Origin of the sequence: Flaviaestuariibacter amylovorans, from assembly GCF_039541815.1 — a bacterium.
Lineage (GTDB): Bacteria > Bacteroidota > Bacteroidia > Chitinophagales > Chitinophagaceae > Flavisolibacter > Flavisolibacter amylovorans.
Window position 1 is genome coordinate 170,499 of record NZ_BAABGY010000001.1, and the last position, 115,343, is coordinate 285,841.

General features: G+C 61.5%; 94 protein-coding genes (1 of these 94 only partly in view). 61 read left to right on the forward strand and 33 right to left on the reverse strand.

Annotated features, from left to right (window positions below; genetic code table 11):
• Positions 1–121: 121 nt before the first annotated feature.
• The 21 genes from ABD937_RS00800 to ABD937_RS00900 all read left to right on the forward strand — a co-directional run bounded on the left by ABD937_RS00800 (position 122) and on the right by ABD937_RS00900 (position 30,128).
• Entirely contained in the window at positions 122–1,882 is a 1,761-nt protein-coding gene (locus tag ABD937_RS00800) for an ABC transporter ATP-binding protein (protein ID WP_345252678.1), read from the forward strand.
• An 88-nt stretch (positions 1,883–1,970) separates the two neighbouring features.
• Positions 1,971–3,311 carry a hypothetical protein gene (locus ABD937_RS00805; protein ID WP_345252679.1) on the forward strand — a complete coding sequence of 447 codons (1,341 nt, stop codon included), beginning with the start codon at positions 1,971–1,973 and terminating at the stop codon, positions 3,309–3,311.
• 95 nt (positions 3,312–3,406) lie between these two features.
• Entirely contained in the window at positions 3,407–4,786 is a 1,380-nt protein-coding gene (locus ABD937_RS00810) for a hypothetical protein (protein ID WP_345252680.1), read from the forward strand.
• A 162-nt stretch (positions 4,787–4,948) separates the two neighbouring features.
• Positions 4,949–6,133, forward strand: coding sequence for a F0F1 ATP synthase subunit A (gene atpB / locus ABD937_RS00815; RefSeq protein ID WP_345252681.1), 1,185 nt, complete (start codon positions 4,949–4,951; stop codon positions 6,131–6,133).
• Between the two features lie 165 nt (positions 6,134–6,298).
• Entirely contained in the window at positions 6,299–6,547 is a 249-nt protein-coding gene (gene atpE, locus ABD937_RS00820; protein WP_345252682.1) for an ATP synthase F0 subunit C, read from the forward strand.
• A gap of 124 nt (positions 6,548–6,671) precedes the next feature.
• Positions 6,672–7,166 (forward strand): F0F1 ATP synthase subunit B, encoded by a 495-nt coding sequence (atpF, locus tag ABD937_RS00825; protein ID WP_345252683.1) that lies wholly within the window; start codon positions 6,672–6,674, stop codon positions 7,164–7,166.
• A 120-nt stretch (positions 7,167–7,286) separates the two neighbouring features.
• Positions 7,287–7,853 (forward strand): ATP synthase F1 subunit delta, encoded by a 567-nt coding sequence (gene atpH, locus ABD937_RS00830; RefSeq protein WP_345252684.1) that lies wholly within the window; start codon positions 7,287–7,289, stop codon positions 7,851–7,853.
• Positions 7,854–7,919: 66 nt separating this feature from the next.
• Complete coding sequence (gene atpA, locus ABD937_RS00835; protein ID WP_345252685.1) at positions 7,920–9,497, forward strand: F0F1 ATP synthase subunit alpha; 1,578 nt, start codon at positions 7,920–7,922, stop codon at positions 9,495–9,497.
• Positions 9,498–9,911: 414 nt separating this feature from the next.
• Positions 9,912–12,983 (forward strand): hypothetical protein, encoded by a 3,072-nt coding sequence (locus ABD937_RS00840; protein ID WP_345252686.1) that lies wholly within the window; start codon positions 9,912–9,914, stop codon positions 12,981–12,983.
• 272 nt (positions 12,984–13,255) lie between these two features.
• A complete protein-coding gene (locus ABD937_RS00845; RefSeq protein WP_345252687.1) occupies positions 13,256–20,152 on the forward strand; it encodes a hypothetical protein in 6,897 nt (2,298 codons plus the stop codon).
• Between the two features lie 207 nt (positions 20,153–20,359).
• Positions 20,360–22,606, forward strand: coding sequence for a TonB-dependent receptor (locus ABD937_RS00850; protein ID WP_345252688.1), 2,247 nt, complete (start codon positions 20,360–20,362; stop codon positions 22,604–22,606).
• Positions 22,607–22,840: 234 nt separating this feature from the next.
• Positions 22,841–23,146: a 2TM domain-containing protein gene (locus tag ABD937_RS00855; protein ID WP_345252689.1), complete on the forward strand. Its 306-nt coding sequence runs from the start codon at positions 22,841–22,843 to the stop codon at positions 23,144–23,146.
• 51 nt (positions 23,147–23,197) lie between these two features.
• Positions 23,198–23,857, forward strand: a complete 660-nt coding sequence (locus ABD937_RS00860) for a hypothetical protein (protein WP_345252690.1) — start codon at positions 23,198–23,200, stop codon at positions 23,855–23,857.
• Positions 23,858–23,863: 6 nt separating this feature from the next.
• On the forward strand, positions 23,864–24,445 hold the full coding sequence (locus ABD937_RS00865) for a hypothetical protein (protein WP_345252691.1): 582 nt from the start codon (positions 23,864–23,866) through the stop codon (positions 24,443–24,445).
• Positions 24,442–25,107 carry a hypothetical protein gene (locus ABD937_RS00870; RefSeq protein WP_345252692.1) on the forward strand — a complete coding sequence of 222 codons (666 nt, stop codon included), beginning with the start codon at positions 24,442–24,444 and terminating at the stop codon, positions 25,105–25,107. Before ABD937_RS00865 ends, ABD937_RS00870 begins: the two co-directional genes overlap by 4 nt.
• The gene (locus ABD937_RS00875) at positions 25,100–25,384 is read left to right on the forward strand and encodes a winged helix-turn-helix domain-containing protein (RefSeq protein WP_345252693.1); all 285 of its coding nucleotides are present in this window, start codon (positions 25,100–25,102) and stop codon (positions 25,382–25,384) included. The genes ABD937_RS00870 and ABD937_RS00875 overlap by 8 nt, the downstream gene beginning before the upstream one ends.
• 482 nt (positions 25,385–25,866) lie before the next feature.
• On the forward strand, positions 25,867–26,322 hold the full coding sequence (locus ABD937_RS00880; RefSeq protein ID WP_345252694.1) for a hypothetical protein: 456 nt from the start codon (positions 25,867–25,869) through the stop codon (positions 26,320–26,322).
• A 73-nt stretch (positions 26,323–26,395) separates the two neighbouring features.
• Entirely contained in the window at positions 26,396–27,160 is a 765-nt protein-coding gene (locus tag ABD937_RS00885; RefSeq protein WP_345252695.1) for a helix-turn-helix transcriptional regulator, read from the forward strand.
• Positions 27,161–27,676: 516 nt separating this feature from the next.
• Positions 27,677–28,603 (forward strand): ABC transporter ATP-binding protein, encoded by a 927-nt coding sequence (locus ABD937_RS00890; RefSeq protein WP_345252696.1) that lies wholly within the window; start codon positions 27,677–27,679, stop codon positions 28,601–28,603.
• The gene (locus tag ABD937_RS00895; RefSeq protein WP_345252697.1) at positions 28,584–29,426 is read left to right on the forward strand and encodes an ABC transporter permease; all 843 of its coding nucleotides are present in this window, start codon (positions 28,584–28,586) and stop codon (positions 29,424–29,426) included. Before ABD937_RS00890 ends, ABD937_RS00895 begins: the two co-directional genes overlap by 20 nt.
• 12 nt (positions 29,427–29,438) lie before the next feature.
• Positions 29,439–30,128 carry a LolA family protein gene (locus ABD937_RS00900; RefSeq protein WP_345252698.1) on the forward strand — a complete coding sequence of 230 codons (690 nt, stop codon included), beginning with the start codon at positions 29,439–29,441 and terminating at the stop codon, positions 30,126–30,128.
• 189 nt (positions 30,129–30,317) lie between these two features.
• On the opposite strand, the gene pdxA is transcribed toward ABD937_RS00900, so the two are convergent.
• Positions 30,318–31,403, reverse strand: a complete 1,086-nt coding sequence (gene pdxA / locus ABD937_RS00905; RefSeq protein ID WP_345252699.1) for a 4-hydroxythreonine-4-phosphate dehydrogenase PdxA — start codon at positions 31,401–31,403, stop codon at positions 30,318–30,320.
• 428 nt (positions 31,404–31,831) lie between these two features.
• Between pdxA and ABD937_RS00910 the strand changes: the two genes are divergently transcribed.
• The 6 genes from ABD937_RS00910 to ABD937_RS00935 all read left to right on the forward strand — a co-directional run bounded on the left by ABD937_RS00910 (position 31,832) and on the right by ABD937_RS00935 (position 40,426).
• Positions 31,832–34,369, forward strand: a complete 2,538-nt coding sequence (locus ABD937_RS00910) for a GEVED domain-containing protein (RefSeq protein WP_345252700.1) — start codon at positions 31,832–31,834, stop codon at positions 34,367–34,369.
• A 43-nt stretch (positions 34,370–34,412) separates the two neighbouring features.
• On the forward strand, positions 34,413–37,169 hold the full coding sequence (locus tag ABD937_RS00915; RefSeq protein WP_345252701.1) for a M14 family metallopeptidase: 2,757 nt from the start codon (positions 34,413–34,415) through the stop codon (positions 37,167–37,169).
• A 182-nt stretch (positions 37,170–37,351) separates the two neighbouring features.
• The gene (gene rsmA / locus ABD937_RS00920; RefSeq protein ID WP_345252702.1) at positions 37,352–38,104 is read left to right on the forward strand and encodes a 16S rRNA (adenine(1518)-N(6)/adenine(1519)-N(6))-dimethyltransferase RsmA; all 753 of its coding nucleotides are present in this window, start codon (positions 37,352–37,354) and stop codon (positions 38,102–38,104) included.
• On the forward strand, positions 38,101–39,048 hold the full coding sequence (locus ABD937_RS00925) for an NAD(P)-dependent oxidoreductase (RefSeq protein ID WP_345252703.1): 948 nt from the start codon (positions 38,101–38,103) through the stop codon (positions 39,046–39,048). The genes rsmA and ABD937_RS00925 overlap by 4 nt, the downstream gene beginning before the upstream one ends.
• 250 nt (positions 39,049–39,298) lie before the next feature.
• Positions 39,299–39,772, forward strand: coding sequence for a transcription elongation factor GreA (gene greA / locus ABD937_RS00930; RefSeq protein WP_345252704.1), 474 nt, complete (start codon positions 39,299–39,301; stop codon positions 39,770–39,772).
• Between the two features lie 267 nt (positions 39,773–40,039).
• Positions 40,040–40,426, forward strand: coding sequence for an HIT family protein (locus ABD937_RS00935; protein ID WP_345252705.1), 387 nt, complete (start codon positions 40,040–40,042; stop codon positions 40,424–40,426).
• A 56-nt stretch (positions 40,427–40,482) separates the two neighbouring features.
• Here ABD937_RS00935 and ABD937_RS00940 read toward each other — a convergent pair whose 3' ends face one another.
• The 3 genes from ABD937_RS00940 to ruvC form a co-directional block, all read right to left on the reverse strand.
• Positions 40,483–41,019 carry a GNAT family N-acetyltransferase gene (locus ABD937_RS00940; protein ID WP_345252706.1) on the reverse strand — a complete coding sequence of 179 codons (537 nt, stop codon included), beginning with the start codon at positions 41,017–41,019 and terminating at the stop codon, positions 40,483–40,485.
• A gap of 108 nt (positions 41,020–41,127) precedes the next feature.
• Complete coding sequence (locus tag ABD937_RS00945; RefSeq protein WP_345252707.1) at positions 41,128–41,598, reverse strand: hypothetical protein; 471 nt, start codon at positions 41,596–41,598, stop codon at positions 41,128–41,130.
• A 134-nt stretch (positions 41,599–41,732) separates the two neighbouring features.
• Positions 41,733–42,317 carry a crossover junction endodeoxyribonuclease RuvC gene (gene ruvC / locus ABD937_RS00950; RefSeq protein WP_345252708.1) on the reverse strand — a complete coding sequence of 195 codons (585 nt, stop codon included), beginning with the start codon at positions 42,315–42,317 and terminating at the stop codon, positions 41,733–41,735.
• A 61-nt stretch (positions 42,318–42,378) separates the two neighbouring features.
• Between ruvC and ABD937_RS00955 the strand changes: the two genes are divergently transcribed.
• A complete protein-coding gene (locus tag ABD937_RS00955) occupies positions 42,379–43,335 on the forward strand; it encodes a lysylphosphatidylglycerol synthase domain-containing protein (RefSeq protein ID WP_345252709.1) in 957 nt (318 codons plus the stop codon).
• A complete protein-coding gene (locus ABD937_RS00960; RefSeq protein WP_345252710.1) occupies positions 43,322–44,170 on the forward strand; it encodes a DUF3108 domain-containing protein in 849 nt (282 codons plus the stop codon). The genes ABD937_RS00955 and ABD937_RS00960 overlap by 14 nt, the downstream gene beginning before the upstream one ends.
• Positions 44,171–44,610: 440 nt before the next feature.
• Here the strand turns inward: ABD937_RS00960 and ABD937_RS00965 are convergent, their stop codons facing one another.
• The 5 genes from ABD937_RS00965 to ABD937_RS00985 all read right to left on the reverse strand — a co-directional run bounded on the left by ABD937_RS00965 (position 44,611) and on the right by ABD937_RS00985 (position 49,739).
• Positions 44,611–45,474, reverse strand: a complete 864-nt coding sequence (locus ABD937_RS00965; RefSeq protein ID WP_345252711.1) for an MBL fold metallo-hydrolase — start codon at positions 45,472–45,474, stop codon at positions 44,611–44,613.
• A 116-nt stretch (positions 45,475–45,590) separates the two neighbouring features.
• On the reverse strand, positions 45,591–46,970 hold the full coding sequence (locus ABD937_RS00970) for an MFS transporter (protein ID WP_345252712.1): 1,380 nt from the start codon (positions 46,968–46,970) through the stop codon (positions 45,591–45,593).
• Positions 46,971–47,312: 342 nt separating this feature from the next.
• Complete coding sequence (locus tag ABD937_RS00975; protein ID WP_345252713.1) at positions 47,313–48,179, reverse strand: undecaprenyl-diphosphate phosphatase; 867 nt, start codon at positions 48,177–48,179, stop codon at positions 47,313–47,315.
• A complete protein-coding gene (locus tag ABD937_RS00980) occupies positions 48,176–48,490 on the reverse strand; it encodes a DUF3098 domain-containing protein (protein ID WP_345252714.1) in 315 nt (104 codons plus the stop codon). The genes ABD937_RS00975 and ABD937_RS00980 overlap by 4 nt, the downstream gene beginning before the upstream one ends.
• Positions 48,491–48,866: 376 nt before the next feature.
• Complete coding sequence (locus ABD937_RS00985; protein WP_345252715.1) at positions 48,867–49,739, reverse strand: cell division protein FtsX; 873 nt, start codon at positions 49,737–49,739, stop codon at positions 48,867–48,869.
• Between the two features lie 235 nt (positions 49,740–49,974).
• On the opposite strand from ABD937_RS00985, the gene leuS reads away from it, so the two are divergent.
• From leuS to ABD937_RS01040, 11 genes are all read left to right on the forward strand, one after another.
• Positions 49,975–52,797 (forward strand): leucine--tRNA ligase, encoded by a 2,823-nt coding sequence (gene leuS, locus ABD937_RS00990; RefSeq protein WP_345252716.1) that lies wholly within the window; start codon positions 49,975–49,977, stop codon positions 52,795–52,797.
• A gap of 171 nt (positions 52,798–52,968) precedes the next feature.
• Complete coding sequence (locus ABD937_RS00995) at positions 52,969–54,174, forward strand: helix-turn-helix domain-containing protein (protein WP_345252717.1); 1,206 nt, start codon at positions 52,969–52,971, stop codon at positions 54,172–54,174.
• 163 nt (positions 54,175–54,337) lie between these two features.
• Positions 54,338–55,183 (forward strand): DoxX family protein, encoded by an 846-nt coding sequence (locus tag ABD937_RS01000; protein ID WP_345252718.1) that lies wholly within the window; start codon positions 54,338–54,340, stop codon positions 55,181–55,183.
• Between the two features lie 21 nt (positions 55,184–55,204).
• Positions 55,205–55,678 (forward strand): hypothetical protein, encoded by a 474-nt coding sequence (locus tag ABD937_RS01005; RefSeq protein WP_345252719.1) that lies wholly within the window; start codon positions 55,205–55,207, stop codon positions 55,676–55,678.
• A gap of 182 nt (positions 55,679–55,860) precedes the next feature.
• Complete coding sequence (locus ABD937_RS01010) at positions 55,861–56,328, forward strand: hypothetical protein (RefSeq protein ID WP_345252720.1); 468 nt, start codon at positions 55,861–55,863, stop codon at positions 56,326–56,328.
• Between the two features lie 56 nt (positions 56,329–56,384).
• Positions 56,385–57,086 (forward strand): peptidoglycan DD-metalloendopeptidase family protein, encoded by a 702-nt coding sequence (locus tag ABD937_RS01015; RefSeq protein ID WP_345252721.1) that lies wholly within the window; start codon positions 56,385–56,387, stop codon positions 57,084–57,086.
• Between the two features lie 337 nt (positions 57,087–57,423).
• Positions 57,424–58,161, forward strand: a complete 738-nt coding sequence (locus tag ABD937_RS01020) for a hypothetical protein (protein ID WP_345252722.1) — start codon at positions 57,424–57,426, stop codon at positions 58,159–58,161.
• Between the two features lie 222 nt (positions 58,162–58,383).
• Positions 58,384–58,638 (forward strand): helix-turn-helix domain-containing protein, encoded by a 255-nt coding sequence (locus ABD937_RS01025; RefSeq protein ID WP_345252723.1) that lies wholly within the window; start codon positions 58,384–58,386, stop codon positions 58,636–58,638.
• A gap of 152 nt (positions 58,639–58,790) precedes the next feature.
• Positions 58,791–59,375 carry a hypothetical protein gene (locus tag ABD937_RS01030; RefSeq protein WP_345252724.1) on the forward strand — a complete coding sequence of 195 codons (585 nt, stop codon included), beginning with the start codon at positions 58,791–58,793 and terminating at the stop codon, positions 59,373–59,375.
• Positions 59,376–59,560: 185 nt separating this feature from the next.
• Positions 59,561–60,349 carry a hypothetical protein gene (locus tag ABD937_RS01035; protein WP_345252725.1) on the forward strand — a complete coding sequence of 263 codons (789 nt, stop codon included), beginning with the start codon at positions 59,561–59,563 and terminating at the stop codon, positions 60,347–60,349.
• A gap of 603 nt (positions 60,350–60,952) precedes the next feature.
• Complete coding sequence (locus ABD937_RS01040; protein WP_345252726.1) at positions 60,953–61,543, forward strand: hypothetical protein; 591 nt, start codon at positions 60,953–60,955, stop codon at positions 61,541–61,543.
• 250 nt (positions 61,544–61,793) lie between these two features.
• On the opposite strand, the gene ABD937_RS01045 is transcribed toward ABD937_RS01040, so the two are convergent.
• Positions 61,794–62,690, reverse strand: a complete 897-nt coding sequence (locus ABD937_RS01045; protein WP_345252727.1) for an NAD(P)H-binding protein — start codon at positions 62,688–62,690, stop codon at positions 61,794–61,796.
• A 98-nt stretch (positions 62,691–62,788) separates the two neighbouring features.
• The gene (locus ABD937_RS01050; RefSeq protein WP_345252728.1) at positions 62,789–63,217 is read right to left on the reverse strand and encodes a MarR family winged helix-turn-helix transcriptional regulator; all 429 of its coding nucleotides are present in this window, start codon (positions 63,215–63,217) and stop codon (positions 62,789–62,791) included.
• A gap of 110 nt (positions 63,218–63,327) precedes the next feature.
• Here ABD937_RS01050 and ruvB point away from each other — a divergent pair, with 110 nt between their 5' ends.
• Entirely contained in the window at positions 63,328–64,377 is a 1,050-nt protein-coding gene (gene ruvB, locus ABD937_RS01055) for a Holliday junction branch migration DNA helicase RuvB (protein WP_345252729.1), read from the forward strand.
• 206 nt (positions 64,378–64,583) lie between these two features.
• Here ruvB and ABD937_RS01060 read toward each other — a convergent pair whose 3' ends face one another.
• The 4 genes from ABD937_RS01060 to ABD937_RS01075 form a co-directional block, all read right to left on the reverse strand.
• Positions 64,584–65,282, reverse strand: coding sequence for a response regulator transcription factor (locus ABD937_RS01060; protein WP_345252730.1), 699 nt, complete (start codon positions 65,280–65,282; stop codon positions 64,584–64,586).
• Between the two features lie 318 nt (positions 65,283–65,600).
• Positions 65,601–66,191: an START domain-containing protein gene (locus ABD937_RS01065; RefSeq protein WP_345252731.1), complete on the reverse strand. Its 591-nt coding sequence runs from the start codon at positions 66,189–66,191 to the stop codon at positions 65,601–65,603.
• A gap of 114 nt (positions 66,192–66,305) precedes the next feature.
• Positions 66,306–68,207: a RecQ family ATP-dependent DNA helicase gene (locus ABD937_RS01070; RefSeq protein ID WP_345252732.1), complete on the reverse strand. Its 1,902-nt coding sequence runs from the start codon at positions 68,205–68,207 to the stop codon at positions 66,306–66,308.
• A 294-nt stretch (positions 68,208–68,501) separates the two neighbouring features.
• Entirely contained in the window at positions 68,502–70,622 is a 2,121-nt protein-coding gene (locus tag ABD937_RS01075) for a heavy metal translocating P-type ATPase (RefSeq protein WP_345252733.1), read from the reverse strand.
• A gap of 105 nt (positions 70,623–70,727) precedes the next feature.
• Between ABD937_RS01075 and tsaE the strand changes: the two genes are divergently transcribed.
• From tsaE to ABD937_RS01090, 3 genes are all read left to right on the forward strand, one after another.
• Positions 70,728–71,159: a tRNA (adenosine(37)-N6)-threonylcarbamoyltransferase complex ATPase subunit type 1 TsaE gene (gene tsaE, locus ABD937_RS01080; protein WP_345252734.1), complete on the forward strand. Its 432-nt coding sequence runs from the start codon at positions 70,728–70,730 to the stop codon at positions 71,157–71,159.
• A 55-nt stretch (positions 71,160–71,214) separates the two neighbouring features.
• The gene (locus tag ABD937_RS01085; protein WP_345252735.1) at positions 71,215–72,429 is read left to right on the forward strand and encodes an alanine dehydrogenase; all 1,215 of its coding nucleotides are present in this window, start codon (positions 71,215–71,217) and stop codon (positions 72,427–72,429) included.
• A gap of 273 nt (positions 72,430–72,702) precedes the next feature.
• On the forward strand, positions 72,703–73,479 hold the full coding sequence (locus ABD937_RS01090) for a Bax inhibitor-1/YccA family protein (RefSeq protein ID WP_345252736.1): 777 nt from the start codon (positions 72,703–72,705) through the stop codon (positions 73,477–73,479).
• Between the two features lie 315 nt (positions 73,480–73,794).
• On the opposite strand, the gene ABD937_RS01095 is transcribed toward ABD937_RS01090, so the two are convergent.
• Positions 73,795–74,412 carry a hypothetical protein gene (locus tag ABD937_RS01095; protein WP_345252737.1) on the reverse strand — a complete coding sequence of 206 codons (618 nt, stop codon included), beginning with the start codon at positions 74,410–74,412 and terminating at the stop codon, positions 73,795–73,797.
• A 160-nt stretch (positions 74,413–74,572) separates the two neighbouring features.
• Positions 74,573–75,511, reverse strand: a complete 939-nt coding sequence (locus ABD937_RS01100; RefSeq protein WP_345252738.1) for a helix-turn-helix domain-containing protein — start codon at positions 75,509–75,511, stop codon at positions 74,573–74,575.
• 296 nt (positions 75,512–75,807) lie between these two features.
• Here ABD937_RS01100 and ABD937_RS01105 point away from each other — a divergent pair, with 296 nt between their 5' ends.
• Genes ABD937_RS01105 through ABD937_RS01115 form a run of 3 tightly spaced genes read left to right on the forward strand, consistent with a single transcriptional unit; the run spans position 75,808 to position 78,641 of the window.
• On the forward strand, positions 75,808–77,229 hold the full coding sequence (locus tag ABD937_RS01105) for a bifunctional UDP-3-O-[3-hydroxymyristoyl] N-acetylglucosamine deacetylase/3-hydroxyacyl-ACP dehydratase (protein WP_345252739.1): 1,422 nt from the start codon (positions 75,808–75,810) through the stop codon (positions 77,227–77,229).
• Positions 77,222–78,016: an acyl-ACP--UDP-N-acetylglucosamine O-acyltransferase gene (lpxA, locus tag ABD937_RS01110; protein WP_345252740.1), complete on the forward strand. Its 795-nt coding sequence runs from the start codon at positions 77,222–77,224 to the stop codon at positions 78,014–78,016. The genes ABD937_RS01105 and lpxA overlap by 8 nt, the downstream gene beginning before the upstream one ends.
• Positions 78,006–78,641, forward strand: coding sequence for an ABC transporter ATP-binding protein (locus tag ABD937_RS01115; protein WP_345252741.1), 636 nt, complete (start codon positions 78,006–78,008; stop codon positions 78,639–78,641). The genes lpxA and ABD937_RS01115 overlap by 11 nt, the downstream gene beginning before the upstream one ends.
• Positions 78,642–78,952: 311 nt before the next feature.
• Here ABD937_RS01115 and hemL read toward each other — a convergent pair whose 3' ends face one another.
• The 7 genes from hemL to hemA form a co-directional block, all read right to left on the reverse strand.
• A complete protein-coding gene (gene hemL, locus ABD937_RS01120; RefSeq protein ID WP_345252742.1) occupies positions 78,953–80,242 on the reverse strand; it encodes a glutamate-1-semialdehyde 2,1-aminomutase in 1,290 nt (429 codons plus the stop codon).
• 132 nt (positions 80,243–80,374) lie between these two features.
• A complete protein-coding gene (gene hemB, locus ABD937_RS01125) occupies positions 80,375–81,349 on the reverse strand; it encodes a porphobilinogen synthase (protein WP_345252743.1) in 975 nt (324 codons plus the stop codon).
• 174 nt (positions 81,350–81,523) lie between these two features.
• Complete coding sequence (hemF, locus tag ABD937_RS01130; RefSeq protein WP_345252744.1) at positions 81,524–82,513, reverse strand: oxygen-dependent coproporphyrinogen oxidase; 990 nt, start codon at positions 82,511–82,513, stop codon at positions 81,524–81,526.
• A gap of 64 nt (positions 82,514–82,577) precedes the next feature.
• Positions 82,578–83,612, reverse strand: coding sequence for a uroporphyrinogen decarboxylase (gene hemE / locus ABD937_RS01135; protein ID WP_345252745.1), 1,035 nt, complete (start codon positions 83,610–83,612; stop codon positions 82,578–82,580).
• A gap of 1 nt (position 83,613) precedes the next feature.
• On the reverse strand, positions 83,614–84,327 hold the full coding sequence (locus tag ABD937_RS01140) for a uroporphyrinogen-III synthase (RefSeq protein WP_345252746.1): 714 nt from the start codon (positions 84,325–84,327) through the stop codon (positions 83,614–83,616).
• Positions 84,314–85,300: a hydroxymethylbilane synthase gene (locus ABD937_RS01145; protein WP_345252747.1), complete on the reverse strand. Its 987-nt coding sequence runs from the start codon at positions 85,298–85,300 to the stop codon at positions 84,314–84,316. The genes ABD937_RS01140 and ABD937_RS01145 overlap by 14 nt, the downstream gene beginning before the upstream one ends.
• Positions 85,300–86,526 (reverse strand): glutamyl-tRNA reductase, encoded by a 1,227-nt coding sequence (gene hemA, locus ABD937_RS01150; protein ID WP_345252748.1) that lies wholly within the window; start codon positions 86,524–86,526, stop codon positions 85,300–85,302. The genes ABD937_RS01145 and hemA overlap by 1 nt, the downstream gene beginning before the upstream one ends.
• A gap of 308 nt (positions 86,527–86,834) precedes the next feature.
• Between hemA and hemH the strand changes: the two genes are divergently transcribed.
• The 3 genes from hemH to ABD937_RS01165 all read left to right on the forward strand — a co-directional run bounded on the left by hemH (position 86,835) and on the right by ABD937_RS01165 (position 88,934).
• Positions 86,835–87,926 carry a ferrochelatase gene (hemH, locus tag ABD937_RS01155; RefSeq protein WP_345252749.1) on the forward strand — a complete coding sequence of 364 codons (1,092 nt, stop codon included), beginning with the start codon at positions 86,835–86,837 and terminating at the stop codon, positions 87,924–87,926.
• Positions 87,927–87,997: 71 nt separating this feature from the next.
• Complete coding sequence (locus ABD937_RS01160) at positions 87,998–88,357, forward strand: four helix bundle protein (RefSeq protein ID WP_345252750.1); 360 nt, start codon at positions 87,998–88,000, stop codon at positions 88,355–88,357.
• Between the two features lie 25 nt (positions 88,358–88,382).
• Positions 88,383–88,934, forward strand: coding sequence for a CopD family protein (locus ABD937_RS01165; protein WP_345252751.1), 552 nt, complete (start codon positions 88,383–88,385; stop codon positions 88,932–88,934).
• Positions 88,935–89,331: 397 nt separating this feature from the next.
• On the opposite strand, the gene ABD937_RS01170 is transcribed toward ABD937_RS01165, so the two are convergent.
• Together ABD937_RS01170 and ABD937_RS01175 are read right to left on the reverse strand one after the other, a co-directional pair.
• Positions 89,332–90,606 carry a PepSY-associated TM helix domain-containing protein gene (locus ABD937_RS01170; RefSeq protein WP_345252752.1) on the reverse strand — a complete coding sequence of 425 codons (1,275 nt, stop codon included), beginning with the start codon at positions 90,604–90,606 and terminating at the stop codon, positions 89,332–89,334.
• Positions 90,607–90,687: 81 nt separating this feature from the next.
• The gene (locus tag ABD937_RS01175; protein ID WP_345252753.1) at positions 90,688–93,204 is read right to left on the reverse strand and encodes a TonB-dependent siderophore receptor; all 2,517 of its coding nucleotides are present in this window, start codon (positions 93,202–93,204) and stop codon (positions 90,688–90,690) included.
• Between the two features lie 221 nt (positions 93,205–93,425).
• On the opposite strand from ABD937_RS01175, the gene ABD937_RS01180 reads away from it, so the two are divergent.
• The 4 genes from ABD937_RS01180 (at position 93,426) to ABD937_RS01195 (ending at position 98,939) form a co-directional block, all read left to right on the forward strand.
• The gene (locus ABD937_RS01180; RefSeq protein WP_345252754.1) at positions 93,426–95,639 is read left to right on the forward strand and encodes a TonB-dependent receptor family protein; all 2,214 of its coding nucleotides are present in this window, start codon (positions 93,426–93,428) and stop codon (positions 95,637–95,639) included.
• A 104-nt stretch (positions 95,640–95,743) separates the two neighbouring features.
• Positions 95,744–97,237: a cryptochrome/photolyase family protein gene (locus tag ABD937_RS01185; protein ID WP_345252755.1), complete on the forward strand. Its 1,494-nt coding sequence runs from the start codon at positions 95,744–95,746 to the stop codon at positions 97,235–97,237.
• Entirely contained in the window at positions 97,234–98,334 is a 1,101-nt protein-coding gene (locus ABD937_RS01190; RefSeq protein WP_345252756.1) for an FAD-binding domain-containing protein, read from the forward strand. The genes ABD937_RS01185 and ABD937_RS01190 overlap by 4 nt, the downstream gene beginning before the upstream one ends.
• Positions 98,331–98,939, forward strand: a complete 609-nt coding sequence (locus tag ABD937_RS01195; protein WP_345252757.1) for a flavin reductase family protein — start codon at positions 98,331–98,333, stop codon at positions 98,937–98,939. Before ABD937_RS01190 ends, ABD937_RS01195 begins: the two co-directional genes overlap by 4 nt.
• A 15-nt stretch (positions 98,940–98,954) precedes the next feature.
• On the opposite strand, the gene ABD937_RS01200 is transcribed toward ABD937_RS01195, so the two are convergent.
• Both ABD937_RS01200 and ABD937_RS01205 read right to left on the reverse strand, forming a co-directional pair.
• Positions 98,955–100,088, reverse strand: a complete 1,134-nt coding sequence (locus tag ABD937_RS01200) for a WG repeat-containing protein (RefSeq protein ID WP_345252758.1) — start codon at positions 100,086–100,088, stop codon at positions 98,955–98,957.
• A 39-nt stretch (positions 100,089–100,127) separates the two neighbouring features.
• Positions 100,128–100,883 (reverse strand): rhodanese-like domain-containing protein, encoded by a 756-nt coding sequence (locus ABD937_RS01205; RefSeq protein ID WP_345252759.1) that lies wholly within the window; start codon positions 100,881–100,883, stop codon positions 100,128–100,130.
• A gap of 158 nt (positions 100,884–101,041) precedes the next feature.
• Here ABD937_RS01205 and ABD937_RS01210 point away from each other — a divergent pair, with 158 nt between their 5' ends.
• The 3 genes from ABD937_RS01210 (at position 101,042) to ABD937_RS01220 (ending at position 103,191) form a co-directional block, all read left to right on the forward strand.
• The gene (locus tag ABD937_RS01210) at positions 101,042–102,226 is read left to right on the forward strand and encodes a BamA/TamA family outer membrane protein (protein WP_345252760.1); all 1,185 of its coding nucleotides are present in this window, start codon (positions 101,042–101,044) and stop codon (positions 102,224–102,226) included.
• 360 nt (positions 102,227–102,586) lie between these two features.
• Positions 102,587–102,940, forward strand: coding sequence for a hypothetical protein (locus ABD937_RS01215; RefSeq protein WP_345252761.1), 354 nt, complete (start codon positions 102,587–102,589; stop codon positions 102,938–102,940).
• Positions 102,937–103,191: a hypothetical protein gene (locus ABD937_RS01220; protein WP_345252762.1), complete on the forward strand. Its 255-nt coding sequence runs from the start codon at positions 102,937–102,939 to the stop codon at positions 103,189–103,191. Before ABD937_RS01215 ends, ABD937_RS01220 begins: the two co-directional genes overlap by 4 nt.
• A gap of 153 nt (positions 103,192–103,344) precedes the next feature.
• On the opposite strand, the gene trxA is transcribed toward ABD937_RS01220, so the two are convergent.
• The 4 genes from trxA to ABD937_RS01240 form a co-directional block, all read right to left on the reverse strand.
• Positions 103,345–104,043 (reverse strand): thioredoxin, encoded by a 699-nt coding sequence (trxA, locus tag ABD937_RS01225; RefSeq protein ID WP_345252763.1) that lies wholly within the window; start codon positions 104,041–104,043, stop codon positions 103,345–103,347.
• Positions 104,044–104,232: 189 nt separating this feature from the next.
• Positions 104,233–105,165: an alpha/beta hydrolase gene (locus tag ABD937_RS01230; RefSeq protein ID WP_345252764.1), complete on the reverse strand. Its 933-nt coding sequence runs from the start codon at positions 105,163–105,165 to the stop codon at positions 104,233–104,235.
• 443 nt (positions 105,166–105,608) lie between these two features.
• Positions 105,609–105,950 (reverse strand): DUF3471 domain-containing protein, encoded by a 342-nt coding sequence (locus ABD937_RS01235; protein WP_345252765.1) that lies wholly within the window; start codon positions 105,948–105,950, stop codon positions 105,609–105,611.
• A gap of 497 nt (positions 105,951–106,447) precedes the next feature.
• Entirely contained in the window at positions 106,448–107,179 is a 732-nt protein-coding gene (locus ABD937_RS01240; protein WP_345252766.1) for a hypothetical protein, read from the reverse strand.
• Positions 107,180–107,627: 448 nt separating this feature from the next.
• On the opposite strand from ABD937_RS01240, the gene ABD937_RS01245 reads away from it, so the two are divergent.
• From ABD937_RS01245 to ABD937_RS01255, 3 genes are all read left to right on the forward strand, one after another.
• Positions 107,628–110,792, forward strand: coding sequence for a PAS domain-containing sensor histidine kinase (locus ABD937_RS01245; protein ID WP_345252767.1), 3,165 nt, complete (start codon positions 107,628–107,630; stop codon positions 110,790–110,792).
• Positions 110,793–111,189: 397 nt separating this feature from the next.
• Complete coding sequence (locus ABD937_RS01250) at positions 111,190–111,951, forward strand: hypothetical protein (protein WP_345252768.1); 762 nt, start codon at positions 111,190–111,192, stop codon at positions 111,949–111,951.
• 140 nt (positions 111,952–112,091) lie between these two features.
• On the forward strand, positions 112,092–113,909 hold the full coding sequence (locus tag ABD937_RS01255) for a sensor histidine kinase (RefSeq protein ID WP_345252769.1): 1,818 nt from the start codon (positions 112,092–112,094) through the stop codon (positions 113,907–113,909).
• Between the two features lie 116 nt (positions 113,910–114,025).
• Here the strand turns inward: ABD937_RS01255 and ABD937_RS01260 are convergent, their stop codons facing one another.
• Positions 114,026–114,901 carry a CPBP family intramembrane glutamic endopeptidase gene (locus tag ABD937_RS01260; protein ID WP_345252770.1) on the reverse strand — a complete coding sequence of 292 codons (876 nt, stop codon included), beginning with the start codon at positions 114,899–114,901 and terminating at the stop codon, positions 114,026–114,028.
• A gap of 279 nt (positions 114,902–115,180) precedes the next feature.
• Here ABD937_RS01260 and ABD937_RS01265 point away from each other — a divergent pair, with 279 nt between their 5' ends.
• Positions 115,181–115,343, forward strand: partial view of a TonB-dependent receptor domain-containing protein gene (locus tag ABD937_RS01265; RefSeq protein WP_345252771.1) — the start only. It continues 2,282 nt past the right edge of the window; the window shows 163 of its 2,445 coding nt (coding positions 1–163); it begins with the start codon at positions 115,181–115,183; the stop codon falls past the right edge of the window.

A 115,343-nucleotide genomic window follows, 5' to 3' on the forward strand; every position in this document is an offset into this window, starting at 1 on the left:
ACGGAGCCCGGTACGGACGCGCGATCGCGCGTCCCAACGAGAGCACCAACCTTCCAAAACCCTTAAAACCTTCCAAAACCTTATTCCCACCCTACTTTTGCCGCCTAAATCTCCCGAGCGATTGGCTTCTCCCACTACAAAATCCTTTGACCTTGCCGTGCTGCGCCGGGTGCTGGCCTTTGCCCGCCCCTACAAGCGCCGCCTCTGGAGCTCCATTGCGCTGGCCATCGTGCTGGCGCTCTTTACACCGGTGCGGCCCTGGCTCATCCAGCTCACCATCCAGAAATACATCGCCAACGAGATGGCCGAAATGGTGATCCGCGTCACCATCTACCAGATCGCCTTCCTGCTGCTGGAAACGGCGCTGCGCTTCGTCTTCTCCTACCTCACCTCCTGGCTCGGGCAGGCGGTGGTAAAGGACCTGCGCACCACCACCTATAAGAAAGTACTCGGGCTCAACCTCCGCCAGTTCGACCGCACACCCATCGGCACCCTCACCACCCGCACCGTGGACGACATCGAGCGGATCAACGACATCTTCTCCGACGGCCTCATCCCCATCCTCGCCGACCTGCTCTCGATCATCTGCGTGCTGGTATACATGTTCGCCACCCACTGGCAGCTCACGCTCGTGTGCCTTATCCCCTTCCCGGTGCTCATCGTGGCCACCTATTACTTCAAGGAGAGCGTCAATAAAAGCTTCCACCGGGTGCGCAACGCCGTGAGCGACCTCAACGCCTTCGTGCAGGAGCACCTCACCGGGATGTACATCGTGCAGGCCTTTGCCGCCGAAGACCGGGAGATGGACCGCTTCCGCACCATCAACAAGGAGCACCGCGACGCCAACATCAAGGCCATCTTCGCCTACTCGGTGTTCTTCCCGGTAGTGGAGATCGTGCTGGCCACCTCCACGGGCCTCATCGTCTGGTTCGTGACCCACCCCAACGTTTCCTCGGGCGTCATCACCTCCTTCATCCTCTGCCTCAACCTCCTGTTCCGTCCGCTGCGCGTCATCGCCGACAAGTTCAATGTGCTGCAGATGGGCCTCATCTCCGGTGAGCGGGTGTTCAAGGTGCTCGACAACGACGATTACACCCGCGACACGGGCACCCACGACCCGGCCCGGGTGGACGGCCGCATCGACTTCGAGGGCGTTTCGTTCGGGTATACGCCGGAGCACCCGGTGCTGAAGAACGTGAGCTTCTCGGTGCCGCCGGGCAAAACGGTGGCGATCGTGGGCCATACGGGCTCGGGCAAGACCACCATCATCTCGCTGCTCAACCGGCTCTACGAGGTGGGCGAGGGTACCATCCGGATGGACGGGGTGCCGGTAGGGGAGTGGAAGCTCGATGCCCTGCGCCGCCATGTGGGTGTGGTGCTGCAGGACGTATTCCTCTTCTCCGGCTCCGTGCGCGACAACCTGACGCTCCGCAACCCGGCGATCCCGCAGGAGCGGGTAGAGGCGGCGGCGAAGCTCATCGGGATGCACGACTTCATCGGGCGCCTCCCGGGCGGGTACGATTACAATGTAATGGAGCGGGGCGCGACCCTTTCGCTCGGCCAGCGGCAGCTGCTGTCGTTCATCCGCGCGCTGCTCTACGACCCGGCGGTGCTCGTGCTCGACGAGGCCACCTCCTCCATCGATACCGAAAGCGAGGCGCTGATCGAAGGGGCCATCCAGACCCTTATCGCGGGCCGTACCTCCGTCATCATCGCCCACCGCCTCAGCACCATCCAGCGTGCCGACCTCATCCTCGTGCTCGACAAGGGGGAGCTCAAGGAGATGGGCACCCACCGCGAATTGCTGCAGAAAAGCGGCTTTTATCACCGATTGTACGAGATGCAATTCGAAAAGAAAATAATTTCGGCGCCCGAACGTTAAACTATTCCCAACAGGGCGGGTCACAAAGGGCTTAACCAGCCGCCCTTGCGGCCCACCCTTCAACCTGACCTGTAAAATACCCGGATCTATGAAGTTATTGATGCGCTCCCTGCTCGGCCTCCTCCTGATCGCCGGCGTCTACTCCTGCCAGAAAGAGATCAGTGTCGAGTCGGGCGCCTCCGCCGCCTTCGCCCTGCAGGACGAGTTCGGCGACTGCCTCGGCGACACCGTGGCGGGCTCCTATTATGCGGGGCGCGCGCTGGGCGATACCAACTACCTCGACCTCCGGGTACGCGTGCTCACCACCGGTCGCTATGCGATCAACACCGACGTCCAGAACGGCTTCTCCTTCCGCGCCACGGGCAATTTTGCCGACACCGGCCTGACCACGGTGCGTCTCCGCGGCACCGGAACCCCGACGGCCGAGCAGGTGACCACCCTGCGCATCTCCCGTGATTCCGGCTACTGCGACATCGTCGTGAACGTGCTCCCGAACCCCGGCGGCCCCGGCGGCGGCCCGGGCGGTGGCGGGGCCTGCAATGCCCAATCGGCCGGTAGCTACCAGAAAGACACAGCCCTCACTGCCGCCAATACCGTGACCGTGCAGCACAGCTTCGCCAGCACCGGCAACTTCACCGTCTATACCGATACCGTGAACGGCTACTGGTTCCGCAAGGACGTGACCGTAACGGCGGCAGGCCAGCCCCAGACCATCGTGCTCGCCGGCAGTGGCACCCCGGCCGCGATCGGTACCAACACCTTCAATGTGCGCTTCGGCGACACCACTACCTGCACCTTCTCGGTCACGGTTACGGGCAACACGTCGCAGCCGACCAATGATACTTATTTCCCGATGGGCCAGGGCAGCTACTGGACCTACTCCGACCCGGAGCGCGCGGCGGCTTCCGACCCCGACACGGTCCGGACCGTAGTTTCCGGCACCTCCACCATTGGCGGTCAAACCTACAACCGCTTCATCACGAGCGACGATGGCGGCGCACGCGACACGGCCTACTACCGTAAAGACGCAGCCGGTACCTTCTACGGTGTGGCCGACGTGGCCGACCTCGCTACCGCGCTCGGCTTTACCTTCCCGGTGGGTTCCTTCGAGGCTCCTTTCCTGAAAGAGTCGCTGACGACCGGCGCCACCTGGGTGTCCAGCACGGTCAATGGTACCTCCTCGGGCCTGCCTACAGCGCTGCGCCTCACGTTCAAGTGCACGAACAACAACGCCACCGTGACCGTGAACGGCCGCACCTTCAACAATGTGTATGTGATCGAGAACAACTTCGAGCTGAGCGTGATGGGCGCCCCCTTCTTCGCTCCCTTCCCGGCCACCATCACCTACTTCGCCAAGAACGTGGGCCTCATCAAGGACGTATCCACCGGCTACGAGCCGCAGGAGCTGCGTTTTTACCAGATCAACTAAAGTGTCTTATCCTGGAAAAGCCCCCGGCCATACCGCCGGGGGCTTTTCTTTGCCGGCCCGGGAATCCGTAGCTTTGGCGTACCTAAACGACTCGCATGAACCAACGGCTGCATCAACTGCTTAGCGCACTCTTTGCTCTCTTCCTGCTGACCTCCTGCCAACAGGAGATCCAGGCGCCCGCGGTGCCGGTGGCCGCTTTCAGCCTGCTCGACTCCTCCGGCAACTGCCTTCCCGACTCGGTGCATGGTACCTACCGTGCCGGGCAGCCGCTCGGCGATACCAACTTTATCGAGGTGACCGTGCAGGTAACGACGCCCGGCCTCATCACGCTCAGCAGCGGCCCGCAAAACGGCATCACCTTCAGCGGCACCGCGCAGCCCACCGCGGCCGGGCCCGTACGGGTGCGGCTTGCCGGCAGCGGCACCCCGGCTGCAGCGGGCGCAACCACGATCTCCCTCAGCCAGGGCGGCGCCAGCTGCCCCATCGTGCTGACGGTGGCGCCGGCGGCTCCCTCCGGGGGCGGTCCTGCGGGTGGGGCCTGCGTCGGCACCGTAACCGGCACCTTCAAAAAGGACAGCCTGCTCGGCCCCGGCCACCGCATCGCCATCTCGCATACTTTCCTGGCCTCCGGCACCTTCCGGGTGCATACCGATACCGTGAACGGCTATTCATTTAGCGCCGACGTGACTGTGCCCACTGCCGGCATGCTGCGGGTGGCCGACATGCAGGCTACGGGCAGGCCCCTGCAGGTAGGGAGCGACACCTTCACCGTGCGCTTCGGCGACGGGGACACCTGCACCTTCAGGATCGACGTGGTGGCCGGCACGCCTCCTCCCGGCGGCGGCAGCGTTCCGGACACGACGATGCTCCCGCTGGCCGTGGGCAACTGGTGGAGCTACGACCACGCCGCCACGTTGAATGGCATCGATACGATTACGGTGACCGTGATCGGAACAAAGACGGTTGCGGGCAAGACCTACTTCGAAGCCCGCCGCAATTCAGGCATCCACGGGACCCAGTACGCGTATGGAACGGCAGATGATACGCTGCTGTTCCGGAAAGATCCGAACGGCTCCGTGTACCAGCTGGTGCGGATCCAGAACGAGTTCGGTGGCTGGGTACCCTACACCTTTGCTGAGCCTTACGTGGAGCTGGCGTTGTACCTGCCCGGAAAAGTGCCCGGCGACGAATGGTTCACCAACAGCTTTACGGGCACCGGGGCGTCGGGCACAAGGCAGTTCCGCGTCCGTGTCGCACTCGCGAATATCGGGGGCATCTCGCTCAACGGGTACAACTTCCCGAATACCTGGAACACGCACGTAGAATTGCAGACCACTGACGGCGGCGGCGCTCCCTGGATGCTTGCCCCCGGGTTTCCCTCGTTCCGGTCGAAGATGCTGGTGCGGGGTGTGGGCATCGTTCTGGAAGTGGTGGGAAGCCGCCAGAACCAGATCCGGTACTGGCGCTTTCAGTAAGCCCGGAACCCACGGCTGAGGCGCCCTTTCTTTTTGCATTTAGGAAGCAGATTGTTCCATGTTTTTGGGCATGCCGCCTTATCTTTGCGCCAAATTTCGGGAACAGATATGATGGTAAGACGTGTCAAAACCTTGATGGTAGCGGTTTTCAGCCTGTTTTCAGTGATTGCATGCGGTCAACATCCCCAGGACGAACACGGTGAAAAAACACCGGATGGCCACGTAGCTGGCGATAACCGGCACGAGGAAGGCAAAAAGTTTGACGCCAACGAGGTGATCTTCGGACACGTGCTCGACGCCCACAGTTTCCACTTCTTCGATTATAAAGGATCCGACGGCAAGACCCATCCCGTAGGCCTCAACCTCCCGGTGATCGTATACGAGAAAGGCGCCGGCCTCAAGGTATTCAGCTCGGCCAAATTCGACCACGGCCATGCCGTAGCCGAGGGCCGCTACCAGCTCGTGAACGACCACTGGCGTCATGCGCAGCTCGCCGCCGGCAACATCACAAAAGAAGAGGCCAAAGCCTACCGCAACGAGAACATCGTGGCCGTGGACCCCGCTACGGGTGCTCCCATCGCCGACGCCAAGGTATACGACTTCTCCCTCACCCGCAACGTGGTGCAGATGTTCCTGGCCCTCATCGTACTGATGTGGATCATGATGGGTGTGGCCCGTCGCTACAAGAGCGGACAGGGTGTAACGAGCGCCCCCCGCGGCATGCAGAACGCCGTGGAGCCCGTCATCACCTTCGTGCGCGACGAGGTGGCGAAGCCGAACCTCGGGCACAAGTACAAGAAGTTCATGCCGCTGCTGCTCACGATCTTCTTCTTCATCCTTATCAACAACCTTTTCGGGCTCATTCCCGGCTCGGCCAACGTAACGGGCAACATCGCCTTTACCGCCATGCTGGGTCTCGTATCCGCCCTCGTGATCAACTTCTCCGGCAACAAGCACTACTGGGGCCACATCTTCAACCCCCCGGTGCCCTTCGGCATCAAGTTCATCATGGTGCCGGTGGAGATCCTCTCCATCATCACGAAGCCCTTCGCCCTCATCATCCGTCTGTTCGCGAACATGCTGGCGGGGCACATCATCATTATCTGTCTCATCTCCCTCATATTCATCTTCGGCTCGCTTGCGAAAGGCGCCGGCTGGGGCTTCATGCCGATCTCCATTGCCTTCTCGGTGTTCATCTTCGTGATCGAGGTGCTGGTGGCCTTTATCCAGGCCTTCATCTTCACCAACCTCACGGCGGTGTTCCTGGGCCAGGCCATCGAAGACCACCACCAGCATGAGCACGACGCGCACCACGGCAACCCGCCGACGGAGCCCGTCATTATCTAAGATCTCAGATCTTGGATCTATGATCTGGGATGTGAAGGAGAAAACAGAAACCAGGGTCTTCGAGTGTGTGACGAAGGATCGATCTAAAGAAAGATCATAGATCCAAGATCACCGATCTGAGATTCCCTCCAGTTGTGATTCATTCATCTATATAAAACCTCTATCATGAGCTTACTTAGCATTCTTCTCAGCGAAGTTCCCTGGGCAAACGCAGGTGGTGCCATCGGCGCCGGCCTCGCCGCGATTGGCGCTGGTATCGGTATCGGCCAGATCGGTCGTGGTGCCGTTGAGTCCATCGCCCGTCAGCCGGAAGCGTCCAACGACATCCGCGCCAACATGATCCTGACCGCTGCGTTCATCGAGGGTGTTGCCCTCTTCGCGGTGATCGCCGGTATCCTGGCCATGTTCGTGTAACCGAACCGCTGAAAAAAAAGTTACCGCGCCCGACGCACAGGGCCGAGGGCGCGGTTCCTTAACATCTGAGATCTCAGATCTGAGATCCGATCGAAACATCAAAAAATCGACAAATCCCTAGATAATGGATCTTTTAATACCTGGCCAAGGCCTATTCTTCTGGACGCTGCTCGCCTTCCTGATCGTGTTCTTCCTGCTGCGCAAGTTCGCCTGGGGACCGATCCTGGAGTCCCTCGGCGCCCGTGAGAAGACGATCGCGGAGTCGCTCGAGAGCGCCCAGCGTGTGAAAGCCGAGATGGCCCAGCTGAAGAACGAGAACGAGGAGCTGATGGCGAAAGCCCGTGAGGAGCGCTCGCTGATGCTGAAGGAAGCCCGCGAGACCCGCGACAAGATCGTGAACGAAGCCAAGGAAATGGCCAAGGTCGAAGCCAACAAGATCATGGCGGAAGCCCAGGCGGCCATCAACACCCAGAAAATGGCGGCCCTCACCGAGGTGAAGAACCAGGTGGGCAAGCTCGTGATCGAGGTGACCGAGAAGGTGCTGCGCAAGGAGCTCTCCTCGCCCCAGGCCCAGGAAGCCCACATCAACGGCCTCGTGAACGAAATCAAGTTGAACTAATGTGCTAATGTGCCAATATGCTAATGTGCTGATGAATTTAAATCACCGGCAGATTAGCAAAAAGCACCTGGCGACAAGCATTAGCACATTAACTCATTAGCAAATTAGCACATTCGACTTATGTTGAGCCCCCGTTTAGCCTCGCGTTACGCCAAATCCCTGCTGGACCTCGCCATCGAGCGCGGGCAGCTGGAGACGGTGTATGCCGATATGCAATACCTGCGCGACCTCATCCGCTCGAGCCGCGACCTCGCCGTGATGCTGAAAAGCCCGGTGATCAGCAGCGAGAAGAAGCAGGCCGTGATCAACGCCATCACCGCCGGCAATATCGGTGAGCTGACCCTCGCCTTTACCCGCCTGCTCATCGCCAAGCACCGCGAAGGCGAGCTCGTGGAGATCGTGCCGGCCTTCATGACCCAGTACCGCCAGTACAAGGGCATCCACATCGTGAAGCTGACCACGGCAGCACCGGTGAGCGAAGCGGTGAAGACCAGCATCCTCTCGCAGGTGCGCAGCGCCTCCGCCAACATCCAGCAGATCGAGCTCGAGACGGCGGTGAACCCCGACCTCATCGGCGGCTTCGTGCTCCAGACCGGCGACCAGCTGGTGGACGCTTCCGTTGCCTACGAGCTGAAGGAGATCGGCCGCCAGTTCGATAAGAATGACTTTATTTATAAGATCATCTAAACAATACCCGGCGCGCGCTTTGCGCCCCGGTTGTTCCTTTTTTAGTAACCAGTTAAATCAGCAAAAATGCCTGAAATAAAGCCTGATGAAATCAGTGCCATCCTTCGCCAGCAACTGAGCGGTGCACAAACTACCGCCGAGCTGGAAGAAGTAGGAACCGTTCTCCAGATCGGTGATGGTATCGCCCGCGTTTACGGCCTCGGCAACGTTCGCGCCGGTGAACTCGTAGAATTCGAAAACGGAGTACAGGGCATCGCCCTCAACCTCGAAGAAGACAACGTAGGTGCGGTACTGATGGGTGAGATGGGTACCCTCCAGGAAGGCGCCAAGGTGCGCCGCACCGGCAACATCGCCTCCATCAAGGTAGGCGACGGCATGGTTGGCCGCGTGGTGAACACCCTCGGCGAGCCCATCGACGGCAAAGGCCCCATCGCCGGCGAGCGCTACGAGATGCCCCTGGAGCGCAAGGCCCCGGGTGTAATCTTCCGCGAGCCCGTAAAAGAGCCCCTCCAGACCGGTATCAAGGCCATCGACGCCATGATCCCGATCGGCCGTGGCCAGCGTGAGCTTGTGATCGGCGACCGCCAGACCGGCAAGACCGCCATCTGCATCGACACGATCATCAACCAGAAAGAATTTTTCGCCGCAGGCAAGCCTGTATACTGCATCTACGTCGCCATCGGCCAGAAGGCCTCCACCATCGCCGGTGTGATGAAGACCCTGCAGGACGCAGGTGCCATGGAATATACCATCATCGTAGCCGCCTCTGCGTCGGACCCCGCTCCGCTGCAGTTCTACGCGCCCTTCGCCGGCGCCGCTATCGGTGAGTTCTTCCGCGACACAGGCCGCCCCGCCCTCATCATCTATGATGACCTGTCGAAGCAGGCCGTAGCCTACCGCGAGGTATCGCTGCTGCTCCGCCGCCCGCCGGGCCGCGAGGCTTACCCCGGTGACGTATTCTACCTGCACAGCCGCCTCCTCGAGCGCGCCGCCAAGGTGATCAACAACGACGCCATCGCCGCCCAGATGAACGACCTGCCCGAAAGCATCCGTCACCTCGTGAAGGGTGGTGGCTCGCTCACGGCCCTGCCGATCATCGAAACCCAGGCCGGCGACGTATCCGCCTATATCCCCACCAACGTGATCTCGATCACCGACGGACAGATCTTCCTCGAGTCGAACCTGTTCAACGCCGGTATCCGCCCCGCCATCAACGTAGGTATCTCGGTAAGCCGCGTAGGTGGCTCCGCCCAGATCAAGTCGATGAAGAAGGTGGCCGGTACCCTGAAGCTCGACCAGGCCCTCTACCGCGAGATGGAAGCCTTCTCGAAGTTCGGTGGCGACCTCGACGCGGCTACCAAGCTCGTGATCGACAAGGGTGCCCGTAACGTGGAGATCCTGAAGCAGCCGCAGTACTCGCCGATGCCGGTGGAGAAGCAGGTGGCCATCATCTACCTCGGTACCCAGGGCCTCATCCGCGACGTACCCGTGCGCCGCGTGAAGGAGTTCGAAGAGCACCTCATCATGGAGCTCGAGAGCAAGCACCCCGAAGTACTCGCCGAGTTCAAGAAGGGCGGTTTCTCCGACGAGGCCGTGAAGAAGCTGACGGACCTGAGCAACAGCCTCATCCCGCAGTACAAGTAAGGTCAATGGTGAATGGTCAATCGTTCACTGACATAGATAGAAAAGCCCCGGCTGCAAAGCCGGGGCTTTTTCTTTTCCGGCAGGAAGCAGGGCACAGATCAGCAGGCGTCAATTGCGGATCATAAATCGGAGCCACTTCATCCGGTGGAGGGTCTTGAGGGCCGAACAGGTAGCGGGACAGGACTTCCGGATCCCTTGAATACGCATGCTTCCATACAAGCCACCTCTGCTGTTCGTCACAGTTTTAACGCATTTCGTCACAAAGGCGCGCGCTCTGTCCCATAGCGTTGACCAGCAGTGAGTTGGCGAATTGCCCAGGTTATTTTTGCCGCCCCTGTTGCTGCCAGTGCGCCAGGGCTTCATTCAAACACTGCTACGGCTGCAGCTGGCGCAGCCACCAAAACTTCACCTATTATGAGAAAATGGAGTCTTTCCGGACTTGCCGTTCTTTTCGGCATGGCTGCAGCGGCGCAGGCCGGCTCGCTCGACCCGAACTTCAACCCGGGTACCGGCATCGATGACGTTGCGGACATGGTTGCCGCACCGAACAACAAGTTTGTAGTGACCGGCTGGTTTACCGCTTACAATGGCACTTCCCGAAACAGGATCGCGCGTTTCAATGCCGACGGCAGCCTCGATATGGGCTTTGTTCCCGACGCGAGCTTTACCCCGGCACCCTATGCCATGAACGTACAGTCCGACGGCAAGGTACTCGTGGGAAGCAACCCGATGACGGTGAACGGCGTAAACCGGGGTAACGTGATCCGCTACAATAACGATGGCACCGTCGACCTTACCTTCCTCCTCTCGGGCGGCGGCATCAACGGCGCCGTGATGGCCCTCACCTTCCAGCCGGATGGAAAGCTGCTGGTGGGCGGATATACCGACGGCAACAACAACGCCCCGCGCTGGGGTGGTATCAAGCGCTTTAGCGCCAACGGCCAGGTTGATAACACGTTCAGTCCCGGTTCCGGCGCCAACAGCTGGAGCTATGTGCACGATATCGCGGTGCAGGCCGACGGCAAGATCCTGATCGTAGGAGACTTCCAGCAGTATGGTTTTACAACCGTACGTGGCGTTGCCCGCCTCAACAGCAACGGCTCGATCGACGAAACTTTCGTTCCCAACCTCGTGTCCGGCTCTTTCCAGGACGTAGAGGCGTTGCCGAACGGCAAGACCCTGCTCGTCGGCCGATTCGATAAAGGAACTGGTCTTATCTCAGGCGTCCTGCAGCTGAACGCAGATGGAACGCTGGACGCCGGCTTTTCCCAGGCTACCTTCCAGGCGCAGCCCAGCCCTTTTCCCTTCGGCCCTCCCCCGATGGCGAACCTGACGACCATTTCGGTTCAGGCAGACGGTAAGATCCTCGTAGGAGGCAACTTTGCCGGCGTGAGTGGCTCCGCCTACCGCGGTGTGGCCCGCCTCAACGCCGACGGTACTCCCGACGCCTCCTTTAACCCGGGCACCGGCATCTCAGCCAACGGATATGTTTTCGGTATTGCGCCCAACACAGGTGGTACCATCGTAGTGGCTGGCCGCTTCACCAGCTTCAACGGCACGGCCCGCAACGGCCTGGTCGGTCTTCAGCTGGGGAGCATGGCGCTTCCTGCCACCGCCAGCATCGGCACGCTCGACGCTTCTTCTTTCTGCCCCGGCGCCTCCCTGACGGTACCTTTCACCACCAGCGGCACCTTCAATAGCGGCAATACGATCACCGTTCAGCTCTCCGACGCCTCGGGAGGCTTCAGCGCCCCGGTAGCCATCGGCTCCACCACGGCTGTTGCCTCCGGCTCGGTCAGCGCCCAGATCCCTGCCAACACACCGGCCGGCACCGGCTACCGCCTGCGCCTCGTGGCCTCGAACCCTGCCCACACAAGCGCCGACAACGGCCAGAACCTGCAGGTCAACGCCGCCTTCAACGCCACCATCGCCTACCCGGGCTCGCCTTATTGCGGCAGCACCGGCACCGCTGCCGTCACCCTTACGGGTTCCGTTAATGGCAGCTTCTCGGCTACTCCGGCGGGCCTCGCCCTCGACGCGGCCACCGGCCTCATCGACCTCGGCGCCTCCCTGCCCGGTACCTATACGGTCAGCTACGGTTCCGGCTCGGGCTGCGGCGCTGCCGCCACGACTACCGTATCGGTGCGTCCCTCGACCTTCATCGAGCCGGTGTCTGCGCAGGTAGGCTGTGCGGGGGCTATGTTCCCGGCCGTTACCTTCGCCGGGCCGGCCGGCCAGGCATACTCCTGGACCTCCTCCAACCCCGACCTCGGCCTCGCTGCCTCGGGCAACGGCAACGTTCCAGCCTTTACCGGTCTGAATAACGCCGATACCTCGGTGTCGGGCTCCATCACCGTTACCGCCACGGGCGGCACGGGCTGTGGTACCCGCGTGTTCCGCTACCGCGTGGAGGTGAAGCCCACCCCGGCGCTGCAAGCCGTGGCGAGCCAGCAGTGGTGCGCCGGTGCCGTCACCACGCCGGTTGCCTTCACCAGCAACCTGGCCGGCACTACCATCACCTGGACCAACTCCAACCCCTCCATCGGCCTTGCCGCCCAGGGCAGCAACGGCGTTCCTGCCTTCATCACCAACAACGGCAGCGGCTCGGTGCAGACGGGCGCCCTCAGCGCCACGGCGCGCAAGAGCGGCTGCGCCTCCGCCCCGGTGAACTTCACCATCGAGGTGTCGCCGGCGGCCGGTACCATCGTGTACCCCGCGGCTACCTATTGCACGGCCGGCTACGCTACCCCGGCACTTACCGGCTCTACGGGCGGTACCTACTCCGCCGGTGCGGGCCTTGCGATCAACCCCACCACGGGCCAGATCAACCTGGGTCTCTCCACCCCCGGCAGCTACACGGTTGCCTACACGGTGGGCGCCTCGGGCGGCTGCGCAGCGGCTGCCACTGCGGCCATCACGGTGCAGCCCCGCGTAACGGCGAGCCCCCTGCCCAACCCCGTGCTGTGCGTGGGCACCCCCGCCACCATCGCGCCCTTCTCGGGCACGGCCACGCACTTCGCCTGGACCAACTCCAACCCCGCCATCGGCCTTCCCGGCACCGGCACGGGCAACCTGCCGACGTTTACGCCGCTGACTACGGGTTCGGCCTCGATCCGCGTCACGCCTACGGGTCCGGCCGGCACCTGCCCCGGCAAGATCATGGCCTTCGTGATCCGCGTGCAGAACTGCACGGTGACGATGACCGGTGATACCGACGGCGATGCCGGCACGCTGCGCGCCGCCTCGGTAAGCCTGAGCCCCAACCCGGCGGGCCAGAAGGTGATCGTGACCTATAACGCACCGCACAGCGGCATGCTGACGGCCACGGTGCTGAGCCGCGTAGGCACGGCCACCGGCCGCCCGGTTGCCTTCTCCGGCAACACCGTAACGCTCGACCTCGGCGGCCTGACGCCCGGCATGTACATCGTGCAGCTCACCGACGTGCGCACAGGCACCTCGGTACAGAAGCAGGTCGTGAAACTCTAAGAACGTGAATTAGGGATCGAAGGCAATCTCCTTCTGATCGTTTCTGATAAAAAGCCCCGGCCGCAACGCCGGGGCTTTTTCATAGCCGGCAGGAGGGAGCGCAAGGGGAAATCCGTTTCGATCCCACAAGGAAGGGCCTTGCTTCCCACCATGGCTCCATTTGCCGGTAAAAAGGGCTGTTTCAACGATTTGTATCGGGGGAAACACTTAAAAGTGCCATTTTCGCGCGTGCGCCGGCCCGAAAACCACCGGCGCCCTTGCAACCCATCCTTATGACCCGCACCATTCGTTTCCGCCCGGTCCGCCTCGGAGCTTCGCTGCTGTTATCCTTCCTGCTTCTCGGCAGCCTGACCGCCTCGGCCCAGAACTTCATTCCCGGCAAGATCGTTCGCCCCGCCACCAACGCGGCGACCCGCCTCATCCTCGACCCCAACGGCGACGGCTTTACCTCCGCCACCACGAACGGCTATTACGGTCAGGACGACGTTGCTTCCGATAACAACGAGCTCCAGTACAAGCCGCTGTACCCCTTCTACGCGGAGCCCAACGCCGACCTCCGCCGCGGCCCCAACAGCCGGTTTACCGACTACGTGCCGAGCACGATCGACAAGGCTTCGTACTATATGTACTACAGCGGTACCAACCTGCACCTGCGCGTCCGAATGGGCTCCATCATCCCGGGCGCAAAAGGCTATAGCTTCCTGGTCGACATCGACGGCAAGTTCGGCGCCACCGGTCCGCTGGCCGACCCCAACTTCTTGGCACAGACCTCGGGCGTCAACGGCAACCCCGGCTTCGAGATCGAGATCGACCTGTTCTCCCAGGCCTCGCAAACCGGTGTGGCCGTTTATAACGTGGATGGAAAGGACAAGCGCAACGACTTCCTGCCGGCGGTATGGAGCGTCAACAACTGGCTCGAGTACTCGCAGGTGGCCATGGCCGCCACCTCCGACAACGGCGACCCGGACTACTATATTGATTTCTATGTTCCCTTCAGCGTGCTGAGCGGCATCAACTTCGCGGCGCCTACTACGCCCACCAACATCAGCACCAGCACGCCCATCCGGATCATCCCGACAACGGTGATGGCGCCCCTGCCGGCCATCGGCGGACCGAAGTCCGACCTGTACGGCCTGCCCGACAACCTCTACCCGAGCGCCAACGACGAATACATCGCGATGCTGGGCTCGATGCCCGCGTACACGATCGGCAACTTCGCCACCGGAGGCTCCGGCCAGAGCGCCGCCGCCTGTACGGCGCCCCCGATCCTGAACAAGGTGAGCAGCGCCAGCAGCACGGCCACCGTTACCGGTACGTGGACGCCCAACAATACCACCGGAGCGATCCTCAGCAACGTGGTCATCACCCTCTACCGCAGCACCGGCGGCGCCTTCAGCGCGGTACCGGGCGGTACGGCCACGATCACCGCAACCTCTTCCTCCAATACCGTCAGCTGGTCGATCCCCAACGTTCCGGTAGCCGCCGGCAACACGTATTATGCCGTAGCCCAGGCGCCCGGCGAAACTGCCTGCTTCCAGAGCGCCACGGTTACCGCCAGCAACTGCGCCATCCCGATGGCGGCCCCGGTGCTCGACGCCTCCTGTGTGCTGGCGGCGGGCAACGTGTCGTCGAAAGGCTTTACGTTCAACAACAAGCCGAGCGTATGGCCCAACAGCTTTGCCAAGGTCAGCAACACCTCGCTCGGCACGTCGGCTACGCAGACGTCGACCGCAGGCACCGGCATCACCGGTACGAGCAATATCCAGAACGGCAACGGCAGCGCCGCACAGTTCTTCCGCGAAGGCTCGGCCACCGGCGTTACGCCGGCCAACCCCGCCGCCTGGGATTTCTCGAGCGGGTGTAGCGGCGGCCCCGGTCTTTCGGCCGGATCGTACCGCTTTTGGGTAGAGGATGCCAACGGCTGTGCCTCGGGCATCCTCATCGGCTGCGTCACCGGCACGGGCAACACCGCTTCCCAGCTTGGTGGCGGCGCGGCGGCCACGTCGCTCAACGTACCGGCCATTACCTCACCGGCCAACGGGGTACTGACGAGCAGCACCACTTCGATCACCGTGAGCGCCACCCAGGGCTCGACCGTCACCTTCCTCCTCAACGGGGTATCGCAGGGCACGGCTATCGCCGCCAACGGCGCCGCTACCGCGCTTGCCATCGGCACGTCGGGCACGGTCACCTTCCCCATCGCCGCGGGCACCCTGTCGCGCAACGACCGCGTACAGTTTCTTTCCGAATACAAGGGCGCCAGCATTTCGACCTCGTATTGCGGCCGCAGCGGCTCCGAGATCATCGTAAGCTGCGTCACCCAGGCCCCTTCGATCAGCACCAACAGCACCACCGGCCTGCTCCAGCCGAGCAGCCCGGGTGGCTTCATCCAGGGCACTGCCTCCTCGATCGGCGGCACGGTAACGATCTACAACAGCACGGCCACCGGCACCTCGCTCGGCACCGCCACCGTTGGCAGCACCGGCGCCTGGACGAGCGCCGTTACCCCGGTGAGCGGCCAGAGCTACGTGGCCACCGTGACCGGCACCAACGGTTGCGCCTCCACCTACTCGCCGGCACTCCTGTACAGCAACGCCACCACCTCCGCCTCGCTGTGCACGGGCGCGGCCATCACCTCCTACACCACCACCTACTCCAACGGCACGGCTCACGCGGCGCCGGGTACGACCGTCAACAACGGCCCGCCGACCTCGAGTGCCTTTGCCATGAATGCGTTTGCCACCACGGTCACGGCTTCGTTTGCCACGAGCAGCAACCCCCGCCTTATTTCGCTGTACGAAGACGGCAACTTCATCGCCTCCACCCGCGTGGCCGCCAACGCTACCACGGCGGTGTTCAGCAACGGCGTGGCTTCCGGCGACAACCTGGGCTTCTACACCGGCACCACGGGTACGACCTCGCCCGGCAACGTCTACTTTACGATCTCCGATACGAGCACGACGCTCCAGACCTACCTGCCCGAAACTACCTGCCCCAACGTGGGCGTGGTGACCTGCCCGGTAACCACCCAGCAGCCGACGCTCACCGTGGCCAACTGCCCCACCTGCACCACGGTCGGCACGTCGAGCGCCACGGTGCCCGCCGGCGGCACGGTCACCTTCAAGCTCTCCAACGTATCGCCCAACACGATCTACGCCATCCGTAGTACTACGGGCGTGTCGTATTCCAACACCTATACCGTGCCGGCCAATTTCACGGGCACCGACATCTACCTGTCTACCTTCTCCATCTCGGGAACGGCGGGCAGCACCGTCACGCTCGAGGCCATCGGCACTACCGTGATCGTGAGCAACGGCGTTACCGTATCCTGCGCCAGCACCAGCACCACCGCCGCGGTGACCCTGCAGGCTGCCGCCGGCATCTCGATCAGCGGCACCGTATACGACGACCCGTATAAGTACAATGTGGGCGGAACGCCCGTGAGCTCGGTCACGAATGCCCTCAACGCCAGCCGCCAGCTCTATGTGTATCTCCTCAACAGCAGTAACGCCATCCAGGCGGTGGCCACGGTGAGCAGCGCGAGCACCAACACCGGCACCTATACGTTCAGCAGCCTCGTGAGCGGCACTACCTATAAGGTGGTGATCGACACGGTGGCCGGCCGCGGCCTGGGCTCCTTGCTCTCCACTGCATCGGTGCCCTTCGGCTGGGCCCACAAGGCCGAAGGCATCGGCAACGCAGCCGGCGACGGTACCCCCGACGGCATCTATACCGCCAACACCATCACCGCTTCCCAGGTGGTCAACTTCGGCATCAACGGCATTCCCAGCGCCACCACCACTTCGGCCGCTTCGCAGGTGAATCCGGGCGGCACCACGAGCACCACGGTGCCTGCCGGCACCTTCGGCGGATCCGACGCCCGCGACGTCGGCAACACCGGCATCGTGGAATACGTGCGCATCACCGGCTTCCCGACGAATGCGACCTCCATCACCATCACCGGCACCCAGAACATCAACAATGCGACGTCCACGATAACCTACTATGCCTCGACCCTCCCGGTGGGCTGCACCAACTGCGCCCTCTTCCCGGCGGGCGGCGTGTATGTGCCCGCGTCCACCAACGGTAACCTGTCGAACGCCTCGGCGGTGCAGGTAGACCCGGTGAACGGCGCCGTAACGGTAGCCATTCCGTATGTGACCGTGGACAACGGGGGTAGGGAAAGCGCCGCCGCCAGCGCCAGCCAGCCCCTCAGCGAGTTCTCGGTTTCGGGTACGGTGTACCACGACGGCGACGCGCTGACCGACAACAGCATCGACGGCACGGCAACGGGCCAGGTGACGAACAACGGCAGCAACCTGCCCCTTTATGTGAACCTCGTTAATGCAGGTACCGGCAACGTCGTTGCGGTGGCCGCCGTGAACACGTCGACCGGGGCCTACAGCTTCGGCACCGCCGACGGCCTTACGGTCAACAGTAGTTATACGGTAGTGCTCAGTACGACGCAGGGCACGGTAGGAGCAGCAGCGCCGACGGCCGTACTCCCGACCACGCTCCCCGGGTGGATCTTCACCGGCGAGGGCGTCACCGCTGCGGGCGATGGCTCGGCCAACGGCTCCTTCAGCACCGGCACCCTGTCGGCTTCCGCCGTGGTCAACTTCGGCGTGAACGCACGCCCCACCGCCGGCACCAATACGGTTGCGGCAGGCGTTAACCCGGGCGGCACCAACAGCTACGCGGTACCCGGCGGCTCGTTCAACCCGGCCGACGTGAGTCCCGGCTCGATCGCCTCCGTCACGATCACGTCCTTCCCGACGAATACGACCTCCTTTACGGCAGGCGGGGTTACCTACACCTCGTCTTCCTTTGCCGCGGCAGGCGGCTCGGTAACGGTGCCCTTCTCGAGCGGCAACCCGTCAGCTACTTTCAGCCTCGACCCGGCCAACGGCGCCGTCAGCCCCGTGATCTCGTACACGACCACCGACAACGGCGGCGCCACGGGCAACAACACGGGCACCCTCACGCTCAACTTCAGCACGCTGGCGCTCTCCGGCACAGTGTACCATGATGGCAATGCCCTGACCGACAATACCGTGAACGGCACCGGCAGCAATCTGGGCGGCACGCTCTTCGTGAACGCCGTAAGCGGCGGCGCGGTGGCGGGCTCGGCCACGGTCGCCTCCGACGGCACCTGGTCGATCGCGGGCCTCAGCAGCGGCACGTATTCGGTGATCCTGACGAACAGCAACAGCAATGTATCGGCGGCACTGGCTTCGGGCTACGTGTTTACCGGTGAGGGCAGCACGGCAGCCGGCGACGGCAGCCCCAACGGCACCTTCGGCACCGGCAGCATCAGCGGCAGCATCACGGGCCTTAACTTCGGTTTCAACGCCCTGCCTACCGCCGGCACCAACACCGTATCCGCCGGCAACAACCCCGGTGGCACCAACACCTACACGCTCGCCAACGGCTCCTTCAACCCGACCGATGTGGCTCCCGGCACGATCGCTTCCATCACCATTACCTCTTTCCCCACGAATGCGACCTCCTTCACGGCAGGTGGCGTCACGTACACCGCGGCTTCCTTCGCGGCAGCCGGCGGCTCGGTAACGGTTCCGTTCACTTCGGGCAACCCGAGCCAACCGGTACAGATCGACCCGGTGGCCGGCGCGGTGAGCCCCGTGTTCTCCTATACTACTACCGACAATGGCGGCAGCACGAGCGCCAACACCGGCTCGCTGACGCTGAACTTTACCGACATCACGATCTCGGGCACCGTGTACAACGACTACAACGGCGGCAGCATCGGCGGCAACGGGGCCGGCACCCTGGGTGGAACGCCGCTTTATGTGAACCTGGTGAACACCGCCAGCGGCAACGTAACGGCCAGCAAGGCCCTGCCGGCCGGCGGCACCTATAGCTTTACTTCCGACGACGGCGTACAGGGCGGCAGCTCCTATAACCTCGTGCTCAGCACCTCCGCCACCGGCACCAGCGGCCTCCTCCCTGCGGGCTATGTGTTTACGGCCGAAGGCAGCACAGCCGCCGGCGACGGCACGGCCAACGGCCTCTTCGCCCTGGGCAGCGTCAGCTCGAGCCAGGCCGTGAGCTTCGGCGTCAATGCCCTGCCGGTGGCCGACCTGAAGGCCTATAGCCTGAACCCGAATACCTCTTCCGCGATCGCTTCCGTAACGGTGACCAGCTCGGCCAACGCGGCCAACAGCTACGCGGCCGAGATCGCCCTCAGCGGCACCGCCTCCAGCGGCGATACCCCCGGCGCCCTCACCGGCACCGATGCCGACGGCAACAACGGGTCTTCGCTGACGCTCGGGGCCTCCGTGTCCGGCGTTTCGTTGGTGATCGACCCTGCTTCCTATGCAGGAACACGCAATGGCTCGGCCTACGCCGATGCGCTCATGCTCCGGTACAATGGCATCCAGCTGCAGCCCGGCGGCTGCCAGGGCGCCGATGCCACGAGCGGCAACCCTGCCTGCGGCCTCTTCAACGGCGCCACGGGCAAGTGGGAGATCCCGGCCTATGACCTGTCTGCCCTGACGGTGCTGGCGAAAAACGGCAGCTCCACGCTTGGCTTCAGCTATGCCTGGAAGGACGCCGCCGGATTCACCGGGAACACCAATACGTATTCGATCTCTTTCAGCCAGGTACTGCCCCTGCGCCTCGGCGCCTTCACGGCCAGCGCCCGGAGCGAGAGCACGGCGGAGCTTCAGTGGAATACCTTCGACGAGGTGAACACACAGCATTTTGCCGTGGAGCACAGCACCGACGGCCGCACGTTCCGCGCGGTCGGCACGGTGGGCGCGCAGGGCCAGGCCGCTGCCGCCAGCTACAGCTTCCTCCATACCGGTCTTGCCGCAGGCACCCACTACTACCGCCTCCGGATGGTGGACCGCGACGCTACCTTCACCTATTCGCCCGTGCGCCTCGTGACGCTGGATGGAGCCGCCAAGGCCGGCTTTACGCTTGCGCCCAACCCTGCGCAGGCGGGCGCTACCCGCATTCTCTGGATGGGCCCCACCGCCCGCCCGGTGCAGGTGCGCGTGCTCGACGCGGCCGGCCGTCCCGTGTGGAGTGGCTCGATGAGCAGCAGCGTACTCCTGCTTCCGACGGGAGGCTGGGCAGCGGGTATCTACCAGGTGCAGTTGTTCCAGGACGGGCGCAGCTACCACCAGCAGCTGCTGGTGCCCTGACCGGACGGTAGCAACGAAACGATCTTCAAGCACCCCCGCCCCGAGGCGGGGGTTTTTCATGCCCGTGAGCGATGCAATCTCCGGATGCATAACTGCTTCGCCTGCAATCCAATAGGAGGGAAGAGTCCTGGTTTTTGAAACAATGATTTAAAATTTAGTTTGGTTTATATCGTAAACCAGTTTACGTTTGCTCTACAATCGCAGTTTATGAGAGCCTTCTTCCTCCTCCTGACCTTCCTCATCGCCACCGCCGCCGGCGCCCAGAAGATTTCCGGCACCGTGCGCGACGGCAAGGGCGCCCCCGTGGCCGGTGCTTCCGTCAGCATCAAAGACAGCTACGACGGCGCCACCACCGACTCCCTCGGCCGCTATTCGTTCAGCAGCACCGAAACAGGCAGCCGCCTGCTCGAGGTATCCGCCATCGGCTACCGCGCAGTGACGCAGCCGGTGCAGCTCGGCGGCGCCCCGCAGACGGTGAGCGTACAGCTCAAGGAAGAAGTGACCGAGCTGAAGGCCGTGGTGATCTCCGCCGGCTCCTTCGAGGCCTCGGATAAAAAGAAGGCCACCGTACTGAGCTCCATCGACATCGTGACCACGGCCTCGGCGAACGCCGATGTGACCGGCGCGGTAAAGACCCTTCCGGGCGCGCAGCAGGTAGGGGAGAGCGAGGGCCTCTTTGTACGCGGCGGCACCGCCCAGGAAACGAAGACCTTCATCGACGGCACGCTCGTCAACAACTTCTTTTACAGCTCGGTACCCAACACCGCCACACGCGGCCGCTTCTCGCCCTTCATCTTCAAAGGCACGGTGTTCAGCGCAGGCGGCTACTCCGCCCTCTTCGGACAGGCGCTTTCCTCGGCACTGATCCTCGAATCGATCGACCTGCCCGAGCAGAGCTCCGGCAACATCGGGGTGTCGGTGATCGGTGTCAGCGGCGGCGTTCAGAAGCTGGCGAAGGACAAGAAATCTTCCTGGGGCGTCAACTACGGGTACAACAACATCTGGCTTGGCTTCCAGCTGATCAAGCTTCGGGATGAGTACTTCCAGATCCCCGAATACCATACTGCCGACGCCAACTTTCGCATTAAGACCTCCGCCACGGGCATGCTGAAATACTACGGCACCTTTAGCTACAACAAGCTCGGCATCCGCCAGGCTTCGATCGACACGCTGGGCTATAAGGATGCCTTCGGCCTCAACAACCACAACCTGTACCATAACCTGAGCTGGCGCGAGAACATCGGCCGCCGCTGGAAGCTGAACCTCGGTGCTTCCTATTCCACCAACCGCGACGACATCCGGAGCAACCTGGTAGACGCACAAAACAAGGAGCAATCGATCCCGGGCCTCGAAACCCGCAACTTTGACCTCAATACGAAGGGCCGCTACTTCAACGCCAAGGCCGTGTTCGAATACCGGCTCAAGGGACTGAGCGCGCTGCGCTTTGGTTTGGAACACAACTACAGCGACGACGGCTCCGACTACGTGCTGTTCAACGGGCAGCGCTTCGGGGGCACCATCCGCGAGCGGATCACGTCGGTGTTCGGCGAGGGCGACATCTACCTTACCAATGCGCTGGCCGCCCGCGTAGGGCTGCGCGCGGAATACTCGGTCCTGCTGGGCAAGGCCAACCTGGCCCCGCGGCTGTCGCTGGCCCACAAGCTCGGTGCGGGCGGCCAGGCATCGCTCGCCTACGGTGAGTTTTACCAGACGCCGGAGCGCCGCTACCTGCCGGCACCCGTGACGCTCGACTACGCGAAGGCGACGCATTACATCGCGCAGTACCAGCGCATCGCCAACCAGCAAACGTTGCGCGTGGAGCTGTTCTACAAGAAATACCAAAGCCTGCTCAAGACCGGCATCACGGGTGGCCGCGAAGTGGCCACGGGCTCTACCGGGTATGGCGACGCCCGCGGCTTCGAGCTGTTCTGGCGCGACAAGAAGACGGTCAAGAACCTCGATTACTGGGTGTCGTATTCCTACCTAGACACGAAGCGCGACTACCTGAACTTCCCCACGGCCATCGAGCCTTCCTTTGCCGCGAAGCATACGGCGTCGCTGGTGGTGAAGCGCTTTGTACCTTCGATCAAGACCGGCTTCAACGCCTCGTATACCTACGCCTCGGGACGCCCGTACTATAACATCGGCTACGACTCTAACCAGGACAAGTTCAAGCTGACCGATGCCGGCCGCACCATCGACTTTCACAGTGCTTCGGTAAGCGTCAACTACCTGCCGAAGCTGTTCTCGAAAAAGGGCGCAAGCCGCTTCACGGTGCTGGTGTTCTCCGTGTCGAACGTGCTCGGCAACCAGCAGGTCTACGGGTACCGCTACGCCAGCAACGGGCGCCGCAAGCAGGCCATCACGCCGCCTACCAATATGTTCGTGTTCCTCGGCGCCTTCATCTCCTTCGGCGTCGACCGGAGCGAGGACGTGATTAACTCAAACCTGTAATGTGCTAATGGGGTAATGTGCTGATGTGCTAAAAAGAGACTGATGAAACCCCTGAACGATAGAAGCAGCCTTTTTTTGAAGATCGTAAGGACGCATCATGATGCGTCCCTCTTCCCGAACAGACCGCCTACCACCAGAAGAACCGCTGCACAGAAACGACCCCTTACCAATAGACGAATAGACCAGTAGACCGATAAACAACTAAACAACTAAACAACTAAACCAATAAACATCATGTCGTACTACCCCACTCCCGAAGGCAAAGACCCGCACCTCTGGCAGGTAGCCCGCCGCCGCGCCTCCTTTCGCTACTCCGCGCTTACGTACCTGATCGTGAACGCGTTCCTGTGGATCCTCTGGGCCCTCACGAGCCGCAACAACTACAGCGGCATTCCCTGGCCCGTATGGCCCACGCTGGGCTGGGGCATCGGCCTCGCCTTCCAGTACTTCGGCGCCTACGGCAGCCCCGCCGGCAAAGACCCCGCCGAGGCAGAATACGAGAAGCTCCAGCGCCAGCGCGACGCCGGTACCAAGGGCTAACCAACTCCTGAACCTTCTAAACCTTCTAAACCCTCTAAACCTGTTCTCAATATGAAAAAGCTCCTTCTCATAGTACTGGCCGCTGCTACCTTCGGCGACGCCTCCGCCCAGTCCGACAAGTATACCGCCGCCATGGCGGCCCGCGTACAGGCCCTCGATACCACGCGCGACGTGCAGGCCCTCAACGACCTGTCCAATAGCTTCGAGCGCATCGCCGAGGCCGAGAAGACGCAGTGGCTCCCGTATTACTACGCAGCGCTCGCCAAGGTCAACGCAGGCTACATGCTTACCGCCGGAAAGATGGGCGGCATGGCGGCCACGCTCGATCCTGTTGCCGATAAGGCCGAGGCCCTGCTTGCGAAGGCCGAATCCCTGACCACCGCCAACTCCGAGCTCTTCGTGGTAAAGAAGATGGTGGCGACCCTGCGCATGATGGCCGACCCCATGAGCCGGTATATGACCGAGGGTAAGGCCGCCACCGAGGCGCTCGAGAGCGCCAAGAAACTGGATCCCGAAAACCCGCGCGTGTATTACCTTGCCGGCCAGGACAAGTACTATACGCCGGAGCAGTTCGGAGGCAGCAAGGCCGAGGCGAAAGCGCTGTTTGAGCTCGCTTTGCAGAAGTTCGACAGCGCGAAGCCGGCCGATGCCCTCGCACCGCGCTGGGGCCGTGGAAATACGGAGTACTACCTGAAGCTGGCCAGCAAATAAGTACCCATGAACGAGCCCTTCTCCCCGCAGGACAGCCTCGCGCTGATACGCACCATGATCGACAAAACGCGGTTCAGCCTCCGGGAGAACCGCTTCTACTTCCTCCTCTGGGGCTGGGTGGCCTTCATCGCCATGCTGCTCCAGTTCTTCCTGAAGGCAGTGCTGCACTACCGGCATCACTACATGGTGTGGCTCGCCACCCTCCCCGCGGTGCTCGTCACCATCTGGTACTCGAAGCGACACCGGCAGCGGGGCCCGCGCACCTACGTGGGCGATGCGATGTCGGTGCTGTGGTTGGGCATCGGCTGCTCCTTCTTCGTGCTGAGCGTCATCATCTCACGCTCGGAAACGGGCTGGTACGGGGCTTTCCCGTTCTTCATTCTCTTCTACGGCCTCGGCACCTTCATCTCCGGCAAGCTGCTCGCCTTCCGCCCGATGGTGATCGGCGGGATCATCAACTGGGCCCTTGCGATCGGCTGCGCCTGGGCGCCCTACGACTACCAGATCCTGATCGGCGCCGCGGCCATCGCCACCAGCTACCTCATTCCCGGCTACCTGCTGGGCCGCACCAAAAACGATACGCGATGAACGAGCAACCTATGAACGAGCAGGAGAGCCTGCGGCTCATCACCGAGATGATCGGCAAGGCGAAGAAGAGCATCCACGAAACGGGTGTCAGCGCCATGCTCTGGGGTTCGGTGATCGCGCTCTGCGGCTTTGTGACCTTTGCCGAGATGCACTGGCGTTTCTACATCGGCTTCGACGTGTGGGTGCTCACGCTGCTGGCCCTGCTGCCCCAGGTGTTCATCTCGATCCGCGAGCGGAAGCAGCGGCGCGTGCTCACGCACACCCAGGAAGCGATGAACGCCGTATGGCTCGTGTACGGCCTCAGCATCTTCGCACTCGTTTTCTATTTCAACACGGTAACCGAACCGGTGACGCGCGAGCTTGCCGGGCGCGGCATTCGTGTATTCGACAACGACCGGCTGCGCAGCGTGCCCATCCCCAGCCACGGCAGCCTCCTGCTGTTGCTCTACGGCATCCCGACACTCGTAACCGGCATCGCGCAGCGCTTCCGGCCCATGAAGCTGGGCGCGGTCGTATGCTATGCCTGCTTCGTGGTCTCCTGCTACGTCACCACCGAGTGGGATATGTTCCTCAACGGCATTGCAGGTGTCTGCAACTGGCTCATCCCCGGCCTCATCCTGTGGCAGCGCCACCGGGCCGGTATAAAAGCGGCGCATGTTTAAGGACCTGGATCCCATACTCCATTCGCAGCTCCGCCTGGCGGTGATGTCGCTCCTCATTGCGGTGAAGGAGGCCGAGTTCACCTTCCTGAAGGAGAAGACCGGCGCCACCGCCGGTAACCTCTCCGTGCAGGTGCAGAAGCTGAAGGAAGCGGGGTACATCGAGGTGCAGAAGCAGTTCAAGGACAACTACCCGCAGACGCTGTGCCGCGTAACGCAGACGGGCATCGACGCGTTCGAGAAGTATGTGCGGGCGCTGCAGGGGTATATCGGGAAATAGAAGCGTTTAGCGTTTAACGTCTGAAGCTGGTCGCCGGGAGGCGGCCTTTTTCTCTAACCGGCTGATAAGAAAAAGTTCGTTTGTGCGTTGGTGGAAGAAACCGGCCGATGCGTGTCCTTACTTTTCTACCTGCTTTAAGCCTGATTTGGCTACTCTCCTGCGTAGGTAAGCCCAAACCTGAAACCGGGCATTCTTCAAGCATGCAACTTGCCGGCCGGCTGTTGCAGAACCAATCTTCCTTGGTCATCAAGTCAATGGAGGAGAAACGGAGCGAATCGGCAAGTCGGTATAAAGCGGACTTGCACCTGCCGATGATGAAGCCGGCACATGGGCATTGCCGCGGAATGCTGGATAGCATCGACACTTGGGAACGTGTGCCGGAAGCTGCACGGCCATCGCTTCCGATTGCTTCAGCGCACTTAGAATGACTGCAGGACAGTATCTACGGTGTCAATGCTTGTTTGGGCACGGAGCTTGGAGAATTGGATTTCGTATACGGCAGGTTTTCGCGTGAGCCGGCTGCCAATGAGATTGTTTCGGCAGAGGGGCTTTCCAATTCGCTGCTGGCGCGGTTACGCCTGAACGTGTTGAGTCAGCAAGTTCGTGTAATGGAGCTCCTGAATGAACAAGTATCGTTTTATGATGAGGATTACGATGTGTTTTCCGCAATCGTCGGGCAGAATTCCAATGCGTTGCATCCCGAAGAGCAGCTTATCATCAACGCCGGTGTCGGAAGCTTCGCGCGGAAGGCAGTCGCGGGCATTCGAATCAACGGGCGGTTAGTGGCAATCGGTCCGGACGGGCAGGCGGTAGATTCCATCCGGGTTGGCTCCACCGCCGGCAGCTATTCCATTCCTGTCGGGATCGGGTTTACTGACCAGGACGGGAAGCGCCGGACCGTGACCAAAGAGGTTGAATACCGTGTGCTTAGGCCCTAAGTAGAAAGCCGTATTTTTACGGGAGCAACCGTAACAATACTATATTAGTGGCATAGACCAAGACGAACCACCTATGACCTCCTCCCTGTTTCAGGAAGCGACCCGTATCTGGAAAGAATTCTCCGGCCAGCCTTCCGCAACAGGCCTCCGCTTCGAGCTGGACCTGCACCGGACGATGCCCGGCTTCTTTGCACTCGGCGACGAATACCATTATGTGTTTCACCTTGCCGACGGCTCCTTCGAGTACCTGAGCCCCGACGTGGAGACGGTGCTGGGCTATCCCGCGGCACAGGTAGACGCAGCGTTCCTGCTGTCGGCCATTCATCCCGACGATCAGCCCTATTTCCTGAACTTCACGCACCGCACCCGCAGCTTTTTGGCGGAGCTCGGTCCGGGCCAGCTGCCGCATTACAAGGTCCGCTTCGACTTTCGCGTGCGCCGGCAGGACGGCAGCTATATCCGCATCCTGCAGCAGGCGGCCGCCCTTCATCACGACGGCGAAGGCAACCTGCTGCGCATCTTCGGCGTGCATACCAATATCACCGACATCAAGGAGCACGGCGTGCCGGTGCTCTCCTTTATCGGCCTCAACGGGGCGCCTTCGCACATCAATGTGGAGGCGGAGCGCATTTACCCGCTTCCCGGCGACCTGCTCACGCGCCGCGAGAAGGAGGTGCTCGCCTTCCTGATGGAAGGACGCAACAGCCAGCAGATCGCGGAGGCGCTCAAGCTGCGTGAGGGCACCGTGCACACCCACCGCAAGAACATGCTTCGCAAAGCCGGCGTCAGCAACAGCTCGCAGCTGATCGTCCGGGCCATCCGCGAAGGCTGGATCTGAAACGCTGTTTGAGTTATGTGTCAGGCTACTTAGCTGGCCGTACAAGCACGGCATACGGGGCTGCCGCCCCTTTTCACGACGTCACAACGACACAATGGAACGACGGGCAGCAAGGAGACCCATCAATTCCCTCCGTCGCGCCGTTGCGCCGTCCCTCTGTCGCGCCATCGGGTGCTAAGAGGCTGTTTGAGTTAGCTGATGGGCTGGCAAGGCCGCAAGCGGCCTGTTTTACGCGGCGGCGCGGCGAGGGGCGGCGCAGCGCAGCGGTAATCTGTAAGAATTTCATTTTGCATTTCTTCGTCGCGCCGTCGCGCCGTTGCGCCGTTGCGCGCAGAGGCCGCTTGCGGCCGACCATCTCAGAGCTTTCGGGAAAGCCTATTAGCTCAAACAGCCTCAAAGGCCGCTTGCGGCCGACCGTCAGGCGCGGGAACGGCAAGGCCGCCCCACCGTTCAACCTTTCCTTCTTTGCATTGTTTTGGGAGTGACGCGCGCGGCCCGTGCGTAGCTTTGTCCACCATGCCCCCCGTGATCTCGGTCTCGCACCTTACCAAGCAATATCCCGGCCTCCGCGCCGTGGACGATCTCAGTTTCACCGTGGAAGAAGGCGGCGTTTACGGCTTCCTCGGCCAGAATGGCGCGGGCAAGTCCACCACCATCCGCATGCTCCTTACCCTGGTGCAGCCCACCGCCGGCCGCATCGAGCTGTTCGGCAAGGAATTGTACGCCCACCGGCACGAGGTGCTCGCGCAGGTCGGCACCGTGATCGAGCGCCCCGACCTGTATAAATACCTGACGGCTTACGACAACGTGCGCCTGATGTCCGAGCTGAGCGGCGTGCGTGCCGACCGTGCGCGCATCATGAAGCAGCTGGAGCAGGTGGGGCTTGCCGACCGGGCAACGTCGAAGGCAAAGACCTTTTCGCAGGGCATGAAACAGCGCCTCGGCCTTGCCTGCGCCCTCATCCACAACCCCCGCCTCCTTATCCTCGACGAGCCCACCAACGGCCTCGACCCGCAGGGCATCGCCGACGTGCGCCGCCTGCTGCGGCACCTGAGCCGTGAGGAGGGCAAGACCATCCTCGTGTCGAGTCATCTGCTCGCCGAGATGGAGCTCGTGGCCGACAGCATGCTCATCATCGACCGCGGGCGCAAGGTGGCCGAGGGCCGCGTGCAGGAGCTGCTCAACCCCGACGACATGCGGGTGGAGCTTACCGCGGCCGACCCTGCGTCGGCACGTGCGGCGCTTGCCCGGAGCACCTGGGCAACCCGCCTGGAACCCGGCGCCGACCGCCTCCTCCTGCGCCTCGCGCGCACCGAAGTACCGGCCCTCAACCGCGACCTCGTAGCGCTCGGTATCGACGTACTTGCCCTGCAGCCGCGCCACTCGCTCGAAGACTATTTCCTGTCCATAACACAATCTGCCCATGCTCCTGCGGCTCGTTAGGCTCGAACTGTTCAAGATCGCGCGCAAGCCGCGCACCTATATCGCCTTCGGCGCCATCCTGGCTATCGTGCTGCTGCTGCAGCTCGCGCTGTATAAAGACGGTGAGACCTACCTGCGCTTCGCGCTGCAGTCGCTCGAAGGGTCGTTCGGAATTACCGGTACCATCATCAACGGTTACTTCGTGTGCTTCGTGATCCTGCAAACGCTGCTGGTGCACGTGCCCCTGCTCATCGCCCTCGTAGCCGGCGACTCCATCGCGGGCGAGGCCAATATGGGCACCCTGCGCCTCCTCTTCTCGAGGCCCGTGAGCCGCAGCACGGTGCTGCTCGGTAAGTTCATCGCAGCGCTGCTGTATACGCTCGGCCTGCTCGTGTTCATGGCGGTGGCAGCGCTCTTCGGCTCCCTGCTGCTCTTCGGCCCCGGGGACCTCATCATCCTCAAGAGCGATATGATCGTGATCCTCGATAGCGGCGATGTGATGTGGCGCTATGCATCGGCCTTCGGCTTCGCCTTCCTGGCCATGAGCACCGTAGCGGCCCTGGCCTTCTTTCTTTCACTCTTTGCCGAGAATTCCATCGGGCCCATCATTGCCACGATGGCGGTGGTGATCGTGTGCACCATCCTCACCACGATGGACATCCCGATGTTCAATGCGCTGAAGCCCTGGCTGTTCACCAACCACATGCTCAACTGGAAGGGCTTTTTCGAGCGGCCGCCCGACGGGGCCGAGATCGCCCGCTCGGCGGCGCTGCTCGCGGCCCACATCGTGGTATTCGTAGGCGCCACGCTGCTCATCGCCCGTAAAAAAGACATTTTATCCTAAAAACGAATGATTATGAAGTGCTGTTTTGGTTTTGTGACGCTGTTCGTTTGCTCTGCCTCGGTCCAGGCCCAGGAGGCTAATGCCCTGGTGCAGCAGGTAAAGGCCCGACTCGAGAAGGTGGCCGACTACCAGGCCACCGCACAGATGGACATCAACGTGCCGTTCATCAACGCGCCGAGCTCTGAAGTGCAGGTGTTCTACCGCCGCCCCGACAAGTTCCGGGTGCAGAAGCCGCAGGGAATCTCGGTGCTGCCGAAAGGAGGGGTGCGCATCAACCTCGCCGCGCTGCTTGCCGGCAACAACTACACGGTGGTGGATGCCGGCACCGCGGCCGTCGGCGGCTTCAACACCCGCGTGGTGAAGCTGCTCCCATCTGACGAAAGCGGTCCGGTGGTACTGAGTACGCTCTACATCGACGCGGCCCAGCCGGTGATCCGTAAAACTACGGTGGTGGCCCGCGAGGGCGGCTCCTACGAGATGCTGTTCGACTACGGCCGTTACACCGCCTGGGGCCTGCCCGACAAGGTCACCTTCGTGTTCTCCGCGAAGGAGTTCAAGATGCCCAAGGGCGTCACCTTCGACTACGAGAAAAGCGGTCCAAAGAAGGACCCGCCGAAAGGCGACGGCAAGGGCCGCGTGGTGCTTACCTACAAATCCTATACGATCAACAAGGGCGTGCCGGATGCGGTCTTCAAGGATTAGTGATGAATGGGGTAATGGGGGAATGGGGTAATAGGGTAATGCAGTGAACGAAGAATGCCGGGAGACTCCCGGCATTCTTCGTTAATGGCGTCGCTTCCTATGGCAAGCTATTTCTCTAATCCACTGGTCTGGTTCGTTCAATTACCCCATTCTCCCATTCCCCCATTCCCCCATTCTCCCATTACCCCATTACCCAATGGTTTCATCGATCCGCTCGTCTTCCACGTTCTTCAGCACTTCCGATACGACCTTGCGGAGCGGGTTGCGGGTGCGCTCCTCGTAGCCGGCGCGGCGGTTGATGATGTCGACGCACTCGAAGACGGCGGTGGTGAAGGAGGAAGCGTCGGCGATGCCTTTGCCGGCAATGTCGAAGGCGGTGCCGTGGTCGGGAGAGGTGCGCACGAAGGGCAGGCCGGCGGTGAAGTTCACACCGTCGCCGACGGCGATGGTCTTGAAGGGAATGAGGCCCTGGTCGTGGTACATGGCGAGCACGGCGTCGAATTGCAGGTACGACTGGCGGGCAAAGAAGGCATCGGCGCTGTACGGGCCGAACACGAGGTAGTTTTGCTGCTTCGCTTCCTTGATGGCCGGGCGGATGATGCTTTCCTCCTCGGAGCCGATGAGGCCCTCGTCGCCGGCATGGGGGTTGAGTCCGAGTACGGCGATCCTGGGTCGGTCGATGCCAAAGTCGCGGCGGAGGCTTTGCTGGAGGAGCTGCAGCTTGGAGAGGATCCGGCCCTTCGTCAGGTGGCTGGCCACGTCCTTGACGGGAACGTGCTCCGTTACGAGCGCCACGCGGAGGTGCTCGCTGTACAACAGCATCAGCACGTCGTTCACTTTGGCCGCCTCCTTGAAATAGGGGGTGTGGCCGGAATGCCTGAAGGTGTCGGACTGTACGTTCTTTTTATGGATCGGCGCCGTTACGATGCCCTGGAGGTGGCCTTCGAGCACCGCCTGGGTGGCGGCTTCGAGCGAGCGCACCGCGTACTGGCCGCCGGTGTCGTTCAGCTGGCCGGGGGTGATGGCCACGTCGTCTTCCCACACGTTGAAGATGTTGATCTGCTTGTGGTTCACCTTGCTGAACTCCTTCAGGCTCTGGTAATTGAGCTGCGCTTCGGGAAGGCTTTTCTTATAGAAGTTGATCAGCTTGTTGTTGGCGAAGATCACCGGCGTGCAGTGCTCCAGCAGCCGGTGGTCGGAAAAGGTCTTCACGATGAGCTCGGGGCCGATGCCGTTGATATCGCCGCAGGTGATGCCGATGACGGGTTTTTGCATACCCGCAAAGGTGTGGAAAATTATGTTACGGCCGGCGGATGAGCGGGCGCCGCGGGCCGCGGCGACGGGCGGCACGGCAATTACCGGGGCCGGGCAAGCGGCACCGCTCGGGGGGCGCCCGGCACCGTTCGCAGCCGGATTTCTACGACCCGCGGAAGCAGGCTGTTCGTAAGAGCCGCAGGAGACACTCCGTAAAACTACGATTCAAAATCGCCAAGTTTTACCCTTGTGCCGCGTCGGAGGGAGGTCTACTTTTGAACCCAGACGCCGGTGGGGCTTTCGCGACCACGGGCAAACCCAAAGCAGCAGCTACCCCCAATTACCTAGGCACACCTGCCCCAGTGGTGTTGCCAGTATGCCGGCTACCGCTTCTGCGTTGTGTTCGATTTCCCAGCCTTCAATCCGATCCTTCAAAAAACCGTACCCCTATGACGAGACTTTTACGCCTTCTGGCCGTAATGGTCATTTCCCTGCCCGCCGTGGCGCAATGCCCTTCCGGGTATACCTCTGCCCAGTTGAACTGGGATGCCATGGATTTCCTGAAGACCGGCGGCGGCTACGCCACCTATGTCACGGCCGGCATGGCCAAGACGCAGAACTTCGCCTTCGGCACCGGCAAGATCAATATCGATCATACCTATACCGGCACCAACAATGGCGGTATTTCTACGGCCCACACGGGCGAGCTCGGCGCCAACGGCACCGGCGCCGACGTGTTGTTCCTCGGCAACGGTACGATCACGATCACCTTCTCCAATGCGGTGCGGAACACGAGGTTCGCCATCGCCGATATCGACCGGAGCCAGCGCGTCTCCATCCAGGCCTACAATGGCCTGCTGCCGGTGAACGTGGCGCTCTCGACCCTCTCTACCTCCATCCTTACAGTTACCGCCAACAACACCGCCCTCGCACGGGTCGACGCCAACACCACGGTGCTCGCCAACAACGTGACCACCGGCACGGTGAACGTATCGATAACCGCCGAGATCACGAGCATTGTGCTCACCGTTTCCAACACCGGTACCGTTACCTCGGGTTCTACATCGGGCCAGGAGAACGGCGGCTTTTTTCTTTCCGACATCAGCGCCTGCACCAATACGCCCGCCTTCACCACCAACTATTACCAGGTGGCGAAGCCTTTTACCGGGCAGCCCGGCTATGTGCTCATGAGCGCCAACAACATGGTGTACCAGGTGGATGTGGCCACCGGCAACGCCAAGTTCATCTTCGCCGACGCCTCCAACAACAACATCAACTCGATGGGCTACGACCCGGTGAACCGGATCCTGTATTACACCTACAGCCTTACCTCGTCCCCGTCGACCGATAAGAAGGTGATGAAGTACGACTTCAACACGGGCACCATCAGCACCTTCATCCCCGACGTCAACACGCTGGGCATCCCGACCTACCAGATCGGCATCGAGTCGGGAGCGGCTTCCTTCTATGACGGTGCGCTGTACCTGGGCATCGAGGGCTATGTTCCGAACACGACCTCCGTGGCCGGCCGCAAGTCGATCGTCTGGCGCATCCCCATCAGCAGCACCGGCGTCATCGGCGACGTGGTGCAGGCCTACGGCATCCCCTCCGACCAGACGGGTACCGGCCAGATCCACGACTGGGGCGACATCGGCGTCAACAACGGCGTCATCTACGACTTCGACGTATCGCAGAACGGCTCCAACGTGCTCCACTACAACATGCAGACGGGTGGGCTCACTTCTTATAACCCGACCTTCACCGTAAACCAGACCGGCATCGATTACAACGGGCAGATCTACAACGTGGGTACGACCGTGTCGCCCTATACCGGCACCACGAGCGTGAACACGGCTGCCGTAAGAACGATCGTCGGTAACCCTGCCTTCCCGGCGTCGGTGAGCATCGGCGATGCTTCGGAAGCCTTCCGGCCCAAGGCCGATTTCGGCGATGCCCCGGCAAGCTACGATCCCGACCCGAATGCCCCGGCCGTGCACGAGGTAACGGCGACCCTGCGCCTCGGCGCCGCCACCACCGACGAGTGGGATAAGATCACCTCGGCGCTTGGCGACGGCGATGCCGACGACGGCCTACCCACGCCCACCATCGTGATGAACAACAGCAACTTCCTCACGAACGTGAACGTGTATAACAACACGGGCGCGCCGGCTACGGTGGCCGCCTGGGTCGACTTCAACTCGAATGGGATCTTTGAAGCCGGCGAGGGCGCTACGGCAACGGTTCCTTCGAGCGCATCCGTGCAGGCAGTGGACCTTTTCTGGGCTTCGCCTTCCAACAACCTGCTCCCGTATTCCTACACGTTCATGCGCATCCGCGTGACGTCGGCGGCCAACAACCTCACTACGGCCAAGGCCACCGGCTTCTTTGCCGACGGCGAGGTGGAAGACTACCGCGTGCAGGTGAACGCCTACTCGCTGCCCAGCGACCTCCTGCGCTTCGATGCGCAGAAGGCTCCGCAGCGCCGTGGCCGGATCAGCTGGGACGTGGCCGACGAGGTGCCGGGCTCCGTGTATACACTGCAGCGCAGCACGGACGGCCGCACCTGGACCGAACTGCAGCGGCAGGCAGTTGCCGCGCCCCGCAGCCTCGGTAAGTATACGTACACCGACATGCGCCCCGAGCCGGGCGTCAACCACTACCGGCTGCGGATCGCCCGTCCGGGCGGGCAGGCGCAGCAGAGCACCGTGCGCCGCCTGCAGTTCGACAGCGAGGCCCGGATTACGCTGGCCCCGAACCCCGCTGCTGGCGCTACCCAGCTGCTCGCGGCGATCCCGAAGGCTGCATCCGGTACCCTCACCCTCTATGCCGCAAGTGGCGCGCTCGTGCACGCGCAGGTGCTCCGGCTTCCGGGCGGCAACAGTGCCACCCCGGTGGCGCTGCCCACGACGCTGACTGCCGGCACCTACCTCGTAGAAATACGGATAGGCGACCTGCGCTATACCGACCGGCTTCAGATCCGCAAGTAAGACCGAGAACAATCCAATCCAAACCAACCATCCTGTGAGTGTCATGTGGAGAACCCGAGCCAGCATCGTCCTGGTATTGTTACTGCTTTTTTCATTCCGTCCTGCTTTTGCCCAGGACAAGTACAGTAAAGTGCGCATCCCGGTGAAGGACCCGGCGGCCCGCGCATTCGTATTCAACAACCTTGAGCTGGATCACTACCAGACGGTCGGGGAGGCCCTCGAGGTGGTGGTGGACCAGGACGAGCTCGCCGTGTTGCGCGCTTCCGGCTACGCCTACACCGTGGTCGTCGACGACGTGGTGCAGTATACCACCGAGCTCAACCGCCGCCTCGGCGACGGGGGAGAGGCCAACCGCGCCAACTTCCAATACACTTGCGGCAAGGCCAGTTCCATCTTCAATGTGCCGGCGCTGTTCGGAACGGGTGGCAGCCTGCGTCTGGGTGCGACCTCGGGCTATGGCTATTTCACCTACAACGAGATGGTGGCCGAGATGCAGGCGCTCGTGGCCGCTTATCCCACCATTGCCTCATTGCAGACGATCGGTACCTCGGAGCAGGGCCGCGTCATCTACGGCATCAAGATCTCCGACAACGTCGCCCTCGACGAGAGCGAGCCGGAAGTGCTGTATACCGCCCTGCAGCATGCCCGCGAAGCCATCGGCGGCACCAGCATGATCTTTTTCATGGAATGGGTATGCGAGAATTATTCCCGGGATTTCAAGGTCCAGGAGCTGGTCAACAACCGCGAGATCTTCATCATCCCCTGCGTGAACCCCGACGGCTATGCGTATAACTACAGTGGCGCCAGCGCCTCGTATCCGACCACCGGCGGCGGGCTGTGGCGCAAGAACCGCCGTACGCTTCCGGGCGGCAATATCGGGGTGGACCTGAACCGCAACTACAGCGTGGACTGGGGCAACTGCGCCGGCGCCAGCACCAGCTGCGGCACCACCAACACTTCCCAGGATACGTACTTCGGACCGAGCGCCTTCTCGGAGAAGGAAACCCAGGCGATCCGCGCCTTCGTACAGGGACGCCGCTTCGTGGCCGCCATCGACCAGCACTGCACCGGGCCCTACTACTCGCTGCCGTTCGGCCGACCTTCGCTCCACACCATGAGTACGCTCGATAAGTATTTCTACAGTGCCGTACCGGCGCTCATGGGCTTTTACAATTGCCACCTCGCCGGCAACTCCCCCGAGACCGTCAACTACGAGGTGGCGGGTGGCATCAAGGACTGGTTGCTGATGGGCGACATCGGCACCGGAACGAAGGGCAAGATCTACGGCATGACCGGCGAGGCCGGCGGCGGCTCCTTCTGGGCGCCCATCAGCCAGATCCGCCAGCTGTGCCAGGAGAACACCTTCCAGAACCTGCAGCTCGCCTATGCAGCCGGCGCCTATTACAACATAGAGGACCAGAGCGACATCGCAGCCACCCGCCTCAACGGGAAGTTCGCCTACGAAGTCCGCAACATCGGCCTCAGCAACGGCACTGCCACGGTAAGCCTGGTGCCGATCGAAAACATCTTGTCGGCAGGCGCCGCGAAGACGCATACGTTCACCACCTACTACCAGACCGCCACCGACTCCATCGCTTACGTGCTCCCCGAAGGGATGCAGAACGGGATCCGCATCCGCTATGCCTGGAAGATCACGGCACCCGACGGCCTTACGATGTACGACACCGTGGAGAAGATCTATAACCCGGTGACGCTGCTGTCGGAAGATATGGAGGGCAACCTGTCGACCAACTGGACAACGGCCAGCAACCTGACCACCACGGCGGGCAACTGGGGCTTCGTGACCACGACGGCTTTTGGCGGCACCAAATCGCTGGCAGAGTCGCCGGGGGGTAATTATACGACCAGCACCACCCGTACCATCACCTACAAGAATACCTTCAACCTGTCGGACGCCGCGAAGGCTTATCTCTCCTTCTGGGTGAAGCACCGCACCGAGAACTGCCGCGACAAGCTGCAGGTGCAGTTCTCCACCAACGGCACAACCTGGACCCCCTATTGCGGCACCCATACGGTATCGGAGAACAGCGGCCAGCTCGCCGGGCAGCCGGCGCTCACCGGCATCCGCGACCAGTGGAGCCGCGAGCTCTTCGACATGACAGCCCTCATCGGGCAGCCGGCCGTATATATGCGGTTCCAGTTCACCTCCGACAACGACGCCGACGGCTTCGCCTACGAGCTGGATGATGGATTCTATATCGACAACGTGAAGGTGGTGAAGACGACGCAGACCTTCAACGTGCTGCCCGTGCGCTTTCTCCGCTTTACGGGCAGCCTGCAGCCGAACGGCACCGTGCGCCTCGACTGGGAAGCGTACACCGATGCGCAGCACAGCCACTTCGAGATCGAGCGCTCCGCCAACGGGCAGCAGTTCGAGTCGTTGGGCCGGTCGGTGCCACAGCCGCCGTATCACTTCGTGGATGCCCGCCCGTTCGCCGGCAACAACTACTACCGCATCCGCCAGGTGGACCGCGACGGCAAGGTCACCTATACTCAGGTAGTGCTCATCAACGTAGCGCGTCAGTTGCAGCTCCGGGTTTTCCCCAACCCCGCCACCGATGTGCTCCAGGTGCGGCTCTCCTCGGGGCAGGGCGGCACCGTGCGCCTCGCGCTCGCAAACCTGCAGGGCCAGCCTGTATGGACCGGGGTGCAGGGCCTCTCGGCCACGGAGCGCCTGCTTGAAGTGCCCCTCCAGGGCCGCGCGGCTGGTACCTATATCCTGCGCATTACCGACAATAACGGAACCATCCTCGCCACGCAGCGCGTCGTGAAGCTATAAACTCGGTTTGGTCTAGTTCTCCGGAGCCACGGCTGCACCTGCGGTCGTGGCTCTTTTTTTGGCGATGCGGGGTGCGCTTATCTCCTAACAGGCCTACCCTGCATCGGATTCTTACAGGGGAAAACCTGTAAATCTGAAATCAGCACATCCGAGATCTGGGATCCTTCACCGTACTTTGTACCATGTATACGCTGAAGAAGTCGCTGGGGCAGCATTTCCTTACCGACGAGAGTATTTGTCGCAGGATCGTGGCTTCCCTGGAGGCATACCCTTCCCGGCAGCTGCTGGAGGTGGGGCCCGGCGGCGGTGCGCTGACGAAGTACCTGCTGGAGCTGCGGGACATCGACTTCAAGGCGGTAGAGGTAGACGACGACAAGGTGCAGTACCTGAAAAAGACCTACCCCGCGATCGAGAGCCGCCTCATTCACCAGAGCTTCCTCGACATGGCGCCCCCCTTCGAAGGACCGTTTACCGTGGTAGGCAACTTTCCGTACAATATTTCCACCGAGATCGTGTTCCGCATCATCGAATGGCGCGCACAGGTGCAAAGCACCGTCGGCATGTTCCAGAAGGAGGTAGCCCAGCGCCTCGCGGCCACCCACGGCAACAAGGTGTACGGGGTGACCTCGGTGCTGACGCAAACCTACTTCGACGTGGAATACCTCTTCGACGTACCGCAGGGTGCCTTCAACCCGCCACCAAAGGTGATGAGTGGCGTACTGCGCATGACCCCGCGTGCCGCGCCGCTCGACGTTGCTTCCGAGCGGAAGCTGTTTGTGCTCGTAAAGACCGCTTTCAACCAGCGGCGCAAAACACTCCGCAATGCCGTTAAGTCGCTGTTTTCCGAAGAGGAGCTCCAGGATGACCTGTTCAACCGGCGCGCCGAGCAGCTGAGCGTCGCCGAATTTGCCACCCTGACCTTCCGTATGCGATGAAGACCGCCCTCCTGACCGCGCCCGCCCACCCGATGCTCGTGCCCGCGCTCGAGGCCCGGGGCTATACCGTGATCGATGCGCCCGCCATTACGTACGAGGAGCTGTTGGAGCAGATGGATACCGTGGAAGGCCTCGTGGTGACCACCCGCCTGCGGATCGACGCGCCCCTCATCGACCGGGCGCCGCGCCTGCGCTGGATCGGGCGCCTCGGCTCGGGGATGGAGTTGATTGATGCGGCTTATGCCGAAGCGCGCGGCATTACCTGTATTTCTACACCCGAGGGCAACCGAAACGCGGTGGCGGAGCACACGCTCGGCCTCCTGCTCGGGCTGCTCAATCATATTCCGCGCTCGTTCAATGAAGTGCGGGAGGGCCTCTGGCGCCGCAACGAGAACCGCGGCACCGAGCTTTCCGGAAAGACCGTGGGTATTATCGGTTACGGCCATACCGGCGGCGCCTTTGCCCGCCTGCTGGCGCCCTTCGACGTACAAGTGCTGGCCTGCGACAAGTACAAGGACGGCTTTACCGACGGCTATATCCACGAGGCTACGCTGGAGCAGATACAGGCCGAGGCCGAGGTGCTCAGCCTGCACCTGCCCCTCACGCCCGAAACGAAGCAACTGGCCAACGATCGCTTCTTCGAGAGCCTGCAGCGACAACCCTTCTTCCTCTCTACCTGCCGCGGCAAGGTCACGGATACGGCGGCGCTCATCCGCGCCCTGGAGCGCGGCCTCCTGCGCGGCGCCGCCCTCGACGTGCTGGAGAACGAGCGGATCGCGCAGCACAGCGATGGCGAGCGGCAACAACTCGAATGGCTCTGCGCCCATCCCGACGTGATCATCACGCCCCACATCGCGGGCTATTCGTACGAGGGCTACCGGCGGATGTCGGAGGTGCTGCTGGAGAAGCTGGAGGCGGCGGGAGTCGTGAAGCGTCAATCGTGAATCGTCAATGGAGCAGTGTTGCCTGGTAATGCGCCTGGCCCCGGGCTGCACCGCCCTGCGCACGATTCATGCTTCACGAAAAGAATCGCCTTCCGGGCAATACCGCCCTTTTCACGACTGACGATTCACGCTTCATGAATCCATCCCATTCGCCCGAAATCGGAAAAAGAGTATATTTGTCGACACAAGCAACGCTTCGGTGAGCAACCGGGGCGTTGCTCTTTTTTTCAATTCGATTAACCGAACGACCATGAGTGGAATTCAATATGTGACCAAGGAGACCCTCGAGCAAATGAAGGCGGAACTGCAGCACATGAAAGGCGTAGAGCGCCCCGCCGCCTCGAAGGCCATCGCCGAGGCCCGCGAGAAAGGCGACCTCCGCGAGAATGCCGAGTACGACGCCGCCAAGGAAGCCCAGGGCCTGCTGGAGGCCAAGATCGCCCAACTCGAAGGACAGATCGCCACGGCGCGGATCGTGGACCAGACGAGCATCGATACGTCGAAGGTGTCGATCCTTACAAAAGTAAAAGTGACCAACCTGAACAATAACAAGCAGGTGACCTACCAAATCGTGTCCGAGAAAGAGGCCGACCTCAAAAGCGGCAAGATCTCCGCCACCTCACCCATCGGCAAGGGCCTGCTCGGCAAGGCCGTAGGCGAAGTGGCCGAGGTGACCGCACCCGCCGGTACGCTCAAGTTCCGGGTGGAAGAAATCACGGTTTAAGGCATAGAAGTTAAAGAAGCGATTCTAACCGCTAAGTAAAGAAGGGGCTAAGGATTTCGCTAAGATTAAGGCCGCGCTGAAGCGCGGCTTTTTCATTTGTACTGCGGCGCATCTCGTAACGAATCCTTACCATTGCTTTTGGCTCTTTAAAGAAGAGGCTGTTGGCGGTGTTGACGCCTGCGAAAGAAACCTTAGCGAATACCTTCTTTTCTTCTTTTCTTAGCGGTAAGAAACTCTTTTTTACTTACCCAGCCTTAATCATAAGCCATGAGCATCTTCACCAAAATCATCTCCGGCGAAATTCCTTCCTATAAGATCGCCGAGAACGAGCGCTTCTTTGCCTTCCTCGACATCTTTCCGCTCCGCGAAGGGCATGTGCTGGTAATCCCGAAGCTGGAGGTAGACAAGCTTTACGAGCTGCCGGAGCAGGAGCTGTCGGAAATGCTGGTGTTCGCGCAACCCATCGCCCGTGCGATTGAGAGGGCCTATGGGCAGCGCGTCGGTATGTCGGTGATCGGCATCGAGGTGCCGCACGCACACCTGCATCTCGTGCCCATCCGCAGCGCCAACGACATCAACTTCACACAGCCGAAACTGCAGGTATCGCCGGAGGGGCTAAAGGCCGCGCAGGAAAAGATCCTCGCGCACCTTTAGGCGTCGCCACAGCGCCAGGCAAATAAAAAGGGATGCACCGGCATCCCTTTCTGTATTTATACGGTTGCGGAGCAGCGCCACCAGAGCATGTCGCCGTCTTCGCCCACCACCTGGAACCCGTTCTTCTCCAGCGTGCGGTGCGAGGCGCTGTTGGCTTTTTCGGTCTCCGCCGTTACAGATGTTACTCCTGGTTGGCGCAGCGCCCATTGCGTGATGGCAGCGACGGCCTCCGTCATATAGCCTTTTCCCTGGTGCGCCGCATAGGTGCCGTAGCCGATCTCCACGGTGCCGGCGGCATCGGGCGCGCCCTTGAAGCAGAGGTCGCCTACCATGCTGGCGCTGGCTGCGTGCACGATGGTCCAGAGCGTGGAGAAGAGGTGCGCTTCGCCAGCGGCGGCTACGCCGGGCAGGATGGTATGCGTGAGGGCATCGGCCAGCGCATCGTCGAGGGAGCGGGGATGGGGCTCGAGGCCCAGCTCGCGCTCGAGGGCGCCGTCGTTGCGGATATAAGCCTCGAGCTGTGCGTAGCTGAGGGGCAGCAGCCGCAGGCGCGGCGTGTGGAGTACTGTCTGAGGAGCGTGTGCGGTGATCATAATCGGTGCCCGCAAAGGTACCCTGCCCGTTTCCGGACGCAACGAAGGGTTGGATGAAATGCGTTATTTGCCGATCGGGCGCACAAAGGTTGTCGCTACCGCGGTGCTTCAGCGCGCAACCGTGGCTCCGCGCTCCTTGCCGAAAAGGGCTTCCTCGAGTTCCTGGAACCCGTTCCACTGGCAACCGCCGTCGTGCTTTTCGAAGGAGCGGCCGCGGTAGCGCACCGAATAGTCGTGGTTGGTAGTACAGAGCAAGGGCTCGAAGACGCGGCGCTCGAGGCGGAGCACGAAGGTGTCGAGGGCAGCGCCCTGCGCTGGTTGGAGCCAAACGGTATCCTGGCGGCTACGGGTGTGCAGCACGGCGTAGCGAGCCGTATCGCTGCGGAACAGATCGATACGTTCCTGATCACTGGCAAAGCAACCTTTGTAGTCATGGCGGATGCTTCCCTCGCGGGTGGCGCCAGCCAGCGCATGCCGGTACCCGAAGCCATCGCGGTCCCGGAGCTCCGGGTGGTAACGCTCCGCACCATTGCCGCAGGCCATTAACCCGAGAGTGCACAGGAGGATCGGGAATTTCATGATACGTCGTTTTTTTATCAGCACATTACCCTTCATCGACAAGCCCGGGGTGTCAGGAGCCACTTGTCAGGCTGAGCCTGTCGAGGCCACTCCATCAGCACATAATCCTATCACCCCATTACCCCATTAGCATATTAACCCACCCTTCCCGGATTATCGTTGATGAACTTATCCCAGGCGGCGGCGGGCTTGCGCGGGTTGCGGGCGCGGCTGCGGGCGCCGGCGGCCACGGGAAGCCCTTCGGAGAAGTAGTGGGTGATGGCCACGGCGAGGGCGTCGGTGGCATCGAAATATTTGGGCGATTCGGTAAATTTCACAAGCTGGTGCAGCATCTGCCATACCTGCTCCTTGTCGGCATTGCCGTTGCCGGTGATGGATTGCTTGATGCGCTTCGGCGAGTACTCGGTAACGGGGATGCCGCCGGCCATGGCGGCCGCGATGGCCACGCCCTGTGCCCTCCCGAGCTTGAGCATCGACTGCACGTTCTTGCCGAAGAAGGGCGCCTCGATGGCGAAGCTGTGGGGCTTATGCAGCTGCACGAGCTCGGTCACCTTTTCGTGAATGAGCTGCAGGCGCACGTAGTTGTCTTCTTTGACCGGGAGCTTCAGTACGTCGATGGCCCGCACGCCGATGACGCCTTTCTGGACGGCGATCACGCTATAGCCCATCACGACGGTGCCTGGGTCGATGCCGAGTATGATTTTCAGTGGTTTTTCCAAGGAGGCGCTTATTTTTAGGGCGATGCAGTGGGGTAAAATTAGTAAAAAATTTAGCAATTACTTGCTGGGCCCGCTGCTCTTCGCCTGGCTCGTCTACTCCATCCGCGGGCAGGTGCTCCGGCAGCCGCACCTCGCCGCGTCCTGGAAGGAGATCAGCGCGGCGTTTACCTCGGGGCAGGCGCTCTACCTCGGGGCCATCATCTTGCTCATGGGCGTCAACTGGGGACTCGAGGCCGCCAAGTGGCGCCTGCTGGTGGCTCCGGTGCAGCCCATCGGCTTCTGGCATGCCCTGCGGGCCGTGCTTTCCGGCGTTTCCTTTTCGGTAACGATGCCCAACCGCATCGGCGAATACCTCGGCCGGATGCTCTACCTCCCCGAAGGAAAGCGCCTCCGCATCATCGCCCTCACGCTCGTAGGCTCGCTGGCACAGCTGCTCATCACGCTCTGGGTGGGCACGGCCTCGGTACTCATCCTGAAGGGGCGCCTCATCTCCTCGGGCCTCGTGCACCCGCTGGCCTGGCAGTTCGGCTTCTTCGGCCTGCTGGCGATCACCCTCGCTTTAACAATTTTTTATTGCTCTGTTTCTGTCTTTGAGCGGTGGCTCGAACGTATCACGAACAGGGCTTCCTGGATCTACCTCGTAGAAGCACTACAGGAGTTTGGCATGCAACGCTTGGGCCGGCTTTTGCTTCTATCCGGTGCGCGGTATGCCGTCTTTGTGATACAATATGTTTTGGCTTTTCATTTGTTCGGAGTTGTTGTATCCTTACCGGTAGCCGCCGTGGTCATGGGAGCCGTTTTCCTGGCGCTGGCCATCATCCCCAGTGTAGTATTGCTGGAGGTGGGGATCCGCGGGCAGGTCAGCCTGCAGCTGATCGGCCTGTTCAGCGCCAACAGTCTCGGCATCCTGCTCAGCTCGGTCTCCATCTGGTTCATCAACCTAGTGGTGCCGGCCCTGGCGGGAAGCCTCCTGATCCTGGGCATTAAAATATTCAAGCAACGATATGAGGAACGTTAAACCCTACTTGATCCTGGCACTCTGCACGCTGCTGTTCGGCGGACTTCATGCTTCCCGCGAGGAGCAGGAGCTGCCGCAGGAAGTGGCGTCCAGCACCACGCAGGAAGACTTCTGCGGCATCCGCAACACCACTTTCCAGAACGGCGAGGTGCTCACCTACAACGTCTACTATTCCATCATCGGCATCTACGTGAACGCGGCCAACGCCACCTTCTCGGTGAACCAGGAGCGGCTCAACAACCGGCCGGTGTACCACATCACCGGCGTGGGTAAAACGACCTCCTCGCTCGAGTGGGTGTCGAAAGTGAACGACCGCTTCGAGACCTTTATGGACACGGGCACCCTGCAGCCGTATAAATTCGTACGCAACATCCAGGAAGACTCGTACCGCAAGTTCGAGACGGTGACCTTCAACCGCAACGCCGGTACTGCCATCACCAACGAGGGCGTATACAAGGTGCCGGGCTGCGTGCAGGACGTGGTGAGTGCGCTCTACTATGCCCGCAACATCGACTTCAACAAGTACAAGACCGGCGACAAGATCAACTTCAATATGTTCCTGGAGAACGAGGTGTACAATATGTACATCCGCTACCTCGGCAAGGAGAACATCAAAACGCGCTACGGGAAGTTCCGCGCGGTGAAGTTCAAGCCGCTGCTCATCAAGGGTACCGTGTTCGAAGGCGGCGAGAAGATGACCGTGTGGGTGAGCGACGACGAGAACCGCATCCCGCTGCGCGTGGAGAGCCCGCTGAAGGTCGGCACCATCAAGGTGGACATGATGGGCTATAACAACCTGCGCTACCCGCTCTCCTCGCTTAAAAGCTTGCGTTGACGGGAGAAAGCAACAGAGGAAGAAGGAATATCGAATGATGAAGGGAGGGACGAGGCGTTCCCTCCTTTTTTGTGGGCATAGGTTGCTGAATGGTCAGTTAAGAGAGAAGGAACGCAGATGCTACGGATCTAATACGATGAGCGCGGATAATTGTTGCTGGTGCTTCAGTTGCTGCGTCCGCAAGCGTCCCCCCAAGTAAGATCTTTCGGTACGATAACATATGCCGCACAGGTGCGCCCCTTACCAACTGACCAATAAACATCTCTGCCCAGCGAAATCCTTAGCTCCTTCTTTTCTTAGCGGTAAGAAAACACTTTTTTACCTTTTACAGCCTTCCGTGTTCCCTGTTCCTTATTCCCTGTTCAACTGTTCGTTCCCGCCTTGCAGCATGTCACCGAGCGACTAAAAAGTAACTCCTGAAATAGATTCCAGATCCGCGATCAAAGATCTGAGATCCTCAGTTCCCTCCCCATGCGGATGCCTTTCTCGGTTTCCACCAATTCGCAGCACTGGCGCTGGTGGTCGTGCTCGAAGAAGAGGATGTAGTTGCCGGCGGCGGCTTCCTGGAGAAAGCTTTTCTTTTCCTGCAGCGAGGTGAGGGGGCGCGTGTCGTAGGCCATTACGTAGGCGATCGGGATATGCCCCGCCGAGGGCAGGAGGTCGGCCATGAACACGATCGTGCGGCCCTTGTACTCGATCTGTGGGAGCATCATCTTCTCGGTGTGCCCGTTCACGAACCGCAGCGACACGCCTTCGAGGAGCGGCACCGTAGCCAGGCGTCCGTCGGCCGGTGCCTCCGGCGCGTTGACGAAGCGCAGCTGCCCGCTCTCCTGGATCGGGAGGATGTTCTCTTTCAGGAAGGAGGCCTTCTCGCGGTCGTTGGGCTGCACGGCCCATTGCCAGTGCTTTTCATTGCTCCAGTAGGTGGCGTTCGCAAAGGCCGGCACCAGTTTGTCGCCCTGCCGCTCGATGGAGCCGCCGCAGTGGTCGAAGTGCAGGTGCGTGAGCAATACGTCGGTGATGTCGGAGCGGTGAAAGCCGTGTGCGGCGAGGCTCTTGTCGAGCGTGTCGTCGCCATGGAGGTAGTAATGGCCGAAGAACTTGGGGTCCTGCTTGTTGCCGATGCCGTTGTCGACCAGCACCAGTCGGCCCTCGTGCTCGATCAGGAGGCAGCGCATCGCCCAGGTACAGAGGTTGTTCTCGTCGGGCGGGTTGATCTTCTGCCACATCGTTTTGGGCACCACGCCGAACATGGCGCCTCCGTCGAGCTTGAAGTTTCCGGTTTCTATTGAGTAAAGGTTCATCGGGTTCTGAAGGTTTTGGAAGGTTTTGTCCCGAAGCCTCGGGAGGTTTTGGAAGGTTCCGTGGTTCAGGAAGGTTCAGTCGGGTTCAGGATGGTTGGAAGCCCCTTTTTGACTTTTTAGTTTTGAATTTTGACTTCCGCACGCTGTTTCTTCAACGTAAAGAAAAGCCCCACGAGCCCGGCGGCGAAGAAGCCCACGAGCGAGAGCACGGAGGCGCGCTGCGAGCCGGTGAGCTCGATGATAAAGCCAAAGGAGAACATCCCGATGACGATGGCGATCTTTTCGGTGACATCGTAGAAGGAGAAGAAGGATGTGGTGTCGCGGGTTACGGGCATCAGCTTCGAATAGGTGCTGCGGCTCAGGCTCTGGATGCCGCCCATGACGAAGCCGACGGCGGCGGCGAGCCCGTAGAACTCATAGATGCCGCCAACCGGCAGCGCCCATCCGGCAATGCAGCAGCCGATCCAGAAAACGACGCAGACCATCAGCGCCCTGATGTTGCCGATCCTGCCCGAGAGGCGCGAGATCAGCAGGGCGCCCGGCACGGCGATGAGCTGGATCATCACGATGGCGATGATCAGGTTGGTGGTCGGGATCCGCAGCTCGCTCTTGCCATACAGGGTAGCCGCCAGCATCACGGTCTGCACACCCATGTTGTAAAAGAAGAAGGAGGTCAGGAAGCGCTTCAGCACGGGGATGTGCGTCAGCTGGCCGAATACCTTTCGCAGCTCCTGGTAGCCGGAGAGCAGGGCCCCACGAGGCCTGTCCGACACCACGGGGCGAGGCAGGCGGCGCAGCGGCAGCTGGGCGAACCCGAACCACCAGAGTGCCACGGCCAGGAAGGAAGCCTGGAACTCGATATAGTTGCCCTTTTGTCCGCCGCCAAGGATGCCGGGAAAGAAAACAAAGATGAAGCAGACGATCTGTAATAATACGGACCCGACATAGCCGTACGAGAAGCCGCGGGCCGAGATGCGGTCGCGGTCTTCGGGCGCGGCGATCTCGGGCAGGTAGGAATTGTAAAACACGAGCGAGGCCCAGTAGCCGATGCAGGCGATCACCATGCACACGATGCCGAGGAAGAGGAAGTGGGGGTAGTTGGGCGTGAAGAAGAACAGGCCCGCACAGGCCAGCGAGCCCATCGTCAGGAAGAAGGCCATGAACGTTTTCTTGTTGCCCCGGGTGTCGGCAATGGAGGAGAGCAGCGGCGAGATGAGGGCCACGATGAGAAAGGCAATGGCCAGCGCATAGGTATAGAGCGAAGTGTTGACGAAGGTGCGCCCGAGGAAGGTCACCTGGTCGCGGATCACGTTGCCCGCGTCGTCGCGCCTGGAGGTGATGGCCTCGTAGTACGCCGGGAAGATGGTAGAGGTGATCACCAGGTTGTAGGCGCTGTTGGCCCAGTCGTACATGGCCCAGGCGTTGATCACCTTTTTCGGGGCGGTCTTTTGGACAACCGGCTCCAGGACAGATGCGGCTTCGGTGGCGGTGTGCATGCTGCGGTATTTGAGGGCTAAAGGTAATGGGTTAATGTGCTAATGGGATAATGGGTTAATGTGCTAATGGGGTAATGGGAGAATGGGGGAATGGGATGATGGGGTAATGCAGGACGGTTGTTCCTTACCAGCCCATGGCTTCAGCCATGGGTTTTCGATTTTCACCAGTCCACGGCTTCAGCCGTGGGTATTCGAAATGCACCAGCCTATGGCTTCAGCCATGGGGTTTTAAGTATATCAAAGAAGAAAGCCGCCCCGGTGGGAGCGGCCTGATATGTTTTCGCGTTCGTTGCACCTTTGCCGGCCTCCGCGCCATAGGCTACGGCCGGCGGCGCGGGAAACCTACAGCTTGCCCATCGCGATCAGGACCAGCAGGATCGCGCCGAGCACGATGCGGTAGATACCGAAGATGCGGAAGCCATAACGTTTCAGCACCGAGATGAAGAACTTGATGGCAATAAGTGCCACTACAAAGGCCACGACGTTGCCAACGAGAAACGCCTTCATGTTCTCCGACGTAGCCATGATGAGCTCGTAGCCTTTTTGCTCCGTGCCGTTCACGTCCCACTTCTTGAGGAACACCGAATAAAGCGTGGCGGCGGCCATGGTGGGCACGGCCAGGAAGAAGGAGAACTCGGCGGCGAAGTTGCGGGTGAGGCGCTGCTGCATACCCCCGATGATGGAGGCGGCGCTGCGGCTGACGCCGGGGATCATGGCCAGCACCTGCCAGAGCCCGATGATAAAGGCCTTCGGGTAGGTAAGCCGGTCGTCGGCCTCGATGACCTCGCGTTGGGTGGTCTCCGTGGCCAGGATGTCTGAGGGCGGCTGCGACGGTTGCGGGAACAGCCTGTCGATGAAGAGGAGCACGATGCCACCCAGCAGGAGGCTCGCCGCCACGATCAGCTGGCTGCTCAGCATGGCGTCGATGGCGTCGTTGAAGAGGAAGCCGAAGAGGAGCGCAGGAATCACGCCCACGGCCAGCTTCGCATAGAACTCCCATTTGGTGAACTGGAAGAACTTGCGCCAATATACGAGCACCACCGCGAAGATGGCGCCGAGCTGGATGGCCACCTCGAACAGTTTCGTAAAGGCGCCTTCCTCGATGCCGAGGAAGGAGGAGGCGATGATCATGTGTCCGGTGGACGACACGGGCAGGAACTCCGTGAGGCCTTCCACCACGGCGATCACGATGGCTTCGAGCAGGGTCATACGGTGGTGGAGGTAGTGCTGGTGGTCGTCTTCTCAACTACGATGCGGGGCTTGCGGAACAGCGCATAGATCTCGATCACGAGGCCGATGAGGATCACGATGGGCGCGATGGTGATGCGGCGCGTGCCGTATACCTCGTCCTTATTGAATACGTTGGGATCGTCGGAGCCGCCGCCGGCCATGAGCAGGAAGCCCAGGATGATCACGGCCGCGCCGATGGCCATCCACAGCAGGTTTTCGCGCCCGAACAGGGGCTTGTCGCTCAGGCGAAGCGTTTCTTTTTCCGTCAGCGGGGAACGTTTGCTCTTCATAAGGGGGGCAAGATACGGACTAATGTGCTAATGGGGTAACTGCCCCCTGTCCCCCCAAGGGGGCACTTAGGCCGTTACTTTCTTTAATAAAGGGAAGCGTTCCTGGGTTCGGGAATTTGAATACATGAGCAAATGAGCATACGAACAAATGAAGTGGGGCCTTTGTAGCCACCCAGCCATCCCTTCTACTTCATGTATTCATTTGCTCTCATTCAAAACTTAACGTAGAAAGCCCCGACTGTGTCGGAGCTTTCGTATAAAACTGCTTTAGGAAATGGTTCAACTAAGAAAGTAGCTTCCACCTAAGTTCCCCCTTCGGGGTCAACCGAGCGAAGCGAAGGTTGCGCGCGTAGCGCTGGGGCCGGGGCCGGAGCCGTTAGTACAGCTCATCCAGCTTCATCTTCAGGTATTTCCGCACCGAGCGGTAGGTGGAGATGAAGGTGATGGAGATGCCGATGGCCAGCAGGCCCAGGAAGAGCAGGAAGAACAGCTCGCGGTCGAACAGGGCCGAGATGCCGGGCGCAAAGCTCTCCAGCAGGAGGATGGCGCCATACAGCACCGCCGTGGCAATGACGGCCGCAAGGGCGCCGTTGAGCACGGCCCGTATATTAAGCGGACGGGCAATAAAGCCGCGCGTCGCGCCCACCATCTGCATCGTCTTGATGAGGAAGCGGTTCGAGAACATGGCGAGGCGGATCGTATTGTCGATGAGGATGATGACCAGGATGGCCACGATGATGACGATGACGAGGAGCACGAGCGTCACCACCTGGAAGTTGCGCTGCATGGCGCCCACGACGCCCTTCGAATACACCACCTCGTCCACGATCGGCAGCCGCGACAGCCCCGACTGCACGGCGGCCACGTTGGCGGAGTCCACGAACTGCTCTTTCAGGTTGAAGTTGATGCTCGTCGGCAGCAGGTTCTCTTCCAGAAAGCCGGTGAAGTCCTCGTTGCCGGCCTTGAGCCACTCGCGCTTGGCCGCGTCCTTGTCGATGTACTCGACGCTCTTCACCATCGGGAGGCGCTCGAGCGAATCCTGCAGGGCGGTGCGGTCGCGCTCGTTGACGTTGGGCTTCAGGTACACCTGCACCTGCAGGCTCTCCTTGAAGTGCTGCATCAGCTTCTTGGAGTTGATGCCAAGCCAGCCGAGGAGCCCCAGCAGGAAGAGGACGATGGTAACGCCCAGGACCGACATGAAGTAGGAAGGTTTGCCGCGCTTCGAAGAGGCTTTGCCGAATTGTGCCATGCAAGAGGTTTTCTGGAAGTGAACAAAAATAGGCCATTGCGCTCAATGGGGACGGACGGTCGCTTAAAGCTTTGTCAAAACCAAACGGGCGAAAGGGCTAAATTTGCCCCTCTAACGGCGGTCGGCCCGGGCTTATTGCCCCGGTTCGCTCCGCTCACTTTTTGAACCACAAAGACACCGAGACCCGAAGGCGCACGAAGATCCCGTGCCCGCAGCTCCGGTACAGGAATCAGAAATGGAATACAATTTCCGAGCGATCGAACAGAAATGGCAGCAACACTGGGCCGACAGCAACGCCTATACAGTGACCAACGACGCGTCGAAGCCGAAGTACTACGTGCTCGACATGTTTCCCTACCCGAGCGGCGCCGGCCTTCATGTGGGCCACCCCCTCGGCTACATCGCCTCCGACATCTTCGCGCGCTACAAGCGCCTCAAGGGCTTCAACGTGCTGCACCCGATGGGCTACGACGCCTTCGGCCTTCCCGCCGAGCAATATGCCCTCGAGCACGGCGTACACCCCGCCGTGAGCACCGCGAAGAACATCGGCACCTTCCGGGGCCAGCTCGATAAGATCGGCTTCTCCTTCGACTGGAGCCGCCAGGTCAACACCTCCGAGCCGCGCTACTACAAGTGGACGCAGTGGATCTTCCTGCAGCTATTTAACAGCTGGTACAACCGCGCGTCTAACAAGACCGAAAAGATCGATACGCTTATTGTCGCCTTTGAAAAGGACGGCAACGCTGCGCATCCCATTCCCGCCTTCGGCAAGGCTCAGGCTGACAACAGCATCCATTTCCCGGAGCGGTTTACAGCCGAACAATGGAAGTCCTTTGACGAGAAAACGCAGCAGGCTATCCTGATGGAATACCGCGTGGCCTATTGCGGCTACGGCGAGGTCAACTGGTGCGAGGCCCTCGGCACCGTGCTGGCCAACGACGAGGTCGTAAATGGTGTGAGTGAGCGCGGCGGCTATCCCGTTATCAAGAAGCGCCTGCGCCAATGGTACCTCCGCATCACCGAGTACGGCGACCGTCTGCTTCAAGGACTGCAGACCGTTGATTTCTCCGACGCCATGAAGGAGATGCAATCCAACTGGATCGGCAAATCCTCGGGCGCCGAGATCACGTTTGAGCTGATCTCCCCTTCTCTCCCGGAAAAGGGGTTGGGGGATGAGGTCATTGACCATTCACCATTGACCATTGACGTCTATACAACAAGACCCGACACGATCTTCGGCGTCGACTTCATGGTGCTGGCACCGGAGCACGAGCTCGTGATGGAGATCGTTTCCGACGAGCAGCGTGCCGCCGTCGAGGAATACGTGGCCTATGTGAAGAGCCGCTCCGAGCGCGAGCGCATGGCGGAAAAAAAGATCTCCGGCGTGTTTACGGGCGCTTATGCGCAGCATCCGTTCTCCGACAGGAAAATTCCGATCTGGATCTCCGAATACGTGCTCGCGGGTTACGGCACCGGCGCCATCATGGCCGTGCCGAGCGGCGACGAGCGCGATCATAAGTTCGCGCAGCACTTCAACATTCCCATCACCAACATTTTCGGCGACGCCTACACCGGCGAAGACGCGGTGACCTCCAAGGACCTCGTGTTGCACGATTCGGACTTCGTGAACGGCATGAAGGCGAAGGAAGCCATCGAGGCCGTGATCGACAAGCTCGTGGCACAGGGCATCGGCACACGCAAGACCAACTTCAAGATCCGCGACGCCGCCTTCAGCCGGCAGCGCTACTGGGGCGAGCCCTTCCCGATCAAGTGGGTGGATGGCGTGGCATACCCGCTGCCCGAAAGCGCGCTGCCGCTCGAGCTCCCGCACGTGGAGCAATACGGCCCGGGAAAAGAAGGCGAGGGCCCCCTGTCTGAGGTGAAAGATTGGACGGAGCGCAACCTGGAAACCAACACGATGCCCGGCTATGCCGGCTCCTCCTGGTACTTCCTCCGCTACATGGACCCGCACAACGACACCGAGTTCGCATCGAAATCAGCTACGGATTACTGGCGCCAGGTAGACCTCTACGTAGGCGGCACCGAGCACGCGGTGGGCCACCTGCTCTACTCCCGCATGTGGACGAAGGCGCTGTACGACCTTGGGCTCATATCGTTCGACGAGCCGTTCAAGCGCCTGCTGAACCAGGGGATGATACAAGGATCGTCGCGCTTTGTGTACCGCGTTCGCGGCAGCAACCAATACGTATCCGCCGGACTGAAAGATCAATACGAGGTCGACGAGATCCGCGTGGATGTGAACTTTGTCGACGGAGTGGAAATGGACACCGAAGCCTTTAGAAAGTGGAAGCCTGATTTTTCCGATGCCGAATTCATACTGGAGAATGGGAAGTACATCTGCGGCTCTGAAGTAGAGAAGATGTCGAAGTCGAAATTCAACACCGTGAACCCCGACGTACTCGTGGAGAAATACGGTGCCGACACCTTCCGCATGTACGAGATGTTCCTCGGTCCCGTGGAGATGTCGAAGCCCTGGGACACGAAGGGCATCGAGGGTGTGCACCGCTTCCTCAAAAAGCTCTGGCGCCTGTTCTATAATGAGGCCGGCCTGCAGGTAACGAACGAGGCACCGACGAAGGACGAGCTCAAAGTATTACACAAGACCATCAAGAAGATCGAGGAAGACACGGAGCGCTTCTCGTTCAACACAAGTGTGTCGAGCTTCATGATCGCCGTCAACGAGCTGTCGGACCTGAAGTGCACGAAAAAGGACATCCTCGCCCCGCTGCTCGTGTTGCTGGCTCCTTACGCCCCGCACGTGAGCGCCGAGCTCTGGTCGGCCATCGGAAACGAGGGCTCCATCCTCGACGCGCCCTTCCCGGCCTTCCATGCAGAGTACCTCGTGGAAGCCTCCAAGGAGTACCCCGTGTCCATCAACGGTAAAACGCGCGCGCAGATCGACATCGCCCTGGACGCTACCGAGGAGCAGGTGCAGGCCCTCGTGCTTGCCAACGAAACCGTGCAGAAGTGGATGGAAGGAAAGCCGCTCAGGAAGCTGGTGTTTGTGAAAGGCAGGATGATCAACGTGGTAGTGTAGTTCCACAAAGTCAAAATTCATCCCGAAGCTTCGGGAGTAAAAATCAAAAAGGCGTCCTCCCGCGGGGCGCCTTTTTCATGGGTGCCGTATCTTACCCGCAGCAATGCTCAGGGAACCACCGCCCCTGCCACCAACCTTCCTAAACCTCCTTAACCCCTCTAAACCTTTTCCTTGCTGTTCGACTTCAACCAATATTCCGCCCCGCTGCTCATCTTCTTCGTGCATGGCCTCGTGTATGCCGGCCTGCTTGCGCAACGCGGGCTCCGCGAAGGGCGGCGCTCCGATGGGTGGCTTGCGGGCTTCCTGCTGCTCTGCGTGCTCCACATCGCCCCCTGGATGCTCGGCTTCGCCGGCTGGTACGACAACCAGCCCTACCGCGACCTGCTGTTCTACATTCCCTTTCAGCACCTCTTCGCCCTCGGGCCCCTGGTGTATTTCTACGTACAAAGCCTCCTGAACCCCTCGTTCCGCTTCAACCGCCGCGCCGCGCTGCACTGCCTGCCCGCCGTTGCCTACCTCGCTTACGCGGGGGTGATCGTAGTTACCGACAAGCTCGTGCTGCGCCGCTACTGGTTCCTCGCCGACGGCTCCGACCCGGACTTCTCCCTCTGGTACCAGCTCGCGGGATTCGTGTCGATGGTGACCTATGGCTACGGGTCGCTGCGCTACTACCAGCACTTTCGCCTCCTCATGCTGCAGGTGTCGTCCAATGCCGAAGGGCTCGCCTTCCGCTGGGTGCGCCGCTTTCTCCTGGCCTTCCTCGCGATGCTCCTCCTGCGTGTCGTCTTTTTCCTGGTATCGCTTGCCGGCTTCACCGATTATTCCGACTCCTGGTGGTATTACCTGGGCTTCGGGGTCCTGTTCTATGCCATCGCCATCCGCGGCTACGGCAATGCGCAGCAGGCCACCGTGGGCTACCGCGCCCTGCTTTCCGAAGAAAAGGCCGTGCTGCTGCCCGAAGGGCCCGTGCCGGCTGGAGGGGAGGAGGAGCCGATACCGGTGAGCGTGGAGGAGTCCGCTCCGGCTACCGATCCGCTTGCCGGGGAGTGGAAGGGGCGCATCGAGGCACTGCTGGCCGGGGAAGCCCCTTACCGCGATCCGGAGCTGAGCCTCAGTGCGCTGGCCGGCCGCCTCGGTCTTCCCGCCGCGCAGCTGTCGCGCATCATCAATAAAGGATACGGCTGCAACTTCAACGACTTCATCAACGGGTACCGCGTCCGGGCTGTGCAGGACGAGCTGGCGGCCGGCGCCCACCTCCGGCAAACCCTCGTGAGCATCGCCTACGACTGCGGTTTCAACTCGAAGGCGACCTTCAACCGGGCCTTCCTGAAGCATACCGGCAAGGCGCCCAGCGATTTCGTAAGGAGCCTGGAATGAGCCATGGGTGCGGGCACGCCGAATTTGAGCCGTCCCGAACCCGGTTTTTGAGACGCGCTTTCTTTGGCTCAAAACCGATCCTGAGGCGGTGCCGCCCGGCGCATCCGGCAGTTTTGTGTGGTCAAACGGCCCAGGGCCTACTCCTTACACAAAACCACTTATTATGCGCTCCTTTTCCCTCCGTGCCTTTCTCTTCGGGCAATCGCTTCCCGACGACCGCACACTCAACATCGGCTGGCTCCTCTTTCGTTTTTACCTCGGGCTTTCCCTCGCCATCGGCGCCGGCCTTCCCAAGATCCGGGACGGCTTCTCGCCCGATTGGTTCGTGCGGATGGTGGATGGGATGGGCTTTGATTTTCCGTCACCCGTATTCTGGGCGGCCCTCGCTTCCTGGGGCGAATTCCTCGGCGGCATTTGCATCGCCTTCGGCATCCTCACCCGTCCCATGGCCCTGCAGCTGGCCTTCCAGTTCTTTATCATCTCCTTTATCTGGTATGGCGAGCCGGAGCCCCTCGTTGGCATGTACTACCAGCAGCTCTTTTTCTGGTGCTTCCTGCTGGTGCTGTTTGCGGGCGGCGGGCGCTTCAGTGTCGATCGCTGGCTGGCAGCACGCCAGTTCCCCCTGCGTCGCCTCCGGCTGGCCACGGGGATCGCGCTGGGTGGTGGCATCCTGCTGCTCGGCACGGCCGCCGGCAAGATGCCCATTGTGAAACGAACGGTCGTGTACCGGGTGCAGGTACCCGGCCCCGCCCCGAAAGTGGTGGCCGTACGCGGTGGCGATGCGCCCCTGAGCTGGGAAACCGACCGCGCGCTGCACCTCCTGCCGGGCACCGATATGTATACCGACACGGTTACCTACAACACTGCCTATGGCTTTACCGACGTCAAGTTCGTGCGCGACGGGCAGTTTGAGCTCGATCAGAAAGACAACCGCCGCGTGCAGTTCAACGGGAAAGACACCGTGGTCTATTCCGCCACCTTCGACGTACCCGACACCCCAACGAAATAAAGATCCACTCAACTCCATTTTATGAACCGAATCAGTTCGTTCCTCTTCGCCCTGCCGCTGCTTTTTGCCGTACTCCCGTTGGACGGCCGCGCGCAAACATCCAGCCCCGATCCCTTTATTCCGTACCTCGGCGCCTGGGCCGGCACCTTGCAATACCTCGACTACAGCAGCAACGATACGGTGTCGATACCGGTGGAGCTCGAGGTGCGCGCCATCCCCGGCAACGCGGTGCAGGTGGTGCTGGCCTATCATTACCCGGCCGAGGCGGACCACGACCATAACGATACGCTTTCGTATGCCGGCAGCCCGGCCTACAGCGAAGGCCTCTCGTGGAAGACCGGCGGGGCCGGGCGTGATGCGGGGAGGGCCAGCTTCATCCTGCGCAGCCACCAGTGGTCGACCAACAGCATCGGGATCTGGAAAGAGGTGCAGTGGGACCATAAGCCGGGGTTCTTTCTCCGGAACCGGTACCATTTCACGAGAAAAGGGCGATGATCGGTCTTTAAGGTTCTTGGGGTTTTTAGGGTTCTTAAGGTTTCGGCCTCGACTCATCCAGGACATTAAGAGCCCCTTAAGCCTTCAGAACCTTGAGCACCCTTTCAAAACAACTCGTTAAAGAACCCGCCCGGCGAACCTATGCACGCCGTTTGCTGTTAGATAGGGCAGAATCTTTTCCCATGGCTTATCCCAACCTCACCCTCATCAGTGCGCTGCGCGGTGCGGCGCAGCAGCTGCGCAACGGCGCACCCTATGCCTGGGGCGACCACGGCTCCTGCAACTGCGGCCATGTGCTGCAGGTAGTTACCCACCTCAGCCGCGAAGAGATCGTACGCCATGCCCGTACCGGCATCGGCGAGTGGACCGAGATCGCGGAGGACTATTGCGGCGTCACCGACGCGCCCGTGACGCTCCTGGTGAGCCGCCTCGAAGCAATCGGGCTTACCCCCACCGATATCCACTGCCTCGAATACTTGCAGGACCGCGCGGTACTCGACCGGCTGCCGGGCGGCTTCCGCTGGCTGCAGAAGAACGTGCGCGAAGACGTCATCGTCTACTTCGAGACCTTTGCGGCCCTGCTCGAGGAGCAGCTGCTGCCGCGGATCGACATCTCGGAGCTCGAGCGCCCCGTGCCCGTACCTGCCTGAGGCGGATGCCCGGAATTGTGCGGATAGCGCGTTCTTTGCAGTTCCAGATCCCCATCATGCAGAAACACGAATTTGAAAAAGCCCTTGCCGGCGTCGAGTTGCACCCCGTCGTGCCCCTTGCGCCCGGCGACGCCCTGCTGCGCATGAACCTCACCGCCGGGAACGCGCACCTCAACACCGCTACCTTCTCCAGCACCGGGCTCTTTTCGGCCTGGGTGGAAGACCTGCTGCACCGCAAGGAAGCGCGCTATGGCATCGGCGGCTACGGCGAGCACCGCACCATCTATGCCCGCTCCGAATACTTCGACACCGGCGAGGAGCCCCGCCGCCTCCACCTCGGCATCGACGTCTGGGGACCGGCCGGCACGCCCGTGCATGCGCCCCTCGCCGGCACCGTGCACAGTGCCGCCTTCAACGATCACTTCGGCGACTACGGCGCTACCGTAATTCTACGGCACGAGCTGAACGGCTTCGTGTTTCATACACTCTACGGCCACCTCGACCTCGCCTCGCTCCAGGATAAAGAGGAAGGACGCGCCGTTGCGGGAGGCGAGCTTGTTGCCCGCTTCGGTCCGCCGGAGGAGAACGGCCACTGGCCGCCGCACCTGCACTTCCAGGTAATTGTGGACATCGGCGATTGGAAGGGTGATTACCCCGGCGTGTGCCGCTACTCGGAGCGGGCCCAATGGATGGCCAACTGCCCCGACCCCGACGTGCTGCTGCGGCTGATGGAGCGGGCCGTCGGGGAGCCGGATTAACGCCGGCCCGCGTGCTTCCGGCGCCTGCCGCCGCGGACGATCCTGCGTGTCAGCCCGTTATGGGCAAGGCTGCTGGGCGCTGCCGCGTCCACCCCATTATGTTTTCGGTGCCCCGCGTTCCGCTGGGTTGCTGCAGCCGCTCCTGCCCGGCGGGCACTATCCCTTTTGATTTTTTTTTGATGGCCGCAGATGCGGGTCCAGCCTGCTTTTGCGCCGCTCATCGCGAAAAATTTCTGTCCGCTTTTTCCATTTGTCGAACCTTTTTTTAGAAAGCTGGTTAAAAGAAGCGACATCGTCCGGCTTCGCCAGGCCCTTCCCATAACCAACCTTAAACGCCATGCGTAACCAACAACTGCTGCTGATCTTCGTAGTTCCCCTCTTTTTATGTTCCTGCGTCCGATACGTTGCCGGCAGGGTCGGCCTCACCGACGAGGCACCGCGGCTGCAGTCGCTGCCGGTCGAAGGCAAAGAGGTGTATTTCCTTGGCATGATGCACCTGGCACGGCCTGCCTTTTATGCCAACACGCAAAAAGTAGTCGAAGACCTGCAGGCGAAAGGATTTGTCTGCTACCTCGAATCGATTACCGGGGTGGATTCCAACACGCGCCCGGCCTTCGATACCACCGCCTTCCGGAAGTTCCGGAAGCTCCTGAAGCTGCAGGTGGGCGTGCAGTATTCCAAAAACGACAATCCGATCATGCAGAAGATGGTGAAGCAGCTCGGGCTGGTTGACCAGCCGAATTATCCCCTTATGGGCGTGCAGCGCTATCGCTGGGTGGATATGAGCTACAGCGACCTCGTGCGGATCTATGAATTCAAGCATGCTCCGGTGTTGCTCGACAGCTGCGACCTGAATACGGCCCTCGACAAGCCCTATTCCTGCTCCGGCGCAGGCAGTGGCCGACGCTCCTTCCTCGAAGAGGTGATGCAATACGAGCGCAATCGCTTCATTGCGCAGACCGTACTCCGGTCGGAAGATAAAAAGATCCTGATCCTTTACGGCAAGGCGCATTACGATGGCGTGCTTGCCGAGCTCCGGTTGGCGGCCACGCAGGCTGCCGCAGTGCGTCGTTGATCCTACCGTAATTATACTGGCTGGCACCCTTAGGTGTCATTGCGGTGCGCCTGCTCCGGGTGCCGCGAATGTATCCCCCTTCTGTTCCGTAATACTGCATGCCTTTGCATGAGCCTCCTCCCTGTGCCCTCCCGGGCGGGTGGGGAAAGGAGGCGTCGTGCCCGGTGATGTGGCGGTACAGGCCCGATACGCGTACACTCCAGGTCACCAAATCACCCCAATATGGAACTAGCACTCCGGATCTACCAGATCAGAAAAGCCCACCGGCTTACGCAAGCAGAAGTAGCCTATCGTTGCGACATCACGCCCTCCGCCTACGGGCAGATCGAGCGAAGAGCGGGCAACGCCACCTTCTTCACGCTCGCAAAAATCGCGGACGCCATCGGTGTGTCGCTCTCTTTCCTGGTCGACATACAAAACGTCGACTACATCGAGAAAAAAACAAGTTTTGACTTGTTGGATGCGCCCGCAGCCTGATGAAATTTTGTGTCGTTGATCGCAATGAACGCCATTCGGCGGATTAATGAAACTCGAGCCCCGCTGCATGTGCAGGCTTGTTGCGACAATGGCGGAATATCCGACACAGCGCCTCTTCTGAAGGTAGGACTAACCACAAAAAATCAAGTCACATGAGAAAACTGTTCATGGCCGTACTGATGTTCTTCGGTATCGCCGCAACCACTAACGCACAAGACATCACGCAGGACGAAGTGAAGCAGGACCTGCGGGCGGGCGTCGTCAGCTTCGTACGCTCGGTAAAGGGCCAGTTCCGCGGTGGCACGGGTAATTTCGACGAGTTCCGGCTCAAACTGATCGGCTCGGCCAACGTCGCCACCATCACTGCCGAAGGCAACGATCTGCTGAAGGTGACCTATGAGCTTATTCAGCAGGATGCTACTGAGGACCGGATCAGGGAAGTCGGCTTCCAGCCCTTCGCCCGCGCCATGAATCTGGTGCTGAACCATGAGGCCAAAGGCTACTCCGGCGCCAACCTGGAGAATGGTAGCGTAGCCCTCTTCGGAGGCGATGCGAGCAGCCTGGCCGGCTATGATGCGCAGGCCCGTACCGCCGCAGGCGACTGCCCCGATTACCGCGAGTGCCGCTGGTACCAGCTGGGTTGCCACGCGCACAACGTAGGTGCCTGGCTGTGCAAGAACAAGGACGTGCTGCAAGCGATCTACTATGTAGTTCAGATCCTGTCGTACTTTATCTGATGCATCAACGGCCGCCTGGTACAACCGGGCGGCCGTTCTTTCTTTACCTACTGGCCGACCCCGAGTGGCTTCGCAGCCGACGGGGCCTTCGCGGCTTCCAATTACAGCAGGTGACCGCATGCCGGGCGGCAGTATCCATGAAGTACCCACGGGCCTACCATCATCACCCGAAGAAATACGGTTTCATGAAAGCAGTCGTATTCGCATTCGTTGTTTCGTTCCTTCCCCTGGGCTTTGCCAGGGCACAGGCCGCAGCGGCCGTCAAGCAACAGGCGCGTGCCGAGATCTTCTCGTCGGGCTTCATCGATGTTGTCAACAACGGCCAGGTGAATGCAAGTTCCCGCTTCATCCGGCTCAACATCGGCGAGCAGGGCCGGTTCGTGCTGCCCCTGAGCATCTATGGCGGCGTGAGCAACAACCAATTCCAGAATCCGCAGTTGGGCGGGCAGCTGCTCCGGAGCAACGATCACCTGATCAACCAGTACATCAATCCGTCGAGCGGACTCGTCAACATCTGTGTGGAGGGCATTGCCTTCCCGAAGCGGGCCGACTCGCAAACGACGCGGTTCGGTTTCCCGTACGCCATCGGGGAACGCCTGCTGAACGGTACCCGCATCGGCCCGGTAAGCAACCCGGCCACGGGCCGCCCGGTCAATTTCCTGAACGCCTACGTGACGTCGGGGGTTTACTTTCAGACCGGTGCCTGGGAGCGCACCAACTCGAACAACGTCGGCATCTTCTGGGCTTCGCTGCGTTACCACCTCACCAGGAGCAACCCCCGCCAGATCCGCGAGTTTCTGCCCGACATCCAGACCAACGGTTTCTACCACGGCTACAGCATCGGGTTCGGCATCGAGATCAACAACCTGCTCAACGTGAAGTGCATCTACTATAAGTATGCAAAGCAGCCGGAGATCGACTACGGCCTTCCCATCTACCAGTTCTCGATCAATTACTCCACGAGCAAGAACTGAACCCACGCGGCTCAGACCTAAGAGGGTGTGTGACTTATTCGATCACTGCTCATCGGACCGCGCAAGCGCGGGGAGCGGGGCTGACGCCCCTGTCGCGACGGCACGACGGCGCTCCCGAAGCCTCGGTAGGCACGACGAACAGTGGAAAGAACAGATTGTTTTTCTGCGTCGCGCCGTCGCGCATCGAGGCCGCTTGCGGCCGACATTCCCGAGCTTCTAGGAAAGTACATTAATTCAAACAGCCTCTAAGTCATCACTAGAAAGTCAACATTCAGAAGGGCGCAGCCGTCGGTTCGCTTTTTGAATGTTGGCTTTCGTATTTCTACGGGGCGCTGCTTCTTGGGACCGGTGCTGTGATCCGCTTTGCGCGGTGCTTCGTCGTGCATTTCGACGGTCATGAAATCTTATCTCGAAAAACAAGTTTTGACTTGTTGGATGCGCCCGCAGCCTGATGAAATTTTGTGTCGTTGATCGCAATGAGTTGCACGCGGCGGATTAATGAAACTCGAGCCCCGCTGCATGCGATGGCTCGTTGCGACGGCGGCGGAATATCCGACACAGCGCCTCTTCTGAAGGTAGGACCAACCACAAAAATCAAGTCACATGAGAAAACTGTTTATGGCCGTACTGATGTTCTTCGGCATCGCCGCTACCGCAGCCGCCCAAAGCTTTACCCAGGATGAGATGAAGCGGGACCTGGAAGCGGGCGTCGTCAGCTTCGTGCGCTCGGTGAAGGGCCAGTTTCCCGGCGGTGCCGGCAATTTCGACGAGTTCCGGCTCAAATTGATCGGCTCGTCCAACGTCGCTTCCATCACTCCCGAAGGCAATGAGCTCCTGAAGGTAACCTATGAGTTCATCCAGCAGGGAGCTTCCGACGACCAGATCAAGGAAGCCGGCATCCGGTCGTTTGCCCGTGCCCTGAACGTAGTGTTGCACCACGAGTCCAAGGGCTACTCCGGTGCCGACCTGGAGCGTGGGAGCGCAGCCCTCTTCGGCGGTGATGCAAGTGGCCTCCTTGGGTACCAGCCGACTGCCCGCACCGGTGTGCGCGACTGCCCGGATTACCGCGAGTGCCGCTGGTTCCAGCTGGGCTGCCACGCGCACAACGTAAGTACCTGGATCTGCAAGCAAATCCAGGCGTATGAGGCGATCCTGGAAATCATCGAGGGCCCCTACTTGCTGCCTTACCTCTAACCGGTTCTAAAAAAGGGAGGGGTGTTGTATCTGTCTTGAATAATCCAAGGCACACAGCGCCCCAGTCATTGCATGTCGTTTTAACCTGCAGGATACACCACGTCCCGAAACCTCAGGACAGGCTACCAAACAGGAAGATTGTTCTCCTGGTAGGTTGACGAGCGTTACTCCGCATAAAAAAGAGTCAAAATTCAAAAGGTGCCGGCTCCGGTTTTGCCTTTTGAATTTTGACTCTTTACTTTCTGAAAGCTTAGCTCGCAGAGAACGCACCCGCAAACTCCGGAGCAAAGTCCTCGAGCTTACGCTTTCCGATGGGCTGATGACCGTTGTTGAGGAAGTCGGCCTGCATGCTGCCATTGCGGAGAGCGGCGCCCATCTCTACGTAGTTCTTAGCGATCTCTTCGGGAACGCCGGCGCCGCGCATGCCATCAAGGCTTTGCTCGTCGCTGAACCCCACCCAGGGCAACTCCGGCTTGCCGATGGCGGAGCCGAGTGCTTTGGCGATATCGGCATTGCTGCGTACGTCGCTCACCACGTAGTGCACGCTGTGGCCAGTGAAGGCGCGCGACTGGAGTGCTTCGGCAGCGGCGGCTGCAATGTCGGCCGGGTGTACGAGCAGGAGGCGGGCATCGGCGTCGCCGTTGTTGCCGCCGATAATGCCGGCGCCTTTCACGAGGCCGACATTGGCGAGCAGGTTGTGGTAGAAGTAGCCTGCGCGCAGGTGCAGCACATGAACGCCTTCGAGCGCATTAAAGGCATTTTCGGTGTGGTGAAGACCGGTGACGGGGCCGGTGCCGCCGGGCAGGTCGGCGCCGATGGAGCTCAGGTTCACAACGTGCGTCACGCCGCTGGCGGTAACGGCTTCGGCGAGGCCGCGGCCTACCGTGGCGATCCACTGCTTCCAGTCGCCCTGCGGGGCGAAGTTGGGCGGCACCATCGTGTATACGGCATCGGCGCCACGGAAGGTTTCTGTAAGGAAGGCGACGTCTTCCACGGAGCCGACGGCTGCCTTCGCACCTTTGTCGGTCAGGGGCTTCAGGTTTTCCTCGTTGCGGCCGATGACGGTCACGCCGTGGCCGGCGGCAAGGAGGGTTTCGGCAAGGGGGCGGGTAACATTACCGGCTGCGCCTACGAGTACATAATTCATAAAAAAGGGTTTTGGGGGTTTTGGGAGGTTTTTAATGGTTTTGAAAGGTTGGTTTCCGTCAATATTTGTATATACAACTAATAGGTCAAATAAAAAGTTCAGTCTTCGAGGCGGTCGGCGATGCGGCTCATGGCCTGGAGCAGCGCACCTCCTTCGGGCGGGGGCGCGAGGGCTTCGATCCTGCCATAAAAGTCTTCGAGGCAGGCGTGCAACTTCGGCACCAGATCCTTTGCTTTCGGGGTCGGATATACGTTCGTGAGCTTGCCCTCCGTGGTGCGCACGATCAGCTTTTTTTCCTCCAGTTTCTGCATGAGGCGCGTGATGGTGCTGGGTTGCAGCTGCAGCTGGCCGGCCAGTGCGCCCGGCCCGATGCCCGGCTCGTCGAGGGTGGCGAGCAGGAGGTAGGCATGCGAGGGCGAAAGCCCTACCGGGGCCCAGCTTTCCTGGGCCAGCTTCTCCACCTTGCGGGCGAGGGCACCGCTCATGAAGTAGAGGCATTGGGCAAACCGGCTGCACGATGTTTTCATATCCGGAACAAAGAACGGGACAATCATTTGTATATGCAAATATATTTTTCCAACACTTCCTTAACGACCTTTTCCGGGTTCATCCGGGCCTTTTTCGGTAACTTTAGCGCATGTCCAATCCCAATCTACTATCGGGCGGCGAAGGCCTGACAGCGGCGGAGAAGGAGTTCGAAAACAACATCCGGCCCAGGGAGATCGAAGACTTCTCGGGGCAGCCGCAGATCATCGAGAACATCAAGATCTTCATCAAGGCGGCCAAGATCCGCGGCGAAGCCCTTGACCATGTGCTCTTCCACGGTCCGCCGGGACTCGGTAAGACCACCCTTTCGCGCATCGTGGCCAACGAGCTGGGGGTCAACATCCGGGAAACCTCGGGCCCGGTGATCGAGAAGCCCGGCGACCTCGCGGGCCTGCTCACCAACCTGCAGCCCAACGACGTGCTCTTCATCGACGAGATCCACCGCCTCTCCACCATCGTGGAGGAGTATCTCTATTCGGCGATGGAAGACTATAAGATCGACATCATGATCGACTCGGGCCCGAATGCCCGTTCCATCCAGATCAACCTGAACCCCTTTACGCTCATCGGCGCCACCACACGCTCGGGCCTGCTCACGGCGCCGCTGCTTTCGCGCTTCGCCATCAAGAGCCGCCTCGAGTATTACGACGCCAAGACCCTGACCGCGATCATCCTGCGCGCCGCCGATATCCTCAAAGTGGAGATCACCAATGACGCCGCCGGCGAGATCGCCCGCCGCAGCCGCGGTACGCCGCGTATCGCCAACGGACTGCTGCGCCGCGTGCGCGACTTCGCCCAGGTACTCAACGACTCGAAGATCGACCTCGGTATCACCCAGCATGCCCTGCGCGCCCTCAACGTGGATGAGCATGGCCTCGACGATATGGACAACCGCATCCTGTCGGCCATCATCGAGAAGTTCAAGGGTGGCCCGGTCGGCATCACCACCATCGCCACGGCGGTGGGCGAGGAGAGCGGCACGCTCGAGGAAGTGTACGAGCCTTTCCTCATCCAGGAAGGCTTCCTGCAGCGCACGCCGCGCGGGCGCGAAGCCACCGACAAGGCCTATCATCACCTCGGCAAGATGCGTCCCCGCTTTGGTGGTACCGGCGACCTGTTCTCAAGCGAATTGACACGGTAGACATATAGTGCATCCTATTCCGAAGGCGACCAAAGGCCGCCTTTTTCGCGCAAAGGCGCCAAGTACGCAAATATCGCAAAGACACTTGTCCTGCATCGCTTTGCCTTTTCGCGCTTTATATAGAAAAGCCCCGCTGGAAGCGGGGCTTAATTTTTTGCGCTCTTGGCGCGCTTTGCGCCTTTGCGTGAAACGCGCGCCTGCGCGCCTTACTTGTGCACGACCAAGCGGAAGCCGTTGCCGTGGATGTTCACGATCTCGATTTGCGGATCGTCGCGGAGGTACTTGCGCAGCTTGGCGATGTACACGTCCATCGAGCGGCCGTTGAAATAGGTGTCGGAGCCCCAGATGCGCTTCAGCGCCTGCTCGCGGGGCAGGAGGTCGTTGAGGTGCTCGCAGAGCATTTTCAGCAGCTCGTTCTCCTTCGGCGACAGCGTCTGCGTGCGGCCGTCCTTGGAGAGCTCGCGGAGCTTCGGGTTGAAGTGGTAGGAGGCGAGGTCGTATTCGCGGTTCTCGCTTTCGCGGTTGAGCTCTTCATTCCGCTTCAGGATGGCCTTGATCTTATGCAGGAGCACCTCCGAATCGAAGGGCTTCGTGATGTAGTCGTCGGCGCCGAGCTTGTAGCCCTGGATGATGTCTTCCTTCATCGTTTTGGCGGAGAGGAAGAACAGGGGTACGTCGGGGTTGATATCGCGGATCTCCTCGGCCAGGGTAAAGCCGTCCATATTGGGCATCATCACGTCGAGCAGGCAGAGGTCGAAGGTCTCGCGCTGGAAAGCGGCAAGGCCGAGGCGACCGTCGCGCTCGAGGGTAACGTCATAATCATTCAGCTCCAGGTAGTTCTTCAGTACACTGCCAAGGTTGGGATCGTCCTCGCACAGGAGGATCTTCGCTTTCTTTCCGTCCATGATATCGGTTTTAATTCGCTTTAAAGTTAGTGGATTCCCGTTTACAGGGCGCCGTTAGGGCTTTATTGCAAAAACGTTACCAGCTGTGCGGAAGGCAAATAAAGTCAAAGAAGAGTTCTTAACCGCTAAGAAAAGAAGAAGCAACGGTATCCGCTAAGGTGAACTGTGGATCGCGGCACCTCCGCATTGTTTGAGAAGGAGCGCTTGCACAACTGATATCAGGTCGGGATGACCTTATGGGGACATCCGTGCCTATCGTAAAAAATCATAGATATCTGCGTGCTTTCTCTTCGGTAAGCCTCCGGGTGGCCAAAATCCTCATTTCAACAGTGCCGCCAGCTTCTTGAAGCTCTCGTAGGGCCCTTTCTCGGCGAAGTTGTTGACGAGCCAGGCCGGGAGCTTACCGCCGGGCTCGGCTTCGAAGATGTACACGATGTAGATCTGCCCGGGAGCGGCGGCCGGGGTTGCCGTCCAGGAGATGGTGGATTTGCGCACGCGCACCTTCCCGGCTTGCTCGGGCACGAGTCCCGCGGCGCTGGTTTCGGTGATGTGGAGCGAGCGGTCGCCGTCGCGCTGCACGCGGGCATGCACCACGGCGTCGCGGTTACTGAGGGGCCAAGGGAGCGCCGTCTCCGAGTAGTAGTAATATTCAGTGGGGCTCACCTGCTTTACATGGTGCGCGGTCTTATTGCCGTAGACCCAGTTCTTGAAGTTGCCGACGTTGTAGAGCACTCCCTGCAGGCGGTCGAGCGTGCCGGGGAGGGTGGCTTCTACCCGGATATTCTTGAACCCGCTGTTTTCCGACTGGTAGATGCGCATGCCTTCCGACTGGCGCGTGAGCTTCCAGCCCTGGGCAAAGGCGCCGGACAGCGAAAGCAGGAAGAAGCAGGAAAGTAACAGTCTCTTCATAGTGGGCCGCAAATTTACATTAAATGGAGTGTATATATGATGGCGTGGCGGTCGGCACGGTTGCATCCCCGGTGAAAGGCGCTCCCTTGCCTGTGAGGCGGCAGGTCGGTGTGGTCAGCGGAGCGCGAGTCGCCCTTCCGGGTCCACCAACAGCAACTCCTCAGCCTGCAGCCGCTCGATCACGGTCCAGAGCTGCTCCCGCTGGATGTCTTTGAGTTGTTGTAGTAGGGCTTCTACGGGAAGGGGTCGCACCTGTAGCAGGCCCCGGATGCGCCCGCCGATCGCGGCAAAGGCTTCGGGTGTCAGCGGGGCGCGCTTGCGGGCGAGGCAGTTGTCGCAGATGCCGCAGGGCGTTTCGGCCGCATCACCGAAATACCGGTTGATGTAGCTGCTCCTGCACCCTGCGTCTTCCGTATAGCCGATCATGGCTTTGACGCGCTCCCGGAAGGCCTCCCGCCGCTCGCGGTATAGCGTCATGTCCATGTAGAAGTCTTCCGTATTTACCCGGTCGTGCCGAAACACCAGCTGCGGGTCTTCGTTGAGTGGCCGGTAGTCGATGACGCCAAAGGCGGCCGCGCGCAGCAATCCTTTTTTCACCTCGTCCACGTTCAGGCGCATCAGCTTCGCGATCTGTGCCTCCGAGATCACCACGGGAAGGTCCCAGATGCCGGCATAGGTGCGGAGCAACAGGGTCAGCAGCGGCTCGAGCTCGGGGTGGGCTTCCTCGAAGGCGCGGAGGCCGCTGCGGTCGGTGGTAAAGATTACGGTCGGCGGAGCGAAGCTTTTCTCATTGAGGTCGAACCAGCCGTCGCTCTCCATCGCCTTCAGCGCATAGTGGGCCTGGTGGCCATTGAGCTTGAAGTTGCGCACGAACGGATCGAAATGGAAGGTGTAGGACTGGTCCTTTCCATAGTACGACGGGATCTGCAGGTAATTGACGAGGGCGCTGAACACGGTGCGTACCTGCTCGAGCGTCGGGAAGCGGTCTTCGTGTGCCTTCTCCAGGTCGGCAAGCTCGGCGTCGGTGTACAGCAGCACGGCGTAGGACTTCTTGCCGTCGCGGCCGGCGCGGCCTGCCTCCTGGTAGTAGCTCTCGAGGCAATCGGGCACGTCGGCATGAAGCACGAGGCGTACGTCGGGCTTGTCGATGCCCATGCCGAAGGCATTGGTGCATACGATCACCCGGGTGCGGCCGTCGATCCAGTCCTGCTGCCGGCCGGCGCGCTCCTCCTGCGTCAGTCCGGCGTGGTAGTGCGCGGCCGACTCGCCCTGCAGCTCCAGCAGGCGCGCCACTTCCACGGTGCGGCGGCGGCTCTTGCAGTATACGATGGCGGACCCTGGTACTTTTTTGAGGATGTCGGCGAGGCGGTTCATGCGGGCGTCGGTGCGGTAGGCCGAGTAGGAGAGGTTGGGACGGAGGAAGGGCTGGCGGAACTGAGCGGCCCCTTCCATCCCGAGCTGCGTGCAGATGTCTTCCTGTACTTCTACGGTAGCCGACGCGGTGAGCGCAAGCACGGGCACACCGGGAAGCTCGGCGCGCAGGGCGGCAATGCGGCGGTAGGCCGGCCGGAAGTCGTAGCCCCACTGCGAGATGCAGTGGGCCTCGTCCACGGCAATGAGGTTGACGTCGAGCGCCGGCAGGTATTCGCGGAACAGCCCCGTCTCGAGGCGCTCGGGCGACACATACAGCAGCTTGTACGGGCCGTGCGCCACGTTCTTCAGGGTCTGCACGATGGCGCGGCGCGACTGTCCGGAGTAGATGGCCGCGGCGAGGATGCCGCGTTTCTTCAACCCTTCCACCTGGTCTTTCATGAGCGCGATGAGCGGCGAGATCACGAGGCAGATCCCTTCGCGCGCCATGGCCGGCACCTGGTAGCACAGGCTCTTACCGCCGCCGGTGGGCAACAGCGCCAGCGCATCGCGGTCGTCGAGCACGGTGCGGATGATGTCTTCCTGCAAGGGCCGAAAGGCATCGTAGCCCCAGTATTCTTTGAGTATGTCGTGGATTTCGGGCAAGGCAGATAAAGGTGAAGAAGGGATTATAACCGCAAAGAAAAGAAGAAAAGAAGGGATTCGCTAAGGGCGCGCAAGCGCGCGTTTATTTGTCTATTGGTTTATTTGTAAAGGGTCGTCTAAAGTGCGGGCTGCTTTGAGGTCGCCATCATTGTGCTTCTCGCAACGACGGCACAGGAGGGCCAGAGATGAACTTGTATAAAAAGGCCGCGCGTCAGCGCGGCCAAAATCTTTGCGAATACCTTAGCCCCTTCTTTTCTTAGCGGTGAAAAACCCTTTGCTTCTTAAACTGTCTTGTTATGCAACCTTCTTGAAATTCAGTCGTACCGAATTCGCCGCCAGCACCACATCACTCAATCCCATCACCAGCGCGCCAAAAGAAGGCGTCAGTAATCCGAAGGCAGCCACCGGTATGGCGATGATGTTATAGAAGAAGGCCCAGAACAGGTTCTGCCGGATGGTGACGTACGTATGCCGGCCGAGGCCGAGGGCGAGCGGCAGCTTCGTGAGGCCGCTGTTCATCAGCACCACCTGCGCGCTCTGCACCGCGATCTGCGTGGCCTCGCTCATCGACACCCCGATGGTGGCCTTGGCCAGCGCGGGCGCGTCGTTGATGCCGTCGCCGACCATCACGGTGGGCACTTCGGCGTTGAGGCGACCGATGGTTTCGAGCTTCTGCTCCGGCGTTTGCTCCGCGATGGCGACGTCGATACCAAGCGCGGCCGCTACGGCTTCGGTCTTGGCCCTGCGGTCGCCGCTGAGGAGCACCGTGCGGATGCCTTGGGCTTTGAAGTACTGCACCACCTGCTTCGCCTCGGGGCGCAGCTCGTCTTCGAGATCGAGCCAGCCGATGAGGTGTCCGTTGCGGAGTACATATATGTTGTGGCTGTCGTCGCTCGTGAGGTGCGCAGCTACGGCGTAGGAGCCTGCGGTGAAGTGGATGCCCTCGCGGTCGGTGGCCACCATGCCGCGGCCCTTTACTTCCTCGATCTTGTTCCAGCGCCATTCAGGCGACGACTTCCATTCCGCGGCGATGCTTTTCGCCAGCGGGTGCGCCGAGTGCTTCTCCAGGGAATAGACGATGCGTTTGAACTCCTCCTCCGGAATATCCGCATGAAAGCGCGCGATGCGGAAGCGGCCCGTGGTGAGCGTACCCGTTTTATCGAAGACCACCTGGCGGATGTTGCGGAACAGCTCGAGACTTTTGGCGTTGCGGAACAGCACGCCGCTGCGCGCGGCGCGGCCGAGGCCCACGGCGATGGCGGCCGGCGTGGCGAGGCCCATGGCGCAGGGGCAGGCGATCACGAGCACCGCGATGGCGCGCATCAGCGCCGGGGTAAACTCTTTCAGGATGATCCAGTTGGCGGCGAAGGTCACGAGCGCGATGGCAAGTACGGTAGGTACGAAGACCGCAGAAATACGGTCGGCCAGCTGCTGCACCGGCGGCTTCTCACCCTGCGCGGCCTTTACGAGCTGAAGGATGCGCGCCAGCGTGGTGTCGTTGCCAACGGCGGTAACGATGGCTTTGGCCGTGCCCTGCTCCAGCACCGACCCACCGATGAGCGGGTCCTTTTTCGTTTTGGCAACCGGCGCGCTTTCCCCGGTAAGCAGGGCCTCGTTCACCTGTACGTCGCCCCAGAGGATCTTGCAGTCGGCGGGCACCTGCTCGCCGCTGTTGATCAGCACGAGGTCGCCCACCTTGAGCTGCGTGTTCTCGATCGGGAAAATGAGTTCCTGGTGCTGGTCGTCGAAGGCGATCATGTTGGCCATCACCTTCTGCGATTTCATGAGTGCCTTGAGCGAGCGCTGCGTGGTTTGTACCGAGAGGTGCTCGAGGTGCTCGCCGAGGAACACGAGGGTGATGATGGTGGCGGCCGTTTCGAAAAAGAGGTAGTCGGCACCGTGGCCCATCAGCGCGCCGATGAGGCTATAGATGAATGCGGAAGACGCGCCGATGGCGATGAGCACGTTCATGTTGGGCACGCCGTTGCGCAGGCTTTTGACGGCCGAGCGGCCGAAGTAGCGCATGCCCACGAAGAAGACCGGCAGGGTGAGTGCCAGCTGCACCCAGGGATTCATGATCCAATGGCCCCAGCTGCTTTGGTGCACGGCGGGGAACATGTGCAGTAGTAATACGGCCGTAAAGGGCAGGCAGAACAGGAAGCGCTGGTAGTGCGTGGAGAGAAAGGGCTTTTTGGCAGCCGGTGCCGCATCGGCCGGGGCCACGCCGTAGCCCAGCGTCTGCACGCCTTTGGCAAGCTGCTTCGGCTCCTTTCCCCCGTTGACCTCGAAGCTGACGTCGCCGTTGATCACCGATACGGCGATATTCTGCGCGCCCTCCTTCTCGAGGTATTTCTGCACCGTGAGGGCGCAGTTCGAACAGGTCATCCCTTCCACCTTCCATTGTACCTTTTCCATTCCGCTCGCTTCTTTGTGCAAAGGTACCCGCGCGCCTCCCCGGCTCCGGAACAGTGTTGCGACTTTCTTTTCAACGCCGTTGCAAAGCGGTGTTAAATTTGCCGCATGACCGAAGAACTGACCCTCGATGCCCTGCCAGACTTTGCCGGCCGCTTCTGGAAGGCCCATGCCGGCAGCACCGTATTTGCCTTTCATGGCCCGATGGGCGCCGGCAAAACCACGCTCATCTCGGCCCTCTGCGCCGCGCGCGGGGTACCGGGAGCCGCCTCCAGTCCTACGTTCTCCATCATCAACGAGTACGCCGATGCCGGCGGCGGGCGCCTTTATCATATGGACCTCTACCGCCTCCGCGACCTCGAGGAGATCGTGGGCGCCGGGGTGGAAGACTGCCTCCTGAGCGGCGCTACCTGCCTCGTGGAGTGGCCCGAAAAGGCGCCGGAGCTCTTCGATGAGCAGACCGTGCAGGTGTTCGTAGAGCCCCTGGGCGACGGGCGGCGGCGCGTGCGCACCGAGGGGCCGGCGTCATTCGCGGGGTAGTGTCGGCCAAGAGTTGTAATTTTCCGTTTCATTCGACCTCACGATCCTGTCGCGTATGTTGCACAACAAGCCTATCGTCAGTCCGTCCTTCAGCTATGAGACCCTCGAGGAGACCCTCGACATCAAGCCCAAGGGCGCGCAATTGCACATCGGTATCCCCAAGGAGATCGCTTTCCAGGAGAACCGCATCGCGCTTACGCCCGATGCCGTGGGCGTGCTGGTCTCTAACGGCCACAGCGTCACCATCGAGCACAACGCCGGCGAGGCCGCGCATTTCGCCGACCGCGACTACAGCGAGGCCGGCGCGCGCATCGTATACGAGCGCGAGGAGGTCTATAAGTGCCCGATCCTGGTCAAGAGCGCCCCCGTCATCGACGAGGAGATCCACCTGCTGCAGGTGAACCAGATGATCATCTCTCCGCTCCACCTCAGCATGCTGAAAGCGGAGCTGCTGCAGAAAATGATGGAGAAGCGGATCACCGCCATCTCTTTCGAGAACCTCAAGGACGACTCCGACTCTTATCCCATCGTACGCTCCATGAGCGAGATCGCGGGCTCCGCGGTGATGCTCATCGCCGCGCACCACCTCTCCTCGGCCAACCAGGGCAAGGGCGTGCTGCTCGGCGGCGTATCAGGCATTGCTCCTACCAAGGTCATCATCCTCGGCGCCGGCATCGTGGGCGAATACGCCGCCCGTGCGGCCCTCGCGCTCGGTGCTTCGGTAAAGGTGTTCGACAACTCGGTATACCGCCTCAAGCGCCTGCAGAACAATATCGGCCAGCGCCTCTGGACCTCCGTGATGGAGCCCCGGATGCTCGCCAAGCAGCTCAAGACCTGCGAGGTAGCTGTGGGAGCGCTTTCCTCAGAGACCGGGCGCACGCCCGTTGTGGTCACGGAAGAGATGGTGAGCAATATGCGCCCGGGCGCCGTCATCATCGACGTCAGCATCGACCGCGGCGGCTGCTTCGAGACCTCGGAGATCACCACGCACGAATGCCCTACGTACGTGAAGTACGGCGTCATCCATTATTGTGTGCCGAATATCCCGTCGGGCTTTGCGCGCACGGCGTCGCAGGCCATCTCCAACGTGCTGATGCCCCTGCTGCTCGAGGCGGGCGAAGACGGCGGCTTCGAGCGGATGGTGTGGCACCAGATCCACCTGCGGAGCGGCATCTACCTGTTCAAAGGCGCACTCACGAATTTTTACCTGAGCGAGCGCTTCCACCTCAAATACACCGACCTGAATCTGCTGATTGCCAGCCAACGCTGACCACCCCACCCCCGGCCCCTCCCCAGGAGGGAGGGGAGCGACCACACGCGAAGATGAGAGGCCCCCCTCGTAGCAAGAAAGGGTAGCCTTGCATCGAAGTTGCGTACGGACGCATCCTGATGCGTCCCCACCGCGGCTTGAAGGGATTGCGGGCCGGCGCGGGATTTAACAAAACGCCCGCTGCGCAACGGATCTTTCTATGCTGTAACTTTCATCCCGGAAGCGGATAGCACCCAACTGCAAACTGAAAACTAAAAACTATAAACTCTAACCATGAGCCTCTTTAAGTCCGGCAACCCTGCCCTCAACGAAGAAACTTTTGACGAAAACTCTTTTAGCCAGGACCTGGAGTCGCTCCAGGTGGCCCGAATGACCGTGCGCGGCGCGGCTGGCAAGTTCGGCGCCATGATGCTGATGCTGATGGCTGCGGCCACCTTTTCCTGGGTGCGCATCGCCGAAAGCGACAGTGCCCGTACCTGGATCATTGGCTCCGCCATCGGCGGCTTTGTGCTGGCGCTGATCATCATGTTCAAAAAAGAGTGGGCCCAGTACCTCGCGCTTGGCTACGCGATGCTTGAAGGCTTCTTCCTCGGCGCCGTATCAGCCCTCCTGAATGCGGCCTATGCCGAGCGCTTTCCCGGTCTCGCCTCGCAGGCGGTGCTGCTCACGGCCGGCGTCGCCCTCGCCATGTTCGGCCTTTACTATTTCCGGGTGCTCCGGGCCACCCCGCTGCTGACCCGCGTCATTGTGGGCGCCACCCTGGGCATCGCCGTGTTTTACCTGTTCCGCCTCGGCTTTGGCCTGTTTGGCGTGGTGCTGCCCTTCGGCATGGCCGACTCGTCGCCGCTCAGCATCGGCATTTCCCTCTTTATCGTGGGCATCGCTGCCTTCCGCCTCATCCTCGATTTCGACAACATCGAGCAGGGTGCGGCCGTCGGCGCCCCGAAATACTACGAGTGGTATACGGCCTTCGGCCTCACGCTCACCATCGTATGGCTTTACCTCGAGATCCTGAAGCTCCTCGTCAAGATCGCCGGCGGACGCCGCTGATCGCGATCAACCCCATAAGAAAAGCCCCCGACAGTACTGTTGGGGGCTTTTTCGTGAATCGTGAATCGTCAATCCTGAATGGATGACCTGGATTTAAGATCGGTACAATGTAAGTCGGAGAACGTAATGGCTTCTTTTAAATGGAACTCACGCGTTATCGGAAATATGCCCAAGCCTGTCCAGCGCATTATTAGGAAACCGAGGAACGGGGGCTATTGTCTCTGTCCTTACGACCGGGCGGCAAGGGAAAAAGGCTATAGGAGTGAATGTCCCACAGAGTCACCCCTCTCTCCCGGAGAGGGGCCGGGGGTGAGGTCAATGGAGGAAGAACGTAAGGATCCCCACCAGGATGAGCACGATGCCGGAAATGCGCTTCTCGTTGTGCTCGATGAAGTGGGCCGAGAGCAGCTTCACGCCGCGGTGGCCGAGGTGTACGAGGAGCATGATACCCGAGATGCTCACGATGGCATAGATGACGCCGAGCAGGGCCACGAAGCGCATCCCGAACGGACCCGCTTTCAGGAAGAGGCTCTCCACCTCCAGGCAGGGCGAGAGGAACATCATGATGATGAAGATCAGGATCCAGCGGCCGCGGCTCCGCTTGTAGCCGGCTACGTCCTGTTGCGAAGAGTGATGGTGGTGCGGCAGGTTCACCGTGTAGTAGATGAGCCCGAAAACGATGAGCAGTACCGAGGCCGCCACGTTGATGACGTGCCCGTGGTCCTCGCGCAGCTCCTTGCCGATGAGCCCCAGTATAAGGCCCAGGCCAACCGTGCCCAGTACGTGGGCCAGCGCAGCAATAAAGGTGATCGTCGTGACCTCGCCCGACTTCCATTGCTCCGAGCGCGCCACCGCCACCAGCGGCAGCCAGTGATTCGGGATCAGCGCATGAACAAAGGCCAGGAGTACGGTGCCGGCTACGACGGTGAACATGAAGCGGTTCTGGGGTTCTGTGATCAGTTGGATTGCAGCAAAGTTGCAATATAGGAGATTTGTCCCAATCGTACACTTTTTCAGGGCCAAATTCACGGAAGGCAGTGGCCGGCGTCAAAACCCTTCAAAACCTTCTAAAACCATCCAAAACCTCTAAAACCTATCTAAGGAGGAGCTCGCAAGGCTTGAGGCCCGTATGCTTCTTGAACGCGGTGGAGAAGTGGGAGATCGAGGAGTAGCCGAGCAGCACCGACACTTCCGTTACCGAAAGCCCCTTATCATACAAGAGGTATTTGGCATGCTCCATGCGCTGGCCCTGGTAAAATTCGAAGATGGTGGTGCCGAACAGCTCCTTGAAGCCTTTTTTGAGGTAGCACTCGTTGATGGCCACCTTGCGGCTCAGCTCCTTGATGGTAATGGGTTCGCCGATATGCTCCAGCAGCACGTCGCGCGCGCGTAGGATCTTTTCACGGTCGTCGGTGTTGGCCAGGAAGCGGCATTCGAACACCTCGGGCTCCTTCTCGCCCTGCAGCAGGCAGCTCAGCGAGTTGAGCAGGAGGAGCTGCACCTGCGCGTTCACGAAGATATTGGCCAGCGAATCGGTATAGGTGTGGTTGAGTAGCTGCTCGAGGGTCGCACGCGTCTTGTTGCACAAGGGAAGCGTGCGGCTGAAGGAGCGCGTGTGGCGGAAGGAGAGCACCGACTCGGTGATGTGCGTACTGTCGGCCTTGCCGCGCGTAAACTGCGCCAGGAAGGAAGGCGTGAAGGAGAACTGCAGCATGTCGAGGCTCTCGGTCTTTTCCGGACAGGGGCCGCCGGGGTGGATGTGGCAGTTGCTGCAGTCGGATCCGTTGCGGGCGCAATAGGTGTTGCCGGTGAGGCAGAAGTGCAGCTGCAGGTGGCCTTCGCCGGGGTTGCCTTCGGCATAGTGATAGTGGAGCGTGCCCGAATCCTCGCGCGCCCAGCCCGGGGGCTTCAGGTAGCGGCGGATGCTGTAGCGCACCGAGCCGGGTACCTGCTGCACGGTCTCATGGATGAGGGGCTCCGCAGGGGCAAGCTGCGGAGCATCGGCAAAAGGCATCGGGGCGGTGACGGTCATCGGGGCAAAGGTACGCCGGGCGCAGCCCCCCGCTTGTCAACGAAGTGTAAAGTATTGGCGCCGTTGCCTGGTTGCGGTCGTTCTGCTAGTCGTGAGCGGGTGAGCAAGTGAGCAGGTGAGCGTCTGACGGCTTATTAGTTTCCTTCTGAATTAGTATGGTTCGCTCCTGACTGGGTCTTACCTAACCCATTCTCCTTTGCGCACGGCTCACCCGCTCACCCGCTCACCGCTCCCGGCTCCCGGGCCGATTTCGGGACGACTTCCCCCGGTGGTCCCTTTTTTCATACTTTCGCGCCATGCTTTCCGAGAATAAAGCTCCTGAATATCAGCATACATTGGCCAGCGAGGTCACGATCAGCGGGGTGGGCATCCATTCCGGCGAAACGGTGACCATGCACCTGAAGCCCGCCGACGCCCACACGGGCATCGTGTTTCAGCGGGTGGACCTGCCGGGCAAGCCCTCCGTGAAGGCCGACGTCGACAACGTGATCGAGACCACCCGAAGCACCACCATCGGTGCCGGCGAGGCCCGCGTGTCCACGATCGAGCACCTCATGGCGGCCCTCTTCGCCAACGGCATCGACAACGTCTGCATCGAGATCGACGGCGCCGAAGTGCCCATCCTCGACGGCTCCTCCGCACCCTTCGTGGAGGCGCTGGTACGCACCGGCCGCCAGCAGCAGGGCTCCGTAAAAACATACTATACGCTCCAGCACAACATTGTGTTCGTGGACGATGAGAAAAAAGTGGAGATGGTGGCCATGCCCTACAACGGCTACCGCCTCAACACCCTCATCGACTTCAACTCGGTGGTGCTCGGCACACAGCACGCGTCGCTGAAGGATATCTCCGAATTCAACGACCAGATCGCTTCCTGCCGCACCTTCTGCTTCTTCCACGAGCTCGAGTACCTCTTCGACAACAACCTGATCAAAGGGGGCAACAAGGAGAACGCGATCGTGGTGGTGGAGAACCCGGTGACCGAGGCGCAGACGAAGAAGCTCGCCAAATATTTTACCGGCATCGATATCCCGAGCGGCCGCGGCTACCTCAATAACGAGACGCTGCGCTTCAACAACGAGCCGGCGCGCCACAAACTCCTCGACGTGGTGGGCGACCTTGCCCTCGTGGGCATGCCCTTCAGGGCACACATCATCGCCAACAAACCCGGGCACGCCACCAACGTGGCCTTCGCCAAGAAGATCAAGGAGCACCTGAAGAAGAACAAGATCAAGGGCGATATTCCGGTGTACGACATCGAGAAGCCGCCGCTCTTCGACACGGTGGCCATCGAGAAGATCCTGCCGCACCGCTACCCGATGCTGATGGTGGACAAGATCATCGAGCTGACCGACAAGCACGTGGTGGGCATCAAGAATGTGACGTACAACGAGCCCTTCTTCCAGGGGCACTTCCCGGGCAACTACGTGATGCCGGGCGTGCTGATGGTGGAGGCGCTGGCCCAGTGCGGTGGCATCCTGGCGATCCCGAAAGACAATCCCGAAGACAAGTACGACACCTATTTCATCAAGATCGACAACTGCAAGTTCAAGCAGAAAGTGGTTCCGGGCGATACGCTCATTCTCAAGATGGAGCTTTCCAACCCGATCCGCCGTGGCCTTTGTGAAATGAAAGGAACTATTTTTGTCAACAACAAGATCGCCGTGGAAGCGGACCTGGTGGCCCAAATCGTAAAAAGACCGAAGAACAATGATTAGTCCTTTAGCGCAGATACATCCCAACGCGAAGATCGGCAACAACGTCACCATCGATCCGTTCACCGTCGTTTACGATGATGTGGAGATCGGCGACGGCACCCACATCATGCCCAACGTCACGGTCTTCAGCGGCTCCCGTATCGGCAAGGACTGCACTATTTTCCCCGGCGCCGTCATCGGCGCCATTCCCCAGGACCTCAAGTTCGTAGGCGAGGCCACCACCGCCGAGATCGGCGACCGCACCACCATCCGCGAATGCGTGACCATTCACCGCGGCACCAAGGACAAGTGGACGACGCGCGTCGGCGCCGACTGCCTGCTCATGGCCTATGTGCACGTGGCGCACGACTGCATCGTGGGCAACAACGTGATCCTCGCCAACGCCGTGCAGCTCGCCGGCCACGTACTGATCGACGACTATGCGCGCATCGGCGGCCACTGCGGCGTGCACCAGTTCATTCATATCGGCGCGCATACCTATGTAGGCGCGCAGCTCCTTATCCGCAAAGACATTCCGCCCTTCGTAAAGGCGGCCCGCGACCCGCTTTCCTTCGTGGGCGTCAACTCCGTGGGCCTCGGCCGCGCGGGCTACAGCAAGGAATCCATCGACGAGATCTCCGCCATCTACCACGTGCTCTTCGTGGAGAAGCATCCCGTGTCGAAGTCGATCGAGTTGATCAAGACCAACTTCCCCGCCACCGAAACCCGCGACAACATCCTCTCCTTCATCGAAAGCTCCAAGGCCGGCATCATCAAGCGCAATGCAAAGGGCGGCGATGAGGATTGAGCTTTCGGGCACCGGCCGGCGCTTCAACCAGGATTGGATCTTCCGCCGCGCCGATCTTTCGTTTACTTCCGGCGAAGCATACGCCCTTACCGGGCCCAATGGCTCCGGCAAATCCACCCTCCTCCAGGTCATCGGCGGACTGATGCAGCCCAGCGAGGGCAAGGTGACCTATCACCAGGATGACAAGACCGTCGCTCCCGAATCCATCTTTCAGCACGTAGCCCTGGCCGCGCCTTACCTCGAGGTCATCGAGGAGTTTACCGCCACCGAGTTTCTGGAATTCCACCGGCGCTTCAAGCCGTTGCGCGCGGGCAGGAGCGTGCAAGAGATCGTCGACCGCATTGGCCTCGCCGGGGCCGCGCACAAACAGATCCGCCAGTACTCTTCCGGCATGAAGCAGCGCGTAAAGCTGGCGCAGGCCTTCTACTCCGATACGCCCGTATTATTACTGGACGAGCCCACCTCCAACCTCGATGCCACCGGGATACAGTTATACAAAGACCTAGTAGCTGAAGAGGGCGCGGGCCGCCTCCTCATCGTTTGCTCCAACGATCCTGTTGAGTACGAGTTCTGCAACACGGTGCTCTCCGTGATGGACTATAAGCCGGCTACTACCCGGCGCTGAGATTTCATGCAAAGGCGCAAAGTGCGCGAAGCACGCAAACGTCAGTGCGGGCTTCCGTCAGGTCATTGCGAGCGAAGCGAAGCAATCTCCACAACCTACGGAGTGTTCCTGCTGCTGCGGCTTGGAGGCACTCCGCGTGACGGAGGAGATTGCTTCGCTTCCCTCGCAACGACAGAAAGGCTCCGCCATTGGCGGAGCCTTTCTGTAAAAAAAGGGTGCACCGAAGTATAAACCGTAAACCATTTGCGCTCTTTGCGCGCTCGGCGCCAAAGGCTTCGGCCGGCGACGCGTGAAAGGAGCCTGCCTGCGGGCTACAGAATCTCCTTCAGGCTTTCTTCCGCTGCGCTGATCGTTGCATCCAGGTCCGCCTGCGTGAGGGCATTCGACAGGAACCAGGTCTCGAAGGCGGAGGGCGGCAGGTACACGCCGCGGTCGAGCATGGCGTGGAAGAATTTATTGAATAGTGCATTGTTGGCGGAGGCCGCCGATGCGAAGTCCGTAACCGGGTGATCCGAGAAGTGCACGGAGATCATGGAGCCGAGCTGGTTGATCACGAAGGGCGTTCTCGATGCTTCGAGCACACGCTGCAGGCCCGCTTTGAGGTACTCCGTTTTCTGCTCCAGCTCCGTATAAATACCGGGATTGCTCCTCAGCTCCTGCAGCAGCGTATAGCCGGCGATCATGGCGAGCGGGTTGCCGCTGAGGGTACCCGCCTGGTACACGGCGCCGAGCGGCGCGATCTGCTGCATGATCTCCAGGCGGCCACCGAAGGCGCCCACGGGCATGCCGGCGCCGATCACTTTACCATACGTTACGAGATCGGCGTCAACGCCCAATCGCTCCTGCGCGCCGCCGGGCGCCAGGCGGAAGCCCGTCATCACCTCGTCGAAGATGAGCACGATGCCCTCTTCCGTACAAATACGGCGCAATTCCGTGTAGAAGCCTTCAGCAGGCAGGATGCAGCCCATGTTGCCCGCAACAGGCTCGGTTATGATGGCCGCGATTTCCCCCTTGTTTTCGGTAACAAGGCGCTTCACCGCTTCTATGTCGTTATAGGCGCAGGTCAGCGTATCGTTCGAGACACCGCCCGTAACGCCCGGCACGGTCTGAATATTGAACGTGGCCACACCCGAACCGGCCTTTACGAGGAAGGGGTCGGCATGGCCGTGGTAGCAGCCTTCGAACTTGATGAACTTGTTACGTCCCGTATAACCACGGGCAAGGCGCAGGGCGCTCATGCAGGCTTCGGTGCCCGAGCTCACCATGCGCACGAGGTCCACGTTGGGTACCATGCTTTTCACGAGCTCCGCCATCTCCACCTCGAGTTCGGTAGGGGCACCAAACGAAGTGGAGTCGACGGCCTTTTTCTGGATGGCCTCCACCACCGGCCCGTAAGCATGCCCGAGGATCATCGGCCCCCAGGAGTTGATATAATCGATATAGCGGTTGCCGTCGGCATCATAGAGGTAGGCACCTTCGGCACGCTTCAGGAAGATGGGATTGCCACCCACGCTCTTAAAGGCCCGCACGGGGGAGTTAACGCCGCCGGGGATGGAATTTTTCGCGCGTTCGAAAAGTCTTTCGCTATTCTGGATGTTCATAAGTCAAAAGTCAAAAGTCAAAAATTCAATTCGAGGCCTCCGCTCTTTTTCGAGATGTGCTTTAGGCAGGTTCACAAGTCGTAGGTCAGTTTGAGCATTAAGCTTTTTGACTTTTGACTTTTGAATTTTGCCTTACCCGATCAGGCGGGCGGCATCCTTAGCAAAGTACGTCGCAATAAGATCTCCGCCGGCGCGCTTGATGGAGGTGAGGGTTTCGAGGATGGCCTTTTCCTCGTTGATCCAGCCCATTTTGGCCGCGGCCTTGATCATGGCGTATTCGCCGGAGATGTTGTAGACGCTCACCGGCACCTGTACGGCGTTTTTCACGTCGCGCACGATGTCGAGGTAGGGGAGACCGGGCTTCACCATGATGATGTCGGCGCCTTCTTCCTCGTCCATGAGGGCTTCCTTCACGGCCTCGGTGCGGTTGGCGGGGTCCATCTGGTAGGTTTTCTTGTCGCCGAAGCCGGGCGCGCTGTCGAGCGCGTCGCGGAAGGGACCGTAGAAACACGAGGCGTACTTGGCGCTGTAGGCCATGATGCCGGTGCGGGTGTAGCCGTTGTGCTCGAGGCCTTCGCGGATGGCGCCGATGCGGCCGTCCATCATGTCGGAGGGGGCTACCATATCGGCGCCGGCCTGCGCGTGCGAGATGCTCATCTGCACGAGGGCTTCCACCGTGGAATCATTCACGATCTCGCCGTCTTCCACGATCCCGTCGTGTCCATAGGAAGAATACGGATCAAGTGCGATATCGGTCATCACGTACATACCCGGAACGGCCCCCTTGATGGCGCGGATCGAGCGCTGCATGAGGCCTTCAGGGTTCCAGGCCTCAAGGCCGGTATTGTCTTTCAATTCATCCTTGCACTTGATGAAGAGCAGCACGCTCCGGATGCCGAGGCTCCACAGCTCCTCCACTTCTTTTACGGTGCCGTCGATGGACCGGCGGTAGTAGTTGGGCATCGAAGCAATCTCGGTCTCTACACCCTCGCCCTCGTCGATGAACAGGGGGGCGATGAAGTCGGAGGGACTCAGCTTCGTTTCGGCCACCATGGCGCGGATGGCCGGCGTGGCGCGGAGGATACGGTTGCGGCGCTGCAGATACATAGAGATTTCAGATTTCGGATTTCAGATTTGTGATTTGTTCCTGGTTGGTTGGTACCAACGGATCGGAGAGCAAGCCGCTGCAAAGTTACTGTTTCGCCATACCCCGTGGAGACTGTGAATGACTCCGTGCTGTTAAGATAAATCTGAAATCAAAAATCTGAAATCTGAAATCCTCTAGCAGCTGTTCGCGCGGCGGGCCCATTCTTCGCGGTCGGTATCGGAGACTTCGCCAAGCCAGTCGCGGGGATGGAGGCAGGCCTGGAGCAGGTTGTCTTCCGGAGAGCCCGGCGCCGGCTGGTGGTTGTATTCGAAGCGCACCGTGGGCGGCAGGCTCATCAGGATGCTTTCGATACGCCCGTTGGTCTTGAGCCCGAAGATGGTGCCGCGGTCGTGCACGAGGTTGAACTCGGTGTAGCGGCCCCGGCGGATCTCCTGCCAGTGCTTTTGCTCCGGGGTGAAGGCGTCGTGCTTACGCTTCTCCACGATCGGCACATAGGCCGGCAGGAAGGCATCGCCGCAGGCCGCGCCAAAGCGCATCCAGAAGTCGAGATCCTGCCGTTCATTCGGGCGTTGGTGATCGTAGAAGATACCGCCGATGCCGCGGCGCTCGCCATTGCGGTGGGTATTCACGAAGTAGTCGTCGCACACTTTCTTAAACGCAGGGTAGAATGAAGGGTCGAAGCCATCGCACACGTTTTTATACGTACTGTGGAAATGACGGGCATCTTCATCGAACAGGTAATACGGCGTCAGGTCGGTGCCGCCGCCGAACCAGCGGTCTACTACTTCGTTGCCGTTGTACAGCTCGAACATCCGGTAGTTGCAGTGCACCGTAGGCACCATGGGGCTGAGGGGATGCAGCACAAGCGAAAGGCCGCAGGCGAACCAGCGCTCGCCGTCGATCTTCAGCTGCTGGCGCATGATGTCGGACACCTCGCCGAACACCACGGAGGTATTGACGCCGCCCTTTTCGAAGACGCCGCCGTTGGCGATGACGCGCGTGCGTCCGCCGCCGCCTTCCGGCCGTTCCCAGCGGTCTTCAAAGAAGGTCTCCTTGCCGTCGGCGGCCTCGAGCCCTGCGCAGATGCGATCCTGCAGGCCGTGGATATAGTCGATCCAGCGGTCGCGGGTAGGAGAGGGAGGAAGAGTATGCAGGTCGTTCATATCTGTTCTGTCGTTGAGACGCGCCATGGCGCGTCCTTACTCCGGTATAAAGTATAGGCAGTTCTTAGCGGGAACCGTATTCCTTCACCGTATCCACGAAGGCTTTAGCATGATCCACCGGCACATTGGGGGTGATGCCGTGGCCCAGGTTGGCGATGTAGCGCTGCGTGCCGAAGCCGTCGATCATCTCCTTCACCCACTGCTTGATTTGCGGGATCGGGGCGAGCAGCTTCGACGGGTCGAAGTTGCCCTGGATGGTAATGCGGTCGCCAGCCAGCTCCCGTGCTTTTTGGGGCGACACGGTCCAGTCGATGCCGATGCCGGAGGCGCCGGAGCGGCTCAGGTCTTCGATCGCATACCAGGTGCCCTTCGGGAAAAGGATCACGGGCGCATCGTCCTTCACGGCGTTGGAGATCTGCAGCAGGTAGGGCTGCGCATAGGTCTTGAAGTCCTCGGGGCTCAGCGCGCCGGCCCAGGAGTCGAACACCTGCACGGTGTCGGCGCCGGCTTTCACCTGCGCTTTCAGGTAGTCGATCGTGATGTCGGTGATCTTCTGCAGCAGCGCATGCGCCAGCTGCGGCTGGGTATACGCAAACTGCTTCGCCTTGTCCCAGGTCTTGGAGCCCTTGCCTTCCACCATGTAGCAGAGGATGGTCCAGGGAGCGCCGGCAAAGCCGATGAGCGGCGTGCGGCCGTTCAGCTCCTGCTTCGTCAGCGTCAGCGCGTCGAGCACGTATTTGAGGCTGTCTTCGGCGCCTTCGGTTACAAGGGCGTCGATGTCGGCCTGCGTTTGAATGGTCTTCGGCAGCGAGGGGCCTTTGCCTTCCTCCATCAGTACTTCTACGCCCATGGCCTGCGGGATCACGAGGATGTCGGAGAAAATGATCGCAGCGTCCACGCCCACCTGGTCGATGGGCTGCAGGGTGATCTCGGTGGCGAGCTCGGGTGTCTGCACGCGCGTGAAGAAGTCGTATTTCGCTTTCAGCTTCAGGTAGTCGGGCAGGTAGCGGCCGGCCTGGCGCATCATCCACACCGGCGGGCGCTCTACTTGTTCGCCGCGGAGGGCACGGAGCAGGAGGTCGTTTTTCAGTTCGCTCATATTAATTGCTGGTCGTTGTAAAAGTGGAGAAATAGGCCATCATCTTACGCGTGAGCGCTTCCTTGCCGGGCTCGTCGGCCACGATGATGGTGTTGGCGCAATGTTCGCGGATCGCCGCGGCCGTGGTGGCGCCGATGGCGAAGAACACCGCGCCGGCAGGTGCCCCGTTGACCTCGAAGAAGCTCTCCACCGCGCTGGGGCTGTAGAAGAGGAGCCCGTCATAGGCCTTGTCAACAGGGTGTGGGGTGGCAATGGTGCGGTATACAATGATCTCATGCACGCGGATGCCGGCCATCCCGAGCCGGAGCGGCAGTGCATCACGCCGCTGGTCGCCGCAAAAAAAGGCGACGCTCTTTACCCCGGACGCGATGATCACGGAGGCAAGGGCGTCGGCGTCGGGCGCGTCGCCGATGACGGGTACGCGTATTTGTTCGGTCAACAGCTTCTTCGTGGCGTGGCCGATGCAGAAGGCTTCCCAGCGGGGCAACTGCGTCAGTTGCTGTGCCACCGCTTCCACGGCATTCATGCTGGTGAACACCACCTTGCCGGGCGCCGTGGCCACCACCTGCACCAGTCGCCGGGTTTCAGCATCGGTAGCGGGCTCGGTGTCGATAAAGGAAACCGTATCGATATGCAGGCCCTGCGCGGCGGCTTCGGCCACCAGGCCCTCCGGGAGGGGGCGGGTGCTCAATATGATCCGCTCAGGCTTTTGCATTACGGATTTCCTGGATGATTTTCTGTGTGGCGGGTAGCGCCAGGAGCTCCTGGCCTGCCGTTACGCCGAGGTCGCGGGCGTCGGAGAGGTCCACGGTCTTCCGTATTTCTACGAGGTCGGAGCCGTCGGGCGAGCAGATATTGCCTTCGAAGTGCAGCTGCGCGTATTCCGTGCGCGCGAGCGCCGAGATGGGTGTGGAGCAGCCGCCCATCAGCGTGCGGAGAAAGTCGCGTTCGATGGTGGCGCAGAGGGCCGTTACCGGGTGGTTGAGCGGGCGCACAAGGCCATAGGCTTCGGGGTCTTCGGCGCGGCATACGATCATGATGGCGCCCTGCGCAGGAGCGGGCAGCATCCAGTCGAGGTCTACGGATTTCTCCGGGCGCAGCTCGATGCGCTCGAGACCGGCCGCAGCGAAGATGGCGCCGGCCCAGTTGCTTTCGGCCACCTTGCGGAGCCGCGTGTTCACGTTGCCGCGCAGGTTCTCGATAGTGCTGTTCGGGTAGCGGCGCTTCCACTGCGCGATGCGGCGGATGGAGCTGGTGCCGATGGTGAACGGTGAATGGTCTATGGTCAATGCTGCACCGCTGTCCTTATTCACGATTGACCATTCACCATTGACCCAACCCAGCTTAGCGAGGTCGGCCTCTTCTTTATACACGAAAATATCCTTCGTCGACGCGCGCTCGAGCACGGCCACTTCCACGATGCCTTGGGCGAGCTGCGTGGGCACGTCCTTCATGGAGTGCACGGCGATGTCGATGCGGCCGCTGAGGAGCGCGGCATCCAGCGTTTTGGTGAATACCCCCTGCACGCCGAGGGCGTAGAGCGGGGTCACAGTGTCGATGTCGCCTTCGCTCTTGATATAGACAAGCTCGGAGTCGACGCCCTGTGCCTTAAGAAGTTCCTGTACGAGGGTTGCCTGCCAGACGGCCAGTTGGCTGTCGCGGGTGCCGATGCGGAGGGTGCGGGCCATTAATTGGGGACGCTTATGAATTGGTGAAGGGCGGAGATGTACTGGCAGCCGCGCTCGTTACGTTCCTTGATGCGGCCGGCGGTTTCGTTGAGCACGCGCTGGATCTCTACGTCCAGAAGCTTGGCGTGCTGCTCCCGCATGTGCGGGCACTCGGGGTGTTCGCGCAGGGTGCGGAGCTTGGCCTTCAGGTCTTTCAGCAGGGGCACGTGGCGGCGCATGTCGCACCACTCCTCGAACTCCTGCATGCCTTCTGCGATGATGGCCTTCGCCTTCGGCACTTCGGCCTGGCGCATGCGGAAGGTCTCGTCTTTCAGCTTCGAGAGCTCGTCCACGTTCACCATGCGTACGTTGGGCAGGGTCTGCGCATCGTCGGCTACATTATAGGGGATCGAAAGATCGATGATCAGCTTTTCGCCGGCGCCTTCGAGGTGTTGGCGGAGGATGGTCTTCTGCTGCGCGTTGGTGGCCACGATGACGACGTCGGCGGCACGCAGCTCGCTTTCGAGCGCCGCAACCGGCGCCCAGTGCAGGCCCAGCTCGGAAGCAAGCTCCTGCGCCTTTTCGGGCGAGCGGTTGATGAGGGTGATATTGGTGGTGCCGAGGTAGTCGACGAGATTCTTGCAGGTATTGCGGCCGATCTTGCCGGTGCCTACCAGCAGGATCTTCTTGCCGCAGCAGCCGGGCACGTGGGCGCGGATGTATTGCACGGCGGCGAAGGCGGTGGAAACGGTGCCGCCGGAGAGCTCCGTGTTGTTCTTGACGTTCTTGGAGGCCTGCAGCACGGAGTTGATGAGGCGCTCGGTGAAGGCGCCGATGGCGCCGCCTTCCTTGGCGAAGCGCACGGCCGTCTTGAGCTGTCCCACGATCTCATAGTCGCCCAGGATCTGCGAGTCGAGGCCGGAGGCTACGTGGTAGACGTGCTCCACGGCATCGGCGCCCTGCTTGATATAGGCGGAGCGCACGAAGGTCTCGGCGTCGCCGGCCGTCTGGGCGCAGAGGAGGCGCACCAGCTGGTGGGGGCAATGGGCGATCCCGTAGATCTCGGTACGATTGCAGGTGGAAAGGACAAAAAGCTCACCGATGCCCTCGGCGGCAGCCGCTGCGAGGATCGCCGCATATTGCTCGTTCCCGATGGCGAACTGGCCGCGTACGGAAGCGTCGGATTTTTTGTAGTTAATCCCGGCGACGAAAAAATTATCGATGTTCTTGAAGTAGTGGTTGTTCATGTCACAAATCATGTCACAAAGCGGTCAAAAGCACGGTGCAAAGGTACTTGGCCGCAGCGCGTCGTCCTAAAAAGTGTGTCATTGCTCTGTCATTTGCCCCCCTGATCTTTCTCAGGTTGGCGCTTGACGCGGATCAATTGGGCGCCCCGCCGGATGATCTGTGGAGCTGGCCCAGCGATGCGGCCCTTCCTCGTGCAACAAGCGACCGCAATCGCTTGTTATTGGTACCCGCCATGGCGTCCAACGTAACCGGCCGGTGCCGGAAATCTTTGCCGCGCCGTTACCTTTGCGTCACAATTTTCCCCTGTATGAAGCGTGCTGTTGTGTTAATGAACCTCGGGTCGCCCGATTCCACCGAGGTGCCGGATGTAAAACGCTACCTCGACGAATTCCTGATGGATGGCCGCGTCATCGACAAGCCCTGGCTGTTCCGGGCGATGCTGGTGAAGGGCATCATCGTACCCTTCCGCGCGCCGAAGTCGGCCGAGGCCTACAAAAGCATCTGGACAAAGGAGGGCTCGCCGCTCATTGTGCTGTCGGAGCAGCTGGCACGCGCGCTCGACCAAGAAGTGGAGGAGCCGGTGGTGATCGCGATGCGCTACGGCACGCCGTCGCCCAGGGAAGCGTTCGACAAGCTGCTGCAGGCGCACCCCGACCTGAAAGAGGTGCTGCTGATCCCGATGTACCCGCACTACGCCATGAGCTCCTACGAGACGGCCGTAGAATATGCCAAGGAGCAGCATGCCGAAGGGCGCTATCCCTTCCGCCTCGAGTACATCAAGCCCTATTACGACAACGCCGAATACCTGGAGGCGCTTTGCGAAAGCATCCGTCCCTACCTCGACACTGATTACGACCAGATCCTCTTTTCGTACCACGGGGTGCCGGAGCGGCATATCTATAAAGGCGATATCACGCAGCAGCATTGCCTCAAAAAAGAAGGCTGCTGCGATACGCCCTCGGCGGCCCACCAGTATTGCTACCGCCACCAGTGCTGGACCACCACTAAGGAAGTAGCCAGGCGCCTCGGCATCCCCGACGGCAAGTGGGGCTTCTCGTTTCAGAGCCGCCTGGGCCGCGATCCCTGGCTGCAGCCCTATACGGCGCAGCGCCTCGAGGAGCTGCCGAAGGAGGGCGTGAAGAAAGTGCTCGTGGCCTGTCCTGCGTTCATCTCCGACTGTCTCGAAACGCTCGAGGAGATCGCCGAGGAAGGCAAGGAAAGCTTCGTGCATGCCGGCGGCGAAAGCTTCACCATGATCCCCTGCCTCAACGTGCACCCGCTGTGGGTACGCGCCATGGCGACCTGGGTGGAAGGCTTCCGCGCGGGCAACACCGATATGCTGCAGCGCGGCTCGGCCCACGAGCTCGTGCCGAAGGGGTCGATTATGGACATTATTTAGGGTGAATGGTCAATGGTGAATGGTCAATGTGTGCTCCCGATCAACTATTTTCCATTTCTAAACCAAAGCTGATGTTCCTGAAGCTGAATCACCAGAAGCTGGATTTATGTAGTTTTTCGCGCGCCTTTGTTCTGGAATGTTACCGGTTGAGCAACCAGATGCCGCCGGATGAACGGTTTGGGATGATCTCCCAGATACGGAGAGCTGCTCTTTCAGTCCACCTGAATATAGCTGAAGGTGCTTCCCGGAAATCAGAATCAGAGCGCAAACGGTTTTATGAGATCGCCCGCGGGTCGCTCATCGAAATTGATGCTGCGCTAGACATCGCCAATGAATTAGACTATTTGAAGGATCAGGATCTTTCCCGGCTGGAGGAAAACATGGTACGCTGCTTCAAAATATTATCGGCAATGATCAATCCCGGCCATTGACCATTCACCATTGACCATTCACCCCATGTATCCCTACCTCAAGGCCCTCCACATCGTCTTCATCGTCACCTGGTTCGCGGGGATGTTCTACATCGTGCGCCTGTTCATCTACAACCGGGAGGCGCAGGACAAGGCGGAGCCCGAACGCGGCATCCTGCAGCGGCAGTTCACCATCATGATCAAACGCCTGTGGCTCGGCATCACCTGGCCCTCGGCGATCCTGACGGCGATCCTTGGGCCAACGGTGATGTTTCATCCCGACATGCAGTGGCACCGCAGTCTGGGCACCGCCGGCGGCCGCTGGCTCGAGGTCAAACTGGTGTTCGTAATCGGACTGTATATCTACTTCTTCTCGCTGCACCGGATCTACAAGCAGCAACTCGCCGGCACCTTTACCTGGAGCGGGCAAAAGCTGCGCGTGTGGAACGAGGTGGCCACCATCTTTCTCATTCCCATCGTGATGCTCGCCACCGTCAAGACCGGCATCTCCTGGCTCTGGGGGCTGCTCGGGCTCATCGGCTTCATCATCGTGCTCATGAGCGCCATCAAGATCTATAAAGCTTTACGAAAGGGATAGGCCGCAAGCGGCCTCCGTTTCACGCAAAGGCGTAAAGCGCGCGAAGTACGCGTAGCCAGGTTCGCTTCGCTCACTGATTCACGCGGTGGCGCGGCGATGGGCGACGCGGCGGTTCTCCTATGCCCAGTCGTGTCACTGCCGCAGGCTTCGTCTCTATTATTTAATCTTTCAATTTTTGCGGATGCAAGCAAGCGAACGCACGCACATATAGGTCCCTGCTCCCTGTCGTACAACCTGCATGCTAAGTATTATCGCCGCGTCGCCTATCGCCGCGCCGCCGCGTGAACATCCCGCCTTGGCGGGATAAAAAAAGTCCTGCCGCAGGCAGGACTTAATAATTTGTTGCGCTTTTGGCGTGCTTCGCGCCTTTGCGTGAATCCCGCCCGCTCGCGGGCAACTACGCCAGTTCTTCTTCGACGTCGTCAACAGGAACCGGCTTACCCGCCTTGCGCGCCTTCTTCTTGCGCGTGCGGTTCCACCACATGATGGTACCGGTGATGGGGAAGGTGACGCCGAACAGGCATACGATGAAGGCGATGATCTTGCTTGGAAGGCCCCAGATGGAGCCCGTGTGCACCGGCTTGAAGGTGCCGCGTACGCGCGCACCGAGGCTGCGCTCCTTCCAGGCAAGATCGCCGAGGGAAGCGCCGGTGTAGCGGTCGAAATAGAGGGCATGCGTGGCCGACTCGTGCACCGCGTCTTTCGGGAGCAGCTGCACCGTTACGGGGTCGGTGGCGTCTTTCGGTGTCTGTACGTTGTAGAAGGTGGCGCCGGCGTGCAGCGCGCGGGCTTGCTGCAGCACACCGTCGTAGTTCACGGCCGGCTTTTGGGCCGTTGCTTCCAGGGCATACGCAGACTTCGGCGGCGGCGGGGCCTTTTCCGGCGAGCCGGTCACCGTATAAATACCTTTGTTGAACCACTCGAAGCTCCAGGCAAGACCCGTAAAGGCGAACACGAACAGGAAGAGCGCGGAATAGAAGCCGAGCACGAGGTGCAGGTCGTGGTTGACGCGCTTCCAGGAGGCGCCCCACTTGATCGAGAGGCGCTGCTGCATGATCTTCCGGGTGCGCGGCCACCAGAGGACGATGCCCGTGATGAGAATGAAGAGGAACAGCAGGGTGGAAATGCCGACGATGAGCTTGCCCACGGAGTCTTCGCCGCCAAGCAGCCAGCGGTGCAGGGCAAAGACGGTATAGAACGACGTTTCGCGGTAGCTGTATTTCTCCAGGATAACACCCGTGTACGGGTTCACGAAGATGGTGAAGCCGGGCTGCCGCTCGGGCTTCGCACCCGCCTTTGGGGTTTCTTTGCCACCGGCTTTCGGGCCGGCTTCGGTCTTTACTACGGCGTTGCCGGAGTCCTTGCGGGCCGCATTACCCGCGCCTTCCTTCTTTTTCGGGAACGCTACGCTCACCTCCACGCTGCGGTCGGCGGCGGCATACCACTTCACGCCGTTGATCTTCGCGTCCGGGAAAGAGTCTTTGACGCGCTGCAGCAGGTCCGCGGTGGAGAGCGGCGTGCCCCCGGGAGCTACGTAATAGCGCTCTTTGCTGGTGGCCATCTGGATGTCTTTCTCAAACACGAGGAGGGCGCCCGTAAGGCAGGCCACCAGGATCACGAGGCCGGCGGCGAAGCTGAGGTAAAGGTGGATACGGCGGAAGAAAACTTTCATGGTCACTTGTGAATGGTGAATGGTCAATGGCGGGTTAAAATTGACCATTCACCATTGACCATTCACCTGTTTGGGAAAAATTTAGAATTTATAGGTAAGCGTGCCCAGCACCTGCGTGGGCGGGATCGGGTTCACGCTGTAGTTCTCGTGCACGTACCAGTTGAGTTCATTCGTCACGTTCGACACCTTGGCCATCAGCGAGAACTGCTTCCAGCTGTAGCCCGCCGAAAGGTCGAGGGTGCTGTAGGCGGGTACGGAGAACATGCGGTCGCGCCAGGAGAAGGGTGCTTTCGGAACGCCGTTGGCATGCGTGTTTTTCACCACGTCGGAGTTCCATCCGCCGTTGCGCTCGCCGATGTAGAGGAAGGTGGCGCCCACCTTGAGGCCCTTGAGCGCGCCGTCGCCGAAGGTGTAGAAGGCGCTCGCGTTGGCCGTGTGCGACGGGTTATTGACCAGGCGCTCACCGGTTTTGAAGGCACCCTGCGTGGTGTCGTTCTTCGTATAGCGCATGTAGTTGTAGCTCCAGCCGGCGCGCAGGTCGAGGCCTTCGAGCGGCGTCGCGGCGAGGTCGACCTCCACACCGTCGGAGATCGTCTGGCCCGACATCAGCTTGATGTTGCTGTTGTTGTTGGGCGTCACGCCGTCCTTCAGGAAGGCGGCCGTCTGGGCGAGGTTGTTGTTCACGATGCGGTAGCCGGTCACGTTCACCGAGAGGCGGCCGCCGAGGAGCTCGTTCTTCACGCCGATCTCGAACTGGTCGATGGTGGAGGGCTTCAGCGATTCGCCGAACACGTCGGTGCCGGTGTTCACGTTAAAGGAGTTGGCCCAGGAGGCGAACACTGAAGTGTTGGACGTGGGTTTGTACACGAGGCCGACACGGGGCGAGAAGGCGCGGTCGACGCGGGTGGCCGTATAAGCACGGTTGCCGTTGCGGAGGGTATCGGTCTGCACGGGGGCGGTCACCACGTAGGTGGCGCGGATGCCGGCCAGCACGTTGAACTTTTCCGACAGCTTGATGAGGTCCTGGGCATAGAGGCCGAAGCGCTCGATGGGCGTGGTGGTGCGCACTGTACGGGTGTAGGAGGGCACATCGGTGGCGCCGCGGTACTTGCCGGGGTTCAGCACGTTGATGCTGTCGTAGATGCCGGCGGCGAGCAGCGTACCATTGACGTTGCGGCGGTCGAAGGCGAAGCTGTAGGCCACGGTGTTGTAGCGGTCGGCGTCAAGGCCGGCGAGGATCGTGTGCTCCAGCGAGCCGGTCTTCACCTTGCCGGTGAGGTTGAACTGGCCGGTATAGTATTGCTCTTCCGACTGGATGCGGCCCAGCTGGCGGCCCCAGTTGCCGGCGGTGTCGGCGGTGACGCGCTCCACGGAGAAGTAGTCGCGGCCGAAGAACTGGTAGTTTACCGAGGTGTTGATGCTCCAGGCATCGTTGAGGCGGTGCTTCAGCGTGATGCCGGCCGTTGTTTGCTGGGTGATGTTGTACTGCCAGGGCGTGCCGAAGAAGGAGCCGCGGCTGGTGGGCGTGATGGTCTTGCCGGTCTGCGTGCCCTTCGCGCCGATGGTACCGATACCGAAGTCGGGCGTGAAATCGTGCTTCAGGTAATCGCCTTCCACCACCAGCTCCGTATGCTTACCCAGCTTGAAAAGGAAGGAGGGGTTGATGTAGTAGCGGTCGGAATGCACCTGGTTGCGGTAGGAGTCGGTGCTTTCGAAGGAGCCGTTGAGGCGGTAGGCCACGCTTTTGGAGAGGGGACCGTACACGTCGAAGGCGGGCTTGAAGAGGTTGTAGGAGCCGGCGCGGAACGACAGCTCGCCGCCGTTGTGGAACCTGGGCTGCTTGGTGACGAGGTTCACCACGCCGCCGGGAGCCACCTGGCCGAAGAGGATGGCGGCCGAGCCTTTCAGTACTTCCACGCGCTCGAGCGAGCCCATCTCGGGCATCGCGCCGGAGTTGAGGCGGGCGCCGTTCTTAAAGAGGTTCTGCGCGCCGAAGGAGTAGCCGCGGGCGGCGAAGCTTTCCTGCACGTTGCCGCGGGCCGTCGTCATGTACACGCCGTTGACGTTGCGGATGGCGTCGGAAAGGCGCTGCACCTGCTGCTCGCGGAGCAGCGGGGCGCCAAGCACGGTCACCGCCTGGGGCAGGTCCATGGGGTGGATCGGAGCCTTGCCGATAAGGGGCGTGCGGTCGTTGAGGGTGCGGCCGGAGGCCACCACCACTTCGGAAAGCTGCCGGCCATCGATCGTGAGCGTGAGCTCGAGGCGCACCGGCGCACCCTTGCGGATGTCGATCGTCTGCGTCAGCGGCTTCATGCCTGCCATCGACACGAGGAGCGTGTAGCGGCCGTCGGGGAGACTGGTAAAGGAGAAGACGCCGTTCTCGTCGGCGGTGGCGAAGCGGCGGGTGCCGGCCACCTGCACGGTCACGAAGGCAGCGGGTTGCCCGTCGGAGGTGACGACGCGGCCCGCCAGGTTGATCTCGCCGTCTTCGAAGCGGACGGCGCGGGGAGTTTGGAAGGTGGCGTTGGTGTTGGGTCCGCTTTGGGCAACGGTGGTCAGGGAGCAAAGCAGGAGGGTATAGGTTAGCAAGGCCTTCATCAGTGGGTGAAATTTTTTGCAAAGAGAAGCCTTCCGGTGCGCCGGGAGGTCCCGTATCGGGAAAATGCGGTTACGGGAAGCGGAAAAAAGCCGGGGCTGTAGATCTGCCGCTTTCGGCACGCCACGGCTCCTTTTTACCGATCGCGGGGGCCTTTTTCCCGATTGCGTAAACACGCGCGCGCTGGAAAGGGCGAGCTTTGCCGCCGCAAAAAGCACTTTTGATGAAGACCACCTATACCACCGCAGCCCTCCTCCTCGGCCTCAGCGCCGCTGCCCAGGAAGCGCCTGCCACCACCTTTGCCGACGACAGCACCGCCCCCCGCACCAAATACCTCACCGAGATCACCGTGGTGGGGCGCAACAGCAAGAGCGACTACCAGCAGCTTCCCGAGATCGTAGGCACGTCGATCTACGCCGGCAAGAAGAACGCGCTCATCGTGCTCGACAACGTGCAGGGCAACGTCGTCACCAATACGATGCGCCAGGTGCTGGCCAAGGTACCCGGCATCCACGTATGGGAGAGCGATGCCTCCGGCGTCCAGATCGGCATCGCCGCACGCGGCCTGAGCCCCAACCGCAGCTGGGAATTCAACGTCCGCCAGAACGGGTACGATATCGCCGCCGATCCCTTCGGCTACCCCGAGGCCTATTACAACCCGCAGCTCCAGGCCGTGCAGCGTATCGAGGTGGTGCGCGGACAGGGCTCGCTCCAGTATGGTCCCCAGTTCGGCGGCATGGTCAACTACATCCTGCGCAACGGCTCCGAGATCACGAAGCCCTTCGAGTTCGAGACGCAGCAGACCTTCGGATCCAACCGCCTGTTCAACTCCTACAACGCCGTTGGCGGTACTTCCGGCAAGGTGCACTACTACGCCTTCTTCGACCACCGGGCCGGCGACGGCTGGCGCCAGAACAGCCGCTATCTTTCCGATGCCGGCTTCGGTACGGTCACCTACCGCCTCACGAAGCAGTTCTCGCTTTCCGCCGAGCTGATGCGCTCGCATATCCGCAGCCAGCAGGCCGGCGGCCTCACCGACGCCCAGTTTGCGCAGAACGCGCAGCAAAGCTTCCGCGCCCGCAACTGGATGGACATCACCTGGACCAACCCCGCGCTCACCGCCACCTGGCAGCTTAATGAAAACACCCGCTGGACCACCAAGCTCTCCGCCACCATCGGCGACCGCAACTCCGTAGGCTTCATGCCCGGCGCAGGCATCCGGGTGGCCGATACCATCAACAAGGCCACGCTCGCCTACAACAACCGCGTGCTCAACGAGGACTCCTACCGCAACTACGTGCTCGAGAGCCGCTTCATCACCGACTACCGCCTTGGCCTGATGAACAACACGGTCTCCTTCGGCGTCCGTGGTTATACGGGTAACACGCACCGCCTTGCTGAAGGAAAAGGCACCACCGGTTCCGACTACGATATGTCGCTCGCCCCGGGTGGCCGCTACGACCGCGACATCAACTTCGGCTCGCAGAACGTGGCCGCCTTCGTCGAAAACATCTTCCGCATCAACAAGAAGCTCCTCCTCATCCCGGGTGTGCGCTACGAGTGGCTGAAGGGCGACGCCTCCGGCCGCATCGGCTACAAGGCCAACGGCCAGGACTCCCTCCTGCAGAACGTATCGCGCAGCCGCTCCTTTGTGCTGGCCGGCGTAGGTGCCGAATACCATGTTACGCCCCTCACCGAGATCTATGCTTCGTATGCGCAGGCCTACCGTCCCATCCAGTTTGCCAACCTGCAGGCGCCGGCCGCCATCAACTACGTGGTGGACCAGGAGCTGAAAGACTCGAAAGGCTACAACGTGGACCTCGGCTACCGCGGTAAGGTCCGCAACTTCCTCCAGTTCGATGTGAGCGCCTTCTACCTGCAATACAACAACCGTATCGGCAACGTAACGGAGAACGGCGTGACGCGCGTCACCAACGTGGGCAACAGCGTGAGCCAGGGCTTCGAAGGCTACGTCGAGTTCAACCCCGTGCGCGCCTTCACCACCTCCACCACCGCCGACCTGATCGTATTCGGCTCCTACAGCTACCTCGACGCACGCTACAAGCAGCAGTCCAACAAGGCCCTCGAGAACAAGCGCGTGGAGAATGCCCCCCAGGACATCTTCCGCGGCGGGATCACGGCGGGCTACAAGGGCTTCCTCATCACGGGCCAGGTAAGCCACGTAGGGGCGACCTTCTCCGACGCCAACAACACGGAGGCCGCCTCGGCCAACGGCCAGGTGGGCCTGATCCCGTCGTATACCGTCACCGACCTGTCGGCTTCCTATAAGTTCGGCAAGGGCTTTACGCTGAAGGCCGGTGTCAACAACCTCGCCGACAAGCGCTATTTTACCCGCCGCGCGGGTGGCTATCCCGGCCCCGGCATCCTGCCCGCCGACGGCCGCACCGCTTTTGTATCGATCGGCGCCAAATTCTGATTCCGCACTTGCTTCTGCGCAAAAAGCCTCCCCCGGGAGGCTTTTTGCGTTGGCGGCCCGGAGCGGAGCAACCAAATGCCCAGGCGCTTGTTTACCGGTAGCTCATGCCTGTCGTTTTCCTCATTTTGCCGCACCAGCTCTTTGCCAGCGCCGCCCTGACTTTCGAAGGCGCGCGTCCCTGGCTGGTCGAAGAGTTCCTTTTTTTCCGGCAGTACGCCTTTCACCGGCGCAAGCTCGCCTTTCACCGCGCCACCATGCGGGCCGAGCACACGCGGCTGGAGGCGCTTGCCCTGGACCCGGTATACGTTGAAGCGCACGAGGAGCGCTCCGATATCCGCGTGTTGCTGCAGCACCTGGCGGCAGAGGGCGTAACCGAGGTACGCCTGTACGACCCGGTCGACGACTGGCTGGAGCGACGCCTGCGCAGGGGTGCCGCCGCCGCCGGTATGGGGCTGCGGATGCTCCCTACGCCGGCGTTGCTGGGTAATGCGGAAGATCCGTGGTTTGGCGGACGAAAGCGGTTTTTTCACCACGATTTCTACATAGCGCAGCGGAAGCGGTACGGCGTACTGCTGGCGGGTGGGGCGCCCCTCGGTGGTAAATGGAGCTTCGACGAGGACAACCGGAAGCGCTTTCCGGCCGGTGCGCCCGTGCCCGCCTGGTCGATCCCCGAAACGGAGCACCACGAGGAGGCGGCTGCTTACGTGGCGCGGCACTTCGCCGGCAACCCCGGGAGCGGGCGCAGCACGATCGTTTACCCCGTGACCCACGCCGCCGCGGCCGACTGGCTCGCGCGCTTCCTGGACGAGCGCCTCGAAGCCTTCGGCGCCTACGAGGACGCGATCGTGACGCGCGAGCCGCTCCTGCACCACAGCCTGCTGTCGCCCCTGATGAACTGCGGACTGCTTACGCCCCATGACGTGCTCGATGCCGTGCTCGCCCGCGAAGGCCGGCTTCCGCTCAACAGCATCGAGGGCTTTGTGCGCCAGGTGCTCGGCTGGCGCGAGTTCGTGGCCGGTATCTACCGCGTGGCCGGCCGGCAGCAGCGCCGCTCCAACTTCTTCGGTTGCACACGCCTCTTGCCCCGATCGGTATATGAGGGTACCACCGGCATCGCACCGGTCGACAACGTGATCCGGAAGGTGCTGGAGCACGGCTATTGCCACCACATCGAGCGCCTGATGATCCTCGGCAACTTCTTCCTGCTCTGCGAATTCGATCCCGACGAAGTCTACCGATGGTTCATGGAGCTGTTCATCGACGCCTACGACTGGGTAATGGTGCCCAACGTGTATGGCATGAGCCAGTTTGCCGATGGCGGGCTGATGTGCACGAAGCCTTATATCAGCGGAAGCAACTATGTATTGAAGATGAGCGACCATAAAAAGGACCCGCGCTGGACCGAGGTCTGGGACGGGCTGTTCTGGCGGTTCATCGACCGGCGCCGCGATTTCTTCGGCGCCAACCCCCGCTTGTCGATGATGGTACGCACCCTCGACCGGATGGACGCCCGCAGGCGTGCCGGCCTCTTGCAGCGCGCGGACGAATTCCTGGCCCGCCTCGACGCGGGGATCACCGAAGCCACTCTTTTTATATGAGCCTTTTCCCCACCGACCTCGCCTCCATTCAGGCCCGCATCGACGCCATCGACCCGGTGGCGTATGGCCATACCCGTAATTATACGGACGGGGCCGTCACGCGCCTGTCGCCCTATATCTCCCGCGGCGTCATCAGCACGAGGCAGGTGTTGCAGCGGGTGCTGGCGCGCGGCTACCGCCTGCACGCCATCGAGTCTTTTGTAAAGGAGCTTGCCTGGCGCGACTACTTCCAGCGCGTATGGCAGGAGCGCGATGTGGACGAAGACCTGCGCCGTCCGCAGGAGGATGTGCGGCACTACGAGCTGCCGTCGGCGCTGCCCCGGGCCGCCACCGGCATCGACGCCGTCGACGCCGCGCTGCGGGACCTCTTTCGAACGGGCTACCTCCACAACCATTGCCGCATGTATGTGGCGGCGCTGGCCTGTAACATCGGCAGGGCGCACTGGCGCAGCCCGGCGCGCTGGCTGTATTACCACCTCCTCGACGGCGACTGGGGCTCCAACGCCTGCAGCTGGCAATGGGTGGCCGGTAGCAACAGCAACAAGAAGTACGTCGCCAACCAGGAAAACATCAGCCGCTTCACGCGCACGGCGCTCGCCGACAGTTATCTGGATCGACCCGTTGAAGAATTGTTGGGCATAGCGATACCACCACCGCTCATCGACACCGAGCCGTTCGTTGCCGAAACGCAACTGCCGGCGACCGCGACGCCCCGTCTCGACCCGTCGCTGCCGGTATACCTGTATAACTACTATCACCTCGATCCGCTGTGGCGGGCGCATGAAACTGCCAACCGCGTACTCCTCCTTGAGCCCGAGCTCTTTGCGCGTTACCCGGTAAGCCCGTTGTGTATCGACTTTATGCTCCGCCTGGCGGAGGGGATCTCTGATCTTCAAATTTTCACAGGCAGTTTCGCCGAGCTCCGGGCACTCCATCCCGGCCTGGAATTCGTGTTTCGCGAGCACCCGCTCAACCGGCACTATACCGGCACCGCCGATGCGCGCGAGTGGCTCAGTAGTGCCGTCAGCGGCTATTTTCCTTCGTTCTTCGCTTACTGGAAACGGCTCGAGCCGGCCCTCAAAAAAGAATACGCATGATCCTGAACCTTTCTGACATCCAGGCGCTGGAGCAACGCTACCGCACGGCCTTCGTCAACTCGCTCGCCGGCTTCCGTCAGGCAGTACTGGTGGGCACCTGCAGTACCGGGGGCGCGACGAACCTCGCGATCTTCAACTCCCTCATTCACCTCGGCGCGGCCCCGGCGCTATTCGGCCTTATCTCCCGGCCCGACACGGTGCCGCGCGACACGCTCCGCAACATCCGGGAAACGGGCACCTACACCCTCAATTATGTGCCGGCCGCCCTGGCCGCCCGTGCTCACCAGACCTCCGCACGCTACAGCCCCAAGCAGTCGGAGTTTTCGGAAGCCGGCTTCACGGAGCAATACCACGAAGGCTGCGCCGCACCCTTTGTGGCGGAAGCCGTGGTGCAGGTGGCGCTGCAGCTCGAGCAGATCATCGACATCCCGCTGAACGGTACCGTGCTGATCATCGGTGGCGTGCGGCAGGTGCGGGTACCCGACGCGTTGGTAGGTGCCGATGGCTTCGTGGACCTGGCGGCTGCGGACGTGCTGATGAGCTGTGGGCTGGATGCGTATTTTACCGCGAAGCCGCTTGCGCGCTTTCCGTACGCGCTGCCGTGATGCGGCGACGCTGCTTTAATCCCAGAGGTCCACGGGCTTGGTCATGGGCGCGCCCTTCCGGTTGATGCGCCACTCGTACCGTCCGTCGCCTACCGTGGCCAATCCCTGGCGAAAGCTCCCGGCCTCGCTGTAGGCACAGGGAATCTGAATCGTCCCCTCCCGGTCTATATACCCCCAGTTTCCCTGCTGCTGCACCGGCGCCAGTCGTTCCGAAAACAGGCCTGCCTTTGCAAACTGCGGGGCGATCGTTTCTTTCCCGTTCGTGTCGATATAGCCCCAGCGGCCCCCTGCCAGTACGGGTGCCAGGCCTTCCGAAAAGGAGCCCGCGGCCACGTATCCGGCACCGATCACCTCGTTGCCGGCAGCGTCGAGAAACCCGAACTTGCCGCCGCGTTGCACCAGCGCCCGTCCGTCGTAGAAGTTTGCCGCAAGGTCGTACGCGGCGGGGAGGTCGAGCAGGTGGGTGAAGCCGGGCCCGAAGAAGTGCAGCCCCCGGCTGCTGCGTACCAGACTGGCGGGTCCCCGGCGGGCATTCAGCTCCAGCAGGTCAAAGGGCGAAATGCGCTCGTTGTTGCGATCGAACACCTCGAAAAGACCGCCTTTCTTGCGGCCCCACCAGCAGGCGTCGTCCCAGGGCCCGACGGCCGTGAACTGCCCCGGCACGAGGATGGCGCCGGCACTGTCGACCCAGCCCCAGCCACCATCGTCGTAGTAGGGGAGGCGACCCTGCCAGGCGGGGCCGAGGCTTCGGTGCACGAAGGGGATGCGCTCCAGGCCGTCGAGGTCGAGCACGCCCCAGCGGCCCTGGCGCTTCACACGAACCAGGCCGTCTTCAGGTGGGTAGAGGTACTGGATGCCCTCGAGGCGGAGCCGCAGCGTGCCGGCTGCGTCGAAAAGGAGTTGCGCGCTGTCCTCCTGCTCATATGCATGCACCCAGCCCCGATCCACGAACGCATGCTGATAGCGGGGCGGCAGGAGCTCGCTGCCCCGCGCGTCGATGACCCCTGCGCCCGTTTCGGTGCGCACGGAAGCGATACCGCCCGAGAAGGGCTCGGCTTCTTCATAACGGGGAGCGACGACGAGCGTGCCCGCCTCGTCGCGATAGCCATAGCTATCGGTTTCCTTGTCGTACCAGGGGTAGAGTAGCATGGATGGAAGATACGAATAGCGTAAGCGCTGGTGGCTGCTTCATTGGTCCCACTCAACGTTCCGTCCCGGCCGGCGGGGCGTCACCGTGGGGATGAACTCCCGGAGCCCGCGCCGCACCTTCCGCTCGATGTCGGCACGCGAGATCCAGCCAACCTGCCGCCACACGAGGCGTCCGCCCTGGTAGAGCAGCAAGGTCGGGAAGGCGTCCACACCCAGCGACTTACAGAGGCCGGGATGGAGGTCGGCGTCCAGGCTGATCGCGGTAAGCGTGCCCGGGTTGGCAGCGCCGATGGCAGTCACCGAGCTGTTCACGTCGGGGCAGTAGCCGCACCAGTCGGCGCCGAAGTCCACGAGCACGAGGTCGCCGCGGCGGAGGCTGTCGTATTCGGCGAGGCTGATGCCGACCCCGGCACGCGGCCCTTCGAGCGGCGCATCGCCCAGCGCCCACCAGTTGATACCTCCTTGCAGGCTGAACGCGTTTTTGTACCCGAGGGCCCGCAGGCGCTCCGTGGCGTCGCGCCCCTCTTCCCCGTTCTTGCCATAGAGAAGGAGCGGGGTGCTTTTCGGAATGGCCGCCAGGCGGCGGCGGAACGAAGTGTCGCGATAGGGGAGGCTCAGGGCACCCGGGAGGTGGCTTTCCGCAAAGCGGGCCGCGGGGCGCAGGTCGAGGATCCGGAGGCCGGCGCTCTTTTTCATCTTTTCGGCAGCTACCTCCGGTTCGAGGTGCCAGGCGGGTTGCGCGGCGGCGGCAGCGGAAAGCAGGAGGGCAAGGAGCAGAAAGAAGCGAAAAGGCATGGAAACGCATTTTTTTTCCGGGAGGCGGCTAAGCGACCGGGCGCCGCGCCCCCTATCAACGCCGGGGCACACCCGAAGATTGTGGTGCCGCCCGGTAACGGGTGCCCGCCGCTTACTTTTGACCGGAAGGGCATGGTTTTTCCCTTTTCCAACTGTCTATGAGATACACCTACATCATTTCGGCACTCCTCCTGCTCCTCCCGGCCGCCGTGCCCGCCGCGGCACAGGACCGTACCCCCGACAGCGCCGGGACCGACCTTACCGATATCCGCCGCCGCATCTTCGGTGCCCGCTCGCCCCGCACCGACTCGGGTGCGGCGCAGTTTGCACTGGTGCCGGGCGTTTCCTACGGGCCCGCATCGGGCGTTTCGGTATCGCTCACGGCGGTCAAGACCTACCGCCCCCGGAATGCCGGCCCCGACGACAAGCTCTCCAACATCATCGGCTCCGCATCGGTGGCGCAGAAGGGGCAGCTCGTGTTCCAGGCCAATGCCGTTGTGTTCACCCCCGGCGACCGCCACAACGTGCTGGCCGAGTGGCGCTACATGCGCTATCCCTCGCCCACCTGGGGCCTCGGCGCACGCTCGGCCAACGAGGCGGAGTACCAGCTCGATTTCGACTACCTGAAGCTGCACCAGTCGTTTCTGTGGCGGCTGCGGAAGAACTTATACGTAGGCCCGGGCCTGTTCGTGGACGCCCTCTGGCGCGTGCGCGAGCTGGCGCCGCCCGCCCACGGCACCGACTACCAGCGCTACGGGCTCGCGGCCCGCGAGCGGGCCATCGGCCCGGCCCTGCGCCTCCTCTACGACTCGCGGATCAATACGGTGAACCCCGCGAGCGGCACCTATGCCAGCTTCGCCCTGCGCACCGTACGCACGGAGCTCGGCAGCACCAGCAACTGGCAGTCGCTGCAGGTAGACCTGCGGCGCTACATCCCCATGGGGCGGCGTCAGAACGTGCTGGCCTTCTGGAGCTACAACTGGTTGACGCTGGGCGGCGGGCAAACGCCCTACCTGCTGCTGCCCAGCACCGGCTGGGACGACCAGTACAACACGGGCCGCGGCTACCAGCAGGGGCGCTACCGCGGGCGCAACCTGCTGTACCTCGAGGGCGAGTACCGCTTCGGCATCACCCGCAACGGCCTCCTGGGCGCCGTGGCCTTTGCCAACGCGCAGGCCTTCCCGTCGAACCCGCTGCGGGGCCTCGGGCGCATCCTGCCGGGCGCGGGTGGCGGGCTGCGCATCAAGCTGAACAAGTACTCCGCCACCAACCTCGCCTTCGACTACGGCTTTGGTGTCGACGGCTCGCGCTTCCTGGCGCTTAATGTGGGGGAGGTGTTTTAAGGTAGGCGGCCGCTGAAGCGGCCTTGCTTTTCCTAAAGCGGCACGCGGGTATCTCGCAAAGGCGCAGAGACGCGGAGCACGCAGGTTTTTTCGCGATGCTCATAGAGTGCCCTGCCTGCGGCAGGACTTTTCACACGGCGGCACGGCGGAACGCACGCTTATCCAGACTGGGTCTTTGCGTCTCCGCGCCTCCCGATGCTTCGGGGGCTTGAAACCCACTGGCTGCCTCGAGAAAGCTAGACCGCTTGCGGCGGCGGTAGGGAGCAGAACGTGCGCCGTGCCGCCGTGTCTCCGTGCCGCCGTGTGCATCCTTTCGTGCCGCTCGCGGCACATCCAACGCGATTACCGATCTTCGGAACGATGGATACGGCTACTTACGAAGAGATCATCAACAGCGGCACCGTGCTCGACGGTACTACGCTCAACATCACGATAAAGGAGCTGCATGCCCGGAAGGAAGCCGGGCTCGTGGCCGTGCTGCAGCGTATCCTCGCGCATAACGCGGTGGAAAAGCCGCCGCGCCCTGCCGGCACGTTTGACACTTCGCCTACCTGGTACCGCATCGACCTGCCGGCCGAGTCTGCTGCCGCCATCGCCGACCTGTTCCTGGCCCTCGAGGCGGAGCACGCCGGCGAAGGCGATAAACCGGCCCCGATGGAGCTATTTTATGGTAACCTGGCCGACAAATGGATGCCCTTCAGCTACCCGTTATGAGGCCCGTACTCTTCGCCATCGGCTACTATGTCTTTGCAATCCTCGTGCTGTTCGCGCTTGCCGCAGCCCTGGGTCCCATTTATGGGCATGGGGGCAATCCGTTGATCTATGTCATATACTTCTTTGCTGCCGGCGGTGTGGTACTGGCTGCCCTTGAGCTCGGGTGCCTGGTGCTTGGGAAGAAGCATGCGAAGGGAGCGTTGCTGGTGCATCTGCTTGTGCTCGGGGCACTGTTGATCATGCTACGGTGAGAACGCTTCCCCTAATGCAAATGAAAAGGGCCGCCACTGGCGGCCCTTTGTCTGGAAATAGTATGTAGATCAGGAAGTACTTAACGTATCGTGCCGCGTGAAACGAGCGCTGTTCTTGCAGGGCGCTTCGCTTCACGGCTGACGCCTCACCTCTCACGAGCCCGATTTGATCTGCTTGAGCACCGTCTTCTTGGGCACATAGCCTACGTTGGCCCACTTTACCTTGCCTGCTTTGTAGAGGATGAGGGTAGGCAGCGCCTCGATGCGGAGCGTGCGGGTGATGCCGGGATTGAGGTCGGTATCGATGCGCACGATCTCCACCTTGTCGGCCTGCGTGCGGGCGATCTCGTCGAGGTAGGGCTTCATCAGCTTGCAGGGTCCGCACCACTCGGCATAGAAATCCACGAGCACGAGCTTGTCGCTGCGCTGCACAAGGGTGTTGTACTGGTCCGTGGTCATGCCGCGGATGGCGCCACCTTCCTCGGGGAGGCCGTCCTGGCGCCACTTCATGATCCCGCCTTCGAGGTCGTACACCTGGGTGTAGCCCAGCTGGCGGAGCTTGCCGGCCGCTGCGGCGCTGCGGCTGCCGCCAAGGCAATACACGAAGAGGGGCGTGGCCTTGTCGAGCGCCTCCACCCGCTTAGCAAACAGGGTGTCGTTCCAGTTGGCGTTGAGGGCGCCGGGCAGGTGCCCCTTGCCGAACTCCTGCGGGGTGCGGACGTCGAGTACCACCGAGCCGGGCGTCTCCTTTACCTTCTGGGCAAATACGGATGCGGAAAGCGGGGCGGTCTGGGCAAAGGAGCCCACCGACAGCAGGAGGGCGAGGCACAGTACAGACAGGAGGCGGGTCATAGGCGGGGATTATTGCCCTGCAAACATACGCCGGCCCGCCGGCACGGGCGCCTCCGAATCGTTAAAAGGAGCCCTGCGGGCGTTCTTTAGTCTATTGGTCTATTGGTAATAGGATATCGTTAGCTCCGGCTCCCGCCGCACTATTCCCGATTCCCGATTCCCGCTCACCCGCTCACCTTGTTCACCCGCTCACCTTCCCTCCAGGAAGCTCTCTACAGCGGCCGTCCATTCCGGGGCATAGTGGCGCAGGTAGTTCTCATGCCCTGCCTCCGGGAAGGTGACGAGCCGCTTCGGGCCGGCGAGGTTTTGAAAAAGGGCATCCGTCTCGGAGCGCAGCACCTTGCTGTCCTGCTCGCCCCACATCAGGAGCACCGGCACCGACACGTTGCGGGCATAGGTTTCGGGGTTGTGGGCAAAGGCGTTGAAGCCATTCATCACGCCGCCCCAGAACAGCAGCAGGTGGGCCATCGGGAACGCGGGCGCGCCCTGCATCGAGAAGCGGTTCTTTACGGTCTGCGTCATGGTGCCGAAGGGGCACTCGATGAGCGCGCCCCGCACCGGTATCGGTTCCTCGGCCAATGCCTTCAGTAGGGCTGCTGCGCCCATGGAGGTGCCGAAAAGCCACAGGTCTTTTTCTCCCTGCCCCTGCAGCCAGCGCACCGCGTCCCGTACTTCTACGGATTCCCTGTGCCCGATGGTGCACTGCCTTCCTTCCGATCCGCCGGCGCCCATGAAGTCGACGAGCAGGGTGTTGTAGCCAAGGCCGCGGAACACCGACGCCTTATCGAGCAGCCCGCTTTTGGACCCGCCATAGCCATGAAAGAGCAGCACGGTGCCTTTGGGCTGGCGCACCCGGATCCACCAGGCCTCGAGCCGTACGTTGGAGGCGATGGCCACCGTTTCATAGGCGGTGTCGGGCGCCTGCGTGTTCCGCGGCCTTGGGTTGGGTACGCCGGTCAGTGCCATCGAGAGCTTTTGCCCGAATGTGAGCCCGCGCTCGTTTGGCTTCACCCCGCCGTTGTCGAAGTGGGTGAAGCGCCACGCGTGCAGCGCCGCAACTGCATTCAGCAAAACAAACACAATAAGCAGCAGCCGCAGCAGGCGGCGAAGATGACGACGCATACCCGAAAGTAATGTGCTGGCTTCGACTTCGCTCAGCCTGACAAAGTAACTGGTCATCCCGAGCGAAGCGGCGCGAGGAGGATGGTGCTCCTGTGCCGATGCAGGAGCGAAGGACCCCCCACCGTGGCGGGACTGGAGAGAAGGAACGCAGATGAATAGGATCGATACGATCGGCGCGGATGCTTTACTCCGGGCCGCTCCTGACGGTGGGAGGCACTCCAGGTATGATCTTTCGGTACGATCGATGAATCCCTTGACCCACCTTTCAAAGAGGTGCGGACATCGCGAAGTTCAACGAAGATGTTCCTCAACGATGACTGTCCAAATACTGACTTCTTTCAATCGTGCCCCAGGAGCATGCTCGCAGGCGTTAGTCCGGCGCCACAGAGTCACCCCTCTCCGCAGGAGAGGGGCCGGGGGAGAGGTCGGGGCCGGGGGATGGGTCACCGTACAAATACGAACGACTTGCCGCCCTGCTGCAGGGTGAGCTGCTTCTTCTCCGGGTCGAAGACCATGACCACTTTGGCGGGCGCATAGCGGAACTCGTGCTTGCCGGCGGCCTCCAGCGTAAATGCCGGCTGTCCCGTAGCCTGAGCCTGGAGCTTGCCTTTTTCCAGCTGTACGTCGATCTGCACCGGGAGCTCGGGGCTGCTGTAGGTACCTGTGTAGGTTTCGAGCGGTGTTGTTGCGGTGGCGGTATCGGCTTTGGCCTTGTCGGCGGATTGTGCCTGTGCGGTAGCAAGGGAGAACGCGGCAAACAGCATGAGTAAGACCCTGGTAAGCATGAATGGGAGGTTTTAAGTTTCCCTTTTGACGAAGGATGCTTCCACCAGGTTACAGCCCTCAGGTGGGCCGCCCGGCATGCAAGGCGATCACCGGCCCGGTGGCAGTAGCGCAGGTGCAGGATTCCGCCGCGTCACCTGCGGCCCGATCACGATGCCGCGGGACTATTCCTTGAAGTCATCCTTCCCCTTTGCCCGTGCTTCTACGGTCGCCCAGGTAGAAGATGAGGCACTGCTGCGCTGCGGGCGGGTAGGGGTACTCCAGTGTTTCGGACCCGGCTTCCGCTCGAGGTGCATGAGGGAATGGAAGGAAACGAATTCCTGCAGCGCAGTCGGCGGGTATGAAGCTGTGGGTGAGCAGCGGGAAGGCTTTGGTACAAGGTGCCAGATCGGGAGCCGTGCGGCGCCGGCAGCGGGTTATCCTCATTGACGTAACGGGGAAGGCAGCGTTGTTCCCTACCAGCCCCCGTGCGCAGCCAACCTTCCAGCCCCCCAAACCCTTACTCGAGCTTCGCTGCCAGTATCTTCCCCTGCCCCATCGTGAGCGGGCTGTTCTTTGGCAATCTGGAAAGCAATGCCGTCAGTTCCGCGCGGTGCTCCTGCAACAGGGAGCTGTGAAAGGCAGGCAGCACGCCCATCACCGCGTAGATCCCGTCGGCGCAGTCGGGGGCGGTGGAGCGGTCGGCGAGGCAGCGGGTGCTGCGGTCCACGAGCAGGTGCAGCAGGGCCTCGTCGCCGGTCCAGGCGTTCGTGATCTCGGAGGCAGCGGCGAAGCGGGCGGCGCCCTGGGCGGCAAAGAGGCCGGCGGCGAGGTCGCGGCGTTTGGCCTCGAGGGCGGCACGGGCGGTGCGGGCGCCGTCGGCGGCCGGGGCGCGGGCGATGATGTCGACGATGCGCTTACCCGGCGCGGGCGCCGCGTAGAGCACGGCCTCTATGGCGATGTTGCGCACGGTAGTGTCGGTTGCGGAAAGAGGCTGCATGAAGTCCTTGATCAGCTCGCTCTGCCCGATGGAGGCGTTTACGTAGGCGATCTGCAGCTGGCTCTCGTGCTGGCGCTGCTGCAGCTCGAGCTGGTGGGCATTGTGGGCATTGGTGAAGTGCCAGCCCACGGCGGCGATCGTTAGGGAGATAACGGCCGGCGTCAGCGCCGTGAGCTTGTCCCATTTATCCTTCTGCTTGCGGGCAAGGGCCTTCTCGAGCCGGGCGAGGCGTTCGTTGAGTTCAGGTTCCATGGCCGTGGTTTTGGTGCCGGAACAAGATAAGAAAAAGGGTTTAGGAGGTTTAAAGAGTTTAGGAGGGTTTAGAAAGGTTCAGGAGGGTTTAGAAAGGTTCAGGAGGGTTGGGGCGGAGGCCCAATGATGGGGTGCAGGCTACGGGAAGGCATTGGGGTGCTTGGTCCAAACGCGTGTCTTTTTGGAGCAGGCGTGAACATGATGGATCCAGAATGAGCACCCGCTCACGCCTTCGCGAAAGCTTCGGCGTGCGGAGCACCGCCACCGGACGACGAAGCCTTGGAAAAGTCGGCTCATCCACTCACCTGCTCACCCGCTCACCTGCTCACCCACACCTGGGGAAGGCCGGAGTCAAAGAAATCTCCCACGTAAGTTCCCCCTTTGGGGCACAGGGGGCTTCAATTCCGTACATTCGAACCCACAAGCGCTCTATTCCCTTAGCCGATCCATGACGCAGCCTTTAACCGATAACTCCTTTCTGGCCGCCCTTCCGGGTGAGATGGCCGCCCGTCTCGCCGTCCACAACTGGCAGGAAAGCCCCTTCGGCCCGCCGGCCGCCTGGCCCGCCGCCTTCCGCGTCACCCTCAGCAACCTGCTCTCCTCGGCCTTCCCGATGGTGCTGCTCTGGGGGCCCGGTCACCGTGTTTTCTATAACGACGCCTACCTGCCGCTCCTTGCCGAGGATAGCCCCGCCCACGATGCCCTAGCCCTTCCCGCCGCTACCGTATTCGGCGCCTCCTGGCAGCAGGTAGCCGCGCTCGTCGAAGGCGTGCTGGCCAACGGCAACACGGTGTTTTACGAAGACGTGCCCACACCCACCCGCCGCCACGGACGCGTGGAGGAGCTGTTCTGGACTTCCAGCCTGAGCCCCGTGCGCGGCGACGACGGCCGCCCCGAAGGCGTGCTCGTGGTGTGCAAGGAGGCCTCGGGTAAGATCGCCCGCTACCGCTCGGTGATGCAGCAGTCCAAGGCCATTATCGCCATCCTCATGGGCGAGGAGTTCACCATCGCCGAAGCCAACCCTGCCGCTCTCGAGATGTGGGGCGCCGGCCCGGAGATCATCGGCCGGCCCCTCTTCGACGTGCTCCCCGAGATGGTGGACCAGGGCTTTCCCGGCCTCCTCCGTGGCGTACTCCACAGCGGCAAGCCCTTCCAGGGCATAGAGATCCCTGCGCGGTTCGAGCGCCCGGGCGCTCCCGCCGATACCCGCTATTTCAACATCGAATACAATCCCTACCATGTGCACGGCAGCGTCGCGGGCGTGCTCCTGCTCGCCACCGACGTCACCGAAAGCGTGCGCGCACGCCAGCAGCAGGCCATCGCCGAAGACGAGGTGGAGGCTGCCATCGCCGCCGCCGACCTCGGTTACTGGCACGTAGACCCGCGCACCAACAGCCTCCGCTCCAACCGCCGCACCCGAGAGCTCTTCGGGCTCCCGCCCGACGAGGAGCACGTGGAGCTTGGCCTCGCCATCGAAGCCATCCACCCCGACGACCGGCCCCGCGTGGTGGCCACCATCGGGCGCACCATCAGCAACCCCGCCTTCCGCGACTACGACATCGAGTACCGGGTGGTGCACCCCGTCGACGGCGTTACCCGCTACGTGCGGGCCATCGGCAAGTCGTATTTCGACGAGGGCGGTGCCGCGTACCGCTTCAGCGGCACCATCCAGGACGTAACGCCGAAAAAGCTCGCCGAGGAAGCGCTCCGCGTGTCGGGCCAACGCTTCAGCGCCGCCGTGCAGGCCGTGCAGGGCATCCTCTGGACCAACACCGCCGAAGGCCGTATGGAAGGGGAGCAGCCCGGCTGGTCGGCGCTCACCGGCCAGACCCGCGCCGAGTACGAGGGCTATGGCTGGGCCAACGTCGTGCACCCTGCCGATGCGGCCGCCACCGTAGCCGCCTGGGAGGATGCCGTGCGCGGGCGCAAGAACTTCGTGTTCGAGCACCGCCTCCGCCGCCACGACGGCTCCTGGGGGCAGTTCTCCATCCAGGCCGTTCCCGTGCTCAACAACGACGGCTCCATCCGCGAATGGGTGGGCGTGCATACCGACATCACCGCGCAACGCAATGCCGAGGCCGCCCTCCGTGAGGCCACGGCCCGCCAGGAAGCGACCCTCGCGCAGCTCGAGTCGATGCTGCAGAACGCGCCGATCGGCTTCGCCTTCTTTAGCCACGATCACCGCTACGTGCGCGTCAACGATGCGCTTGCCGCGGCTAACGGCCGCCCCGCCTCCGAACACATCGGGCTCCATATCCGCGACGTCATCGGGGAGCAATACACCCCGATGCTCGAAGGCATCATCGACCAGGTGTTTGCTACGGGAGCGCCCGTACTGGGCCTCGAGGTGGAATTTTCCATGCCCCATGAGCCCGGTACCGCCCGCACCTGGCACACCGGCTTTTACCCGGTACGCAACACCCGCACGGGCGTCGTGGACATGGTGGGAGCTGTGCTGATGGACATCACCGACCTGCGCGCCGCCACCGCCGCCGCCCGCAGGGGCGAGGAAGAGCTGCGCCTCCTGGCCGACTTCATGCCGCAGATCGTTTGGTCTACCGATGCAAAGGGCTTCCACGATTTTTACAACAAGCGCTGGTACGAGTTCACCGGGCTTTCCTACGAGGAAACAAAAGGCACCGGCTGGGGCAACGTGCTGCACCCCGACGACGTGGAGCGCTCCTGGGCCGCTTGGAAGCACTCGATCGAAACAGGCGCCTATTACGAGATCGATTACCGCATGCGCCGCGCCGACGGCCAATACCGCTGGCTGCTGGGCCGCGCCACGCCCATCCGCGACGAGAGCGGTGCCATCACCCGCTGGTTCGGCACCTGCACCGACATCCACGACCAGAAGTCGATGGCCGAGACCCTCGAGCGCCTCGTGGCCGAACGCACCCTGGAGCTGCAGCGCTCCAACGAAGACCTGCAGCAGTTTGCCCACGTAGCCTCCCACGACCTTAAAGAACCCGTCCGCAAGATCGCCACCTTCGAGAACCGCCTCTCCACCGAGTTCGGGCACCTCCTGCCCGAGCGTGGCCGCACCTACCTGCAGAAGATCGAGAAGGCTTCCCGCCGCATGTATGCCATGATCGACGGGGTGCTCCGCTACTCTTCGCTCAACGAAGGGGAGCACCGTGCCTTCGAGGCCGTGGACCTCAACGAGGTGCTGACCCACATCGCCTCCGACCTCGAGGTGCTCATCGAGCAGAAGCGCGCCCGCATCGAGCGCGGCCCGCTGCCCACCGTGCCCGGCGCGCCCACCCTGCTCTACCAGCTGTTCTACAACATCATCAACAACGCCCTTAAGTTCGGCGCTGAGGGCCGCCCTACGGTCATCCGTATTTCTGCGGACGAGGTGCCGGCTTCCGAAGGCCGTCCTGCCATGGCCCGCATCCGCATCCGCGACAACGGCATCGGCTTCGACTCTGCCGAGGCGGAACGCATCTTCAAGACCTTTACGCGCCTGCATACAAAAGACCATTACGAGGGCACCGGCCTCGGCCTCGCCCTCTGCAAGAAGATCGTAGATCGCCACGGTGGCTCCATCCGGGCCGAAGGCGAGCACGGCGAAGGCGCACTATTCGAGCTGCTGCTGCCGTTGGAAGGATAGGAATATCGAACAAGGAACACGGAACAGCGAATGAGGAAGGGCTTTAGAGGTTCTGGGGTTATGGGACGAGGGACGTAGGTTAGGAGGAGGAATAATTGAGTAAGCGAGTACATGAATACTTGATCATTTGAGGGAGATGGAAGGATGAGGATTGAGGCTGGAGGAATGACTCATGATGACGTTGCGCCTCCCTCTTTCATTTGCTCCTGTATCCCACCCTCGCTTACTCAATTGCTCATGTATTCACTTGTTCAAGTATTTCCCTCCATGCCTTCTGCCCTTCACCTTCCTCCCATAATCCCAGAACCCTCCCGGGGAATTTTCCCATTTTTTCCTGGCCTTTTTCCCATGGCGGCGCCCGCGGTAGGGGGTAGTTTGCAGGTCTAAAACCACCTGCATGGAAGCCCGGATCCCCGCTATTCACAGCTACTGCGACCGCTGGTGCGAACGCTGCGCCTTTACGGCCCGCTGCGCCGTCTTTTCCGCCACTGCCGACCTGTCGCCCGAAGAAGAAGACCCTGAGCACGAAGCCTTCTGGGAGCGCCTCTCCGGCCAGTTTGCCGAAACGCTCCGGCTGCTGGAGGCCGACGCCGAAAGCCACGGCCTTACCCTCGGCGAGCCCGGCCCCGAAGAGGAAGTGCGGTACCGGCAAGCCCATGCCGCCCGCGAGGCAGCCGTGGCCGCCCACCCGCTCAGCATCTGCTGCGCCGAGTATGCGGCCACTGTGGATGCGGTGCTTTCCGACAGCCCGATCTGGCGCGAGAAGGGCAGTGCCCTGGCAGAAGAGGTGCGCCTCGGCATCCGCACTCCCGGCTCCTCGTACCAGGAGATCGAGCTCGCGGAAGACTGCCACCAGGTGATCCGCTGGTACCAGCATTTCATCGGTATCAAGTTCCGCCGCGCGCTCAACGGCCAGATCGGCGACGGCGACGCGCCCGACGATCCGGATTGCGACGCGAGCGGATCTGCCAAGGTGGCCCTCCTTGGCGTGGAGCGCTCCCGCCTTGCCTTTACGAGCCTCTTCCGCCTCATCCCCGACGAAGACCGCCTGCTGCCGCTGCTCGCCCTGCTCGAGCGCATCGAGGCCTTGGGCCGCAAACAATTTCCGGCCGCGCACCGCTTTGTGCGCCCGGGCTTCGACGAGGCAGCGTGCGTTTAACGCCGTCGGAGCCTGATCGAGGAGGTAGGTGCCTTTTTGTCGTAACGGGTAAGGTTAATCGCTTAAAAACAGCAAATCACCGAAAATGGGACCAGCCAGTTGTAGTTCGTGCCGTAGTTTGTTAGACAAACAGTCTGCTTATGAGCGTACGCCTTCGTCGTTCAACCCCATCCCCGGTGGTCGCGCTCGACACGGCTCCGGCACCTTTCCTGTTCACCGGCAACGAATTCGGCGATCCGATCTGCGTGCTCCACAAGGACGGGCGCCTCTGCTTCGTCAATGAAGCGGCTGCCACCCTGTTCGGCGGCACCGCCGGCTCGCTGCAGGATCAATCCTTTTTCGACCTGCTGCCAGAAGCCGACCGCCCCGCCGCGCACGTTGCATTCACTTCACTTGTCAGCGGACAGCCGCAGGCCTCTTTTCTGTCGGGCGTTCTGAAGCGCGGTCGGCTGCCCGTGGTGTACGATTGGCTGCTGCGCCGCGACACGGCACGCGGGCTGCTCGTCGGCACGGCCCGGTTGCTGCCGCATATGATGCCCGCCGAACTCCTGCGCGCAAAGCAGGAAGCCGAAGGGCGCATCCGCCACCTCTTCGACCTGATCGAGAGCATCGCAGACGGCTTCTTCGCGATGGACCGCGAGTGGCGCGTTACCTATTTCAACGCAACGGCCGAGCGCCTCACCGGCAAGCCCCGCGAGGAGATCATCGGGTGCCGGTTCTGGGACGTGTACCCCATGGCCATCGGCTCCCTGGCCTGGGAGCGCTACCACTGGGTACTCGAGCACAACGAGCCGGTCTCCTTCGAATTCTTTTCGCCCCATTTCCAGCGCTGGTTTGAAACGAACGCCTATCCTTCCAGCGACGGCCTTTCCATCTTTTTCCGCGACATCACGGCACGTAAGCAGGTGGAGGATGAGCGGCGCCTGCTGTCGCTGGTGGCCGAAGAAACGGTGAATGCCGTGATCATCACCGATGCCGGCGGTCGGATCGTGTGGGTGAACAAGGCATTTACAGGGCTTACCGGGTACGGCCTGGACGAAGCGGCCGGTCAGAAACCCGGCGACCTGCTGCAGGGCCCTGAAACGAGCCCGAAGACGGTCGAATACATCCGCCGCCAAGTGCGGCAACAACAGCCCTTTCATTGCGAGCTGCTCAATTACAGCCGCTCCGGCCGCGCCTACTGGACCGAGCTTCGCGGTCAGCCGATCTTCGACACGGACGGTAAGCTGGTGCAATACTTCTCGATCCAGACCGACATCTCCGAGCGGGTGGACCTGCAACAGATGATCATCAACCAGCACATCGACATCCAGAAAGAGCTGAACGAAGCCGTGCTGCGTACCCAGGAGCGCGAGCGCACGGAGGTGGGCAAGGAGCTGCACGACAACGTCAACCAGGTCCTCACCGCGGCGAAGCTCCACGTAGAGAGCATCCGCTACCAGCCCGAGCAGGCCGCGCACTATGCCGGAAAGGGAACCGTGCTCATCCAGCAGGCGATCGACGAGATCCGCTTTCTCTCGAAGCAGCTCGTGACGCCGCCGCTCCAGGAGCTGGGCCTGCGCGCCGGCATCGAGGAGCTCCTCGACCAGTACCGGCAGGTAAAGCATTATGAGATCGAGCTGCACTGGAGTATCTGCGAGGATAAGCTGCTCAAGGAGGTGAAGCTCGTGTTGTACCGCATCATCCAGGAGCAGGTCAATAACATCGTGAAGTATGCACAAGCCACGCGGCTGCACATCGCACTCGAGTACGACGGCACCCACCTCAGCCTCGGGGTGAGCGACAACGGTGTCGGGTTTGAGCTGAAAGGGCATTACCACGGCATCGGGCTGGCCAACATCCGCAGCCGCGCGGCGGCATACGACGGCCGCCTGTCCATTGAGTCGTCGCCGGGAAAGGGCTGCTCGCTCAGGATCCTGTTTCCCAAAGAAACCATTGCGCTGCCGGAGTATCGCTGAACACGGGCGTTCGCCCTCCTGGTTCCCGGCATGCACCTCCATTGTACATTTTCGCCGCCCGTCCGGACGGGCGCCTCCGCATGCGGCGGTCCGTATAAATACAAGTGCGCGGCCGGTTAGCGGGGCGCTGCGGCAAGCGGCGTTGCCGCCTGCTGCGCCGGGGGCGATGTAGCTGCGCGCCTGCGGGCGAGGCGTAGGGTGAGCCCGAGTGCTGCCGAGAGGAAGATCACCTGCGCGCAGAGGCCTGCCGGCATCATCGCCGCGGCGAGCGCCGCGCCGGTGCTGCCGTCGGGTGCCCGGAGCTGGAAGAACGAGGGCCCCGTTGCCGCCATGCCGAGTCCTACCACTGCCTGCCCCACGTTGAGCCCGGTATGGATGCCGGTAGGCCATGCGAGCCCGCCCGTGCGGGCCGCAGCGATGCCGAATACGAAGGCCCAGGTGCCGGGTCCCAACAGGGAGCCGAGCACGGGCCAGCCGGTAACGATATGGTACAATGCGAACGCAGCAGCCGTAATGCCCTGTGCGGCCCAAAGGCCGTAGCGCCGCTGTAGCAGCGTAAAGGGATAACCGCGAAACGCGATCTCCTCCATCAGCGCGAGCGGGAAAAAGACAGCAAGGGGAAGCAGCAGCCGGGCGCCCGCATCCGGATGGAGCGCCGGGTAGATGCCGGTGCTGATGTAAATAAGCGGGAGCACTGCCGCCAGCAGCGCGAGCCCAAGCAGCAAGCCTCCCAGGAAGCGCGGTACGGAGTAACGACTCCAGCGCAACCCCGCGTCGGCCCAGCGGTCTTTGCTCCACCGTAATACCGCCAGCGTTGCTGCCAGGGCCGCCACCGTGCCGGTGATGCCGTATGCGAGCCGCTTGCCTTGCCCGGGGAAGAGCGGCGCCGTAAATATGCTGCCTGCAAAGAGCAGCCCGAGGAAGAGCACCCAGAGCAGCACGCACCGGAGCCAGGGGGGCGGTTGCCGCGAAGCGTGGAGGGAGGATATCATAGTGGCGCAGGCGGGTTTATGACAACAAGATAGCGAAGGCGGCGCACAGAAGCGCCGCGCGGATTTGCCGCCGGCCGCTGGGGGCGAGGCTGCGGGCTGTCACATTTTCTTAACACAAATGCTCCGGATTGGCCTCTTTTTACCGCTTATCACCCCGTCCCCGGAAAGCTTCAATCCATCCCCGAATCGCTCCAATCATACACAATCCGGAAGGAACCGGCGCGCATTTGAAGCAACTTACGACAGATTTCGTAATTGAACCGACCAAACGCAACCGTTATGAACAGCAAAACCAACGTCCGGCAGCTTTTTCTCTTTGTATCCCTGCAGCTCCTCGCGCTCGCGGGCTTCGCCCAAGCTGGCAAAAGCAGCATCACCGGCTTTGTGAAAGACAGTAGCAGTGGTAAGACCCTGCAGTATGCCACCGTGGAGCTTTTCGCAG

Coding starts and splice junctions, on each gene's coding strand:
- ABD937_RS00865 (WP_345252691.1), top strand. CDS start 23,864: ATGAACGAGCCCTTCTCCCCGCAGGACAGCCTCGCGCTGATACGCACC.
- lpxA (WP_345252740.1), top strand. CDS start 77,222: ATGATTAGTCCTTTAGCGCAGATACATCCCAACGCGAAGATCGGCAAC.
- ABD937_RS01240 (WP_345252766.1), bottom strand. CDS start 107,179: ATGGAACCTGAACTCAACGAACGCCTCGCCCGGCTCGAGAAGGCCCTT.
- ABD937_RS01205 (WP_345252759.1), bottom strand. CDS start 100,883: ATGCCTTTTCGCTTCTTTCTGCTCCTTGCCCTCCTGCTTTCCGCTGCC.
- ABD937_RS00960 (WP_345252710.1), top strand. CDS start 43,322: ATGAGGAACGTTAAACCCTACTTGATCCTGGCACTCTGCACGCTGCTG.
- ABD937_RS01035 (WP_345252725.1), top strand. CDS start 59,561: ATGAAAGCAGTCGTATTCGCATTCGTTGTTTCGTTCCTTCCCCTGGGC.
- ruvB (WP_345252729.1), top strand. CDS start 63,328: ATGTCCAATCCCAATCTACTATCGGGCGGCGAAGGCCTGACAGCGGCG.
- ABD937_RS01145 (WP_345252747.1), bottom strand. CDS start 85,300: ATGGCCCGCACCCTCCGCATCGGCACCCGCGACAGCCAACTGGCCGTC.
- ABD937_RS00870 (WP_345252692.1), top strand. CDS start 24,442: ATGAACGAGCAACCTATGAACGAGCAGGAGAGCCTGCGGCTCATCACC.
- ABD937_RS00890 (WP_345252696.1), top strand. CDS start 27,677: ATGCCCCCCGTGATCTCGGTCTCGCACCTTACCAAGCAATATCCCGGC.
- ABD937_RS01020 (WP_345252722.1), top strand. CDS start 57,424: ATGCGTAACCAACAACTGCTGCTGATCTTCGTAGTTCCCCTCTTTTTA.
- ABD937_RS00900 (WP_345252698.1), top strand. CDS start 29,439: ATGAAGTGCTGTTTTGGTTTTGTGACGCTGTTCGTTTGCTCTGCCTCG.
- atpH (WP_345252684.1), top strand. CDS start 7,287: ATGTTGAGCCCCCGTTTAGCCTCGCGTTACGCCAAATCCCTGCTGGAC.
- ABD937_RS00945 (WP_345252707.1), bottom strand. CDS start 41,598: ATGAAATTCCCGATCCTCCTGTGCACTCTCGGGTTAATGGCCTGCGGC.
- ABD937_RS01090 (WP_345252736.1), top strand. CDS start 72,703: ATGAGCCTCTTTAAGTCCGGCAACCCTGCCCTCAACGAAGAAACTTTT.
- ABD937_RS01210 (WP_345252760.1), top strand. CDS start 101,042: ATGAGATACACCTACATCATTTCGGCACTCCTCCTGCTCCTCCCGGCC.
- atpF (WP_345252683.1), top strand. CDS start 6,672: ATGGATCTTTTAATACCTGGCCAAGGCCTATTCTTCTGGACGCTGCTC.
- ABD937_RS01085 (WP_345252735.1), top strand. CDS start 71,215: ATGTTGCACAACAAGCCTATCGTCAGTCCGTCCTTCAGCTATGAGACC.
- ABD937_RS01180 (WP_345252754.1), top strand. CDS start 93,426: ATGAAGACCACCTATACCACCGCAGCCCTCCTCCTCGGCCTCAGCGCC.
- ABD937_RS00855 (WP_345252689.1), top strand. CDS start 22,841: ATGTCGTACTACCCCACTCCCGAAGGCAAAGACCCGCACCTCTGGCAG.
- ABD937_RS01165 (WP_345252751.1), top strand. CDS start 88,383: ATGTATCCCTACCTCAAGGCCCTCCACATCGTCTTCATCGTCACCTGG.
- ABD937_RS00915 (WP_345252701.1), top strand. CDS start 34,413: ATGTGGAGAACCCGAGCCAGCATCGTCCTGGTATTGTTACTGCTTTTT.
- ABD937_RS01065 (WP_345252731.1), bottom strand. CDS start 66,191: ATGAAGAGACTGTTACTTTCCTGCTTCTTCCTGCTTTCGCTGTCCGGC.
- ABD937_RS01200 (WP_345252758.1), bottom strand. CDS start 100,088: ATGCTACTCTACCCCTGGTACGACAAGGAAACCGATAGCTATGGCTAT.
- ABD937_RS00970 (WP_345252712.1), bottom strand. CDS start 46,970: ATGCACACCGCCACCGAAGCCGCATCTGTCCTGGAGCCGGTTGTCCAA.
- ABD937_RS01140 (WP_345252746.1), bottom strand. CDS start 84,327: ATGCAAAAGCCTGAGCGGATCATATTGAGCACCCGCCCCCTCCCGGAG.
- ABD937_RS00965 (WP_345252711.1), bottom strand. CDS start 45,474: ATGAACCTTTACTCAATAGAAACCGGAAACTTCAAGCTCGACGGAGGC.
- ABD937_RS01260 (WP_345252770.1), bottom strand. CDS start 114,901: ATGATATCCTCCCTCCACGCTTCGCGGCAACCGCCCCCCTGGCTCCGG.
- ABD937_RS00985 (WP_345252715.1), bottom strand. CDS start 49,739: ATGGCACAATTCGGCAAAGCCTCTTCGAAGCGCGGCAAACCTTCCTAC.
- rsmA (WP_345252702.1), top strand. CDS start 37,352: ATGTATACGCTGAAGAAGTCGCTGGGGCAGCATTTCCTTACCGACGAG.
- ABD937_RS00845 (WP_345252687.1), top strand. CDS start 13,256: ATGACCCGCACCATTCGTTTCCGCCCGGTCCGCCTCGGAGCTTCGCTG.
- ABD937_RS00895 (WP_345252697.1), top strand. CDS start 28,584: ATGCTCCTGCGGCTCGTTAGGCTCGAACTGTTCAAGATCGCGCGCAAG.
- ABD937_RS01190 (WP_345252756.1), top strand. CDS start 97,234: ATGAGCCTTTTCCCCACCGACCTCGCCTCCATTCAGGCCCGCATCGAC.
- ABD937_RS00975 (WP_345252713.1), bottom strand. CDS start 48,179: ATGACCCTGCTCGAAGCCATCGTGATCGCCGTGGTGGAAGGCCTCACG.
- ABD937_RS00910 (WP_345252700.1), top strand. CDS start 31,832: ATGACGAGACTTTTACGCCTTCTGGCCGTAATGGTCATTTCCCTGCCC.
- ABD937_RS01030 (WP_345252724.1), top strand. CDS start 58,791: ATGAGAAAACTGTTCATGGCCGTACTGATGTTCTTCGGTATCGCCGCA.
- hemL (WP_345252742.1), bottom strand. CDS start 80,242: ATGAACATCCAGAATAGCGAAAGACTTTTCGAACGCGCGAAAAATTCC.
- ABD937_RS00980 (WP_345252714.1), bottom strand. CDS start 48,490: ATGAAGAGCAAACGTTCCCCGCTGACGGAAAAAGAAACGCTTCGCCTG.
- ABD937_RS01115 (WP_345252741.1), top strand. CDS start 78,006: ATGAGGATTGAGCTTTCGGGCACCGGCCGGCGCTTCAACCAGGATTGG.
- ABD937_RS00940 (WP_345252706.1), bottom strand. CDS start 41,019: ATGATCACCGCACACGCTCCTCAGACAGTACTCCACACGCCGCGCCTG.
- trxA (WP_345252763.1), bottom strand. CDS start 104,043: ATGACCCGCCTCCTGTCTGTACTGTGCCTCGCCCTCCTGCTGTCGGTG.
- ABD937_RS01025 (WP_345252723.1), top strand. CDS start 58,384: ATGGAACTAGCACTCCGGATCTACCAGATCAGAAAAGCCCACCGGCTT.
- ABD937_RS01250 (WP_345252768.1), top strand. CDS start 111,190: ATGGAAGCCCGGATCCCCGCTATTCACAGCTACTGCGACCGCTGGTGC.
- hemF (WP_345252744.1), bottom strand. CDS start 82,513: ATGAACGACCTGCATACTCTTCCTCCCTCTCCTACCCGCGACCGCTGG.
- ABD937_RS01175 (WP_345252753.1), bottom strand. CDS start 93,204: ATGAAGGCCTTGCTAACCTATACCCTCCTGCTTTGCTCCCTGACCACC.
- ABD937_RS01000 (WP_345252718.1), top strand. CDS start 54,338: ATGCGCTCCTTTTCCCTCCGTGCCTTTCTCTTCGGGCAATCGCTTCCC.
- ABD937_RS01015 (WP_345252721.1), top strand. CDS start 56,385: ATGCAGAAACACGAATTTGAAAAAGCCCTTGCCGGCGTCGAGTTGCAC.
- hemB (WP_345252743.1), bottom strand. CDS start 81,349: ATGTATCTGCAGCGCCGCAACCGTATCCTCCGCGCCACGCCGGCCATC.
- atpE (WP_345252682.1), top strand. CDS start 6,299: ATGAGCTTACTTAGCATTCTTCTCAGCGAAGTTCCCTGGGCAAACGCA.
- ABD937_RS00805 (WP_345252679.1), top strand. CDS start 1,971: ATGAAGTTATTGATGCGCTCCCTGCTCGGCCTCCTCCTGATCGCCGGC.
- hemA (WP_345252748.1), bottom strand. CDS start 86,526: ATGAACAACCACTACTTCAAGAACATCGATAATTTTTTCGTCGCCGGG.
- ABD937_RS01040 (WP_345252726.1), top strand. CDS start 60,953: ATGAGAAAACTGTTTATGGCCGTACTGATGTTCTTCGGCATCGCCGCT.
- ABD937_RS01245 (WP_345252767.1), top strand. CDS start 107,628: ATGACGCAGCCTTTAACCGATAACTCCTTTCTGGCCGCCCTTCCGGGT.
- ABD937_RS01060 (WP_345252730.1), bottom strand. CDS start 65,282: ATGGACGGAAAGAAAGCGAAGATCCTCCTGTGCGAGGACGATCCCAAC.
- ABD937_RS01005 (WP_345252719.1), top strand. CDS start 55,205: ATGAACCGAATCAGTTCGTTCCTCTTCGCCCTGCCGCTGCTTTTTGCC.
- hemE (WP_345252745.1), bottom strand. CDS start 83,612: ATGAGCGAACTGAAAAACGACCTCCTGCTCCGTGCCCTCCGCGGCGAA.
- hemH (WP_345252749.1), top strand. CDS start 86,835: ATGAAGCGTGCTGTTGTGTTAATGAACCTCGGGTCGCCCGATTCCACC.
- ABD937_RS01220 (WP_345252762.1), top strand. CDS start 102,937: ATGAGGCCCGTACTCTTCGCCATCGGCTACTATGTCTTTGCAATCCTC.
- ABD937_RS01045 (WP_345252727.1), bottom strand. CDS start 62,690: ATGAATTATGTACTCGTAGGCGCAGCCGGTAATGTTACCCGCCCCCTT.
- ABD937_RS00860 (WP_345252690.1), top strand. CDS start 23,198: ATGAAAAAGCTCCTTCTCATAGTACTGGCCGCTGCTACCTTCGGCGAC.
- ABD937_RS01230 (WP_345252764.1), bottom strand. CDS start 105,165: ATGCGTCGTCATCTTCGCCGCCTGCTGCGGCTGCTGCTTATTGTGTTT.
- tsaE (WP_345252734.1), top strand. CDS start 70,728: ATGACCGAAGAACTGACCCTCGATGCCCTGCCAGACTTTGCCGGCCGC.
- ABD937_RS01050 (WP_345252728.1), bottom strand. CDS start 63,217: ATGAAAACATCGTGCAGCCGGTTTGCCCAATGCCTCTACTTCATGAGC.
- ABD937_RS00925 (WP_345252703.1), top strand. CDS start 38,101: ATGAAGACCGCCCTCCTGACCGCGCCCGCCCACCCGATGCTCGTGCCC.
- ABD937_RS01100 (WP_345252738.1), bottom strand. CDS start 75,511: ATGACCGTCACCGCCCCGATGCCTTTTGCCGATGCTCCGCAGCTTGCC.
- ABD937_RS01255 (WP_345252769.1), top strand. CDS start 112,092: ATGAGCGTACGCCTTCGTCGTTCAACCCCATCCCCGGTGGTCGCGCTC.
- ABD937_RS01105 (WP_345252739.1), top strand. CDS start 75,808: ATGCTTTCCGAGAATAAAGCTCCTGAATATCAGCATACATTGGCCAGC.
- ABD937_RS01160 (WP_345252750.1), top strand. CDS start 87,998: ATGTTCCTGAAGCTGAATCACCAGAAGCTGGATTTATGTAGTTTTTCG.
- leuS (WP_345252716.1), top strand. CDS start 49,975: ATGGAATACAATTTCCGAGCGATCGAACAGAAATGGCAGCAACACTGG.
- ABD937_RS00935 (WP_345252705.1), top strand. CDS start 40,040: ATGAGCATCTTCACCAAAATCATCTCCGGCGAAATTCCTTCCTATAAG.
- ABD937_RS00850 (WP_345252688.1), top strand. CDS start 20,360: ATGAGAGCCTTCTTCCTCCTCCTGACCTTCCTCATCGCCACCGCCGCC.
- atpA (WP_345252685.1), top strand. CDS start 7,920: ATGCCTGAAATAAAGCCTGATGAAATCAGTGCCATCCTTCGCCAGCAA.
- ABD937_RS00885 (WP_345252695.1), top strand. CDS start 26,396: ATGACCTCCTCCCTGTTTCAGGAAGCGACCCGTATCTGGAAAGAATTC.
- ABD937_RS01075 (WP_345252733.1), bottom strand. CDS start 70,622: ATGGAAAAGGTACAATGGAAGGTGGAAGGGATGACCTGTTCGAACTGC.
- ABD937_RS00875 (WP_345252693.1), top strand. CDS start 25,100: ATGTTTAAGGACCTGGATCCCATACTCCATTCGCAGCTCCGCCTGGCG.
- ABD937_RS01170 (WP_345252752.1), bottom strand. CDS start 90,606: ATGAAAGTTTTCTTCCGCCGTATCCACCTTTACCTCAGCTTCGCCGCC.
- ABD937_RS01095 (WP_345252737.1), bottom strand. CDS start 74,412: ATGTTCACCGTCGTAGCCGGCACCGTACTCCTGGCCTTTGTTCATGCG.
- pdxA (WP_345252699.1), bottom strand. CDS start 31,403: ATGCAAAAACCCGTCATCGGCATCACCTGCGGCGATATCAACGGCATC.
- ABD937_RS01185 (WP_345252755.1), top strand. CDS start 95,744: ATGCCTGTCGTTTTCCTCATTTTGCCGCACCAGCTCTTTGCCAGCGCC.
- ABD937_RS01235 (WP_345252765.1), bottom strand. CDS start 105,950: ATGCTTACCAGGGTCTTACTCATGCTGTTTGCCGCGTTCTCCCTTGCT.
- ABD937_RS01215 (WP_345252761.1), top strand. CDS start 102,587: ATGGATACGGCTACTTACGAAGAGATCATCAACAGCGGCACCGTGCTC.
- ABD937_RS00810 (WP_345252680.1), top strand. CDS start 3,407: ATGAACCAACGGCTGCATCAACTGCTTAGCGCACTCTTTGCTCTCTTC.
- greA (WP_345252704.1), top strand. CDS start 39,299: ATGAGTGGAATTCAATATGTGACCAAGGAGACCCTCGAGCAAATGAAG.
- ABD937_RS01010 (WP_345252720.1), top strand. CDS start 55,861: ATGGCTTATCCCAACCTCACCCTCATCAGTGCGCTGCGCGGTGCGGCG.
- ABD937_RS01195 (WP_345252757.1), top strand. CDS start 98,331: ATGATCCTGAACCTTTCTGACATCCAGGCGCTGGAGCAACGCTACCGC.
- ABD937_RS00840 (WP_345252686.1), top strand. CDS start 9,912: ATGAGAAAATGGAGTCTTTCCGGACTTGCCGTTCTTTTCGGCATGGCT.